At 57.5% G+C, this 115343-nt stretch carries 108 protein-coding genes, 5 tRNA genes and 1 pseudogene (1 of these 114 running past the window's edge); 51 read left to right on the top strand and 63 right to left on the bottom strand.

Annotated elements, in window-relative coordinates; all coding sequences use genetic code 11:
• The 3 genes in view from hrpB to IE151_RS05125 are tightly spaced (at most 46 nt apart) and all read left to right on the top strand, a layout consistent with a single transcriptional unit that may run on beyond the window.
• Nucleotides 1-1393: the 3' portion of an ATP-dependent helicase HrpB gene (gene hrpB, locus IE151_RS05135; protein WP_189489045.1), read on the top strand. The gene continues 1064 nt to the left of window position 1, outside the view; the window shows 1393 of its 2457 coding nt (coding positions 1065-2457); its start codon lies off the left edge, out of view; it ends in the stop codon at nt 1391-1393.
• A gap of 42 nt (nt 1394-1435) precedes the next feature.
• Nucleotides 1436-2758, top strand: coding sequence for an ActS/PrrB/RegB family redox-sensitive histidine kinase (locus tag IE151_RS05130; protein ID WP_189488590.1), 1323 nt, complete (start codon nt 1436-1438; stop codon nt 2756-2758).
• A 46-nt stretch (nt 2759-2804) separates the two neighbouring features.
• Nucleotides 2805-3365 carry an ActR/PrrA/RegA family redox response regulator transcription factor gene (locus IE151_RS05125; RefSeq protein ID WP_189488580.1) on the top strand — a complete coding sequence of 187 codons (561 nt, stop codon included), beginning with the start codon at nt 2805-2807 and terminating at the stop codon, nt 3363-3365.
• Between the two features lies 1 nt (nt 3366).
• Here IE151_RS05125 and IE151_RS05120 read toward each other — a convergent pair whose 3' ends face one another.
• From IE151_RS05120 to IE151_RS05080, 9 genes are all read right to left on the bottom strand, one after another.
• Nucleotides 3367-3900: an AAA family ATPase gene (locus tag IE151_RS05120; protein WP_189488578.1), complete on the bottom strand. Its 534-nt coding sequence runs from the start codon at nt 3898-3900 to the stop codon at nt 3367-3369.
• A 41-nt stretch (nt 3901-3941) separates the two neighbouring features.
• The gene (locus IE151_RS05115) at nt 3942-4436 is read right to left on the bottom strand and encodes an MmcB family DNA repair protein (RefSeq protein ID WP_189488576.1); all 495 of its coding nucleotides are present in this window, start codon (nt 4434-4436) and stop codon (nt 3942-3944) included.
• Nucleotides 4437-4459: 23 nt separating this feature from the next.
• Nucleotides 4460-4849: a MerR family DNA-binding protein gene (locus IE151_RS05110; protein ID WP_189488573.1), complete on the bottom strand. Its 390-nt coding sequence runs from the start codon at nt 4847-4849 to the stop codon at nt 4460-4462.
• Between the two features lie 17 nt (nt 4850-4866).
• On the bottom strand, nt 4867-5451 hold the full coding sequence (locus IE151_RS05105; RefSeq protein ID WP_189488571.1) for a NifU family protein: 585 nt from the start codon (nt 5449-5451) through the stop codon (nt 4867-4869).
• A 113-nt stretch (nt 5452-5564) separates the two neighbouring features.
• Nucleotides 5565-6056 (bottom strand): universal stress protein, encoded by a 492-nt coding sequence (locus tag IE151_RS05100; RefSeq protein WP_189488569.1) that lies wholly within the window; start codon nt 6054-6056, stop codon nt 5565-5567.
• Nucleotides 6057-6110: 54 nt separating this feature from the next.
• Complete coding sequence (gene trpS / locus IE151_RS05095) at nt 6111-7178, bottom strand: tryptophan--tRNA ligase (RefSeq protein ID WP_189488567.1); 1068 nt, start codon at nt 7176-7178, stop codon at nt 6111-6113.
• A 91-nt stretch (nt 7179-7269) separates the two neighbouring features.
• Nucleotides 7270-10053 carry a [protein-PII] uridylyltransferase gene (locus IE151_RS05090; protein ID WP_189488565.1) on the bottom strand — a complete coding sequence of 928 codons (2784 nt, stop codon included), beginning with the start codon at nt 10051-10053 and terminating at the stop codon, nt 7270-7272.
• Between the two features lie 111 nt (nt 10054-10164).
• Nucleotides 10165-13275: an efflux RND transporter permease subunit gene (locus IE151_RS05085; protein ID WP_189488563.1), complete on the bottom strand. Its 3111-nt coding sequence runs from the start codon at nt 13273-13275 to the stop codon at nt 10165-10167.
• A complete protein-coding gene (locus tag IE151_RS05080; protein WP_189488561.1) occupies nt 13272-14450 on the bottom strand; it encodes an efflux RND transporter periplasmic adaptor subunit in 1179 nt (392 codons plus the stop codon). The genes IE151_RS05085 and IE151_RS05080 overlap by 4 nt, the downstream gene beginning before the upstream one ends.
• Nucleotides 14451-14671: 221 nt before the next feature.
• On the opposite strand from IE151_RS05080, the gene IE151_RS05075 reads away from it, so the two are divergent.
• Nucleotides 14672-15223, top strand: a complete 552-nt coding sequence (locus tag IE151_RS05075; protein WP_189488559.1) for a TetR/AcrR family transcriptional regulator — start codon at nt 14672-14674, stop codon at nt 15221-15223.
• On the opposite strand, the gene IE151_RS05070 is transcribed toward IE151_RS05075, so the two are convergent.
• Nucleotides 15208-16113: a LysR family transcriptional regulator gene (locus tag IE151_RS05070; RefSeq protein WP_189488558.1), complete on the bottom strand. Its 906-nt coding sequence runs from the start codon at nt 16111-16113 to the stop codon at nt 15208-15210. The two genes, IE151_RS05075 and IE151_RS05070, sit on opposite strands and share 16 nt — an antisense overlap.
• Before the next feature lie 185 nt (nt 16114-16298).
• Between IE151_RS05070 and IE151_RS05065 the strand changes: the two genes are divergently transcribed.
• The 6 genes from IE151_RS05065 to IE151_RS05040 all read left to right on the top strand — a co-directional run bounded on the left by IE151_RS05065 (nt 16299) and on the right by IE151_RS05040 (nt 22628).
• A complete protein-coding gene (locus IE151_RS05065; protein ID WP_382344879.1) occupies nt 16299-17501 on the top strand; it encodes an ABC transporter substrate-binding protein in 1203 nt (400 codons plus the stop codon).
• A 5-nt stretch (nt 17502-17506) separates the two neighbouring features.
• Nucleotides 17507-18283, top strand: coding sequence for an ABC transporter ATP-binding protein (locus tag IE151_RS05060; protein WP_189488556.1), 777 nt, complete (start codon nt 17507-17509; stop codon nt 18281-18283).
• A complete protein-coding gene (locus IE151_RS05055; RefSeq protein ID WP_189488555.1) occupies nt 18276-18986 on the top strand; it encodes an ABC transporter ATP-binding protein in 711 nt (236 codons plus the stop codon). The genes IE151_RS05060 and IE151_RS05055 overlap by 8 nt, the downstream gene beginning before the upstream one ends.
• A gap of 3 nt (nt 18987-18989) precedes the next feature.
• A complete protein-coding gene (locus IE151_RS05050; RefSeq protein WP_189488554.1) occupies nt 18990-19877 on the top strand; it encodes a branched-chain amino acid ABC transporter permease in 888 nt (295 codons plus the stop codon).
• Nucleotides 19870-20880: a branched-chain amino acid ABC transporter permease gene (locus tag IE151_RS05045; RefSeq protein ID WP_382344758.1), complete on the top strand. Its 1011-nt coding sequence runs from the start codon at nt 19870-19872 to the stop codon at nt 20878-20880. The genes IE151_RS05050 and IE151_RS05045 overlap by 8 nt, the downstream gene beginning before the upstream one ends.
• A 116-nt stretch (nt 20881-20996) precedes the next feature.
• Complete coding sequence (locus tag IE151_RS05040) at nt 20997-22628, top strand: GMC family oxidoreductase (protein ID WP_189489043.1); 1632 nt, start codon at nt 20997-20999, stop codon at nt 22626-22628.
• Here the strand turns inward: IE151_RS05040 and IE151_RS05035 are convergent, their stop codons facing one another.
• The 3 genes from IE151_RS05035 to IE151_RS05025 form a co-directional block, all read right to left on the bottom strand.
• Nucleotides 22629-23666, bottom strand: a complete 1038-nt coding sequence (locus IE151_RS05035) for an HlyD family secretion protein (RefSeq protein WP_189488552.1) — start codon at nt 23664-23666, stop codon at nt 22629-22631.
• Entirely contained in the window at nt 23663-25336 is a 1674-nt protein-coding gene (locus tag IE151_RS05030; RefSeq protein ID WP_189488550.1) for an MFS transporter, read from the bottom strand. Before IE151_RS05030 ends, IE151_RS05035 begins: the two co-directional genes overlap by 4 nt.
• Nucleotides 25337-25634: 298 nt before the next feature.
• Nucleotides 25635-25985, bottom strand: a complete 351-nt coding sequence (locus tag IE151_RS05025) for a DUF2200 domain-containing protein (protein WP_189488549.1) — start codon at nt 25983-25985, stop codon at nt 25635-25637.
• A 386-nt stretch (nt 25986-26371) separates the two neighbouring features.
• Here IE151_RS05025 and IE151_RS05020 point away from each other — a divergent pair, with 386 nt between their 5' ends.
• From IE151_RS05020 to IE151_RS17695, 19 genes are all read left to right on the top strand, one after another.
• Nucleotides 26372-27529: a tyrosine-type recombinase/integrase gene (locus tag IE151_RS05020; protein ID WP_189488547.1), complete on the top strand. Its 1158-nt coding sequence runs from the start codon at nt 26372-26374 to the stop codon at nt 27527-27529.
• A 184-nt stretch (nt 27530-27713) separates the two neighbouring features.
• Nucleotides 27714-27920 carry a helix-turn-helix transcriptional regulator gene (locus tag IE151_RS05015; RefSeq protein WP_189488544.1) on the top strand — a complete coding sequence of 69 codons (207 nt, stop codon included), beginning with the start codon at nt 27714-27716 and terminating at the stop codon, nt 27918-27920.
• A 106-nt stretch (nt 27921-28026) separates the two neighbouring features.
• Nucleotides 28027-28947, top strand: a complete 921-nt coding sequence (locus tag IE151_RS05010; protein ID WP_189488542.1) for a hypothetical protein — start codon at nt 28027-28029, stop codon at nt 28945-28947.
• Between the two features lie 74 nt (nt 28948-29021).
• Nucleotides 29022-29270 carry a hypothetical protein gene (locus tag IE151_RS05005; protein ID WP_189488540.1) on the top strand — a complete coding sequence of 83 codons (249 nt, stop codon included), beginning with the start codon at nt 29022-29024 and terminating at the stop codon, nt 29268-29270.
• Nucleotides 29257-30378, top strand: coding sequence for a hypothetical protein (locus IE151_RS05000; protein WP_189488538.1), 1122 nt, complete (start codon nt 29257-29259; stop codon nt 30376-30378). Before IE151_RS05005 ends, IE151_RS05000 begins: the two co-directional genes overlap by 14 nt.
• Before the next feature lie 435 nt (nt 30379-30813).
• The gene (locus IE151_RS04995; RefSeq protein WP_189488536.1) at nt 30814-31566 is read left to right on the top strand and encodes a hypothetical protein; all 753 of its coding nucleotides are present in this window, start codon (nt 30814-30816) and stop codon (nt 31564-31566) included.
• Between the two features lie 246 nt (nt 31567-31812).
• Nucleotides 31813-32205 carry a MerR family transcriptional regulator gene (locus IE151_RS04990; protein WP_189488535.1) on the top strand — a complete coding sequence of 131 codons (393 nt, stop codon included), beginning with the start codon at nt 31813-31815 and terminating at the stop codon, nt 32203-32205.
• Entirely contained in the window at nt 32192-33400 is a 1209-nt protein-coding gene (locus IE151_RS04985) for a phage portal protein (RefSeq protein WP_189488533.1), read from the top strand. Before IE151_RS04990 ends, IE151_RS04985 begins: the two co-directional genes overlap by 14 nt.
• 13 nt (nt 33401-33413) lie before the next feature.
• Nucleotides 33414-33815 carry a hypothetical protein gene (locus IE151_RS04980; protein ID WP_189488530.1) on the top strand — a complete coding sequence of 134 codons (402 nt, stop codon included), beginning with the start codon at nt 33414-33416 and terminating at the stop codon, nt 33813-33815.
• On the top strand, nt 33808-34326 hold the full coding sequence (locus tag IE151_RS04975; RefSeq protein ID WP_189488528.1) for an HK97 family phage prohead protease: 519 nt from the start codon (nt 33808-33810) through the stop codon (nt 34324-34326). The genes IE151_RS04980 and IE151_RS04975 overlap by 8 nt, the downstream gene beginning before the upstream one ends.
• A complete protein-coding gene (locus IE151_RS04970) occupies nt 34326-35474 on the top strand; it encodes a phage major capsid protein (RefSeq protein ID WP_189488526.1) in 1149 nt (382 codons plus the stop codon). The genes IE151_RS04975 and IE151_RS04970 overlap by 1 nt, the downstream gene beginning before the upstream one ends.
• Before the next feature lie 169 nt (nt 35475-35643).
• On the top strand, nt 35644-35991 hold the full coding sequence (locus IE151_RS04965; RefSeq protein ID WP_189488524.1) for an HNH endonuclease: 348 nt from the start codon (nt 35644-35646) through the stop codon (nt 35989-35991).
• A 329-nt stretch (nt 35992-36320) separates the two neighbouring features.
• Nucleotides 36321-36632, top strand: coding sequence for a head-tail connector protein (locus tag IE151_RS04960; RefSeq protein WP_189488514.1), 312 nt, complete (start codon nt 36321-36323; stop codon nt 36630-36632).
• Nucleotides 36622-37014 (top strand): HK97-gp10 family putative phage morphogenesis protein, encoded by a 393-nt coding sequence (locus tag IE151_RS04955; RefSeq protein WP_244636635.1) that lies wholly within the window; start codon nt 36622-36624, stop codon nt 37012-37014. Before IE151_RS04960 ends, IE151_RS04955 begins: the two co-directional genes overlap by 11 nt.
• Nucleotides 37011-37424 (top strand): DUF3168 domain-containing protein, encoded by a 414-nt coding sequence (locus IE151_RS04950; RefSeq protein ID WP_189488510.1) that lies wholly within the window; start codon nt 37011-37013, stop codon nt 37422-37424. Before IE151_RS04955 ends, IE151_RS04950 begins: the two co-directional genes overlap by 4 nt.
• Nucleotides 37421-37741 (top strand): phage head closure protein, encoded by a 321-nt coding sequence (locus IE151_RS04945; protein WP_189488507.1) that lies wholly within the window; start codon nt 37421-37423, stop codon nt 37739-37741. Before IE151_RS04950 ends, IE151_RS04945 begins: the two co-directional genes overlap by 4 nt.
• Nucleotides 37738-38142, top strand: a complete 405-nt coding sequence (locus IE151_RS04940; protein WP_189488506.1) for a phage terminase small subunit P27 family — start codon at nt 37738-37740, stop codon at nt 38140-38142. The genes IE151_RS04945 and IE151_RS04940 overlap by 4 nt, the downstream gene beginning before the upstream one ends.
• Entirely contained in the window at nt 38108-39736 is a 1629-nt protein-coding gene (locus IE151_RS04935) for a terminase large subunit (RefSeq protein ID WP_189488504.1), read from the top strand. The genes IE151_RS04940 and IE151_RS04935 overlap by 35 nt, the downstream gene beginning before the upstream one ends.
• 11 nt (nt 39737-39747) lie before the next feature.
• A complete protein-coding gene (locus IE151_RS17695; RefSeq protein ID WP_244636617.1) occupies nt 39748-41754 on the top strand; it encodes a tail tape measure protein in 2007 nt (668 codons plus the stop codon).
• Nucleotides 41755-41850: 96 nt separating this feature from the next.
• On the opposite strand, the pseudogene IE151_RS17935 reads toward IE151_RS17695, so the two are convergent.
• Both IE151_RS17935 and IE151_RS04925 read right to left on the bottom strand, forming a co-directional pair.
• A pseudogene (locus IE151_RS17935) lies at nt 41851-41982 on the bottom strand (DUF3102 domain-containing protein); the annotation flags it as partial.
• A 70-nt stretch (nt 41983-42052) separates the two neighbouring features.
• Nucleotides 42053-42388, bottom strand: a complete 336-nt coding sequence (locus tag IE151_RS04925) for a helix-turn-helix domain-containing protein (protein ID WP_244636616.1) — start codon at nt 42386-42388, stop codon at nt 42053-42055.
• Nucleotides 42389-42420: 32 nt separating this feature from the next.
• Here IE151_RS04925 and IE151_RS04920 point away from each other — a divergent pair, with 32 nt between their 5' ends.
• From IE151_RS04920 to IE151_RS04910, 3 genes are all read left to right on the top strand, one after another.
• On the top strand, nt 42421-42813 hold the full coding sequence (locus IE151_RS04920) for a hypothetical protein (RefSeq protein WP_189488502.1): 393 nt from the start codon (nt 42421-42423) through the stop codon (nt 42811-42813).
• 23 nt (nt 42814-42836) lie between these two features.
• Nucleotides 42837-43061: a hypothetical protein gene (locus tag IE151_RS04915; protein WP_189488500.1), complete on the top strand. Its 225-nt coding sequence runs from the start codon at nt 42837-42839 to the stop codon at nt 43059-43061.
• A gap of 30 nt (nt 43062-43091) precedes the next feature.
• Nucleotides 43092-43168: transfer RNA gene (locus IE151_RS04910), tRNA-OTHER, on the top strand.
• Nucleotides 43169-43547: 379 nt separating this feature from the next.
• Here IE151_RS04910 and IE151_RS04905 read toward each other — a convergent pair.
• Nucleotides 43548-43637: transfer RNA gene (locus tag IE151_RS04905), tRNA-Ser, on the bottom strand.
• Nucleotides 43638-43833: 196 nt separating this feature from the next.
• Between IE151_RS04905 and IE151_RS04900 the strand changes: the two genes are divergently transcribed.
• The 3 genes from IE151_RS04900 to IE151_RS04890 all read left to right on the top strand — a co-directional run bounded on the left by IE151_RS04900 (nt 43834) and on the right by IE151_RS04890 (nt 45811).
• Nucleotides 43834-44121 (top strand): hypothetical protein, encoded by a 288-nt coding sequence (locus IE151_RS04900; protein WP_189488498.1) that lies wholly within the window; start codon nt 43834-43836, stop codon nt 44119-44121.
• A 40-nt stretch (nt 44122-44161) separates the two neighbouring features.
• The gene (gene msrA, locus IE151_RS04895) at nt 44162-44815 is read left to right on the top strand and encodes a peptide-methionine (S)-S-oxide reductase MsrA (RefSeq protein ID WP_189488495.1); all 654 of its coding nucleotides are present in this window, start codon (nt 44162-44164) and stop codon (nt 44813-44815) included.
• 105 nt (nt 44816-44920) lie between these two features.
• Entirely contained in the window at nt 44921-45811 is an 891-nt protein-coding gene (locus IE151_RS04890) for a ribokinase (RefSeq protein WP_189488493.1), read from the top strand.
• Between the two features lie 9 nt (nt 45812-45820).
• Here IE151_RS04890 and IE151_RS04885 read toward each other — a convergent pair whose 3' ends face one another.
• Nucleotides 45821-46765: a nucleoside hydrolase gene (locus tag IE151_RS04885; RefSeq protein ID WP_189488491.1), complete on the bottom strand. Its 945-nt coding sequence runs from the start codon at nt 46763-46765 to the stop codon at nt 45821-45823.
• A gap of 121 nt (nt 46766-46886) precedes the next feature.
• Between IE151_RS04885 and IE151_RS04880 the strand changes: the two genes are divergently transcribed.
• Both IE151_RS04880 and IE151_RS04875 read left to right on the top strand, forming a co-directional pair.
• The gene (locus IE151_RS04880; RefSeq protein ID WP_189488489.1) at nt 46887-47315 is read left to right on the top strand and encodes an Hsp20 family protein; all 429 of its coding nucleotides are present in this window, start codon (nt 46887-46889) and stop codon (nt 47313-47315) included.
• Between the two features lie 62 nt (nt 47316-47377).
• Nucleotides 47378-47638 (top strand): BQ00720 family protein, encoded by a 261-nt coding sequence (locus tag IE151_RS04875; protein ID WP_189488487.1) that lies wholly within the window; start codon nt 47378-47380, stop codon nt 47636-47638.
• A 42-nt stretch (nt 47639-47680) separates the two neighbouring features.
• Here IE151_RS04875 and olsB read toward each other — a convergent pair whose 3' ends face one another.
• Together olsB and IE151_RS04865 are read right to left on the bottom strand one after the other, a co-directional pair.
• A complete protein-coding gene (gene olsB / locus IE151_RS04870; RefSeq protein WP_189488485.1) occupies nt 47681-48553 on the bottom strand; it encodes a l-ornithine N(alpha)-acyltransferase in 873 nt (290 codons plus the stop codon).
• Nucleotides 48554-48908: 355 nt separating this feature from the next.
• Nucleotides 48909-48984, bottom strand: a tRNA-Thr gene (locus IE151_RS04865).
• A 219-nt stretch (nt 48985-49203) separates the two neighbouring features.
• Here IE151_RS04865 and IE151_RS04860 point away from each other — a divergent pair.
• Nucleotides 49204-50172 carry a hypothetical protein gene (locus IE151_RS04860; protein WP_189488483.1) on the top strand — a complete coding sequence of 323 codons (969 nt, stop codon included), beginning with the start codon at nt 49204-49206 and terminating at the stop codon, nt 50170-50172.
• Between the two features lie 4 nt (nt 50173-50176).
• Here the strand turns inward: IE151_RS04860 and IE151_RS04855 are convergent, their stop codons facing one another.
• Complete coding sequence (locus tag IE151_RS04855) at nt 50177-51790, bottom strand: cisplatin damage response ATP-dependent DNA ligase (protein ID WP_189489036.1); 1614 nt, start codon at nt 51788-51790, stop codon at nt 50177-50179.
• On the bottom strand, nt 51790-52800 hold the full coding sequence (locus IE151_RS04850; protein ID WP_189489034.1) for a ligase-associated DNA damage response exonuclease: 1011 nt from the start codon (nt 52798-52800) through the stop codon (nt 51790-51792). Before IE151_RS04850 ends, IE151_RS04855 begins: the two co-directional genes overlap by 1 nt.
• Nucleotides 52801-52910: 110 nt before the next feature.
• On the opposite strand from IE151_RS04850, the gene IE151_RS04845 reads away from it, so the two are divergent.
• The 3 genes from IE151_RS04845 to pdeM are packed head-to-tail and all read left to right on the top strand — an operon-like array spanning nt 52911 to nt 57102.
• Nucleotides 52911-53840, top strand: coding sequence for a class I SAM-dependent DNA methyltransferase (locus tag IE151_RS04845; RefSeq protein ID WP_189488481.1), 930 nt, complete (start codon nt 52911-52913; stop codon nt 53838-53840).
• Between the two features lie 26 nt (nt 53841-53866).
• Nucleotides 53867-56377 (top strand): ligase-associated DNA damage response DEXH box helicase, encoded by a 2511-nt coding sequence (locus IE151_RS04840; protein ID WP_189488479.1) that lies wholly within the window; start codon nt 53867-53869, stop codon nt 56375-56377.
• Nucleotides 56374-57102, top strand: a complete 729-nt coding sequence (gene pdeM / locus IE151_RS04835; RefSeq protein ID WP_189488477.1) for a ligase-associated DNA damage response endonuclease PdeM — start codon at nt 56374-56376, stop codon at nt 57100-57102. The genes IE151_RS04840 and pdeM overlap by 4 nt, the downstream gene beginning before the upstream one ends.
• Nucleotides 57103-57137: 35 nt before the next feature.
• Here the strand turns inward: pdeM and IE151_RS04830 are convergent, their stop codons facing one another.
• From IE151_RS04830 to IE151_RS04820, 3 genes are all read right to left on the bottom strand, one after another.
• On the bottom strand, nt 57138-57935 hold the full coding sequence (locus IE151_RS04830; protein WP_189488475.1) for a TIGR02186 family protein: 798 nt from the start codon (nt 57933-57935) through the stop codon (nt 57138-57140).
• Nucleotides 57935-58858, bottom strand: a complete 924-nt coding sequence (locus tag IE151_RS04825) for a sulfite exporter TauE/SafE family protein (protein ID WP_189488474.1) — start codon at nt 58856-58858, stop codon at nt 57935-57937. The genes IE151_RS04830 and IE151_RS04825 overlap by 1 nt, the downstream gene beginning before the upstream one ends.
• Nucleotides 58859-59049: 191 nt before the next feature.
• Nucleotides 59050-62262, bottom strand: a complete 3213-nt coding sequence (locus IE151_RS04820; RefSeq protein ID WP_189488473.1) for an SEL1-like repeat protein — start codon at nt 62260-62262, stop codon at nt 59050-59052.
• A 296-nt stretch (nt 62263-62558) separates the two neighbouring features.
• Here IE151_RS04820 and IE151_RS04815 point away from each other — a divergent pair, with 296 nt between their 5' ends.
• Nucleotides 62559-63002 carry a MerR family transcriptional regulator gene (locus tag IE151_RS04815; protein ID WP_189488472.1) on the top strand — a complete coding sequence of 148 codons (444 nt, stop codon included), beginning with the start codon at nt 62559-62561 and terminating at the stop codon, nt 63000-63002.
• Nucleotides 63003-63047: 45 nt separating this feature from the next.
• On the opposite strand, the gene IE151_RS04810 is transcribed toward IE151_RS04815, so the two are convergent.
• Genes IE151_RS04810 through IE151_RS04795 form a run of 4 tightly spaced genes read right to left on the bottom strand, consistent with a single transcriptional unit; the run spans nt 63048 to nt 68932 of the window.
• Complete coding sequence (locus IE151_RS04810; protein ID WP_189488471.1) at nt 63048-63596, bottom strand: thioesterase family protein; 549 nt, start codon at nt 63594-63596, stop codon at nt 63048-63050.
• 56 nt (nt 63597-63652) lie between these two features.
• A complete protein-coding gene (locus tag IE151_RS04805) occupies nt 63653-65863 on the bottom strand; it encodes a 3-hydroxyacyl-CoA dehydrogenase NAD-binding domain-containing protein (RefSeq protein ID WP_189488470.1) in 2211 nt (736 codons plus the stop codon).
• 21 nt (nt 65864-65884) lie between these two features.
• Nucleotides 65885-67093, bottom strand: coding sequence for an acetyl-CoA C-acetyltransferase (locus IE151_RS04800; protein ID WP_189488469.1), 1209 nt, complete (start codon nt 67091-67093; stop codon nt 65885-65887).
• A 45-nt stretch (nt 67094-67138) separates the two neighbouring features.
• A complete protein-coding gene (locus IE151_RS04795) occupies nt 67139-68932 on the bottom strand; it encodes an acyl-CoA dehydrogenase C-terminal domain-containing protein (protein ID WP_189488468.1) in 1794 nt (597 codons plus the stop codon).
• Between the two features lie 194 nt (nt 68933-69126).
• On the opposite strand from IE151_RS04795, the gene IE151_RS04790 reads away from it, so the two are divergent.
• The gene (locus tag IE151_RS04790; protein WP_189488466.1) at nt 69127-69771 is read left to right on the top strand and encodes a thermonuclease family protein; all 645 of its coding nucleotides are present in this window, start codon (nt 69127-69129) and stop codon (nt 69769-69771) included.
• Between the two features lie 15 nt (nt 69772-69786).
• Here the strand turns inward: IE151_RS04790 and IE151_RS04785 are convergent, their stop codons facing one another.
• From IE151_RS04785 to IE151_RS04735, 11 genes are all read right to left on the bottom strand, one after another.
• On the bottom strand, nt 69787-71442 hold the full coding sequence (locus IE151_RS04785) for a lysine--tRNA ligase (RefSeq protein ID WP_189488465.1): 1656 nt from the start codon (nt 71440-71442) through the stop codon (nt 69787-69789).
• A gap of 133 nt (nt 71443-71575) precedes the next feature.
• Nucleotides 71576-72412: a transporter substrate-binding domain-containing protein gene (locus IE151_RS04780; protein WP_189488463.1), complete on the bottom strand. Its 837-nt coding sequence runs from the start codon at nt 72410-72412 to the stop codon at nt 71576-71578.
• A gap of 597 nt (nt 72413-73009) precedes the next feature.
• Nucleotides 73010-73094: transfer RNA gene (locus IE151_RS04775), tRNA-Leu, on the bottom strand.
• Between the two features lie 203 nt (nt 73095-73297).
• Nucleotides 73298-73918, bottom strand: coding sequence for a 2,3-bisphosphoglycerate-dependent phosphoglycerate mutase (locus tag IE151_RS04770; protein WP_189488462.1), 621 nt, complete (start codon nt 73916-73918; stop codon nt 73298-73300).
• A 25-nt stretch (nt 73919-73943) separates the two neighbouring features.
• Entirely contained in the window at nt 73944-74750 is an 807-nt protein-coding gene (dapB, locus tag IE151_RS04765; RefSeq protein WP_382344874.1) for a 4-hydroxy-tetrahydrodipicolinate reductase, read from the bottom strand.
• A gap of 2 nt (nt 74751-74752) precedes the next feature.
• Nucleotides 74753-76474, bottom strand: coding sequence for an ABC transporter ATP-binding protein (locus tag IE151_RS04760; protein WP_189489032.1), 1722 nt, complete (start codon nt 76472-76474; stop codon nt 74753-74755).
• Nucleotides 76475-76711: 237 nt separating this feature from the next.
• Nucleotides 76712-77737, bottom strand: a complete 1026-nt coding sequence (locus tag IE151_RS04755) for a glucokinase (RefSeq protein ID WP_189488457.1) — start codon at nt 77735-77737, stop codon at nt 76712-76714.
• Between the two features lie 151 nt (nt 77738-77888).
• A complete protein-coding gene (gene mepA / locus IE151_RS04750) occupies nt 77889-78794 on the bottom strand; it encodes a penicillin-insensitive murein endopeptidase (RefSeq protein ID WP_244636614.1) in 906 nt (301 codons plus the stop codon).
• An 87-nt stretch (nt 78795-78881) separates the two neighbouring features.
• Nucleotides 78882-79751, bottom strand: coding sequence for an SDR family oxidoreductase (locus tag IE151_RS04745; protein ID WP_189488452.1), 870 nt, complete (start codon nt 79749-79751; stop codon nt 78882-78884).
• Nucleotides 79752-79765: 14 nt separating this feature from the next.
• The gene (gene queG, locus IE151_RS04740; RefSeq protein WP_189488450.1) at nt 79766-80914 is read right to left on the bottom strand and encodes a tRNA epoxyqueuosine(34) reductase QueG; all 1149 of its coding nucleotides are present in this window, start codon (nt 80912-80914) and stop codon (nt 79766-79768) included.
• Between the two features lie 2 nt (nt 80915-80916).
• Nucleotides 80917-81609 (bottom strand): glutathione S-transferase family protein, encoded by a 693-nt coding sequence (locus IE151_RS04735; RefSeq protein WP_189489030.1) that lies wholly within the window; start codon nt 81607-81609, stop codon nt 80917-80919.
• A 225-nt stretch (nt 81610-81834) separates the two neighbouring features.
• Here IE151_RS04735 and IE151_RS04730 point away from each other — a divergent pair, with 225 nt between their 5' ends.
• Nucleotides 81835-82641: an undecaprenyl-diphosphate phosphatase gene (locus IE151_RS04730; protein ID WP_189488448.1), complete on the top strand. Its 807-nt coding sequence runs from the start codon at nt 81835-81837 to the stop codon at nt 82639-82641.
• A gap of 128 nt (nt 82642-82769) precedes the next feature.
• On the opposite strand, the gene IE151_RS04725 is transcribed toward IE151_RS04730, so the two are convergent.
• From IE151_RS04725 to cmk, 3 genes are all read right to left on the bottom strand, one after another.
• Nucleotides 82770-83741: a complex I NDUFA9 subunit family protein gene (locus IE151_RS04725; protein ID WP_189488447.1), complete on the bottom strand. Its 972-nt coding sequence runs from the start codon at nt 83739-83741 to the stop codon at nt 82770-82772.
• Nucleotides 83742-83951: 210 nt separating this feature from the next.
• On the bottom strand, nt 83952-85697 hold the full coding sequence (gene rpsA, locus IE151_RS04720; RefSeq protein ID WP_189488445.1) for a 30S ribosomal protein S1: 1746 nt from the start codon (nt 85695-85697) through the stop codon (nt 83952-83954).
• 191 nt (nt 85698-85888) lie between these two features.
• Nucleotides 85889-86548, bottom strand: coding sequence for a (d)CMP kinase (gene cmk, locus IE151_RS04715; protein ID WP_189488444.1), 660 nt, complete (start codon nt 86546-86548; stop codon nt 85889-85891).
• Nucleotides 86549-86785: 237 nt separating this feature from the next.
• Here cmk and IE151_RS04710 point away from each other — a divergent pair, with 237 nt between their 5' ends.
• Both IE151_RS04710 and IE151_RS04705 read left to right on the top strand, forming a co-directional pair.
• Nucleotides 86786-87184 carry a TIGR02300 family protein gene (locus IE151_RS04710; protein WP_189488441.1) on the top strand — a complete coding sequence of 133 codons (399 nt, stop codon included), beginning with the start codon at nt 86786-86788 and terminating at the stop codon, nt 87182-87184.
• 226 nt (nt 87185-87410) lie between these two features.
• Nucleotides 87411-87486 (top strand) — tRNA-Ala (locus tag IE151_RS04705).
• Between the two features lie 460 nt (nt 87487-87946).
• On the opposite strand, the gene IE151_RS04700 is transcribed toward IE151_RS04705, so the two are convergent.
• The 4 genes from IE151_RS04700 to IE151_RS04685 form a co-directional block, all read right to left on the bottom strand.
• Entirely contained in the window at nt 87947-88261 is a 315-nt protein-coding gene (locus tag IE151_RS04700; protein WP_189488439.1) for a hypothetical protein, read from the bottom strand.
• A gap of 69 nt (nt 88262-88330) precedes the next feature.
• Nucleotides 88331-89374, bottom strand: a complete 1044-nt coding sequence (gene tdh / locus IE151_RS04695) for an L-threonine 3-dehydrogenase (RefSeq protein WP_210310860.1) — start codon at nt 89372-89374, stop codon at nt 88331-88333.
• Nucleotides 89375-89386: 12 nt separating this feature from the next.
• Nucleotides 89387-90592: a glycine C-acetyltransferase gene (locus IE151_RS04690; RefSeq protein WP_189488437.1), complete on the bottom strand. Its 1206-nt coding sequence runs from the start codon at nt 90590-90592 to the stop codon at nt 89387-89389.
• 50 nt (nt 90593-90642) lie between these two features.
• Complete coding sequence (locus IE151_RS04685) at nt 90643-91215, bottom strand: helix-turn-helix domain-containing protein (protein WP_189488435.1); 573 nt, start codon at nt 91213-91215, stop codon at nt 90643-90645.
• Between the two features lie 190 nt (nt 91216-91405).
• Between IE151_RS04685 and IE151_RS04680 the strand changes: the two genes are divergently transcribed.
• Both IE151_RS04680 and IE151_RS04675 read left to right on the top strand, forming a co-directional pair.
• On the top strand, nt 91406-92809 hold the full coding sequence (locus tag IE151_RS04680; RefSeq protein WP_189488433.1) for an L-serine ammonia-lyase: 1404 nt from the start codon (nt 91406-91408) through the stop codon (nt 92807-92809).
• A gap of 153 nt (nt 92810-92962) precedes the next feature.
• Nucleotides 92963-93982, top strand: a complete 1020-nt coding sequence (locus tag IE151_RS04675; protein ID WP_189488431.1) for an isopenicillin N synthase family dioxygenase — start codon at nt 92963-92965, stop codon at nt 93980-93982.
• A 74-nt stretch (nt 93983-94056) separates the two neighbouring features.
• Here IE151_RS04675 and IE151_RS04670 read toward each other — a convergent pair whose 3' ends face one another.
• On the bottom strand, nt 94057-94833 hold the full coding sequence (locus tag IE151_RS04670) for a DUF3750 domain-containing protein (RefSeq protein WP_189488429.1): 777 nt from the start codon (nt 94831-94833) through the stop codon (nt 94057-94059).
• A gap of 97 nt (nt 94834-94930) precedes the next feature.
• A complete protein-coding gene (gene rpe, locus IE151_RS04665; RefSeq protein WP_189488427.1) occupies nt 94931-95596 on the bottom strand; it encodes a ribulose-phosphate 3-epimerase in 666 nt (221 codons plus the stop codon).
• 253 nt (nt 95597-95849) lie between these two features.
• Between rpe and IE151_RS04660 the strand changes: the two genes are divergently transcribed.
• A complete protein-coding gene (locus IE151_RS04660) occupies nt 95850-96458 on the top strand; it encodes a transglutaminase-like cysteine peptidase (RefSeq protein ID WP_189488425.1) in 609 nt (202 codons plus the stop codon).
• A gap of 117 nt (nt 96459-96575) precedes the next feature.
• Here IE151_RS04660 and IE151_RS04655 read toward each other — a convergent pair whose 3' ends face one another.
• The 14 genes from IE151_RS04655 to IE151_RS04590 all read right to left on the bottom strand — a co-directional run bounded on the left by IE151_RS04655 (nt 96576) and on the right by IE151_RS04590 (nt 109667).
• Nucleotides 96576-97445 carry an isocitrate lyase/PEP mutase family protein gene (locus IE151_RS04655; protein ID WP_189488422.1) on the bottom strand — a complete coding sequence of 290 codons (870 nt, stop codon included), beginning with the start codon at nt 97443-97445 and terminating at the stop codon, nt 96576-96578.
• An 18-nt stretch (nt 97446-97463) separates the two neighbouring features.
• Nucleotides 97464-98240: an aspartate/glutamate racemase family protein gene (locus IE151_RS04650; RefSeq protein WP_189488420.1), complete on the bottom strand. Its 777-nt coding sequence runs from the start codon at nt 98238-98240 to the stop codon at nt 97464-97466.
• 3 nt (nt 98241-98243) lie between these two features.
• Nucleotides 98244-99008, bottom strand: coding sequence for an aspartate/glutamate racemase family protein (locus IE151_RS04645; protein ID WP_189488418.1), 765 nt, complete (start codon nt 99006-99008; stop codon nt 98244-98246).
• A gap of 19 nt (nt 99009-99027) precedes the next feature.
• Nucleotides 99028-100428, bottom strand: coding sequence for an FAD-dependent oxidoreductase (locus IE151_RS04640; protein ID WP_189488415.1), 1401 nt, complete (start codon nt 100426-100428; stop codon nt 99028-99030).
• Between the two features lie 17 nt (nt 100429-100445).
• Nucleotides 100446-101147, bottom strand: coding sequence for an ABC transporter ATP-binding protein (locus IE151_RS04635; protein ID WP_189488413.1), 702 nt, complete (start codon nt 101145-101147; stop codon nt 100446-100448).
• Complete coding sequence (locus tag IE151_RS04630) at nt 101140-101892, bottom strand: ABC transporter ATP-binding protein (protein ID WP_189489025.1); 753 nt, start codon at nt 101890-101892, stop codon at nt 101140-101142. The genes IE151_RS04635 and IE151_RS04630 overlap by 8 nt, the downstream gene beginning before the upstream one ends.
• Nucleotides 101892-102881, bottom strand: coding sequence for a branched-chain amino acid ABC transporter permease (locus tag IE151_RS04625; RefSeq protein WP_210310859.1), 990 nt, complete (start codon nt 102879-102881; stop codon nt 101892-101894). The genes IE151_RS04630 and IE151_RS04625 overlap by 1 nt, the downstream gene beginning before the upstream one ends.
• Entirely contained in the window at nt 102878-103747 is an 870-nt protein-coding gene (locus IE151_RS04620) for a branched-chain amino acid ABC transporter permease (RefSeq protein WP_189488411.1), read from the bottom strand. The genes IE151_RS04625 and IE151_RS04620 overlap by 4 nt, the downstream gene beginning before the upstream one ends.
• Nucleotides 103748-103813: 66 nt before the next feature.
• Nucleotides 103814-105025 (bottom strand): ABC transporter substrate-binding protein, encoded by a 1212-nt coding sequence (locus IE151_RS04615; protein WP_189488408.1) that lies wholly within the window; start codon nt 105023-105025, stop codon nt 103814-103816.
• Between the two features lie 55 nt (nt 105026-105080).
• Nucleotides 105081-105698: a 3-isopropylmalate dehydratase small subunit gene (gene leuD / locus IE151_RS04610; RefSeq protein ID WP_189488406.1), complete on the bottom strand. Its 618-nt coding sequence runs from the start codon at nt 105696-105698 to the stop codon at nt 105081-105083.
• Nucleotides 105695-107119 carry a 3-isopropylmalate dehydratase large subunit gene (leuC, locus tag IE151_RS04605; RefSeq protein ID WP_189488404.1) on the bottom strand — a complete coding sequence of 475 codons (1425 nt, stop codon included), beginning with the start codon at nt 107117-107119 and terminating at the stop codon, nt 105695-105697. Before leuC ends, leuD begins: the two co-directional genes overlap by 4 nt.
• Nucleotides 107116-108057 (bottom strand): polysaccharide deacetylase family protein, encoded by a 942-nt coding sequence (locus IE151_RS04600; RefSeq protein WP_189488402.1) that lies wholly within the window; start codon nt 108055-108057, stop codon nt 107116-107118. Before IE151_RS04600 ends, leuC begins: the two co-directional genes overlap by 4 nt.
• Before the next feature lie 14 nt (nt 108058-108071).
• Complete coding sequence (locus IE151_RS04595; protein ID WP_189488400.1) at nt 108072-108992, bottom strand: polysaccharide deacetylase family protein; 921 nt, start codon at nt 108990-108992, stop codon at nt 108072-108074.
• 6 nt (nt 108993-108998) lie between these two features.
• On the bottom strand, nt 108999-109667 hold the full coding sequence (locus IE151_RS04590) for an isochorismatase family protein (RefSeq protein WP_189488398.1): 669 nt from the start codon (nt 109665-109667) through the stop codon (nt 108999-109001).
• A 381-nt stretch (nt 109668-110048) separates the two neighbouring features.
• Between IE151_RS04590 and IE151_RS04585 the strand changes: the two genes are divergently transcribed.
• Entirely contained in the window at nt 110049-110888 is an 840-nt protein-coding gene (locus IE151_RS04585) for a GntR family transcriptional regulator (protein ID WP_189488396.1), read from the top strand.
• Between the two features lie 106 nt (nt 110889-110994).
• Here the strand turns inward: IE151_RS04585 and gyrB are convergent, their stop codons facing one another.
• Nucleotides 110995-113442 (bottom strand): DNA topoisomerase (ATP-hydrolyzing) subunit B, encoded by a 2448-nt coding sequence (gene gyrB / locus IE151_RS04580; RefSeq protein ID WP_189488394.1) that lies wholly within the window; start codon nt 113440-113442, stop codon nt 110995-110997.
• A 246-nt stretch (nt 113443-113688) separates the two neighbouring features.
• Here gyrB and IE151_RS04575 point away from each other — a divergent pair, with 246 nt between their 5' ends.
• Nucleotides 113689-115062: a cytochrome P450 gene (locus tag IE151_RS04575; RefSeq protein WP_189488391.1), complete on the top strand. Its 1374-nt coding sequence runs from the start codon at nt 113689-113691 to the stop codon at nt 115060-115062.
• Nucleotides 115063-115343 lie beyond the last annotated feature (281 nt).

Here is a 115343-nt window from a genome sequence, read left to right as displayed (position 1 = left end):
AATCCTCGAAGCCGACCTGACCGGATTGTTGCTGGACGCCGCTGCCTTCGGCATCACCGATCTGTCGACGCTTTCCTTTCTCGATGAACCGCCGACGCCTGCACTTTCCGAAGCGCGCAAGACGTTGATCGCGCTCGGGGCAACCGACGCAGGCGGACGCCTGACCGAAAAGGGCAAGCTCATACGCACGCTTGCCCTGCCGGTCGGTCTCGCCAACATGGTCGCAACTGCTACCGAACACGGTCAGGCGGGCAAAGCTGCACGTCTTGCGGTGATGCTGACGGAGCGCGGTCTTGGCGGCACATCTGCCGATATCGAGCACCGCTTCCGTCGGTTCGAAATGGAAAAAGGTCCTCGTGCGGAAAGCGCACGTGCTCTCGCCAGGCGCATCGCCTCATCCCTGCCGCAGAGCGCCCTGCGCACCGATCTTTCCGTTGCCGCGCTTCTGCTCCTCGCCTATCCTGAACGCGTCGCACGTAACCGCGGCGGGCGCGGACGCTATGTACTCGCCAACGGACGCGGTGCGGTGCTCGACGAGAATGACGCGCTGGCAGGCTCTGAATGGCTGGCAATCGCTGACATGCAGGGCAAGGCGCAAGGCGCACGCATCACCGCCGCCGCCGAACTTTCGGAATTCGATGTGCGTAGCTTGCTCGGACACATGATCGAACGCCGGGATGAGGGCTTCTACGACCGCGAGCGCAAAGCCCTGCGCCGACGCACCGTCGAGCGTCTTGGCGCAATCATCCTCGCCGAGCGTATGCTGCCAGTAGAGAAGGGCGACGAGGCCGATCGCGCACTGATCGATGTCGTCCGTCAGGAAGGCATCGCCATTCTTCCCTTCGGCCAAATGGCACAGTCCCTGCTTGAGCGTTTGACATGGCTGCATGAAACATTGGGGGCGCCGTGGCCCGACATGGCGGAAAAGGAACTGCTCGCAACACTGGACGATTGGTTTCTCCCCTTCCTGAAAGGCGATACGAGTCTTGGCGCGCTTAGCCAAGATCAGCTCTGCAACGGCTTGCGTTACCGCGTGCCTTTTGAAATAGCGCAAAATATCGACCGGCTGGCCCCCACGCATTTCAGAGCGCCAACGGGCAACAGCCTGCCACTGCGCTATGAGAACGGCGAAGTCGTGCTGGCCGTCCGTGTGCAGGAACTGTTCGGGTTGAACAATCACCCGACCGTTGGCGCCACCCGCGTACCCTTAACGTTGGAGCTTCTTTCGCCAGCCCATCGGCCTCTGCAGAAAACACGCGACCTCCCGGGCTTCTGGAACGGCTCCTGGATGGACGTTCGGGCCGACATGCGCGGGCGTTATCCCAAGCATGTCTGGCCAGAAAATCCGGCAGAAGCGCAAGCGACAGCCAAGGCAAAGCCCCGCGTCAAATAGACACTTTTACAATTGCAGGTTCAGGCGCATAAGGGACGCATCATGCAGGAAGCTCGCACACCCGATCCTCAGCAAAGTCAACGTTTACGTGTCAACACGCTGATCCGGCTGCGCTGGCTTGCCATTATCGGCCAGACTGCAGCCGTTCTCTTCGTCGCCTTCTGGCTGAACTTCCCGATGCCGGTTGCCCTTTGCCTCGGGCTCATCGGGATTTTGGCAGCGCTCAATCTCTTCCTGATTTATCATTACCCGGCTTCACACCGACTAACGCCATTGACGGCGTTCGCATTGATGACCTTCGATGCGCTGCAGCTGGCTGCGCTTCTTTATCTGACCGGCGGACTGACCAACCCGTTCTCGGTGCTGCTCGTCGTGCCGGTCGTTATTTCGGCAGCTTCCTTACCGTTGCGCATGACGATCACTCTGGGCATTTTCGTCATTGGGCTGACAACCGCGCTCAGTACCTATCATTATCCGTTGCCGTGGCAGGGCGAACCCATCCTTATTCCTCTGCTCTATATTGCAGGCATCTGGGTGGCGGTGGTTTCCACTATCGTATTCACCGCCGTTTATTCATGGCGCGTGGCACAGGAATCCCGACTTCTTGCCAATGCCCTTGCCGCCACGGAAATCATCTTGCAACGGGAGCAGCACCTTTCCGCACTGGATGGCCTTGCCGCAGCCGCGGCCCACGAACTCGGCACTCCGCTGGCGACGATCTCGCTGGTTGCAAAGGAGATGCAGAGGGCACTGGGAGAGGATGAGCGTTACGGCGAGGATGTTGCATTGCTTCGATCGCAAAGCGAGCGTTGCCGTGAAATCCTCAAGCGACTGACCAGTCTTTCCAGCGAAGGCGAAGCACATCTCGCACATCTCCCCCTCACATCGATGCTTGAAGAGGTCAGCGCCCCGCATCGGGACTTCGGCATCCGCATCATCAAACGCGAAGGCGTCATCGATGGGCCAGAACCTGTCGCCAAACGCAATGCGGGTGTTCTCTACGGCCTCGGCAATCTCGTCGAGAACGCCGTCGATTTCGCCTCCGAAAAAGTCTTCATTCGCTGGGGATGGAACGCGCAGACCGTCCGCATCGAAATCAGCGACGACGGTCGGGGCTTCACGCTCGATATTCTCGATCGCATTGGCGAACCCTATATGAGTACACGTGAAGGCGACGAGATGGGCGGAGGCCTTGGCCTGGGTCTCTTCATCGCCAAGACGCTTCTGGAGCGCTCAGGCGCCACCCTCACGTTCGGCAACAGCCTGGAACCTGGCATCGGAGCCGTCGTATCGATCGTCTGGCCGCGTCACCTGTTCGTTGAGCCGGAACCGCAGGGAAATACTCCAGTTGGCACCCGGGCATGAACCGTCTTATGATGAGAGCGACAAGATTATGACTATGGATGCAGACATGACCGACGAAGAGCTTGAAACAGGCGGTCTCGGCAGAGATCCTACCCTGCTGATCGTCGAGGATGACAAGCCGTTCTCCTCGCGCTTGGCACGCGCTATGGAAAGCCGCGGCTTCACGGTTTCGGTTGCGGAAAATGTCGCCGAAGCGCTTGCCAAGATAAAAGCTGGCGCACCGGCTTATGCAGTTGTCGATATGCGGCTCGGCGACGGAAACGGCCTGGACGTCGTGAAGGCGATCCACGAGAAGCGCGAAGACTGTCGCGCGATCATCCTGACCGGTTACGGCAATATTGCTACAGCGGTGACGGCCGTCAAACTAGGCGCAATCGACTACCTGTCGAAGCCTGCCGATGCGGATGAGGTTTACAAGGCTCTGATAGGGAGTGCCGACGATACGGCTTCGCCGCCGGAGAACCCGATGTCTGCTGACCGCGTCCGTTGGGAACATATTCAACGAGTCTATGAGATGTGCGAACGTAACGTTTCCGAGACAGCACGTCGGCTCAACATGCATCGCCGCACATTGCAGCGGATACTGGCCAAGCGCGCGCCGAGATAGCTCAGGCTTCGAGCGCATCCAGAATGAAATCGACGCGCTCGCGGACGCCCGTCTTCGGCAGGATTATCGGTTCATAGCCAAGAGCGGAATAGTCGCGAACCAATCGCTCATATTCCGCGATGGCATCGTCGAAACCGTGCTTCCTCTCCGCATCAGTTACGTAGATTTCTTGCCAAGGCGGGGTCAGGAAAACGCTTCGGGCATAAGGATAACGCTCGATAAGACTAGTGCTTTCTTCGCCGGTCACCACCCGTAGAAAAGATGCGGCGTCGATGAGGCTGCGGTCAAAGAAAACCACTCCTCCTTGTGCTCTTGCAGCCTCATGATCTTCTATGGCCAGATCAATGGCGGCCCGGGCAAAAGCCTCCGGATCGTCCCAGGGCAGCGACTTGCCACCCTGCTTCATTTCGTGTCTGACGATACGCCGCCCCGGCTCATCGATGGTTGGAAAGCCTTTATTTCTCAAGGCGTCAAGGATCGTCGATTTTCCGCCACCGGAACAGCCCGAAAGAACAATAAGCAAAGGGTTCCGCATGCTGAGGCACATTCCTTTCAACAGGGCGACTGGCACGGTCACTAATCGGCATCAATAGTCTGAATAGGAACACCGGCCAGTTCAGCCGCGAACAGGCGAGCTGCGGCGCTTCTGGAAAAGCGGGTCAACATGGCCTTGCGGCGAGCAGCCGGCAACGCGTGCTGCGGTGCCTCCCGCATGATTTCGGCTCCATAGGCATCTGCAAGAATGAAGCCGCACTCGTCGGGGAATATCTCCGCGGGCACATCCGCTAGCGTAGCGAAGAACAGCCTGTCACAATAGTCGCGGTAGTCCGGCCACTTCTTGTCTACACGAAAATCCTCAACTGAGGATTTGACCTCGATGATCCAGATTTCGCCCTTCTCTGTCAGCGCGGTCAGATCGGCACGGCGGCCCGAGCGCAAGCACAATTCCGGCAGGCACTGGATGCGCCGCTCGGCCAGCATCAGCTGCACGCCGCGTCGGATGGACAGAGCGCGAGGAGATTGACGCCCGTCGCGCAATGGATGCGCGTCGAGGGCGGAAACTATGGGCATAAGTAAACTCCGTGAAAACAGAGCTAGTTATGGGCGGAAATTGCGTCGAGAATGGCGCATTGCGGATTTTGATCGCCGCGACACCGCTTAACCAAGGCCTGCAGTTCGACGCGCATTTCTTCAAGTTGCGCAATCCGCGCAGTGATTTCCTCTATGTGACCGCTTGCAAGGGCACGCACATCCTGGCTGGCGCGTGTTTCGTCGCTCTGGAGCGCGAGCAATTGCCGACAATCATCGACACTGAAGCCGAGTCCGCGCGCCTTGCGCAGGAACTGGAGAGCTTCGATGTCGCGCTGGTTATAGTCGCGGTAGCCATTGGAGGATCGATCCGGCGAAACCAGACCGATCTCTTCGTAGTAGCGAATGGTCTTGGCCGGTAGATCGGACAGTTCGGAAGCGCAACCGATGTTCATCTTCCGTCCCCTGCTTCTCAATAGGCTTCGGCGATCTGCTCAACTTCCTGCACTTCTGGCACGAAGTGACGCAGCAGGTTCTGGATACCGTGCTTCAGGGTCGCAGTAGATGACGGACAACCGGCACACGCGCCCTTCATGTTCAGAAAGACCGTGCCTTCCTTGTAGCCGCGGAAAGTAATGTCGCCGCCATCCTGGGCCACGGCAGGTCGAACACGGGTGTCGAGGATTTCCTTGATGGTGACGACGATTTCCTCATCAGCTTCATCGTAAAATTCTTCGCCAGCCTCGATATCAGCCATCTGTGACTGATGCTGACCCGCAAGAACCGGCGCGCCGCTCAGAAAATGCTCCATCAGCGCACCGAGAATAGCGGGCTTGAGATGTTGCCACTCGGCATCGCCTTTGGTGACGGTGACGAAGTCATAACCAAAAAACACGCCGGTTACGCCCGGCACGTCGAACAGACGAGCGGCCAGAGGAGAACCTTCCTGCGCCGACTGCACGTCGCGGAATTCCGCCGTGCCGGACGGCATGACTTCGCGCCCGGGCAAAAACTTGAGTGTTGCCGGGTTCGGCGTCGTCTCGGTCTGGATGAACATGGTTGTCTCCGTGCTGGCGGACAAGTTCAAGGCTTGCTGCCGCGATTTTCTGGAATACCTCTAAAATAGAGGATTCCAGCGTCCCATTCAAGAAAGCTTGGGTTCAAACTTTCTTAGGTCAGGCTGTCGATGTCTTCATCCGAAAGCGAATGCGGGATTACTGTTACCGGAATCGGGAAAGCTGCGCCCTTGCCCGCGACCGAAGTCACCAGCGGACCGGGACCTTCCTTGCCGCTACCGGCCGCCAGAACCAATATGACAATGTCCTGATCTTCCTCGATCAGCTTGTGGATCTGCTCTACTACCGCTCCCTCGCGCACAACGAGTTCGGGTTCGATGCCCACTTCCTCGCGCACCTTGCCCGCGACCTTGTGCAGTGCGTCACGCGCCTTCTGCTCGGCTTCCTCGCGCATGATCTGCTCAACGCCTAGCCAATGCTGAAAGCCATCGGGCTCGGACACGTAGAGCAGGACGAGCACCCCGCTGGTGCTTTTGACACGCCGCGCCGCATAGGCGGCGGCGCGTTCGCATTCGGGCGTATCGTCCACGACGGCCAGGAATTTACGCTTATGTCCGGCTTCACGGATCAGACGCTTAGAGACCATACGTTTCCCCTCGGTTTTTCCCGTATTTTGCCACTACCCTGCGGCGCTGACAATTCAGCGGTTGAGCAGGCCCATAATATCGCGCACATGCACCATGTTCTTCTCCGCTATCTCGCTGGCACGTTCGCCGCCGTCCCGCAATATCGCATCAATATGACCCGGGTCGCTCGAATAGCGGCGCATTTCCGCCGTAATCGGCGCAATCTGCTCGACCGCCAGATCAGCCAGAGCAGGCTTGAAAACGGAGAACTGCTTGCCGGCAAATTCCTCGATGACCCTGGAGCGCGTTGTTCCGGATAGTGCCGCATAGATGCTGACGAGATTTTCGGCCTCCGGCCGACCAGCCAGAGCTTCGACAGTGTCCGGTAGCGGCTCTGTATCGGTCTTTGCCTTGCGGATCTTTTTGGCAATAGTATCGGCATCATCTTTCAAAGCGATACGCGAAAGGTCGGACGGGTCGGACTTTGACATCTTCTTCGTTCCGTCGCGCAACGACATGATACGCGGCGCTTCACCGCCAATCAGCGGCTCTGTCAGCGGGAAGAAGCCATTCACGGTTTCGTCGCCGACCTTCATCTCGACGCCCACGCCGAGTTCGGCAATGCGGTCCGAGTAGTCATTGTTGAACTTCTGGGCAATGTCACGCGTCAGCTCAATATGCTGTTTCTGGTCATCTCCGACGGGGACATGGGTGGCGCGATAAAGCAGAATATCTGCGGCCATCAGGCTCGGATAGGCAAACAATCCAACAGAGGCAGCCTCACGATCCTTACCGGCTTTTTCCTTGAACTGCGTCATGCGATTGAGCCAGCCCATACGCGCAATACAATTGAAAATCCAGGCAAGCTCGGTGTGCTGGCGCACGCGGCTCTGATTGAAGATGATGTGCTTTTTTGGGTCGATACCGGCAGCCAGATAGGCGGCGGCAATATCGCGAATAGCATTTTCCAGTTCGACCGGGTTCTGAGGAACCGTGATCGCATGCAGATCAACCACGCAATAGAGGCACGGGAAACTATCCTGCAGCTTCACGAACTGCTTGATGGCTCCGAGATAATTGCCGAGATGCAGATTACCGGTCGGCTGAACGCCGGAAAAAACGCGCGGCTCAAAACCCGTCATGGAACGACACCTTTCACGGTCACGAACGACCAAACTTCGTTATTCTGTCAGCGCCGCTTATGAACGACGAAGCGCCTGCGATCAAGCAGCGCTAGCTGTTTGCCGCCTGCACGGACTTCTCGCGCCGGCCTTGACCGTTGCTCTCCAATACGTCGAGTAGCGCTTCCCGGATGGCCTTGATGCGACTTTCATTTGTCACCTTATGCCCCATCAGATCGGTGACATAGAAGGTATCTATAACCTTTTCGCCAAAGGTCGTGATATGCGCCGAGGCTATATCGAGAGAGAGATCTGAAAGCGTTCCGGTGATAGCCGAGAGCAGGCCCGGGCGATCAAGACCACGCACGTCGATGACTGAAAAGCGCTCGGAAATTGTATTGCGCACGTCGATGCGCGATTTCACCGTAAAGGTCTTGCTCGGCTTCTTCGACGCTCGGCGCTTCTCGATGATTTCAGGCAGATAAGCATTGCCAGACAGCACCTGTTCGATCAGCTTACCTACCCGCTCGGCACGACGCGTCTCATCCTCGTCACGGTCAAATTCGCGATTGATAAGGATGACATCGAGCGCGCGACCGTCTGACGTCGTGAAAATTTGCGCATCGACAATATTGGCATCGGCCGCGGAGCAGGCTCCCGCGATGATCGACAGAAGGCGCGGATGGTCAGGCGCCAGAATGGTGATCTCGGTTACCGCCTCGAATGTCATTGCGCGCACCATGGTGGCGAGCCGCAGCTTCTTTTCATCGGCAGCACGAATAAATTCTGCATGACGAACCTGATCTTCGAGACTGACCGTCAGCAGATAATTCGTGTAGGGCAGCGTCGTGTAACGTTGTTTTTCCTGTTCCGGCCAGGCGTCCAGCGCATTCTCAAGCGCTGCACGTGCAGCCTTGGCGCGCTGATCGCGCGAAGCGTGCGAGAAGCCTCCACTCAAAACCAGTTCCGTCTCGAAATAGAGCGTTCGCAGCAATTGGCCCTTCCAGCCGTTCCAAACACCCGGGCCGACGCCACGAATATCGCAAACCGTGAGAATGAGCAGCAGCTTGAGGCGGTCAATCGATTGCACCGCGCGCGCAAAATCCTCGATGGTTTTGCGATCATTGAGATCGCGTGTCTGAGCGGTCATCGACATGAGCAGGTGATTCTCGATCAGCCAGGCGACTGTTTCCGTATCCTGATCGGAAAGCCCCAGCAGCGGGCAGATTCGCCGTGCAACGCGCGCACCCGCCGTCGAGTGGTCTTCCGGCCGTCCTTTCGCAATGTCATGCAGAAGGACGGCGACATAAATCAGGGTCCGCTGGTTGGCGAGGTCCGGCATCAACTTGTGCGATAAGGGGTGCACCGCTTCGCCTTCGCCATGTTCGATCTCAGCCAGGACGCCGACGCAGCGCAGCAGATGCTCATCCACAGTGTAGTGATGATACATATTGAATTGCATCATCGCGACGATCTTGCCGAAATCCGGAATGAATTTACCGAGTAATCCCGTCTCGTTCATGCGCCGCAGATTGAGCTCGGGATTGCGGTTCGACGTTAGCACATCGAGGAAAAGCTCATTGGCCTCCGGATTGCGGCGCAGGGTGCGGTCGACCAGATGCAGCGAGCGGGTCAGAAGCTTGAAAGCATCGGGATGATATTCCAGCCCGTGACGGTCTGCGAACCAGAACAGCCGGATCAAATTGATCGGGTCTTTGGAGAAGACATCTTGGGCGGCCACGTTAATGCGATAATTATCGATGATGAAATCGCTGGTCCCTGCGAGCTTGCGACGGCGGCGCGAAAATCCCATGATCAGGCGGTTGAAGCCCGATGTCTCCGACGCGTGCTCCTCTTCCAGAGCTGAGCAGAAGATGCGCGTCAGATCGCCGACGTCCTTCGCGACCAGGAAGTAGTGCTTCATGAAGCGTTCGACGGCGGACAGGCCGGGGTGGGTGGTATAACCAAGGCGGGCGGCGATTTCCGACTGGAGATCGAAGCTCAGGCGCTCCTCGCCTTTGCCAGTCAGAAAATGCATATGGCAGCGCACGGCCCAAAGGAAATCTTCGGCCTTGCGAAAGAGATTATATTCGCCACGCGTGAAAACCTTGCCGATCAGGTCTTCGCCTCGTCTTACTCGATAAACATACTTACCTATCCAGAACAGCGTGTGCAGATCACGCAGACCACCCTTGCCATCCTTGACATTCGGCTCGACGAGATAACGGCTTTCACCCGCCTTGCGATGGCGTTGATCCCGCTCCACAAGCTTGGCCTGCGCGAATTCTGGCCCGGTGTTCGAAACGATTTCCTCGTCGAAGCGCCGAACCATGTCGGCAAACAGAGTTTCCTCGCCCCAGATAAAGCGCGCTTCAAGAATGGCTGTGCGAATGGTCATGTCGTCGCGCGACAAACGAAGGCATTCCTCCACGCTACGGGTCGCGTGCCCGACCTTGAGCCCCAGATCCCAAAGCATATAGAGCACATACTCGATGATCTGCTCGCTCCAGGCAGTGCGCTTGTAGGGAAGCACGAAAAGCAGATCGATATCCGAACCGGGTGCGAGGGTACCGCGACCATAACCGCCAACTGCGCCAACTGCGATGCGTTCACCGGAGGATGGATTCTGCACCGAATAAACATAACGGGCAGCATAGTCGGCCAGAGCGCAGATGATCTCATCCATAAGATAGGAAAGGCGCCGCGCGCAGACCGTGCCGCCGCCATCCAAAGCTAGCATGTCCTGAGCTCGCTTATGGCCCGATGCTACTGTTTCCTTTAGAAGGGAAAGAACTTTCGGGCGCGGGTCGGAATGGTCCTGATGCAGTGCCGCAAGTTGGCGGCGGAGCGCCACGCTGTCAACCATTTCATCGAACTTCAAAGCTATGCGCGCCATCGGCCTTCCGTACTCTCGAAATGTGCGTCTGCACCTTAGTGCGGCGCTTCCAACATGAAAACACCGCGCATTCGAAAATGCGCGGTGTGAATTTTATGCCCTCCTGGTCGTTCAGGCCGGCAGGTGCGGGGCGGGAAGTTCAGCCTCGTTGGCTTCGGCATCGTTCCTGCGTCTGCGCTCCATCAAATCGCGGAAATGCGAGTCAGACTCGGCAAGGAATGTGTAGAACATCGGTACCACGAACAGCGTAAACATCGTGCCGATGAGGATGCCGGAGAAGATCACCAGGCCCATCGAATAACGGGCGGCTGCACCCGCGCCCTGGGCGATGATCAGCGGCACGACACCGATGGCCATGGCGGCTGTCGTCATCAGGATTGGACGCAGACGCACCTTGGCGGAAGCAATGATAGCATCATGGCGCGACATACCGTGCTCACGCTGCTGGTTCGCGAACTCGACCAGCAAGATACCATGTTTGGTGATCAGACCGATCAGCGTGATTAGCCCGACCTGCGTATATATGTTGAGCGTTCCCAGACCGAGATTGAGCGGAACGATCGCGCCGAAGATCGACAGTGGCACCGACATCATAATGATCAGCGGGTCACGGAAACTTTCATACTGCGCGGCCAGCACCAGGTAGATGACGACGATGGCGAGCGCGAAGGCGATCAGGATCGTGTTGCCCTGCTCGATCTCGAGACGCGACTGACCGGAATAGTCGATGAAGAAACCGTCCGGCAAGTTGGGTTGTGCCACATCGAGAATGGCCTGCAGGCCTGCACCTGTCGTAACGCCGGGAAGCGGCAACGCGCTGATGGTTGCGGAATTCAACTGGTTGAACTGCTCGATTGCAGCCGGGGCGGCACCCGTTTCCACATGCACAACCGATGATAAGGGCACCATCTGTCCCGACGCCGCGCGAACATAATAGCTCGCAAGATCCTGCGGATTGGCTCGGTAGCGATCAGGTACCTGGGTGATTACGTCATAGGAGTTCGAATCGCGGTCGAACTGCGCAACTTTGCCGCCACCAACCAGAACGCCAAGCGTCGCGCCTATATCGCTGATGGGCACATTCAAAGCAGCGGCACGATCGCGATCGATCGTGATCGTCACCTGCGGTGCATCGAAGCTCATCGAATTCTGGACGATGATGAAGCGCCCGCTGGCCTGTGCCTGCTTGCGTATTTCCTCCGCATATTCATAAACGCGCTGTGGCTCGCCGGTCGACTGAATAACGACCGAAATCGGCAAACCGCCGCCAGTACCCGGCAAGGTAGGAGGCGCGAAAACGAAAGCCTGAACGCCCGGAACCTTGTTGATCTCAGCCTGAACCTGTTGCTGGATTTCAGACTGCGAACGTGTGCGGTCAGCCCAGTCCTTCAACGCCCAGACGTAGAAGGCCGAGTTTGTCTCGCCGCCCATGCCCACCACAGAAAAGCGGGCACGCGTTTCTTCGAGCGATCCTGTCATCTCGTCCATCTGGTCGAGGTAGAGCTTTGTATATTGTGAGGTCGCATAACGCGGAGCGGTAACAAGCGAGAAAAGTGCACCCTGATCTTCTTCCGGCGCCAATTCCGACGAGGTCTTCATGAAAAGGAAGCCCGTGACGGCGAGAAGCGCGATCACGATGAAGAGCGTAACGGGACGGTAGTTCAGGGATCCGCCCACCAGTCGCTCGTATCGGTTTTCGAGGCGGCTGAAGGAACGATCGACAAGATTCTGGAACCGGCTGTGATTGCCGGCCTTCAAAAGGCGCGCCGACATCATCGGCGTAATCGTCAGCGCCACAAAGCCGGAGATGATCACCGCGCCCGCTAGTGTAAACGCAAATTCACGGAACAATGCCCCGGTCAAGCCGCCGGTGAAACCGAGCGGCGCGAACACCGCGGCCAGAGTGATTGTCATCGCGATGACAGGCGTAGAAATCTCGCGCATCCCGACAAAGGACGCCCGCATGGGAGAAAGACCTTCCTCGATGTGGCGGTGGATGTTTTCCACCACGACAATCGCGTCATCCACCACCAGGCCGATAGCCAGAACCATGGCCAGCAGCGATAGGAGATTGATCGAGTAACCCAATGTATACAGGAAGAAACAAACGCCGATCAGCGAGAGCGGTATCGTGACGATGGGCATCAGAACCGAACGGAACGAACCCAGGAAGAGAAGGATGACGACGATAACAATAGCAACTGCTTCGGCAATCGTCTTGAACACTTCTTCGATCGAAGCGCTGATCTGCTCGGTGGCATCGTATACCAGCACGATCGACATGCCATCCGGCAGCGAGTTCTGAATGGCAGGAAGTTCCTCCAAAACTCCTGCGGCTGTATCGAGTGGATTGGCGGCAGGTGTCGGATTGATTGCGAGGAAGACGCCCGGTGTGCCGTTGAAGGTCACGACGGTGTCAAGATCGGCCGCACCAAGCTCGACATTAGCCACGTCGCGCAATCGGACGACATTGTCGCCTTCCGAGCGCAGCGGCAGCGCGCCGAACACTTCCGGCGTTTGCAGGGTAGAATTCAAATTGATCGGCGAGGCAACATATTCGTTCTTGGTCTTGCCTGGTGCGGCAAGGAAATTGGATGCATTGATGGCCGAAAGAACTTCCGAGGCCGTCACGTTGCGTGAGGCCATGCGGACCGGATCGAGCCAGACGCGCATCGAATATTCTTTTTCGCCCAGGATCTGGACTTCCGCTACACCTTCGACCGTGGAGAGGCGCGGACTGATGACGCGCTTCAAGTACTCGGTAATCTGCTCCTGCGTCATATTCGGGTTCTGCGCCGCCAAATACATGATGGCGAACTGTTGACCCGTTCCTTTGACAATGATCGGATCATCAGATTCTGACGGAAGATTCCCACGAACCTGATTGACCTTGGAAATAACTTCGGTAAGCGCGGCATCGGGATCAGCGCCAAGCTGCATCTGCACGGTCACGACGCTTGCCGAGGTGCGGCTGGTAGAGCTGACATAGTCAATGTTTTCAGTCGTCGCGACGGCGCGCGCGATCGGAGCCGTGATGAAACCCTGGATCAGGTCGGCACTCGCGCCCGGATACGTCGTCGTAATAGTAATCGCGGTTTCTTCCACTTCCGGATACTGACGTACCGAAAGGTTGAAGATGCCCTGAAAACCGAGAAGCAGGATCAGTGCGGCCGTAACGACCGAGAGAACCGGCCTTTTGATGAAGATGTCGGAAAAGCTCACTGCTGTGCTCCGCTTCTTTCGATCTCTGCCGGATTCACATCATTGTTGATTGTGACTGGCGTCGCGTTGGACAGACGGTTCTGACCCGCTGTTACAACGGTCTCACCGGCACGCAGACCTTCGCGGATTTCGACGCGTTGACCGGAGCGGCGACCGAGCTGAACGAAAACTTGCCGCACTTCAAGATTCTCCGCGTCGTCGGCGATCGGCTCGACTTGAGCCTGCTCGGGCTGCGCATCCGCACTGCCATTCTGCTGCCCTTCGCGCTTGTTGCGAACGACGAACACGTAGTCGCCATAGAGGCTCGACGTCACGGCAGTTTGGGGCACGGCCAGAACGCCTTCATCGGTCGGCAGTACCACGCGAACGCGTACGAACTGGCCAGGGTTGAGTTTACGATCAGGATTCTCCACCTCCCCGCGCACGCTGACGAGACGGCTTTCCGCGTTGATTTTGGGATCGATGCCGGTGATCGTACCGTCCACACCGTCTTCGCCTTCTCCGATCATAACCTTGATGGGCTGCCCGAGCTTGAGACTGGACAATTCCTGCTCTGGAACAGTGAAATCAACCCGCATCGTGTCCAGAGACTGCAAAGTCGCCACCTTCGTGCCAGCAGTGACATATTGGCCGACCTCGATCTCGGGAATACCCATGGTTCCGGCGAAAGGCGCCTCCAGTGATTTCTGGCGCAGAACCGCCCGCAGACGTTCGACGGTCGAACGCGCCTGGATGGCTTCCGACTGTGCGGTGTCGAGCGCAGACGCAGCGTTAACGCCTCGGCTGGCCAGCGACCGCGTACGACGCAACGTATCTTCAGCCAGCTGCAGGGACGATTCAGACGAAGCCAGATCGGCCCGCTCGATGCGATCATCGATCTGAACGAGCACCGCATCCTTCGTGACATCCTGGTTGGCTTTGAAATTGATCGCCATAACCGTGCCATTCGCTTCCACAGCAAGATCGACACCCTGACGTGCGCTGACCGTGCCAATGGCGTCAATACCTGGTTCCCAATCGCCGGGCTCGATAACATATGTCGAGACCGTCTGGGATGGGGTCTGCATGTTAGCGAAGTAATCGGAAATCGCCTTGTCGCGGAACAGGTTGAACCCGACGAGCCCCCCGCAGATCAATATGATGAAAATGAGGGCTATGATGAAACGCTTTATCATGTCGAGCCTGTCCCCGGTCTCGTTCGACGTTAGAAGCACTGCCGGTCTCTCTAGGAGCGAAAGCCTTCTACCACGGATTTCGATGCGATTTCGAACTCAAATCCGGATTTCCGCACCTGTTGACCGTGAACTTGCGTCGGGCGCGCGAAAAAGCTCGTATTTGGTTACGTTTCCCTTTACTGTACCGACCGGTCGGTAATGTCAATTTGAAAGTATTATATATGACCTCGGATCGGGTTTCGACGCGTGACCGCATTCTGGACGCGGCCACGGCCATCGCACATGAAAACGGAACCGCGAACGTTTCCCTGAATGCCGTAGCCGAGAGAGCGGGCATATCGAAAAGCGGTCTTCTCTATCATTTCTCGAGCAAGGCGCGGCTCATGGAGGCGTTAGTCGAAGGGCATGTTTGCGTTCTCAAATCCGAAGTCCTCAAGGCCGCAGAAGAAAATCGCGGCGTTCAAAATGCCTGCATAAAAGCCTTTGTCGAAGCCTACCGCCGCGAACGGTGCGCGGGCAAGGTCGTGCCGACGGGGGTGCTCGCCGCCATCGCCGAAAACCCTGACATGATCACGCCGATTCGCCGCTACCAGATGGAGCTGGTGGAAACCTTCAAGACACAAAACAACGAACCCGAACTGGCTTTGATCGCTTTCCTTGCCATCGAAGGCCTACGCTGCATGCGTCTTTTCGACACTCAGCTTCTCAATGGAGACGAAGAAGCCCGCGTCATCGACAAGCTCTTTGAAATTCTCGATCAGTTCAAAGCCTGATCTCCTAGAAAGAATTCGGGAGTCGAGGACACCTCCTTCCTTAGGTATCCCGCCACGGCTCGCACGCTCGCCAGCTCATGTGCCTGATCGGGAACAACAAGCCAGTATGTGCGCTCTATGGTGATCGCCTCAGGACAGACGACTTCGAGAAGCGGGTCGTCCTCCCCCATGAAAACCGGCAGAACGCAAAGCCCGATACCCTGCTGAGTCGCCTTGAGCTGAGACATGATGCTGCTCGCTTGAAATTTTGCTTTCAAGCCCGGCAATACATCGTGCAGATAATCGAGGCCGGGCGAGAATATCATGTCATCGATATATCCGATGAAAGGATGATGCCCCACTTGCGCAGGATCGACAATCGGCGGATGCCGACGCAGATACTCCTTGGCTCCATAAATCTTGAGGGTGTAATCGGTGAGTTTCTCGCATACATATGGCCCGCTTTTGGGCGGGTCGAGCGTAACCAGAAGATCCGCTTCCTTACGCGATAGCGCCATTATCTGCTGGATCGTAACGAGCTCCAGCGAAATATTCGGGAAGGCATCGGTGAAGCTGCGCATACGATCAGCAAGGAAATAGTTTCCGAAACCCTCCAATGTGCTCAAACGCACCGCCCCGCGCACAGGAGAAAAGTCGGTCGCCGCTTCCTGCAGGCGCTCGGCCTCCTGTTCTATTCGACGGGCTGAGGCGAGAAGACGCTGCCCCGCCGGCGTCAATACGTAGCCTTGCGGGTTGCGTTCGAAGAGCTTTGCCGAAAGTGCAAGCTCCAGATTTTCTATTCGCCGGGACACAGTTGCGTGACTGGAGCGAAGTCGACGTGCCGCTGAGGATAGCTGACCACTTCGCGCGACGGCGAGGAAATAGCGTAAATCGTCCCAGCTAAATCGCATTATATCCTCACTCCGGTCCGCTTGTTCAAAATTGAACAGGCTCTGCTTGGAAATTGTTTCACGATGCGACTTGCGTCAAGTTCGCCTTTTGGTGAAGCTCATATCAAACGGGCCGTTTCGGGAGGAACAGCAAACGTCCCGTTTCCTTAGTGATGCATCCATGGGAGGATACGATGCGCACATCCATTCTTACGGCCTTTGGCCTACTCGCTCTTTCGAGCACCGCTTTTTCTCAAGAGTTTTCCGATAATGTCATCAAGATCGGCATATTGAACGACCAGTCCGGCGTTTATGCTGATTTCGGCGGCAAGGGATCTGTTGCAGCAGCAGAACTCGCTATCGAAGATTTCAAGAAAGATGGCGGGATTGAAGGCGTAGAGATCCAGTTGATCAACGCCGATCATCAGAACAAGCCCGACATCGCGTCCAATATCGCCCGCGAATGGTACGACACGCAGCAGGTCGATGCGATCATGGAATTGACGACCTCGTCTGTTGGCCTCGCCGTCCAGGCCCTGAGCAACGAAAAGAAAAAGATTACCATCAACACGGGTGCGGCAACGTCCGAACTGACCGGCAAGCAGTGCACCCCTTACGGCTTCCACTGGGCCTACGACACGCACGCCCTTGCCGTTGGCACCGGCGGCGCGCTGGTCAAGGATGGCGGTGATAGCTGGTACTTCCTGACGGCGGATTATGCTTTCGGCTATTCGCTCGAGGAACAGACCTCCACAGTCGTGAAGGCAAATGGCGGCCAGGTGGTCGGCGCGGTCAAGCATCCGCTCGCAACCACCGACTATTCGTCGTTCCTGCTGCAGGCGCAATCATCCGGCGCGAAGGTCATCGGGCTTGCCAATGCCGGCGTCGACACGCAGAACAGCATCAAGCAGGCTGCGGAATTCGGCATCGTGGCCGGCGGTCAGCGCCTCGCCGCACTGCTCTTCACTCTCGCGGACGTGCATGGCGTCGGTCTGGATGTCGCACAAGGCCTGACTCTGACGGAATCCTTCTATTGGGATCGGGACGATGAAAGCCGGGCCTTTGGCGAACGCTACGCCGCCAAATTCAACGGCAGAATGCCGAACATGGTCCATGCAGGCACTTACTCGGCCGTCTTGCAATATCTGAAGGCAGCCAAGGAGGCAGGCACTGACGAAAGCGACGCGGTCGCCGCCAAGCTTAAGGAAATGCCCGTCGAGGACGTGTTCGCCCGCGGTGGATCGGTCGGCAAAAACGGACGCATGATCTCCGACGTCTACCTGCTCGAGGTCAAGAAGCCGGACGAAAGCACGAAGGAATGGGACTACTATAAGGTTCTTGCCACCATTCCCGGTGCTGAAGCCTACGCTAAGCCGGAAGAGAGCGGCTGCCCGCTCGTAACGCAGTAAGCGGCATGGTGACGGCAAGCCAAAACGAGACGCAGCGGGTGGTGCTTTCCGCCCGCGGTCTCACCCGCGACTTCGGCGGGTTCAAGGCGGTGAGTAATGTTGATCTCGACGTGCACCATGCAAGGGTGCACGCCTTGATCGGACCGAATGGCGCTGGCAAGACAACCGTCTTCAACCTTCTGACGAAGTTCTTGCAACCGACATCCGGGAAAATCGAATTTCTCGGGACCGATATCACCAAGACCAGCGCTTCCGCCGTAGCGCGGATGGGGCTGATCCGGTCGTTCCAGATTTCGGCGGTCTTCCCGCATCTGAGCGTGCTCGACAATGTACGTGTTGCCTTGCAACGTCCTAACAATCTGGCGATCCAGTTCTGGCAGCCTGTATCCGCGCTCGATCGGCTGAACGATCAGGCGATGGCTCTCCTGCGGGAAGTCGGACTTGAAAATGCACGCCATGCGCTAGCGTCTGAGCTTTCCTACGGTCGCAAGCGTGTGCTTGAAATTGCCACAACCCTGGCCCTCGATCCGAAAGTGCTTTTGCTCGATGAGCCCATGGCCGGTATGGGCGGCGAGGACATTGCCACGGTTTCCAATATTATCCGCCGCGTGGGAGAGAACCGTGCTGTGCTTATGGTGGAGCATAATCTGTCCGTTGTCTCGGACCTGTGCAGCCGCATTACCGTGCTTCAGCGCGGGCAAATCCTGGCAGATGGTGATTATGCGACCGTGAGCAATGATCCGCGTGTGCGCGAAGCCTATATGGGGCGTGACGATGACTGAAAAGACACTCCTCCTCCACATAGAAAATCTGAATGCCTGGTATAATGAAAGCCATGTTCTGCACGGAGTAAATCTATCCGTCGCAAAAGGCGAGACGATCACGATCCTGGGCCGCAACGGTGTAGGCAAGACCACGACATTGCGTTCCATCATGGGTATCGTGCGCAAGCGCACTGGCAAGATCGAGCTGGACGGCAAGGACATGATGAAGGTGCCCCTGCATCGTTCGGCGCATCAGGGCATCGGCTTTGTTCCGGAAGAGCGCGGCATCTTCGCCACACTTTCGGTGCAGGAGAACCTGCTGTTGCCGCCCGTCGTTGCTGATGGCGGAATGAGCATAGACGAAATCTACACGTTGTTTCCGAACCTGAAAGAACGACGCAACAGCACCGGCACCAAGCTTTCCGGTGGCGAACAGCAGATGCTGGCCATGGCCCGCATTCTGCGCACCGGCGTCAAGGTCTTGCTGCTGGATGAACCGACCGAAGGCCTGGCCCCGGTTATCGTCCAGCGCATCGGCGACGTCTTACAGGAACTGAAGGCGCGTGGAATGACGATCGTACTGGTTGAGCAGAACTTCCGCTTTGCCAGTCGCATCGCCGACCGCTTTTATCTCATGGACCACGGTAAGACGACGACTTCTTTCCCCGTCTCCGAACTTTCCACCCGTATGGGTGAATTGCACGAAACGCTGGGGGTCTGACTTATGACGATGCTTTTTGGGATTCCCCTACAAGCCTTTTTTGGTCAATTGCTTATCGGCCTGATCAATGGCTCGTTCTATGCGATGCTCAGTCTCGGCCTTGCCGTTATTTTCGGCATGCTCCGCGTCATCAATTTCGCGCATGGCGCCTTCTATATGCTCGGCGCTTTCGCAAGTTTCCTGCTGCTGCGCTATGCTGGGCTGGGCTACTGGCCAGCGTTGATCCTCGTGCCGATCATCGTCGGTGTGATCGGAGCCTTCGTCGAACGCTCGATGCTGAGTTGGCTCTACAAGGTCGACCACCTATACGGCCTCCTCTTCACCTTCGGTCTGGCGCTCTTCCTCGAAGGAACCTTTCGGTATTTCTATGGATCGTCGGGGCAACCCTATGCACCACCAGCGCAGCTGACCGGCGCGGTCAATCTCGGTTTCATGTTCCTGCCGATCTATCGCGGCTGGGTCGTGGCGGTCTCGCTGGTCGTCTGTATCGGAACCTGGCTTCTGATTGAAAAGACAAAGCTCGGCTCCTATCTCCGCGCATCGACAGAGAACCCGACGCTGGTCCAGGCCTTCGGCGTCAACGTTCCGCTGCTCTTGACCTTCACCTATGGTCTCGGTGTCGCACTTGCGGCTTTCGCCGGCGTGCTGGCGGCGCCCGTATATCAAGTCAGTCCACTGATGGGTTCGAACCTGATTATCGTGGTCTTTGCCGTCGTCGTCGTTGGGGGCATGGGCTCCATCATGGGAGCAATCGTCACTGGCTACATGCTTGGGGTGGCCGAGGGCCTCACCAAGGTCTTCTACCCCGAGGCGTCAAACATCGTGATCTTCGTGATCATGGCGATCGTACTTCTGATCCGCCCCGCGGGCCTCTTTGGACGGGATGCTTGATATGAACACGACAACCTACACACCCGTTCACGACGGCACCAAGGAACGCGCAACGCTTTCGCCCCCCTTGAAGCTTGCGCTCATCCTCATCGGCATAGCAGGCCTCGTCGCAGCACCCTTCTTCTTCTATCCTGTTTTAGTGATGAAGATCCTGTGCTTTGCGCTGTTTGCATGCGCCTTCAACCTGCTCCTCGGGTACACCGGGCTGCTGTCCTTCGGCCATGCAGCCTTCTTCGGCGGCTCGGCCTACTTTACGGCGCATGCCGTGAAGGTCTGGGGATTGCCAACGGAAGTCGGCATCCTGGTCGGTGTTCTTGGCGCATCGATCCTTGGGCTCATCATCGGCTTCCTGGCGATCCGGCGCCAGGGTATCTATTTCTCCATGATCACGTTGGCCTTGGCGCAGATGTTCTTCTTCTTCTGCCTGCAAGCACCGTTCACGCATGGCGAGGACGGCATCCAGTCAGTGCCGCGCGGCTATCTGCTGGGCTTCATCAATCTGGGCAACCAGATGAACATGTACTACTTCGTCATGGCGGTTTTCCTGGCGGCGCTTTTCATTATCTGGCGTATCGTCAACTCGCCTTTCGGCATGATTTTACGTTCGATCCGCGAGAACGAGAACCGTGCGATCTCGCTCGGTTACTCCGTGACGCGTTACAAACTCGCCGCTTTCGTCATGTCAGCCGCGCTGACCGGACTCGCGGGCGGGTTGAAGGCTATCGTATTCCAGCTTGCGACGCTGACCGATGTCAGTTGGCAGATGTCTGGCGAAGTTATCCTGATGACACTTCTCGGCGGTATCGGCACGCTGATCGGTCCTATTATCGGTGCTGGGCTGATTGTCACATTGCAGAACGCGCTGGCGACGTCACAATTTCCGGTCACGGTCATTACCGGCATCGTCTTCATGGTTTGTGTGCTTCTGTTCCGGCGCGGCATCATTGGCGAGTTCTACAACTCGCGCATCGGGCGCAAATTCGGACTGAACACCGAATCGTAAAACCGGATGCTGCCCGGGGCAGTCGGGCAGCATCCTAAAAATCAAATTGAAGAGAACCTTTCCCAAAGTCGGGAGAGACCGTGCCGGCTTTTGTCTCCGGCGTGGAGGAGGAAGTCATGGATCGCTTCGACTATATCATCATAGGTGCAGGCAGTGCCGGGTGTGTTTTGGCTAACCGTCTTTCACAGGACCGGAACGTTTCTGTCCTGTTGCTCGAAGCTGGTGGTCGCGACAATTATCACTGGATCCACATTCCTGTCGGCTATCTCTATTGCATCTCCAATCCACGCACCGACTGGTGTTTCACGACCGAGCCGGAAGAAGGTTTGAATGGCCGCAGCCTTGCCTATCCACGCGGTCGCGTACTGGGTGGCTGCTCCTCCATCAATGGCATGATCTACATGCGCGGCCAGGCACAGGATTACGACCGCTGGCGGCAGATGGGCTGCGAGGGCTGGGGCTGGAGCGACGTACTCCCCTTCTTTCGTAAATCCGAAGACCACTATCTGGGCGACAATGACATGCACGGCTCCGGCGGGGAATGGCGCGTGGAAAAGTCCCGCGTGCGCTGGGCAGTGCTTGATGCCTTCCAGAATGCAGCTGCGGAAGCCGGCATCCCTATCATCAAGGATTTCAATCGCGGCAACAATGAGGGTTCGTCCTATTTCGAGGTCAACCAGCGCAACGGCGTTCGCTGGAATACAGCTAAAGCCTTCCTGCGCCCAGCCGTGCATCGCAAGAATCTGACCGTATCGACGGGCGCACATGTGCGTCGCATCCTGATTGAAGAGCGGCGCGCAACCGGCGTTACCTTCCACCATGAGGGGGTGGAAAAGACAATCAAGGCAAACCGGGAAGTTATTCTCAGCGCCGGCTCGATCGGCTCGCCGCATATTCTGGAGCTTTCAGGCATAGGGCGCGGCGACGTCCTCCAGAATGCGGGCATACAAGTTCTGCATGAAATCACCGATGTCGGCGAGAATCTCCAGGATCATCTGCAATTGCGTATGGCCTACAAGGTCACCGGCGTGCCGACGCTCAATGAACTGGCGAGCAAGCTCTTCGGCAAGGCGCGTATCGCGTTCGAATATGCAATGAAGCGCTCGGGTCCGATGTCCATGGCGCCGAGCCAACTCGGCATCTTCACCAAGTCCGATCCGTCACGCGAGACTCCCGATCTGCAATATCACGTACAGCCGCTTTCCCTGGAAAAATTCGGTGAAGCCGTGCATCCTTTTCCCGCAGTGACGGCCAGCGTGTGCAATCTGCGGCCGGACAGTCGCGGCCATACGCATCTGCGTAGCAATGATTTCCGCGACAAACCGCTCATACAGCCGCATTACCTTTCGGCAGAAAGTGACCGTCAAACCGCGGTACGGGCCATCAGGCTGACGCGGGAAATCGTCAAACAACCCTCTTTTGCCTGCTTCAAGCCGGAAGAGTTCAAGCCAGGCCCTGCCTACGAAACGGACGAGGATCTGGCCAGGGCGGCCGGGGAGATCGGCACGACTATCTTTCACCCGGTTGGCACTTGCCGCATGGGCGCAGATGACAAGAGTGTCGTTGATCCGCAATTGCGCGTGCGCGGCGTAGAAGGTTTGCGCGTCGTCGATGCATCGGTAATGCCGACAATTACGTCCGGCAATACCAATTCGCCCACCATCATGATCGCAGAGAAGGCCGCGGAAATGATCCTGCGCGATGCAGGCTCCGCTGTTTCGGAGGTCGGCAAGGCAACCGCGGCCTGATTATTCCGCCGAAGTATCGACACTGACGACCACCGACATGCCGGGCGCCAGACGTTCGATCTGTGGCTGATCGGAATCCACGGCAATGCGCACCGCCACGCGCTGAGCAATCTTGACGAAATTGCCGGTCGCATTGTCCGGCTTCAAGATACTGAACTCCGATCCCGCGGCTGGCGAAAAGCGCTCGATCCTGCCCGTCATCTCGACATCGTTCAGAGCATCGACCGTAAACCGGACCGGTTGGCCGGATCTCATACCGTAGAGCTGCGTTTCCTTGAAATTGGCGGTTACCCAGATGTCGTGCGGTACGATGGCCATAAGCTGGGTTCCTGCGGCAACGTACTGGCCAAGCCGCACGCCGACCTCGCCGAGCTTGCCGTCTTCCGGCGCACGAATATTTGTATTTTCGAGGTCAATCTCCGCTAGCCGCACCGCAGCCTGTGCACCTTCGACCGCCGCTTCGAGGGAACTACGATTGACGATTGTCGACTGCAGAGACTGTTCGGCCACTTGCAACTGCGCCGTCGCCTCGCCAAAAGCGGCTTGCGCCTTAGCCAGAGCCGAACGTGACTGATCGGCCGCGCTTTGAGTGGTTACGCCCCGGGCCAGAAGCGGTTCGATCCTGGCCCACTCGGCCTTGGCCGTGTCCAACGCGACGCGCGCACCTTCAAGCTGCGCCTTCGCTGAAGCAACATTGGCCTCCCCCGTCAGTCGAGACTGATCGGAATTGGCGAGCGCGGCCTGCTGCGATGCAAGGCTAGCCTTCGCCTGTTCCAGTTTCTGGCGATAGATGCGATCATCGACCCGCACCAGAAGCTGCCCGGCTTGCACCGTCTCGAAATCCTTGACGATAACTTCCGCGACATAGCCAGACAGTTGCGGGGCCAGTGTCGTTACCCGTCCGCGGATATAGGCATTATCCGTAGTTTGCAAAGCCGGTGAAAACGGGGGCAAACGCCACGCGAATAAAATCAGGATGACGCCCAAAACTCCGATAAGAACTGCGATAATGCTCGCGGTGCGAAACGTCTTGTTCATGAGGCTGTTACTCCGGCGGTATTTTCGCCGTCCTGCTTTCTGGTCTGTTTCTTTACGGCGTCGAAAGCCACGTGGCAAAGAAGAACGAAAAGTGCCGCGCTTGCCATGCATCCCATAACAAAAAACGCGTCATTATAGGCAAGCACATTGGCTTCGCGCGTAGCCTGCTGACTAAGCATTGCAATGCCTTCCGCGTTCAGAACCGCTTGATCCGTGAGATGCGGTGCGTATGGCGCGGCGAGCGCCTTCACCCGCTGCACGACCAGGGGATCAGTGAGCGCAATCTTCTCGACCAGGGCATTCGAGTGAAACTTCTCGCGCAGCGTGATGAAGGTTCCAAAGACTGCCGATCCGAGGAGACCACCGAGGCTCTGCGTCGTCAGAAAGACGATGATGAAGCTCAAAATGTAATTCGGCCCTTTCTTCAGTGCTGACATAAGCCCTGTCGCCATCGCAGGAGGAAGAAAGATAGCCGCTGCAAAACCGATCATGATCTGGCTGAGATACATGTTCTGTGGTCGTGTCAAATTCGTTGCACTGCTATCGATGAAGGCACCAATGGCGAGAAGCGACAAGGCGACTATATGGAAATACGGTTCACGCCCCGCCCCCATTAACCGCGCGCAGACGAGTCCACCGGCGATTGTCGACAGAAAAATCAGGAAATAGAGCAGAAAAGTCTGGTCGTTCTGCAGCCCGATGACCTGCAGGAAACCGCCTGCGCCGGTGGTTTGTTCAGCCAGAATAAGCCGGAACAGCAGCAGCGCCCCGGTAAGATGCAGAACCGCCGGGCTGAATATCCATCGTATGTCGATCAGCGGATTCTTGCGATTGAGCTCGATAATGATTGCCACGGTGATGGTTACCGCCGCGCACAGCAGAGCGTATCCGATCCACGGCGCCTCGAACCACCAGTGCAGTCTCCCCATGACCAGAACGACCGCAACGCAACCGAAACCCGTTGCGATGAGAAAATAGCTGATGACGTCGAGCTTCTCGATGACATTCGCACGCAGTTGCGGCGTGAGCGGCAGCAAATATACAGCGCAGAAGGCGAGCATCGCGAGTCCGAGTTCAAAGAGTGTCAAGGCATGAAACCCGCCCGCGTCAAGAAGAATGGGCGAGATCATGCGCGCGATGGAGGGGCCAAGCGCAATGTTGGTCAGGGCCAGCGAAAGACCTATCGTCAGCTTCTTCTGCGGCGGGAACGGCTCCAGCATGTAGAGAAACGCAAGCGATGACATCGGTGCCGCCGCCACACCGCTGAAGAAGCGGACCACGATCGCTGACTGAAGATCCGTCACAAAAAGATTGAAGATCGAGACGATACAGAAAACCAGAATACTGAGTTCTGCGAAGTTGCGCAGGCCAAACTGCGTTCTAAGCTTGATCAGAGCGATGGCCAGAGAAACATTCGGCGCCATATAGGCCGCCATCAGCCATGTCGTTTCTATGTTGGTGGCACCGATCGCGCCCTGGATTTGCGGAATATTCGCCGTCACCAAATTCATCCCGAACCCTTGGGTCAAGGCGAGCAAGGTCGAGGCGAGCATGTAGGCTGCGGCATGAACCGGATGACGAGGCACAAAAACAGGACCCTGTCCCTGCGAGGGTTCAGCAGCTGGGGGCACAGGCGCAGCAGATGCAGAACGAGTTACAATTTCCGGCATAAAACACTCCGCGCGCCCTAAAGACGGCGTTCTCGAAAATTCAATACATTGTTCGCATGCTATCTATATGGTTGCAATATTTTTTTCAACCACAGTCTAAATCTGCGCTCTTCCGCCCATCCATATAATCGCGTCAAATACTAAGAGAACCAGGAGTTTAACGCCGCCGAGGTTCAATGGGCAATCTCGTACTTGTCGCCTACGCTCGACATGGCCCGGCATCAAAGCCCAGCTCATCTCTATCTCGGCACCTTCCATCTCCTGTCACCTATGGCTTTGTTAGAAGCCCGCATACAGGTTATTGCCGTAAAATATTGGCCATGGCCTTGCCCCTGGCCAATTCGTCGATCAGCTTGTCCAGGTAGCGTATTTCGCGCATGATCGGCTCCTCGATATCTTCAACCCGCACCCCGCAGATCATGCCTTTAATCAGGGAGCGCGACGGATTTGGTCGAGGTGCAGTGGCAAAGAAATCCTCGAAGCTGGTCTTATCGGCCAGCTGAGCGGCTAGCTGCTCCTGCGTATAACCTGTCAGCCAACGAATGATTTCGTCCACCTCGGCCTTGGTACGCCCCTTCTTCTCCGCCTTGGCGATATAGTGCGGATAAACGCTGGCGACGCTCGTTGAATAGATGCGGTGCCCCGGCATGCTACCTCCTCACGTTTCCGTCTCACTCGTCCGCGACCAGTGGCCACAACCGGTGAAACCAGAGGAGGTTCGGTGATTCTGTTCGCAATCGCAATAAATCTAAGGGACGAGAACGAGTTCACTCCTCCAGATACCCACCGTCGGAATTGTGCCGCCGTCTATGAGGAACTCCGTCCCCTCACCGCGCCAGAGCGCGGAGCCTGCCCTGGGGGCGTCGGACTTCATTGTGATTGCCGGTTACTAATCGAATAGTGGATATTTAGCCTGAAATGGCGGACAGAGAGACCGACATTTTACGTAAGCTATTGATTTAACTATTGCATTTCAGTCGATCTAACGTCAAAAACGTACCTAACAACCTTAAAGTTATGGCAGCGGGTTACGGTATGGCGAAGCACAAACTTTCGGAAACACGGATTCGCACCCTGATCAAGGCCGGCATCTACTCCGATGGCGATGGTCTATTTCTGCGCGTTCGCGCGACCGGAAGCAAACAGTGGTTTTTCATCTACAAGCGGCAGGGCAAGCGAACGGAAATCGGCCTCGGAGGCTACGGCCAAGGCACTGCACCGGTATCCCTTTCTTTGGCTCGCGACAAGGCAGAGGCGATCCGTGAACGTCTCGCGCGCGGAGAAGAACTGTCGAAAGGCAAGACCTTCCTCGACATTATGGACGACGTTATCTCAGTCAAGGAAAGCAGCTTTCGGAATGAGAAGCACAAAGCGCAGTGGCGCATGACGCTCGATAAATACGCTGCGCCACTTCACAAAAAGCCTATTGCCAGCATCACCCGCGATGACGTGGTTGAATGCTTAAAGCCGATCTGGACCAAAATTCCAGAGACAGCCGACCGGACCCGAATGCGCATTGCGGCGGTTATCGATCATGCGAAGGCGCGTGGTCTGTATGCCGGAGATAACCCGGCCGACTGGCGCGGCGGGCTGAAGGAGCTATTGCCGGCAAAAAACAAGTTGTCGCGCGGACACCATGCCGCCCTGGATTATCACCTAGCGCCACAGATGATGACAGAGCTTAGGAAGTCGAATGGCATAGCGGCGCTGGTCGTTGAGTTTCTGATTTTATGTGGCAGCCGTGTTGGCGAGGTTAGCGGCGCGGTTTGGAGTGAAGTCGATTTTGAGGAACGGATCTGGACAATTCCGGCTGAACGGATGAAGGCTGGGAAGCAGCATCGAGTCCCGCTGACAGACCGAGCTATAGCCATCCTTAAAATCATGAAAGAACGCGCGACCAGCAGCCTGATTTTTGAAGGAGAGAAGGCAGGTTCTCCGATCAGCGACACCTCACTGACGAAGGCGCTCCGGCGCGCCTCACCAGACAAGTCGGTGACGCTTCACGGCACAGCTCGCTCTACCTTCCGAGATTGGGCTGGCGACGAGACCATGCACGCTCGCGACATTATCGAAACCGCCCTCGCGCACTCAGTCGGCGACGCTACTGAGCAAGCCTATCGACGCAAAGATGCTTTAGAAAAACGACGGTTACTCATGAACGAATGGGCCGCTTTTCTTTCTGAAGTAAAATAACAGCATTGACAATCTGCGAATGTTTCGGCATTATGGTAACGCTCTCAAAAAGAGTTATTTCGTGGTGGTGCACGAAATATGCCCCTAGCGGCCCGAACGCTTCAGACATGATCTGAGGTTTAACAAAAACTCCTATCCCAATCGATCTATTCGACGTGCGCAGTTTGCGCTCGAGGAGACACCAATGACACCCGACAACGATAACCTGCCGCGCATGATGAGCGCGAAGGAAGCTGCTATCGCGACTTCCCTTTCCCGAACGTTGCTTTTCTTCATGTCTAAAGAAGGTGAGTTCCCTCAGCCTGTACAGCTAGGAAAAAAGCGCATCGGCTACGTCCGTGCGGAAGTCGACGCTTGGCTTGATCAACGCATAGCGGATCGTGCAGCATGAGCGTTCATCGCATTTACCGTCAGACGAAAGACAATCCTATGACCGTTGTTCGCGCCGAAGTGGCCGCGTGGATTCAGGAAAAGATTGTGCAGCGGGGCGCAGCATAATGTCAACGCTCGTCGCAATTGAAACTCTTGGCCGTGAAATCAAAGCCCGCGTTGAGGCGGGCGACAAAGCGCTAGATAAAGCCGAGCAGCATTACAAAGCGGCCGGCATCCAGCTTTTAGAAGTTCACAAGCGCCTTAAAGAAACCCGCGAAATGCGTTGGTCAGCGTTTCTTTTCTCTCATGCACGGATGGGCCGAAGCCGTGCTCACGAATTGATGGCACTCGGTGACGGACGCACGACCCTTGAAGATATCCGTGCAAAAGGAGCAGAGCGCGCCAGACGCCATGCAGAAAGAAACCGCGACGCAAGATTGTCCGTTAGTAACGTAGAAAAAACATCGGCTGCGAAATCTCTGTCAGTCGAAACCATTGCATCGCCGAACGAGAACGATCTGGAAGATATTAGGAGAGAGAACGAAAGGCTTAAACGGGAGATTGCCGAACTTCGCGAAAAGCACAAAGACAAGGTGAAGGAGCTGAAGTCGGTCATCGAAGCCCGCGACGACATGGTCAAGATCGCAGAGAGGCAATCCCAGGAGGCGCATACGCGAGCCATGTTCGCCGAAGCGGACAAAGAGCGACTTACACAACAAGTCGAAACAGCGCGAGAAGATGGGATGAACCGCCTGGAGGAGATGCTTCTAAATGAATATTATAGTGCGGAATCATCTCTCAGAGACCTATTCCGAACAAAAGAACTTGCAGATTGGCAGGAGGAGTCAATTGAAAAATTTACGTCTGAAGCAATCACCTTCGCTGATATCATGCTGATGGTTTCAGAGGCTGGGTTTAGTCGACTGAGTGACTTTCACACCCATTGCTCCAACGTTGGTTCCATTCCTGAATACAGCCTGCCAGTCCGTGAAAAATCTTGGATTAGACATGCAAGGCAGCTTCAAGAACCGAAACAGGCAGCCTAACCCCGCCCCACACACCTAAATCAGCCTGCCGTTACGAACGGCGGGCGCGCCTTTGTGCGCGTAAGGAAAACATTATGCGAGTTCTGTACGTCCACCCGACCGAAGGTCGCGGCGAGCGCCGCTGCCTGGCCTTCGTCGACATCGAGCTGAACGAAGACATTCGGCTGAACGGCCTGCGATTGATCCAACAGCCAGACGGTCGGCATTTTATCTATGCGTGCCAAGCAGGAAAGCACCGTACAGCGACGTTCTCTCCTGCGCTGGCACGCAAGCTCACGGATATCGCGGTTGAAGCGTATGGGGCTGCCAATGCAGCAGGATAAGCATGCGCCAGACTCGCTGAAGTATCAGTGGAGAGTGCTTAGCCTTGTCGTGCGTTCCAGGTGGGCAACCGGGCTCGATAAGAGTGTCGCCTTCGAGATCATCGACAACTATCGCAAAGAGTTTAAAAACAGCCGTACCAGCCTCAGCTATCTAGTGCAGGCCACTGGTGCTGACCGCAAGTCAGTTATCGCTTCCACCCGCCGCCTCGTTGAAAACGGGCCTTTTTCAGTTTCGCGTGTTGGAGCCGGAACGCGGCCAACTGAATATGAAATTCACTTCGATCAGGTGCGCGAGTCGGCTAGTAGTGGTGCAGAACCTACCACTACGGATAATGACGCTAGTAGTGGTGTACAGGCCACCACAGGTAGTGGTGTAGAACCCACCACTAGGGCCGCTAGTAGTGGTGTGGACACCACCCAAACCGTCCTACATGTAACGGCCTACAAGGCCGACTTACATGATAGGAATATTGATCCCGCACCGGCTTCGCCGCCGCATGCGCATGGCCTTGAGGCCAGCGCTGCGGGCAGTGCGGAAGATGGTTTCGAAGAGCTATGGCGCTCCTATGGTTATAGACAGAAAAAAGCAGACGCCAAAGAGGCATATCGAAAAGCTGCGCCGGACACCGATCTGCACGCAAGAATGGTCGAGGCGGCAAAGCTCTGGCGTGAGGCTTGGTCTGCACAAGGCAAGCCGGATGCGCCTCGTTACACATTGGGTAAATGGATAGATCGCGAGGAGTTCGAATGCGACCCGCCATCAGTCTACAAGCCTAAGCAAAAAAAACCGACGACGCGACGCGAGGTCAGTCGCCCGATACTACCAGCGAATAGCAACGTGCCGCCCAGGCCGAGTGCGATGACCGGCGAGATCGTTAGGGCAGACGTCAGGGGTGGAATGCTATTCCTCTCTCTGCGCGATGACGCTGGCGCCGAGCGCGAGGTGAAAATCGTACTGGAATCTAGCAGCCAGGCGGATCAAGAAGCGGGCCAGAAACGATTCAGGGAGCTGTTGCAAGTGGTCGGACTCGATGAGATTAACGACGGTGGCGATCTTCTCGGCAAGCGGTTGCACTTGACCGGAAGCGGTCGATTAAAGGCCGCTTAGTGGGACCGCCGAACTGTAAAAATACGGATGCAACGCGGATGGCTTGCTTGGCTTGGTGTGTTGACATTCCGGCTGCCTGGGCGGCCTCCGTCCTCGTAAAAACTTTAGGTTGGTCGCCCTCCCTAATGTTCTGGTTTGCTCCCTTTTGTGGCTCAATCTGCTTCAACAGCTCTCCGGCTCGCCGAATAGCGCGAGCACGGATGCGTTGCCGTCACGTGACGGCGGATTTGCCGATTTTTCCGCGCGGGCTGCTTCGGTTTGAGTAATTGAAGAACTGCCGCTACCGTCACTTTTTCGTGTCAACGGGGTATGGCTGCCCTCACCCCGTTTGACGGCCGTTTCAGCCCTGAAAATAATTTCAAAAACTTTGTAGCACTTTTTGCTTCTGCCTTGGTCTTCTAAGGGCAGAAGCATTTCGCTTCAGAGGAGATGAAAATGGAAGCAAAAGAGCGCGCGGTGTTCGATTGGTCGGACAGCCCGCACGAATTTCTTGATCACATGGCCGAGTGGACACCACCGCGCCGCACGCAACTTGCCGGTGTCGCAATCCGTTTGCCGGAGGAAGGTCCGACCATCGAATGGAGATTATCGGCCCAGGCTGCCCGAATCACGTCCAATAAGTTCAGCGGCCAGCATGCAAACGATAACCAGGAATGGCCTCTCGCCAAGCTTCTGCGCACTGAGGGCAACGCTCATTGCATGCAACTGGCGGAGCGATTTCGCGCGCTCTGGGATACAGCCCACCAGCCGGTGCAATTGATCGGTACGGCAGCGGACAATCTCTACGTGGTTCACAATCAGGATGGCGAAGGTAGGTCAAAGGGCGTCAAGCGGCTAAGGGGCAAAAAGGCACAAATCGACACACCGGCCAAACAGCGAGTGCGAACCAACGACGAAACAAAAAAGCGGGCCGCGCCTATTGCTAAAAAATGGAATGGCGACGCACCATTGATTGCCGCTATCGATGCCAAAGTAGAGTTGGGAATGATCCGCGCAAAACTGGCAGTAACCAGCCAGATAATCGACGCGTTCGAATCCTTGGTAGTCGAAGGCAAAACGCTGGAGGAGACCGGCCTTTCTCTTGGATTCGGAACGAAGGGCGCGAAGGGGGCGGCTCGGGCACTGATGATGACCGGATTCGAAATCGTGGATCGGTTCTGGCAAGCACGGAAACGGATCGCTGAATAGGGTACCCTATTTTCGAACGCGGAACGGGTATAGTGTAACATAGGTTCATTTCAGTTTCACTATCGGCCTATGGCCGTGGCGGGCCTTTGCTAGTTCCCCGCCTGCCTCAGTCGCGCCCACGACTGGGGCACTATCCGCATAAGCAGCGCGGCAACGCGCTCACCTGCCTGCCGGTCGTCTCCTCCTCGCGTGCCGGCAGGCAGGTTTCTATTTGTCCCTATTAACTTTCAAATGAAAGGGCGGCGAATGCTGCATTGGAACCGACGCGTCATCGGACGCGAAGCGGCGGCTGCCGCTTGTCGAATGCCGCTAGAAACGCTGGACGTTTGGCTGCATCGCTACAAAGCGCCAAGCGCCAAGCTTTCCGGCCAACGGCTCTTTTCACTTCAGGATCTCACGATCCTTCAGGTAGCCCGGAGGCTGTTGTCGCCCGGCATACTCGCGGCGACGGCGATAGAGATAGCCACACCGCTTTTGGATGATCCGCCAGGGTATGACGCCACGCTGTTCGCGACCGATGACGGCGCGTTCATCGGTGGCCCCGACGATTTTCCCGAGAACAATTTTGCCGCCATCCGCGTCGGCTGGATTGCACACGATCTTTCTAAAAAGTTGGAGGCTGCCGATGTGGCCGTTTAGTACGAAATCAGCGCACGTCGAAGAAACCAAGGCCGAAAGCGGCATTGTCACTCCCGAGACGTGGCTTGTTACCCATTTCGGTGGCGGCCCGGACGACATCAGCCTCACTGCACATACCGCATTGCAGGTACCTGCCGTTGCCAGCGCGATCCGACTAATAAGTGAAGCCGCGGCCAGCCTGGATGTCCGCGTGCAGCGCAGGGTTGGCGGGATATGGAAAGACCTGCCGAACCACCCAGCCGTGCGCCTGTTGAACAACGAGGCGAACGAATGGACAAGCGGTTTTGAGCTAACACGCGGTTTGCTGATCGAAGCACTCACCTCCGATCCGGGCGGCTTCGCGCTGGTCACGCGATCAATCGACAACCGGCCTATCGCCATTCGAAAATATAAGCCGGGTATCATCCAGGTTGAGTTCTCAGCAGAAGGCGACGGGAAGCCTCTCTACAAGAAAAACGGCAAGGCATTGCGATCCAGCGATGTTATCCATATCCGCAACGCCTTCAATACCGCTCCGATCAGTCATGCCCGCGATGCCATCGCTTTTGCCCGAGGACTGCAAGCTTATGGGAGGCGGCTCTTCCAGAACGGCGCACGCCCTGGCGGCCTGCTGAAGACGACAAAGCCGATCGGTGACAAGGGCGTGGAAGCGATGCTGAAGGGCTGGGCTGCGGCTTTTTCCGGTTCGCAGAACGCCGGCAAGACGCCAGTGCTTTGGGACGGGACGGATTACACCCAGCTCGGCCTGTCATCGACCGATGCGCAATATCTCGAAAATCGCCGGTTCCAAAACGAGGAAATCGCCCGCGCTTTCCGCGTACCGCCGACCATGATTTTCGATCTGGAACGGGGTACTTGGGGCAACGCGGAACAGATGGGGCGCGAGTTTTTGACGTATTGTTTGGAGCCATGGTTGCGCGAACTCGAGGGCGCGTATGGCCGGGCATTGCTCACCGACGACGAGCGCCGCAACCATCGGATTTTATTCGACCGCGACGATCTGACCCGGGCCGACCTGACCGCTCGCGCGACGGCGATTTCAAGCTTCATGCAGGCAAAAGCTATCAACGCCAATGAGGCCCGCCAGTGGATCGACCTCCCGCCGCGTGAGGGCGGAGACGTCTACGAGAACCCGGCAATAACTGTGCCGGAAAAAGCGCCGACTCCTGAAAATCGGCAAGACCAACGCAACTGAAAGGGCCAAGTCTTTGGTTTCACTGGAAAGAGAATATGATGGCACCGTGAGGACATTTGCGATCAAGGATCACTCCTTGTTCGAGCGGCTGACGCCAACCGGATCGACATACGAACTTTTGAATAAGTTTACATCCGGCAAATGGACGTCTGGTGATGTTGCCTTCGTGATTTCATACGCGCTGCACGGGCCATCGAGGGAAGTCCTCCAGCACCAAAAAATTATGTCGCGTATGAAGATTGGCGTTTTTTCGCATCCGCTTTGGAGTCCGGTCCCACACCTGATCTATTCGCCACATCCGGACGTCGTAGCTACGGTTTCTAAGGCGCCAGGCAACTACGCACCGATCGCTGTTGATATTCTGACCGAGCTGATTTTCGGTGCAGGTGCATCCGTGGAGGCAGACGATGAGTAACACGCTCGCAGCGGTGGAGCTCGACGTCAAGTCAGTGCAGGAAGATGGTACCTTCTCGGGCTATGCGGCTGTTTTCGGCACGAAAGACCAGGGCGGCGACATCATCCGTAAAGGTGCGTTCTCCGCCTCTCTGGCCGCCGTTCCAGCGGCTCGCGTCAAAATGCTGTGGCAACACGACCGCGACGAGCCGATCGGCGTTTGGACCAAGTTTCAGGAGGACGATCACGGCCTGAAAGCCGAGGGTCGCCTGATCCTCGAAACAGCGCGTGGCCGTGAAGCTCATGCGCTGATGAAGGCCGGTGCACTCGACGGTCTTTCTATCGGATATCGCACGGTGCGATCCTCACAGGACAGTGCCAAATCGGCCCGCATTCTGGAAGAGGTCGCATTGAAGGAAGTCAGCCTCGTGACATTTCCGATGCATGCCGACGCCACCGTCTCCAACGTCAAATCGAACGACGAAACCATTGCCGCCATCCGTGCGGCCACTCAGGCAATTAAGGAAATCTAATGACTGCTATTCTCAAACTCGAAACCAAGAGCGAAAACGAAATCGACGTCAAGGCTGCGCTGGCTGACCTCACGAATGAGGTGAAGGCAAAGGCCGACAATGACAACAAGCTTGTCGATCGGCTGGACAAGCTCGAAGCCAAACTGGCCCACGGCACGGAACACGCCACTGAAACGAAGTCTGCCGGCGAGCAGCTTGTCGAAACCGATGCATTCAAGGAATGGGCGGTATCTGGCAAGAAGGGGGGCGCTGACATTGAGTTGAAGGCGATCACTACCGGCAGTGCGACCGTGGGCACCGGCACCGATGGCAGCACGTCTCTCGTGCCAAGCCACCACGTGCCAGGCATCATCGCCCCGGCAATTCGCCCGCTGACTATCCGCGCACTTCTGGCGCAGGGCAGCACCACGTCTGGCGTGATCCAGTACGTTCGTGAAACGGGCTTCACTAACAACGCCGCTCCGGTTGCGGAAGGTGCTGCCAAGCCGTATTCGGATATCACGTTCGATCAGGAAACTGAAAACGTCCGCGTTATCGCGCACCTCTTCAAAGCCAGCCGGCAGGTGCTTGAGGACAGCGCGCAGCTTGCCAGTTACATCGATACCCGCGCTCGCGATGGCCTTGCGGACGTTGAGGAAGCGCAGCTTCTCAACGGCAATGGCACTGGTCAGAACCTTAATGGTTTGATCCCGAACGCCACTCCGTTCGACAATACGCTCGTTGCTGCCGACGACAATAAGGCTGACATAATCCGCCGCGCAATCTTGCAGGTTCGCCTTGCTGAGTATCGCGCCGACGGCATCGTGATGCATCCGACCGACTGGGCGGATATCGAAGTCCTGAAAGAAACCACCGGTGGGTATATATGGTCGAACCCGACTGTCAATAACGGTCAAAATCTCTGGGGCATCCCTGTGGTCGATACGACCGCGATGACGGAAGGCAACTTCCTTGTTGGTGCGTTCGCCCGTGCTGCGCAGATCTTCGACCGCTGGCAGGCCCGTGTCGAAGTGTCGAACTCGAACGCGGATGACTTCGAGAAGAACCTAATCTCTATACGCGCGGAACAGCGCCTTGCGCTGGCGATCTACCGTACGGAAAGCTTCGTTTATGGCCCGTTCGAAGCTGACGCCACTGGTGGCGAGTAATTCTGAATAAGGCGGGGGATTGTGACGGCATAGCTCAGGCCGCAAGCTATACAGTGCCCGCCGATGATCTCCTTCACTGGATAGCAGAGCAGCCCGCCCGCGTTAGGGCATAGGGCACTGGAGGCCGCACGCGTGATGCTGCGGTCTCCTTTCTTTTAAGGAGACCTGCATGGTCAACCGCATAACTTCATGTGGCTGCTCGGTGCCGAAAGGCCAGAAGTGCATTCACGAGCAGGCGCGCATCACGGCACGCCAGAAGGCGAATGATGAGCAACGCGGCACGTCATCCGCACGAGGATACGACAAGGACTGGAGCAAGCTGCGCTTCCGCTTCCTGCACCACAATCCTAATTGCGTGGTGTGTGGTGCGAAGGCCAGTCACGTCGACCATATCCAGTCGGTGCGTGACCGGCCCGACCTACGGCTTGATCCGAGCAATCTGCGTAGCATGTGCCATCCCTGCCATAGCCAGAGAACGGCACGCGATCAGTCAGCCAATTGGGGGAGAAAGAAATGAACAGAACGGAACTCGCGGCCGTTTGGCCGCCGACGCATATCGTTGCGGCTGATGCTGGACATGAGCCACAGAGCCCGATGCAAGCCATTCGTGAGAAGTGTCTTGATTGCTCAGGTGGCCAGCCTTCCGAGGTCGCGCGCTGTGAGAGCGTGTCATGCGCGCTCTGGCCTTTCCGGAGTGGGAAGCATCCTTACACATCGGCGTCGATGAAAAGAGGCTTGTAGGGGGCTGGTCGTCAACTTTTAAGCCTATCTCCGTGACCACCCGCGCCCCACAGTTCACATTTCTCCTAAATTGGAATTTTCATAACCACATAAGGATATCTTTATATGGCAATTGTCGACCTGGCTGAAATGAAGGCCGAGCTTGGCATCACGGATTCAGTCGATGATGCCCTTATTTCGTCGAAGATTGACGCCGCGCAGGCGCATCTTTCCGCGCTGCTTGGATTTGAGATCGAGGAGAAATTTCCCGACGGTGCGCCTGCTGATCTTGTCGGGGCCGTCAAGATGTTGGCTGCCGGTTGGTACGAAAACCGCGAATCCAGCCTTGTCGGCGTATCGGGAATGGAAACCCCGCACGGCGTATGGGAAATCGTCTCAAATAGACGGAACTATTGGGGTGTTGGCGATGGCTCGTAGCCGTGATTTGCAGGGCCTGATCAATGCCCTGAATTCTATCCCGAAGGCGGTGCGCGCCAAGATCGATCCCGCCATTGAAAAGGGCGCCGATGAAATGGTCGCGCGTATGCGCCTGCTCGCACCGGATGATCCAAGCACATCCGGAACCGACCTGAAGGCCAACATCAAGAAGGTGGACACTGGTGTGCCGCTGGCAATCCGCGTGCAGGCCATCGACGAGAACGCCGCGGGTGAGGACAACGCTTTATTCCAAGAATACGGCACGGAGAAGATGAACGCGCAACCGTTCTTCTGGCCGTCTGTCAACACCACTAAGAAGCGCGTCCGTCGTCGCATAGATCGGGCAATTTCAAAGGCGGTCAAAGAGGCTTTTAAAAAATGAGCGAACCATCTTTATCAGCGCAGAAGCTCCTCGTGGATACGCTGCGCGCTCGTCCAGCGCTTACGGCTCTGGTGCCGGCTGCCAACATTTTCGACCGCAACACTTTGCCCGAAGTCTTTCCGTGCATCATCATCGGCGAAGGCCAGACAGTCGGCGACGACAATGAGTGTATGTCCCTATCCGAGGTGAACATGACGCTGCACGTCTGGACGACCGAGCCCGGCATGGCGCTGTGCAAGATGATTGCCGGAGAGATCCGCAGAGCCGTGAAAAATCTTTCGGCTTTGGTTGATGGCATCGCCTTGGACGCATTTTTTCAGGACACAAATTTCATGCGCGGAAAGACCGGTGATAACGCCCATGGCGTCGTCACGATCAAATTCCTGGCGGACGATACGGTGGCCATATGAGAGCGGGTAAACTCGATAAAGTCATCACATTACAGCGCACAACATATACCGATGACGGATACGGCGGGCAGATTCCTGTCAATGAAGATTTCGCGACGATGCGCGCCCAGGTGTTGCAGGCCAGCACCGAAGAATTCATGCGCGCTTGGGGTACTTCCGCCGAGATGGCTATCATCTTCCGCACGCGGTATCGCGCCGACCTGAATACGCTGGTGCGTGTTGTCTATGACGGGCAAGGGTTCGACATCGTGGAATTGAAGCCAATCGGCCGTAATCGAGGCTGGGAACTGCGCTGCAAAGCAAGGCCGGGATCATGAAGGGACGGAAAGCTGGAATAAAGGCACTCGATGGCGCGCTGGCAGAAGCACCGAGACCGCCCTCCTGGATGCCGGCCCATGGCAAGGCCGAGTGGCGCCGGGTTCTACCGCAGCTTGTTGCTGACCGGAAGATCGCAGCGCACGAAATCCAGACGGTGGAAGCCTATTGCCTGGCTGTCGCGACGATGCGGCAGGCAGAGGAAGCAGTGCGCAAACACGGCCTGACCTTTGAGTCCGATAGCGGTCCTAAGCGCAGGCCGGAGACGACAATACTCAAGGAAAACCTAGAAGCCGCTCGACGGCTCGCTGCGGAGCTAGGCCTTACACCAGCAAGTCGCGGCAAGAATAGCGGAGGCGCTCGCGGCAATGGCGAAATCTCGGAATTCGGCATCGATATCTAAACTACCGCATCTGGCCTGGATATTTGACGATTCGCCCATCCCCGATCCTCACGGCAAGGGCGAAGCTGCGGTCAAGTTCATCCGTGCTCTAAAGCATCCAAAATCAAATCTTCCTGGGAATGCCTTCTCGCTCGATCCCTGGCAGGAGCGCATTGTACTCCGCACCTTCGGAGATACCGCAGACGACGGCACGCGGCGCATTGAGGAGTTGCTGCTTGTATTGGGGCGTGGCAACCGCAAGACTTCGTTGATGGCAGCCTGCCTCATGGTTTTTCTGTGCGGTCCTGAGCGTCGGCCTATGTCCACTATCTGCTCGATCGCGAACAGCCGCGAGCAGGCAGCGCTGACCTTCCGAGAGATGGCTGGCATCTGCCGCGCAACGCCTCGCATCCTTGAGGCTGTCAATATTCAGGACAGCGAAAAGCGCATTACCTACCGGAAACACCGAGTTGTTTACGAGGCGCTTTCGTCGGACGCGAAGAACGCACACGGACGTACCGACGTTGCCGTCTTTGCCGATGAGCTATGGGCAGAAACCAAGAACGATCTTCTGGAAGCTGTCGAAACCGGCCTGAATAAGTCCTCGAATACTATACTAATGACGGCATCGACATCAGGTATCGGGCAGCTAGGCCCGTTCTGGCAGCGCCTGGATCATGCCCGCAAGGTCGTGGATGGCCGCGTGCAGGATGAAACATTCCTGCCGATTCTGTTCGAAGCGCCGCACGATGTCGATTTCCGCGACGAAGAATGGCTGTGGGCGACCAATCCCGGCCTACCTTATGGTTATCCGGACCTCAAGAAACTGGCTCGTTATCGCGAGAAATGCGAGCACAGTCCTGCCGATCGTGAATCCTACAAGCGCCTGCATTTGTCGGTGCATCTGGATGGTGCGGCTAATCCCGAATGGGATTTGGCCATATGGGACGAAGGTCATGGCGAGATCGACCTTGAGGCGCTGCGCGGGGCCAAGGCTTGGATCGGCGTGGATCTTTCGAAGCGCATCGATTTGTCGGCAGTGGCGTGCGTCATCGAGCTAGATGACGACAAATTCGCCCTACATGTCATGGGTTTCTCTCCTGAAGCGCAGCTGCGCAAGCGCGCGGATGAGGACAGTGCGCCTTACACCAGATGGCGAGATGAAGGATGGCTGACTGCCTGCGAAGGCGACATTGTGGACTATGGTACGGTCGAGGGCTACATCCGCATGCTGGCCGACATGTTCGAAGTGTGTGAAGTCGTTTTCGACGTCGCGATGGCCCGCGAAATGATGGAGTCCCTCGAACGAGATGGCGTGCCGGTTGCGGCATTCCCTCAGACACTCATGAATTTTGCCAAGCCTGTCGATACATTTGAAGACATGTTTCTCAACCGTCGTCTGGTGCATGACAGCCCGCTGTTGCGCTGGGCAGTCGGCAATACCGTGATGATGCGCGATCAAAACGACAATCGCCGTCCCAACAAGGCTCGCGCTGCTGACCGCATTGATCCCGCTGTCGCAGCAATCATGGCAGTCTCACGCGCTGCACAAGGCGCATCTGGCCGCTCATCTTATGACGACGCGCCTGACGATTATGAATTTTTCTCAGTTTAGGTTCTACTAATATGGCTAACAGTGAATCCCGCAAACTCATGGTCGATGTGGTCGCCCGCGTCGATAAGCTCGAAAAGGCGATGAAACGCGGCGCGCAGGTAACAGACCAGCAAATGGGAAAGGTCGAAAAGCGAGCAAAGACCATGGTTGTCCGCTTAGACAAACAAATGGCCGGCCTCGCAGCGACATTCGGCAAAGGTCTATTCGCAGGTGTTGCAGCCGGCGGACTGCTTGGAATTGTTACAAATGTTAATAACATTGCCGATTCCATCGCTCGAGTCGGCGATGCGTCGCGCATGGCCGGCCTATCATTCAAGTCGTTTCAAGAGCTTTCATACGTCGCGCAGCAGACCCGAATCCCCATCGATTCAATCACCGATGGCATAAAGGAATTGCAGCTCCGCGCGGATGAGTTCGCAGTAACCGGAAAGGGCAGCGCAGCTGAAGCATTTCAACGGCTCGGCCTGACACCGGCAGAGGTGAAGGAGCGCCTCAAAGACCCAGCGGAGCTTCTTAATACAATAATCGACAGGACACGCGTCCTTGGCGACACTGCCGCAGGAATTCGTATATTCGATGAATTGTTTGGCGGTACCGGCGGCGAACGGATGGTGTCACTGCTCGAGATTGGGGGCGACGGCATTCGCCGCATGACAGAAGAGGCTAACCGCTTCGGCCAGGTACTCGACGACCGGATTATCCGCGACGCCGAGGAGGTGAACCGACAGTTTTCGATGCTATCGACAAAGATAGGCAACGATCTGCGGTCGGCCATTGTTTCGGCGACGTCTGTGTGGTTTCGGTTCCTCGACAGCTTCATGGACTTCAAAAATCAGCAAGTCAGTTCATTGGATGCCCGCATCGCTGAAATCGGGAAAGAGCGTCTTGATATCGAAACCAGAATGCTTGAAGTGCAGAACAATTCCGTTCTGAGCGAGCGGCATCGGGCGATGGCTATCGGTCAAAGCCGAATCCAATTGAAGGCATTGGCCGACGAAGAGGCGCAAATTCTGGAAGCCCTACAGGGCAAAGGTGCACTAAAATCTCCGTCCGCATCGTTGCCGGCGTGGACGCCTCCGTCGGCACCGGGGGCGGCAACGGATTCCGATCCGCGTCCAGGCGGCGGATCAGGCGCGTCTGTACGCGAATCTGCAATCGCCGCTATAGATCGGGAAAAGGCCGCCATTTCCAGCCTTATCGCCGAATTGAAGGAAGAACTATCGCTTGTCGGCTCTAGCAACGTCGAAAAAGAAATTGCGGCAACGTTGCGTCGCGCTGGCGTTGATGCGGCCAGCGCTGAAGGTCGGCAGATTTCGGATCTGGTCGCGAAAATCAATGAAGAAACCGCCGCTCTGGAGCGTAACAAACAGGCCCAAGAAGATCGCGCGGAGGCGATCGGCAACCTGTTCCAGATTGGTGGCGACGCTCTGTCGGACATAGCGGACGGATCGGTGAAGGCCGAGGACGCAATCAAGCGGCTTGCCTCACAGCTGGCGGTTGCCGCTGCGCAGGCCGCGCTACTCGGGTCTGGTCCATTGGCCGGCCTTTTCGGAGGCGGTCTGTTTGGTGGTGGTTTATCTGCTGGTGCCCGCTCCGCCGTGGCTGGAAGCGCAGGAGGATTATTCTCCGACGGCGGATACACCGGACCTGGCGGCAAGTATCAACCCGCTGGCATCGTCCATAAAGGCGAAGTGGTGTGGTCGCAGCGGGATGTTCGAAGCCACGGCGGCGTTGCTGCGGTGGAGGCATTGCGTCGCGGCTACGCTAACGGCGGTGCTGTTGGCGTCTCTGTGCCGCGATTGCAGGCTCCTGCCAATCAGAACCAGCCTACGGCGGTCACCTTCAAGATCGATGTCACAGGCGCGCGCGGCAATGCCGAGATTCAGGAAATGGTTCAGCAGGGCGTTGCGCAAGGCATTCAGCATTGGAGCAAAAGCTCTGATTTCGTAGGTCGAACGACTTCTATCGTTGATCAGCGCAAGTCCAATCCGCGCATCACTCCAAGACTCGGCGGTTAAGAACTTCGGTGCGGACTGGTTCGGGGGTGGATGGGGATGAGAGTGAAAGTAGAGGGCGGTGGGTGGTAAATCTTTCACGATGAAAGATTTCGACCCGAACTGTTCTGCCACGTTCATGAAACGGCTAGACGAAACCCCGCTCATCCCAAATTCAGCTGCAATCCAAGGCAGGAAGTTGCCGTGGCCTAACTGCTTTTTCTGCTCGATCAGTTCACGCCCAACCTCGATGATGCTTTCGGCTGATTTGCCACAACGTTGTGACGTTTCCTGCCTGCTGCGCCGATCGTCTTGACCAGAATTACACTTGGTCAGCTTTCCGAAGCCTCACCACGCCTTCGCCGCGCTCGTTCGAAATGAACTCTATGCCGGCTTTTTCTAGGGCGGTGCGGATGGCTTGGATTGTGCTGACCCTTGGGTCGGTCTGGCCTCTCTCAATATTCTTAACGCTCATCTCCGATACATCGGCAGCGGTGGCCAAGTCGGTTTGTTTCCAATTGAGGAAGGCTCTCGCAGCCTTAATTTGAGAAGGTGTGATCATTCGGTCAGAGTACGCTACTGCACCTGTAACGGCAACAAAAATAACCGCTACGTTTATTTTATGGTTGATGGTTAGTAAAATAACCCTTACGTTCATTTTCAACAACCACATAGACACATGGTGCCGATATGACCGAAATGATGGATCAGCTTAACAAGGTACATAAACGCTTGTCGCAAGCCGACGGCCGATGCAATGACACCTACGATTTGCAGTCCGACCGAATGAACCTCTTCGCCGATGTGGCGACCTGGCTGATGCCAGCCGATACGCTTGAGGCGATATTCGCGCTCGCCGTCATTCGAAGCCGTGCTGACTGTCTCGTTGATGACGATACCGATCAAAAAACCAAGAGACTTGCACGAGACATCGATAGAACCGCCACGCTGATTATCCAGTACCTGGAGTATACCACTGGCGTGAAGCGCAAAGGGACCGGCGTAGAGTACTTCAGCGCACCCGAGCACGATCATTTCGCCTTCGAGGGCAGACTCCGCGGCGATCCGGCTCCTGCCCGTTAAAAGCTGAGGATCGGAGAGTAGCCATGGCCGACAATGGAATGACCGCTGAAGAAAGACTGACACGTGCCATTGACGATGCCGGTCTCCTGAGTGACCTGATAGCAATCGACGATATTAGCGCAGATGGCAGAGCGGCGAGATACCTCAGCCGTAAACTCGCAGAAAACGTGGACGAGCTACGGTCTGCATTTCTGGCCTTTTGCGATGAGGTCAATGAGGAATTACGAGAAGCAAAGTCAAGGGCATGAGGGGAGTGTCCTGCCTCGTTACCAAGTTTCGCCCATGTACCGGACTGAGCTTCTACCTCAGTAACCGTAATTGGATGATGCAGGTTCGAACCCTGCCATGGGCTCCATCCACCCTGCCGGGTTCACCACGCCCGGGAAGGCGCCACCGGCCGGCGCCAAGTGAGCGGGTGGCGATTGCGGATGTTGTCGCGGCCCAGATTGGGGAGCGAAGAGGAAGGCCTTCAGAAGAAAACAGGCAAAATATTGCCGATTTTAACGGCAAGCCTACCAAAGATATAGCCGCAGCCAAAGCAGGCTTTGGCAACCCAGAAACACTTCGCCAAGCCAAATCCGTAGTCTCCAAAGGCACGCCCGAACTGGTGCAGGCTATGGACGAGGGCAACGCCTCATTGCCCGCCCAGCCCCCATCCCCTAACGTTAGGGGATTTTTCTTTGGGTATGGCAGAAGTTAAATTCTGCGAAAAAAGTCAATGAAATCAATGGTTATGGCGGACAGAGAGGGATTCGAACCCTCGATACGGTTTCCCGTATACACGCGTTCCAGGCGTGCGCCTTCAACCACTCGGCCACCTGTCCAAAACCGCATCTGGCGATGCGTTGAGGGCTTCTATTCGATCTGAAACGAAATGCCAAGCCCGCTGTGACGATATATAACGGAATTAAGAGCGTGCTCCCTCTATAATTCTACGTTCTAGGCTTTTTCGTAGATTGCGCAGGATTCCAGGTCGCTGCAGCATCGCCGCGTGAGCATGGGAATAAGGGAGGACTGGCCATGGCTTTTGTTCTATCCACCGTCGGGAATATCTTTTTCCTGCTCTCGCTCTTCGCGGGCGTCATGGACATTCTTGACCACCCGAGTATGCACAGCATGCGCACATTGGAGCAATTCGCAGCCAACGCGCCGTTCGACTTCGCTGCGCTCGATCAGACAGCCCGCAGATACTTCAACGGACATTTCATCAGCTACGTCTATGAACCGATCATTGAAGCACCGTCCGCACTGGTGTTCTTCATTTGCGCACTTATATCTTGGTCTCTATCAAGCTGGCTTAAGGATTGACGCTCACGCGCCACACCTGGACCATGGATTGGAGACCCCCATGTTCTCATTCGACGCCCTTTCACAAAAGACCCGTATGCCCGAACCCGGCGACGCCTTGCAGGGGCGCCCTGATCCCGTGCCTACCAGCGATTTGCACTTCGTGTCCGGCAAGCCCATCCAGGGCCCCTATCCGGAGAACCTCGAACTGGTGGAATTCGGCTTGGGTTGCTTTTGGGGAGCAGAGCGTCTTTTCTGGCAATTGCCGGGCGTTTATGTAACTTCCGTCGGCTATGAAGGCGGCTATACCCCCAACCCGACCTACGAAGAAACCTGCACAGGAAAGACTGGCCACGCCGAAGTTGTCCGCGTCGTCTTTGACCCGGCCAAAATCAGCTTTGCCAGGCTTTTGCAGGTATTCTGGGAGAGCCACGACCCGACGCAGGGCATGCGCCAGGGCAATGATATCGGCACGACCTACCGCTCGGTCATCTTCACGCACAGTGACGAGCATCTGCAAGAAGCACGCGCTTCGAAGGTTGCGTACCAGGCTGAGCTTGCAAAGGCTGGGCGCGATCCGATCACGACGGAAATCCTGCCCGCTCAACCTTATTATTTCGCCGAGGATTATCACCAACAATATCTCGCGAAAAATCCAGGCGGGTATTGCGGCTTGCAGGGCACGGGCGTCACTTGCCCGCTTCCAGCCAAATAGCGAAAGCGCGGTTGCGACTTGATCAACTGGCTCGCTTCGGGCAAATGCGTCCCAAGATCCCGGCCTCTCCGCAGGCAGGGGGCAATCAAGCTGGAGCGAACACCCATGATCGTCGTTATTGGATCGATCAATCTGGACCTTATCGCCAATGTGGACCGCTTGCCCGAACCGGGCGAGACGATTGCGGGCTCTGCATTCTCTACATCGCCTGGCGGCAAGGGAGCCAATCAAGCACTGGCAGCGGCTCGAGCAGGAGCGCCGGTGGCCCTGGTCGGCGTAGCAGGAAACGATTCTTTCCGGGACCAGGCTTTGGCTCTTCTGGAACAAAGTGACGCGGATCTCTCACATGTCGCAGAGGTCGAGGATACCACCGGCATCGCCATCATCATGGTTGAAAAAAGCGGTGAAAACGTCATCGCGGTCGTTCCTGGCGCGAACGCCCATCTCACTTCCGCGATGGTGGATGCCGCCCCGATTACGAACGGCGACATCGTTCTCCTCCAGCATGAAATTCCGCAGGACCTGGTTGCACATGCTATTGATATTTGTCGAAATCAGGGGGCCGTTTCCATCTTGAACACCGCGCCCTATCGTGCGGAGAGTGCCGGCCTCCTTGGTGCGGTGGACTATGTTATCGCCAATGAAACCGAGTTCGATCTTTATGCCGCGCAGCTTGGCTTATCCGGAGATACGCGCGAGGCACGCATCGAAGACTACGCCGAGCGCTTTGATAATACGCTCATCGTGACACTGGGCGCGGCAGGCGTCGTCGCTATTAGCGGCGACGTACAAATCGAACTCCCGGCACCCAAGATCGAGCCCATAGACACGACCGGCGCCGGGGATACGTTTTGCGGCTACTTCGCCGCCTCTCTTGCGACAGGATCCCCGCTCGATGACGCTCTGGCGCGCGCCGTCCGCGCTGGCTCGCTTACCTGTCTGCAACCCGGTGCACAACCGGCAATCCCCGTGGCGTCGCAGGTCGACGCTCCATAAGCCTCGCCGTCAGAGATAGCGGCCAAGGCGCTCCGTCAACAACGAAAAGAAGCCGTCACGGTCGATGCTGCGCATCACCATGGCATTCTTCTCGCGCCCCGTCACGCTCCACCAATCCACGACGCTCATGCCTTGGGTAAGCGACGACTCCGTCTCGATTTCGACATTGCACTGACGCCCAGAAAACAGAGCCGGATTAACCAGATAGGCGATCACGCAGGGGTCATGCAGTGGAGCGCCCTCCCCTCCATATTTTTGAGCATCGAAGCGGTCGTGATAATTCAGCAGCGCATGTGCCGCCACAGCGACCGCCGTGCGTGGCGCGGCAATGCTCTCCAGCGCTGCATCACTCGTGAGAGCCTGATGCGTAACGTCGAGCGGCATCATGACGAGCGGTACACCTGCACCGAAGACGATCTTGGCGGCATGCGGATCAACATAGAAATTGAACTCGGCGGACGGTGTAATATTGCCACCTTCCGAGAAAGCCCCACCCATCAAAATGATCTCACGAATCCGCGGTGCGATTTTTGGTTCCTTGCGCAGCGCAAGGGCGAGGTTGGTCAGTGGCCCAAGGGCGCAAAGAGTGATCGCGCCCACGTCTTCTTGCATTAACGTGTCGATGAGATAGTCGACCGCGTGTCCTGTTTGCAAAGGCATTTGGGGATCAGGAAGATCAGGGCCATCAAGGCCGTTCTTGCCGTGGACGTGCTCTGCCGTTACGAGCGTACGCATCAACGGCACTTCCGCACCGGCGTAAATCGGTAAGTCAGGGCGGCCCGCCAGTTCGCAAATTTTACGTGCGTTGATTGTCGTCAGTTGGAGCGGAACATTGCCGGCTACGACCGAGAGCCCCAGCACTTCGATTTCTGGGGAAGCGAGCGCCAGCAGAAGAGCAATTGCGTCGTCCTGGCCAGGGTCAGTGTCAATGATGATTTTCCGCGGCTTCTCCATAGGGCCTCCTTGTCTGGGACTGCTTGAACTTTTCCTCGTGACCGACCATATCTCATCTCATGGGATGAATGCCTAGCGGGTTCGTTCCGGAAGCAGTCGCTCTTCAGAGGACAATGTAACTATGACTACGCGAATAACCCCTTTTTCCAGCCCTTTGCTGCTCGGTTTCGACGCGGTGGAGAAGACGCTGGAACGTCTTGCAAAAAATGGCGAAAGCTATCCGCCCTACAATATCGAACGCATTCGGCAGGACGGTGCAAATGAGCGCCTGCGCATAACGCTTGCGGTGGCCGGGTTCTCGGAGAGTGATCTTGAGGTTACGACGGAAGAAAACCAGCTTCTCGTACGCGGACGCCAAGCAGACGACAGCTGCGAACGCGAGTTCCTGCATCGGGGCATCGCCGCTCGTCAATTCCAGAGAACGTTTGTGCTGGCAGACGGTATGCGTGTAATTGCAGCCGAGCTCAAAAACGGATTGCTTTCCATTGATCTTGATCGGCCACAGCCCGAGCGACTGGTGCGCAAGATCGATATCGCGGTTCGCGACTAATTCCCGATTGAATGTTGACCGACTTGTCCGGCTTGAATGCGGACAAAACGAAGGAGGCCATCATGGCTCACGGTGTCTTGAAACAGAACGTCCTTACACCAACCGAACTTGCCCATCTTGGCGAAGGTAGTCTTGCCTATCTGCGCGAAATCGACAGCGGCGACCTGAAAGGGAAATTCCCAGGGATCGTCGATATTCAGCCAGGCATAAGATTATGGGCGCTTTTTGCCGCCAACGGTCAGCCAATCCTGCTCTCGGATGTGCGGGAGAAAGCAATCGCACAGGCGCTGCAAAACGATCTCACGCCAGTCGTTACGCACTAACCATCTATGGGGCAGGCCCTGAGCCCTGCCTTTCAGCCCATATCATGCCGCTGCCAGATTGATGGTGCCGGTATAATGCTGAACGTAGCGATCGCAAATATCGGCGACAGGCAGGACGATCAGCACATCGACCGTGCCGAAATCGTGGTCGATAACGCATCCTTCGCCGATCTTCGCACCGAGACGCAGATATCCCTTGATCAGCGGGGGCAGGCTCATGACGGCCTGCTTCGGCCGCACCGCCTCAGCCGGCATCAGATCCATCGGATGATAACGCGAGGCAACCGCCCGCACCTTCCAATCACCATCCACGCCGTGGTTTTGGGAAAGATAGGAAAGCGGCTCGGCATGAGCCGCCGGTACTGTGCCCCGCAAGGAGGCACATCCCGTCATGACGTCGATTCTATGCATACGGACATATGTCCAGATACCCTGCCAAAGTGCCTCAATAGTCCGTTTTGAGCGGTATTCTGGCAACACACATGAACGCCCCAGTTCAAGGAAGTTCAGCGCTGGATGGCGCGTAACGAGATTGGAAAGTTCGAATTCATCATTCGAGTAGAAGCCGCAAATAGCTGCCTGTTCCTGGCGCAGCAGGCGATAGGTCCCGACGATCGATTCCTCAACCGACTTCCCAAGGGCGCTGTCGACGACAAGAAGATGGTCGCATACATCGTCAAACCGGTCCGAATCACGGCGATCGAGATTTTGTGCGATATGCGCATTTGCGCCGAGTTCTTCATAGAAGACGCGAAAGCGAACGCGTTGAGCCGCAACAATTTCTTCTTCGGTGCGGGCCAGACGCACCTCAAGCGAGCCGATCCGTCCCATGATCCCATCTGTTTCCGAAAGAAGCGGCGCAAGCTGAGCCTGGAGCCCGAGCGATCCGGTGGAAATAGTGTGATCGTGGTGCATGATGTTGTTCCCATCGCCTGACGTCGACGCCAGCGCCGTTAAAAGGTGCGCCGCGAGGATCGCCTTTTCAACATGCCGCAACCATGACGCATCATGTCGCGCATGGCCATCGTTATTGTTGAAATAACCGCGACATACGACAAGAGCGTGACTATCCTGCGACGGCTTATGACAGTGGCGCCGCCAGCGTATGAGAACGCAAAAGACGCCTCCACGCCCTGCTTTTCGCCTTGCTCCAGTGCGGGCCAAGGAGACAAACCAAGTGCACGAGCCCGCTGAGGAAGCCCCAACGAACCATCCAATATGCCTGCCATGCCGGAAGCAATTTGAATTCAAGCAATACAAGGGGGGAAAATGGTGCCGCTTAGGTGACTCGAACACCTGACCCCATCATTACGAATGATGTGCTCTACCAACTGAGCTAAAGCGGCCCTCGAAATGGGCTATAGCCCAACCGACGATGGCGCTCAATAACGGGACTGCCGGCAAATATCAAGTCGCTTTCTTGTGGAAGTCACCTCCTTTTTTTAACGGCAAGCTGTTGGCGAAGCGGAAAAAGGGGACGTCGTGAGACAAAACACGATCCCTCGTTGATCGCGGCGCCGCTTGGTTGTAACGATCTGGTTAGCAGAAGCGCCGGAGGTAGAGTTTTGGACGTAATCGAGAAAGCGATTCGAAACGCGCTCGAAAAGGGTGACGCGAAAGATCGCGCCTACCGGGAAAACGTCTATCGCTCTGCCTTTTCGGCCTTGGAGAAGGCACTCAAGGCTAATCCCAGCACAACTGTGGAAAGCGCCATCAAGCGTCGCAAGACCCTCCAGGCCACGATAACCGAGATCGAGCGGCAATTCATCGTTCCACCGCCGGCACCAGATGAACCGGAATTTGAGCAGGATGACAGGGTGCTGGACGCGGCGCCCGATCGTGATCTGCGTCTCGCTCCGGAACAGGTAAAGCCCTCGCGCGGCAGTGCTAAAGCACCCAAGGCACGGCGTGAGAAGAAGAGAGGGGGGAGCACTCTCGCAACTCTCTTTACGACGGTCATACTTGTCATCATTGCCGCGTTTGGTCTTTGGTGGGGCGTCTCGACCGGAATGATCGGTAGCATGACTTCCGGCACTCTCTCCAGCAGTTCCAGGCAAAACGTTGGTCCGAGAACAATATCGGAGGAACGAGCGCTGGCGGGCTGGACAGAGATATTCGATGGCAGCGATGCCGAAGCTCTAGCTGCGACATCCAGCGGCCTGGGTCAGGCGATGCAGGACGAAAGTGGAGATTTTCTGCGCGTCACCCCCACCGCCACAAGCAGCACGATCAGCTTTCCCGTCACGCAGGCTGTTCTGCAGGAAGTGGGTGGCGGGCGCGCCATGTTCAACATCGTCGCGCGCTCCAGCGACGGCACACCGACGCAGATCGCCGTCGAATGCGATTTCGGCGATATGGGCAACTGCGGCCGAACGCGCTACGAGGTTCCTGCCTTGCGCGGAGAGAACCTTTTCGAGGTTGATCTCAGTCAAGGCACCGCGAGCAGGGGCGAGATTCGGATCGATGCCAATGTTCAGGATGATGGCAAAGCCATCGACATCTACGAAATTCGAGCCATGCGCGAAGAGGAATAGAGGCTTACCCTCTCCGCGCGGTTTCAACTTCCTCCAGAAGCGCCATCAATGTCTCGAGCGTATCTGCCTCGGCGGGTGGTTTGTCCCAGCGGAGTCTGGATATACGCGGGAAACGCATCGCGATCCCCGATTTATGGCGCGTGGAACGAGCCAAACCTTCAAAAGCAACCTCGATGACGAGCCCTTCCTGGGGGGTAGCTTTGACGGCGCGAACCGGACCGAAACGGTCCACCGTGTGATCGCGGACATATTTGTCGATCAGTCGCAACTCTTCGTCGGTGAAGCCGAAATAGGCTTTCCCTACGGGGACCAGCCCCCCTGCTACCGGCTCGCCATCCCATACGCCGAAGGTGTAATCCGAGTAGAAGCTTGAGCGCTTGCCATGCCCGCGCTGTGCATAAAGCAGCACGGCATCTACAGTGAAGGGATCGCGCTTCCACTTGAACCAAGGGCCTTTCGGTCGCCCGGCGATATATTCGGTCGAACGGTCCTTGAGCATCAGGCCTTCGATAATGGCATGCGGTGGATTGCTGCGCGCCCTCTCCATCTCCTCCCAGGAGGAAAATTGCATGACTTCCGACTGGTCGAAACGCGTGGGGTTGAGCTTCTCGATCAGCCGATCGAGGCGCGATCTGCGTAGTTCCAGCGGGAGACGACGCAAGTCCTCGCCATCGCACTGCAGAAGATCGTAAGCGCGTACAAAGACAGGAAAATCCGTCTGAACCTTTGCCGACACCGTCTTTCGATTCAGCCGTTGCTGCAAATCCGAAAACGAACCGACATGGTGGGGCGGACGACCTACCAGCAATTCGCCGTCGATTGCCGCATCGAAATCCATCGCCGCGACAAGATCGGGAAAGGCTCCTGATATATCGTCGCCGGTGCGTGAATAGAGCCTCGCGATGCCTCCTTCACACACGGCTTGCACGCGTATGCCGTCCCATTTCCACTCAATGTCATAATCGGCGAGGGAAACGGACCTGCGATCGGCCTCTTCCAAAGCATGCGACAGCATGACGGGACGAAATGGAGCCTTCGTTGCGTTTTCCGGTTTTTCACCCTCTCCTGTCAGCCATTGGAAAAGCTCGACGTAGGGCACCTTGAGGCCGTGCCACAGCTCTTCGATCTCGATGATACCCTTGTCGCCGAACCCGGCCAGCGCCTGCTTGGCAAGACGCGCTGACACGCCGATACGCATCCCGCCGGTGACCAGCTTCAGAAGTGCGAAACGCGCTTCTGCCGGCATATGATCGAGCAGATCAACGATAACGCGCGCGGCATCCGAGCGACTGGTGGACTGCAAACGCTGGACCGTCTCGTGCAAGCTGGGTATGTCCTGCCCGCCCTCGCCCGGCCAGATGAGCGAAATCGTCTCGGCCAGGTCACCAACATAGTCGTAGGAATAGCGAAAAAGGATCGGGTCAAGCCGCTCTTCCGCAAGGCTGCGCAATAATGCGGGCTTGATGCCGGGAATATCCAGGTCGCCCACAATAGCCGCCAGCGCATAGCCCCGGTCCGGATCAGGCGCGTCAGCGAAATAATCCTGCATCAGCTTCAACTTACCATTACGCGATGGCGTGAAGACGAGACGGTCGAGCAATTCGGCGAAATCACGCATCATTCCGCCTCGTCTTCATAACCGACAAGATGCAGGGGACGAGCTTTCAGGCCATTCAATTCAGACCAGCGTAGCAGGGCTTCTTCCCGGCCATGCGTTACCCATAGCTCTGAAGCGCCTGTTTCCCGGATCGTCTGCGTCAGCTCATCCCAATCGCAGTGGTCGGAGATAATTAGCGGCAGCTCGACACCGCGCTGACGTACGCGCTGACGCACCCGCATCCAGCCGGACGCAAAGGCGGTGACAGGGTCGGGAAAGCGTCGCGCCCAGCGATCGGCGAAAGCCGATGGCGGGCCGACGACGATCTTGCCCGCGAAATCGGATTTGGACGCGCTATCCTGGGTCGCCGGTAGAAGTTGACCGAGATCCAGGCCGCGTTCGCGATAATAATCACAAAGCCTGATCAGGGCACCGTGGATAAAGATCGGTTCGTCATAACCCAGCTTGCGTATCAGAGCGATAACGCGCTGTGCCTTGCCGAGCGCATATGCTCCGATGAGATGAGTGCGCTCCGGAAATTGAGCGACGGAATCGAGAAGCTTTCGCATCTCGTCGCGGGCAGGCGGATGACGAAAAACCGGCAATGCGAAGGTGGCTTCAGAAATGAACACGTCACAAGGAACCGTTTCGAAGGCAAGGCAGGTCGGGTCCTCGGAACGCTTGTAATCGCCGGAAGCAACGATGCGCGTGCCACCGTGTTCAACAGCGATCTGTGCTGAACCCAGCACGTGACCGGCCGGATGAAACGAGATCCTTACCTCGTTGATTGCGAGCGTTTCGCCAAGCCTTGCTTCCTGTGTCTGGCTGGCGAAATCCTCACCATAGCGCAGCCTCATAATATCGAGCGTTTCGCGCGTAGCCATGACGTGCGCATGGCCTGAACGGGCGTGGTCTGAATGGCCATGGGTGATGAGTGCGCGTTTGACTGGCCGTACCGGATCGATAAAGAAATCGCCGGGGGGGCAATACAGGCCTTCGGGACGCGGTTGCAAAAGCGAAGAAGCACGCATCTTTGCAAGATAGGGCGTCACCTCTGGATAAAAAAGCATATTGCCAACGCATTTTGCATAGAGCATAGCCGCGTGCGCGCTTTTTTTTGCGCCAGGAGCCATCCCCTTTCATGAAACCCGTCAATCTTTCTTCCGGCAATCTTCACGCCGAGCGCCGTGCCGACTATGCAGAACTAATGCTGCGCGAGGGCGACGCGCAGGCCGCTGCCGAAATCATGCGCGACGCGCTCGAGATCGCGCCCACCTGGGTCGGCGGCTGGTTCCGACTTGGCGAGATCTACGAGAAGCTCGAAAAGATCGAGGAGGCCAGTGCGGCCTGGCGCGAGGCACTGAAGCTCGATCCGCAGGATCACGCTGGTGCGCGCCTCAAGCTCGAACTGATTGGCGCACGTCCGATTGCCGACACGCCCCCAACCGCCTTTGTGGAAACGCTGTTTGATCAATACGCAGCCAGGTTTGATACGGCGCTTGTCGGCAAGCTGGGTTATCAGGTGCCCGAGCTGATTGCCCAGGCGATTGCCGATATTGCTCCCGCCACGATCTTCCAGCACGTGCTTGACCTTGGCTGCGGCACCGGACTGATGGCTGAACATCTGCACAAGCGCTGCGGAAGCATCGACGGCTTCGATCTTTCGCTCGCCATGCTGAAAAAGGCGAAGGTCAAGGGGCTCTACAGCAAGCTGGTGAAAGCAGATCTGAACAGTATCGACCTTGAAGGACACAGTGCAGACCTCGTCACGGCTGCCGACGTCTTCGTCTATGTCGGTTCGCTTGATCACGTTTTCGCGCAAGTGGCGGTGGCACTGGCGCCCGACGCCTTCTTTGCCTTTTCGGTCGAGCATCATCAGGGCGAAGAGGATTTCGATCTTCGCCCGTCACGCCGCTATGCTCATAGCCCGGCCTATATAAAGCGTCTCCTTGCCGAGAATGGCATGAAGCCGCTGCGCATCGATGCGGATCGTCTGCGTTATGATCGCAATGAACCGGTCGCAGGTCTGATCGTCGTCGCGACGAAAAGCGACAAGAATGGCTTGGCTTAAAGCCTGTTCATGCTTAGTTCTAGGGTGTGGAGAAGATCGACATCCTTCGAGAACAGCAGTCTGATGCACTGCCTGAGCGGTTCCTGCGCTGGTTTGCCGGCCGCGGCTGGCAGCCACGCGCGCACCAACTAGACCTGCTATCTCGCACGCAGGCAGAGCGTTCAGTCTTGCTGATCGCTCCGACCGGCGCCGGTAAGACGCTCGCCGGTTTCCTGCCAAGCCTGACTGCTCTTTCTGTTCGCAAGAAACGCAAGCCCGGAGAAGCGCATCGGGGCGTGCATACGATCTATATCTCGCCGCTCAAGGCACTTGCGGTCGATATCGAACGTAATCTTGCGACGCCAGTGGACGAGATGGGTCTCGATATTTCCATCGAAACGCGGACTGGCGATACGCCCTCACACAAGCGACAGCGTCAACGGAATGCGCCTCCTGATATCTTGCTCACGACGCCAGAACAGCTTGCGCTCCTGATTGCCTCGCCGGAGGCGGACCGGTTTTTCGCGGGGCTCAAGCACGTCGTCCTCGATGAATTGCATTCGCTGGTCACCTCGAAACGTGGACATCTGCTTTCGCTTGGTCTTGCACGATTGCGTCGCTTCTCGCCCGACATGCTTTGTATCGGACTTTCAGCAACCGTTGCCCAGCCGGATGATCTGCGCCGCTGGCTGGTGGCGCAGCATCCAGAACCAGGTTTCATGGCTGATCTTATTCAGGTCGCAGGCGGTGCCGCGCCCGATATCACTATTCTGGAATCGGAGGAGCGCGTGCCGTGGGCCGGACATTCCTCGCGCTACGCGATCGCCGATATTTATGCAGCGATCAAGCAGCACAAGACCGCTATCGTCTTCGTGAACACGCGCAGTCAGGCAGAAGTACTTTTTCGAGAACTGTGGAGCGCCAACGAAGATAACCTCCCGATCGCGTTGCATCACGGCTCCCTCGATGTGGGCCAGCGCCGGCGTGTCGAGCAGGCCATGCAGCGCAACGAATTGCGCGCCATCATCGCCACCTCGACGCTTGATCTCGGTATAGACTGGGGCGATGTCGATCTTGTGTTGCATGTCGGCGCGCCGAAAGGCGCAAGCCGTCTCGCACAAAGGATCGGGCGCGCCAACCACCGAATGGACGAGCCCAGCCGGGCTATTCTGGTTCCGGCAAATCGTTTCGAGGTGCTGGAATGCCGCGCCGCTCTGGAAGCCAATTATCTCGGCGCGCAGGATACACCGCCACTGATCGAGGGCGCTCTGGATGTGCTTGCCCAGCATGTGTGGGGAACGGCGTGTGCGGGGCCGTTCGACCCCGTTGCGCTGCATGATGAAATCCGTAGGGCCGAGCCCTATGCGCGGCTGCCATGGGAGACCTTCGAACGCGTCGTCGATTTCGTCGCGACGGGCGGATACGCTTTGCGCAGTTATGAGCGCTACGCGCGCATCAAGCCTATGAAAGATGGGCTTTGGCGTCTTACTCATCCTCGTTTCGCCCAGCAATATCGCCTCAACGTCGGCACCATCATCGAAGCGCCAATGCTCAATGTGCGTATGGTGCGCTCGGGCCGCAGCGCAGGCGGCATGTCGCTTGGCAAGATCGAGGAAGACTTTCTGGAAACTCTGACACCCGGAGATACCTTCCTTTTCGCAGGCAGGATCATACGCTTTGAAGGCATCCGCGAGAGCGAATGCTACGTCTCGAATGCACCGGGTTCCGATCCGAGAATCCCCTATTACGGGGGTTCGAAATTTCCGCTCTCGACCTATCTCGCTGGGGAAGTGCGCGCCATGCTGGCAGATCCGTACCGCTGGAAGGCCCTGCCCAATCAGGTGCGTGAATGGCTTTCGCTCCAACAGGAAAAATCGCGTCTTCCACGTCAGGACGAACTGATGATCGAGACGTTCCAACGCGGTACGCGTCATTTCATGGTCGCATATGCCTTTGAAGGCCGGCTCGCACACCAGACGCTCGGCATGCTTCTGACGCGTCGTCTGGACCGGGCGGGAGCCAAGCCCCTCGGCTTCGTCGCAAGCGACTATGCGCTTTGCATCTGGGCCTTGAGCGATCTCGGTGCTGCCTTCGCCAATGGCGAGATTGATCTCGCCGACCTGTTCGATGAGGACATGCTGGGCGATGACCTTGATGCCTGGCTGGCCGAGAGCTGGCTTCTGAAGCGCACTTTCCGAGCCTGCGCCCTGATTTCAGGACTGATCGAGAAGCGCCAGCCCGGCAAGGAAAAAACGGGACGTCAAGTTACAGTTTCGACCGATCTCGTTTATGATGTTTTGCGCCGCCATGAACCTGACCATATTCTGCTGCAAGCAACCCGCGCCGACGCTGCGACCGGACTGCTCGACGTGCGCCGTCTCGGCGAAATGCTCAAGCGCATCAAAGGACATCTGGTGCATGAGCGGCTGGAGCATATTTCTCCGCTTGCGCTGCCCGTCCTGCTGGAGATTGGGCGCGAACGTGTGAAGGGCGCGGCGGAAGATGCACTGCTCGCAGCAACGGAAGAAGAACTGATCGAAGAAGTCATGCAATCATGATGCTCAAACCCGAAATCGTTCTACCGGCTGGTGCACGCCTGGTCCTCCTGCGCGACGAGCGCGTCATCTGTCTGGCTCAGGGCGCGCTCTACCTGCCGGAGAGCAAAACCCTGATCGTTTCGGATCTGCATCTGGAGAAAGGTTCCTCGCTGGCGCGGCGTGGTTGGTTTCTCCCGCCTTATGATAGCCGCACGACGCTCGCATTACTTGCGGCCATCGTCGCGCAGATCGATCCCAAGCGAATTGTCAGCCTGGGCGACAGCTTTCATGACAGCCACGGCGCAATCCGGCTTGACAATGAATGCGTCGCGCTCCTTGCTGGGATGCAGCGCGGTCGCGACTTCATCTGGATCAGCGGCAATCATGATCCGGTACACGCGCGGTCCCTGGGCGGCGATCTCGTTGAAAATATCCAGATTGGCGATCTGGTTCTGCGCCACGAGCCGGGCGCGCTCGGTTCGAAAAGTGAAATCAGCGGTCACCTCCATCCCTGCGCGCGCATCGTCCGGAACGGGCGCGCTGTGCGACGACGTTGCTTCGCGACGGATGGCACGCGCATGATCCTGCCCGCCTTCGGTACACTTGCCGGCTCGCTCAACGTGCTCGATGCCGCCTATGCCGGATTGTTCGCGACCAACCGCTTTCAGGCATTGATGATGGGCGAGAGCGCGATCTTTGCGATCGCGCATCGCATGCTGGTCGATGACCGCCCGGGCTTGAGATAGATATTCTGGCGTCCTTCGGCGCGAAATCACAAATCTTATGTCTTTCGCTGGAAGACCATACTACCGATCCAGCCGATGAAGACAGCCAGAAGCACCGCAAATATGCCATAGAACATGCCATATTCGCGCGAAATGGTGAATACCTGCTGTTCGAAGCCAGCCTTGCGGATGGACAGGATGGCCGAGCTTTCCTTCATGAACTCGCCATTGCGAAAGAGAAACGCGCGGGCGCGGTGCGTGCCGACCGGAACGTTAGGCGCCAGCCGCAGTGTAGCGCGAAAGAGCGTTCTCGACAAAAACTCGACGCCGCCGGCGATTTCCGTATAGGAGCCATTCGCCCGTTTCGCGTCCCTCAGCGCCTGTGTGAAGAGTGCGAGATTGGCAACCGACGCACCCTCTTCATCAGGGCGTAGATAGATATACTGACTGCCGAGCGACAATTGCCGATAGCGATCTCCGCCGGTGATATCCTGTAATGGTCGGGTCGAAGCGAGAGAGTACGAAATGGGCACGCCCAGATAATCCTGGCTCCTCGTGTTGATCCACATGCCGACCACGCGCTCCTTCTCACGCACGCGCACTGCGCGCGTCGGCCCTTCCAGCACGACAATGACATCGTAGCGACCTCGCGTCGCAATGGTCGGATCGAGATTTTCGAGAGCGCCGAAGATTGTTAGATTGGCCCCCGAAAAATCGGAGGTGATGAGAACATGATCGGTGGAAAGGCCGATCTGAATGTTTTCCGGAGGCCGTGAGGGCTCAGCCGCGTCTTCCTGAGCCGCCGCGGTGACCAGCGTCAGAAGCGTCACTATCCAGGCCGCGATCCAACGCATCACAGCGCTCCGGGATAGGTAATGGAGAAGACCGCTTCCGGGCGTACGAAGAGATCGAAGCCCAGACGCATCGCGACAGCGAGAACAAGCAGTGCCAACAGCGCCCGCAACTGTTCGCCTCGCAGCTTCTGTCCCGCACGCGCACCATATTGCGCACCCACCACTCCACCGACCATAAGAAGCAAGGCCAGAATGATATCCACCGTGTGATTGGCCGACGCATGGACGATCGTCGTGAAGGCCGCAACGAAGATAATCTGAAAGAGCGAAGTCCCGACGACGACATTAGTCGGGACTTTGAGAATGTAGATGAGCGCCGGAACCATAATGAAACCGCCGCCCACGCCCATGATAGCAGCCAGCAGGCCGATGCCGGCGCCAATACCCAGAACCGGAATGATGCTGACAAAAAGCTTTGACGTGCGAAAGCGCACCTTCCAGGGAAGGCGATGAATCCAGCTGTGCTGGCCGGACTTCTTCAGGGTCGGGCTTGCACCATCGCGCGACTTGCGCAGGGCGTTGATGCTTTCAATCAGCATCAAACCGCCAACAATGCCGAGGAAGCCCACATAAAGCAGTGAAATTATGAGATCGAGTTGTCCGACCTGCCTTAGAAGATTAAAGACCCAGGCCCCGAGAGCCGATCCGGCGAGCCCTCCCAGTAGCAGGAAAAGTCCTAGTTTAAGGTCGAGCGTGCCGCGTTTAAGATGTGCCAAGGCGCCCGAAAAGGACGACGCTATAACTTGGTTGGCCCCGGTCGCAACGGCAATCGCCGGCGGGATGTTATAGAAGATTAAAAGCGGTGTGATGAGGAACCCGCCACCAACGCCAAACAGACCCGACAGAAAGCCGACGGCAGCCCCCATGGCCAGCAGCGCGAAGATATTCACAGACATTTCGGCGATGGGGAGATAGATGCTCACCCTGGGCACTCATGGGTTCTTTGTGGTGGCTCGAACAGGCGGTACTGCCTAAATTTCATGCGCCCCCCAAGGGCTTAAGTCAAACCTTGGTAAGTCATTATGGCGAAATAATTTCCGATCGCCGTCAACAGGGTTAATGTCTGTGCGATTTTCATCACATGCCTGTCCCTGTTCGCCTCGAACCAAGGCGATCAGCTGTTCTTGGCAAGGAGCGCCTGAAGAACGTCGGGAGTGATATCCCCCGTCGAGGTCAGGCCATTATCCTTCTGGAAGGCCGAAATCGCCTTCCTTGTCCGCTCTCCGATCATCCCGTCCGGCGTTCCCGTATCATAACCGTTCTTAATCAGGATCTTCTGGACGTTCATGATCGCCTTCTTCATGTCCACAGGCGCATCGGCCGAGGCCGTGGGGGCATTTTCTTCCCGCCACGCATCTGGCGGCGAAAATTCATTGGCCATCTTATCCAGCGTCTTCTGCTTCCAGAGCTGTGTGCGTGCCTTGGCACGGTCAAGTTCCTCGGGACGCATCGACTTGGCAATCTCGTCGCGCTTGCGAGCAGCGTCCTTGTCGCCGGTACGAGCGACGACATCGAACCACTGGTACGACTCCTCCAGACTCTGTTCCATGCCGACGCCCTTCGCCGCGAGCACGCCCATGTTGAACTGGCTGTCCTTTATCCCACGATCGGCTGCTTCACGGAACCAGCGAACGGCCGCACGATTATCGGTCTTGCCATCGGTTCCCATGGCATACAGCACAGCGAGATTATGCATAGCGCTGGCATTACCCTTGATCGCCGCCTTCTCATACCATTGGCGCGCAAGGTCGAGATCGCGTTCCGTACCGATGCCTTTTTCGTAGGCGTTACCTAGTCGGTATTGCGCCAGCGCGAAGTCGGCTTCAGCCGATTTCGTAAACCACTGAAGCGCCTGGGCATCATCCTGCGGATTGCCGCGTCCCTCGGCATAGCGCGCACCGATCTCGTAAAGCGCTGAGGCATCTCCGGCTTCTGCCGCTTCCCGTAAAGCAAGCGGACCGGCATCCTGGGCAATATTCATGCCCTCGGTGGATGCCACGGTCATCATGTCGAGCTCAGCTTCCTGCGGAGCAGACGCGGTAGCCGGCGCAATGGTTTGGGCCGGCGGCGTATAGGTCGGCATCGGCTGAGTATTGGCTGCGATTTCCCGCTCGGGCGTCTTGGTCCCGTCTGCGGGCTCCGACAAGACCGTCTCCCGGGCTGCGGCAGGTTCAGCGTCATCGACCGGCATGGTGAACGCGACTTTGGCGCCGCCGCGATCAGTCAGTAGCAAGGCCGAAGTCAGTTGCACCCCTGCAAGCGCGACCAGAATACCGGTCGCCGCCAGAAGCATGGTCTTTTTCCGGCCTCGGAACAGGCGTCCGAGAAGACCGCTCTCGCTCTTTTCCGTGCCGCGGCGCAGAACGTCCGTGTCAGAGGCCGCGGCCTGCGCGGCACGACGCGCTGCTGCAATGAAATCGGCCTTCGCAACGTCGGGCGAGCCGACATGAGCGTCGCGTGCATTGTCTTCCCGCACGCGGCGCATGATAGCGTTGAGATTCGGCGTGCCGGATCCTGGTTCCAACGGCTCGTGTACGGAAACCGGTTCTACTCCAATTTGAGTGGAGGGCGGCTCGACGTCAAATTCAGGCAAGGGTTCACTCTGCTTCAGGACCTTGCGCATACGCGTTTCAATCGGCTCTTCCTCAAATTGAGCGCGAGGCGCAAACGCGCGCTCGGTGCCCGAGAGCCTATCGGCAATCTGGAGAAGCGTAGAGTGGATAGCGTCGAACGACCTGGCGTTTCGGGCGTCGGTTTCGCGTGCAACGGCCTCAAGCGAGCGCAGCCCGTCGGCGAGATCGGAAACCCTCGCCCCATCCTGAACGGAAGATATCCCGCCGCGAATGACACCTTCTGCGGCCAGCCGCGCGGCTTCGACAGCCAGATCACCGGCGGTTTCCTGAAAACGCTCAAGCGCTGTAAGACGTGGCAGGACGCCGTCTTCCGCCTCCAGCGCCTGAGAAAGCGAGGTAATCTGCTGGTGCAGACTTTCCAGCAGGGCCGTGTCCGCCATTGCTGCCTGTGCATTGTCCTGCTCATCGAGGCGAATGAGAACGTCGCGAAGCCGTGCCTCGATCGTTTCGAACATTTCTGCACTATCGACGGGCGCAAAGCGGTCAAGGCGCTCTGCAAGAGCGTTCAGCCGGTCATCGAGAACCTGCGGCAGATCGTAGGAAGCTCCACGTGTCTCAAGCTGTTCTGTCAGCGCGTCAAAACGATCGTGTACATTGCTGGCAAATGCGCTCATCATTTCGTCGGAACGAAGCCGTTCACGCTCGACGCTGGCCGCTAGGCCATCGATCCGCTCTGCGATACCTTCGACAACGTGTGACGCGAATTCAGGAGATGTCGCGCCCTGATCAAGCTTTTGGCCGATACGTTCCAGTTGCTGCGACAATGCCGTCACAGCTTCCTGCGGCCAGGCTGCCTTCTGCGCCAGGTGATCAACGCGGTCGAGAAGCTCATTGATGCGGGCAAAAATGTCGACGCTACCGTCAGATGAAATTTCTCCGAGTTGCTTCGACAGATCGGCCATCTGGGCTTCGATACGCTCGATCGGGCGCGCATCGAAATTAGCGACGCGTCCTGAGGCAGCTATCGCCCTGGAAATTTCGTCCAGGCGTTCATCGAGGAGAGAAATCGTCGATGGCGCGGCCAGATCCTGATGACGCGCAAAATGATCAACTGCGGTCGCCAGTGTACGAAGCTTTTCTTCCATGCCGGCCAGATTGATATTTTGCGGAATGCGGCCGATGGCATCAGCAATTTCCTCCATGCGCGCATAGAGGCGCTCGATCGGAGCCTCGTCAGTTTTCTGAATGGAGATGCTCTCTTCCAGAGCGCTCCAGCGTTTACCGAGTTCGGCGAGGGTGTCCTGACGTGCGACATTGCCGAGTTCACGTGAGACCGCTTCCACCTCACGCTGCAGACTGTCAACCGCCTGGCTCGTATCCTTGCTTGCAAGCGCCTCCACTGCTGCTGCAATCCGGACGAAGTCACTCTTAAGAGCACGTCCGGCATTGTCTGCAATCGAAGGTCCAAGGCGAGTGATCTCCTTGCGCAGTTCTCCCATCTTGGCAGAGAAGTCACCTGAAAGACGCTCAGCCCAATCGTGGTCGTGAGATCCCGTGGCCTTGCTGGATAGTGACGACGGGCTTGTACTGGCGCGCAGCAGCCCGGCACGGGGCATCGCAGATCCACCCCGCGCATGCTGATCCAGGCGCTGCTCCAGTTCGGCCAATGAGCGGCTCAAATCGTCAAGTGCGGCATCCGGTCGCCGTGAGCGACCCTGATTGAGCTGATCGAGATACGAACGCTTGGTGTTCATCGGGACATCCATTCGCCTGGAAACTCTGCCGAAGCCGCCCGGCATTGCCGGACGAAATTCGCATCGCATTCCGCTCTCAACGCGCATCAAGAACGAAACACTCTGCCGCTACACTTTGCTCATTATGGTAAATAAGCAGTTAAATAGCTGCCACTACCGGGAAAATTGCGTTTTGGGAGCAGCTTTTATGTTCACCAGCGTCAGCTCATGGTAGTGACGCTGCGGCCCGCAATTTCGCGGTCCGGCGGCGCTTTATGCTGCCGTCAAGATTTCGATTGTTTTTTAGAGTTAATTTGATGATTGCTTCCGAAACCATTGTGCCCGAAAGCGCGGCTTCATGCCCCGACCCAGAAGCGACAATCCGCATCGGCGAATTGTCGAAGCAGTTCAACGTTACGCTGCGTGCGCTTCGTTTTTATGAGACAAAAGGACTCCTTTCGCCGCAGCGCGATGGCGCGACCCGGCTCTATACGTCGAAAGACGCCAGCAAGCTCGCCCTTATCCTGATGGGCAGGCGCATCGGTTTTTCGCTTCGCGAAGTCAAGCAGATACTGGAGATGTATGACCCGAACGGCACCAATGGCCGTCAATTCCAGTTTGCCCTGAGGAAGTCCGAGCGTCAGATGATAAAACTCGTGCAGCAGCAGGAAGAATTGACAGCATCAATCAAGGAGCTGGAGGAACTGACGACCACCCTGCGCATGCGCCTTTCGGCAATTCAGCGGCCAATGGCAGCCTGAACAATTTCCGATCTGGTCCTATCTACCTTACCGTGCTGGATAGGATCAGGCGGAATCACGCTTTGCCAGCGTGCGCAGGCTCCTGCTTGATTCCATGAAGAGTTTCTCTTCGGGCGTCGGCTCCCGCCGCACCGCGTCGAGGCCGATCGCTTCCATCAGTTCCTCGACCTTGAGGAAACGCTTGTTGCGATGGTCATAGGCTCCCGCCGTCGTCATCACCATCGCGGCAACGCGACCATCCGGATGCACGAAGCGATGGCGACCAATCACCTGCGTATCATCCCATGTCTCGACACTCGAATAAAGATCGAACGGCTTCCAGAGTTTGATCTCCCGAACGAACACCGTCTGCTGTCCGCCGAGCATCGGCGCCCAGTTGCGCTGGCGGGCCGCTTTCAGGAAGCCCATGCGCAGAAAGAGGTCGATGCGGCCGAGATCGGCCAGCATGAGATAGCGCGCATTATTGAGATGACGGTTGAGATCGATATCGGTCGGCAGACAGCGGAAGCTGAGCCTGCTTTCCTCACCTATTCTGTAAGCCCCCCTACTCTGCGCAGTCAGGACCATACGGGCAATGCGCCCCCAGACATACATGCGGACATCCCGTCGTTTGAGAGGCTCCCGCCGATGGGCCGGGAGCCGGATGCTGATCAGGCAGCCTTGGTCTTGAGGCTGCCATAAGGGTCGAAGCGCTCATAGAACGTTTCACCGCTCTTCGCCATATCGAGAAGCAGCTGCGGTGTCTTGAACTGGGGCCCGTGCCTGGTCTCGAGTTCGGCAGCCAGTTCCACGAAGGCTTTTGCACCCATCCCGTCAATATAGGACAAAGCCCCGCCGGTGTAGGGCGCAAAGCCGAATGCCAGGATAGATCCCACATCCGCCTCGCGCGGATCAGTGACGATATTCTCTTCCATGACCCGCGCCGCCTCCAACGCAATCGTGACGAGGAAGCGCTGCTTCAATTCCGTCACGTCCACGCCGTCGGGATCCTTTTGCGGATAGAGATCCTTGAGACCGGCCCACAGATGCTTTTTAGCCGGCTTTTCGGGATAATCATAAAACCCCTTGCCGTTCTTGCGGCCGAAGCGGCCATGCTTGTCCACCATTGTGTCGATAAGCTGCATCTGGCGCGGATCAACGGCGCTTTCGCCAAGATCGCGCACCGTCTGGCGCATGATCTTCTGCGCCAGATCAATGGCGGTTTCATCCGTCAAGGCCAGTGGCCCGACCGGCATTCCGGCCATTTTCGCAGCATTTTCGATCATCGCTGCGGGCACGCCCTCGATCAGCATGTTGAAAGCTTCGGCCATGTAGAGAAGCACGCAGCGATTGACATAGAAGCCGCGCGTATCATTGACCAGGATCGGTGTCTTCTTGATCGCCTGCACATAATCCATCGCCATTGCGATCGCCTCGTTACCGGTCTCCTCGCCTCTGATCACCTCAACCAGAAGCATTTTATCGACCGGGGAGAAGAAGTGAATACCCACAAAGTTCCCCGCGCGCGACGCGTTCTTGGCCAGCGAGGTAATCGGGATAGTCGAGGTGTTCGACGCAAAGATCGCATCGGCGCGCATGAAGCTTTCGGCCTTGCGAGTGGTTTCCTTCTTGATATTGGAATCCTCGAAAACCGCTTCGATTACTAGATCACAATCAGCCAGTCCTTCGTAGGCGTCGGTTGGCTGGATCAGCGAAAGCAGTTTTTCCTTTTCCTCCGCCGTGGAACGTCCCTTCTTGATCCGGCCGTCCATCAATGTAGCGGAATGCGCCTTGCCCTTATCGGCGGCTGCCTGATCGCGGTCGATCAGCAGGACAGGAATGCCAGCCTTGGCTGTTACGAAAGCGATGCCTGCACCCATGAAGCCGGCGCCGATAATGCCGACCTTCCTGATTTCCTTCTTCGGCACGTCGGGCCGGCGCGCTCCCTTGTTAAGTTCCTGCAGTGAAACGAACAGCGAGCGGATCATCATCTGCGCCTCAGTGCCGCGCAAAAGCTGCGTGAAATAGCGCTGCTCAATGCGCAACGCCGTGTCAAACGGCACAAGCAGGCCCTCATAGACGCATTTCAGAATAGAGGTCGCCGCCGGATAATTGCCTTGTGTTTCGCGACGCAGAATCGCGGCTGCCGGCGGCCAGAGGTTCGCACCTGCGGCCGAATAGACTGGGCCGGAAGGCAGTTTGAAGCCCTTTTCGTCCCAGGGCTGAACTGGCTTCAAGCCGTTCCTGATCATCGCCTTGGCGGTGTTTAGGAGGTCTTCTGCCGGAACGACCTCATGGACCAGGCCCATGCTCTTGGCTTTCTTCGGTGCCAGCGCCTGACCGGTGGTCAGCATCTGCAAGGCTTCCTGCGCACCAGTCAGACGCGGGACGCGCTGCGTGCCGCCGGCGCCCGGCAGGAGCCCCACCTTGACTTCCGGCAGAGCCATCTTGAAATCTGCATCGGCCGCTACGCGACCGTGGCAGGCAAGCGAGACCTCGAAGGCTCCACCCATGCAGGTGCCATTGATTGCCGACACCCAAGGTTTGCCGCAGGTTTCCAGCTTACGGAACAATCCGGTCATCTGTCCGACATTATCGAAAAGCGACTGCGTGGCCTTCGTTTCGTCCTTGAGCCGCTCGGCCTTATAGTGCCCCACCAGTTTTTGCATCATGGTAAGATCGGCGCCGCCCGAGAAGGTTGACTTGCCGGAGGCAAGGACTGCTCCCTTGATCCCCTCTTCGGAAGCCACGCGATCAACGATCTTGTCGAGTTCGCGCAAGACTTCTTCCGTGAACACATTCATCGAACGGTCGGGCATGTCCCAGATGATGAGTGCAATGCCGTCACCATCGACCTCGAAACGGAAATTCTTATATTCCATGATCAGTCTCCTCCCGTTTCTTCAGACGCGCTCGATGATGGTTGCAGTCCCCATGCCGGCACCGATACAAAGCGTTACCAGCGCAGTGTTCAGGTCGCGGCGCTCCAGTTCATCCAGCACTGTGCCCAGAATCATGGCACCGGTCGCACCCAGGGGGTGCCCCATGGCGATTGCGCCGCCATTGACGTTGATGATGTCGTGGTCAATGTCAAAAGCCTGCATGTAGCGCAGAACGACAGACGCGAAGGCCTCGTTCAGTTCGAACAAGTCGATGTCGGATTGCTGCATACCTGCACGGTCGAGAAGTTTCTTGGTTACATCGACGGGGCCGGTCAGCATCAGCGCGGGTTCGGAACCGATATTGGCAAAAGCCCGAATGCGCGCACGCGGCTTGATGCCGAGACCCTTGCCAGCGTTCTCGGAACCGAGCAGCACGGCAGCGGCACCGTCCACGATGCCAGAGGAATTGCCCGGATGGTGGATATAGTTGATCTTTTCCAGTTCTGGGTGGCGATAGATCGCGACGGAAGAGAAGCCTCCCATTTCACCCGGCATTTCAAAGGAGGGATTAAGGCTCGCCAGCGTCTGCATATTCGTATCGGGACGCATATGTTCGTCGCGATCGAGAATGGTAAGGCCGTTGACATCCTTCACCGGCACCACCGACCGGGCGAAATACCCGTTTTCCCAGGCATTGGCCGCCCGCTTTTGACTTTCAACCGCGTAAGCATCGACGTCATCGCGCGAGAAGCCATATTTTGTGGCAATCAGATCGGCTGATACGCCCTGCGGCATGAAATAGCCAGGCAGCGATACTGAGGGATCCATGTACCAGGCCCCCCCCGACATGCCCATGCCGACGCGCGACATGCTTTCAACGCCACCAGCAATAACGATCTCGTCTGCGCCCTGCGCGATCTTGGCGGCTCCCAGATTGACGGCATCCAGGCCCGAGGCACAAAAACGGGAGATCTGCATACCAGGCGCTGCCGTATCATAGCCCGCCTCAAAGGCAGCCGAGCGCGGTATGACCGAACCTGCCTCCCCTACTGGATCGACGCAACCGAAGATGATGTCGTCGACCCTGGAGGTGTTCAGGCCATTGCGGTCGCGTATCTCGGATAGCACACCTGCGGCCAGACGCACCGCCGGCACCTCGTGCAAAGCACCGTCTTTCTTGCCACGTCCGCGCGGTGTGCGCACCGCATCGTAAATATAGGCCTCAGCCATGTCGTTCTCCTCGATCCGTTCAAACAGCGTTGCAGGCCTCCCGCCTCAGAACGCCTCGGCGCTGAGCGCCATTATCGTGTCGGCACCCGTCTGGATACGGGCAAACCGCAGTGCAGTCTCTGGCATGATACGCTCCATGTAGAAGCGTCCGGTGACAAGCTTGTTCTCAAGAAATTCTTTGCTATCCGTACCCGCCGCCAGATTATCCCGCGCCGTTTTGATCATTCGCGCCCACATGTAGCCTAGCACGACCAGACCCATCAGGTGCATGTAATCGGTCGAGGCCGCACCGCCATTGTCGGGGTTCTGCATGGCATTCTGCATCAGCCACAACGACGCGCCCTGCAGATCGTTCAATCCCTTCTTCAGCGCCTTGGTCGTGGCGACCATGCCCTCATCGGCACGGTTTTCCTCGCAAAAGGCTCCGATTTCAGCGAATAGAGCCTGTATCGCGCGTCCGCCGTCCATCGGCAGCTTCCGGCCGATCAGGTCCAGTGCCTGAATGCCGTTCGCGCCCTCGTAGATCATCGCAATACGCGCATCGCGCACGAACTGGCTCATGCCGTGCTCTTCAATATAGCCGTGCCCGCCGAAGACTTGCTGTGCCATGACGGCGTGGTCAAAGCCTTTGTCGGTCAGGACGCCCTTGACGACCGGCGTCATCAGGCCGAGTAAATCGCTTGCCACCTGCCTCTGTTTTTCATCCTGCGAACGATGTGCGATGTCCGATTGCAGTGCGGTCCACAGGAGCAGCGCGCGACCTGCTTCGTTCGTAGCGCGGATAGTCATGAGCGTTCGACGAATGTCCGGATGCACGATGATCGGATCGGCCTTCTTGTCCTTTTCCTTTGCCCCGGTCAAAGACCGTCCCTGCAGGCGCTCTCGGGCATAGTCGGCGGCGGCCTGATAGGCAGCTTCGGCTACAGAAAGGCCCTGTAGCCCGACGCCGAGACGCGCCTCGTTCATCATCGTAAACATCGCCCTGAGGCCCTTGTTCTCACCGCCGATCAAATAACCGGTCGCATCGTCATAATTCATGACGCAGGTGGAATTACCGTGAATGCCCATCTTGTGCTCGATCGAGCCGCAGGTGACGCCGTTCGCTTCTCCGATAGCTCCATCATCTCCCACAAGGAATTTCGGCACGATGAAGAGCGAAATGCCCTTGGTACCTTCCGGCGCGCCCTCAATACGGGCAAGCACCAGATGCACAATGTTTTCAGACATGTCATGCTCGCCGGCCGAGATGAATATCTTCTGGCCGGAAATCCTGTAGGAGCCGTCACCGGCGGGAGCAGCGCGTGTGCGCAGCAGACCCAGATCCGTGCCGCAATGTGGCTCCGTCAGGTTCATGGTGCCGGTCCATGTGCCATCCACCATCTTCGGCAACCACTTGTTCTTCTGCGTTTCATCGCCATGCGTGAGGATCGCGGCGATGGCCCCCTGTGTCAGTCCTGGATACATGACGAGTGCCATGTTAGCCGACGACATATATTCCCCGACTGCTGAATGCAGCAGGTAGGGCAACCCCTGCCCGCCATACTCTGCCGGAACAGAAAGGCCGGTCCAGCCCGCTTCACTATAGGCGCGAAATGCTTCCGCAAAACCTTCCGGTGTCTTTACACTGCCGTCGGCACTACGCACGCAGCCCTGGCTGTCGCCAATCTGGTTAAGCGGCTGGAGAACGTTTTCAGCGAGCCTGGCCCCCTCATTGAGAATCGCTTCCACCATCTCGAGGTCGGCATCGGCAAAGCCTTCGAGGTTGGTGTAGCGCTCGTAGCCAAGCACGTCCTTCAAGACAAAAAGCGTATCATTGACGGGAGCTGTATAACGCGGCATCGTTTCCTCCAAAGGCCATGGGGCGTATGCGCCAGCTTGCCAGCGGAAAGACGCCACTCGTTGAGATTGAAGATATTGACGTTTACGCAAACGTCAATATCTTGCCTTTCGATTCAGGTAATTTTCTCGCATCGACAGGCTTCCGTAGTCGCATTAAACTTTACTTATCGACTATGTGGAAGGGGTGATCCACGTTGGAGCTGAAACCACGCATCATCGCCATTGCCGGCTTGTTTATCCTCTCTGGATCCATCCTTGCGGCTGGCGAACGACTGTCCTACCTGGCAAAAACCGCGACACCTGCTTTTGTGCCTGAGATCATCCCCGACATTCCGGAAGAACAAGAGCCTCAGCCAGTCGAGCCGGCCCCGCTGTCGCTTACGTACCCTCCACAGGAGCCGCAGCGCGCCCAGCCAGCAGCACTGCCGGGCGAGCCGTCCAATGAAGCCCCCGGCAACTGGAAATTGACCCTGCTTTACCAGCCGGTTATCTCAAGCCTCACGGAGATCAGGGCGGATGGGCATCGCATTCTGCTCGATGGCATTGCACCGCTCGATGCCGCCGAACAATGTGGCGAGAGCGGGCGACGCTGGCCCTGCGGGCGTTTTGCAGTGACTGCCTTCCGCCACTTCGTGCGTGGACGCGCCATCCGCTGCGCCGTTCCGCAACAGCCTCTTCCCGAGACGATCACAACGCAGTGCTTTATTGGCAAGCATGATCTGGCCGCCTGGCTCGTTACCAATGGCTGGGCAGACGCTGTCAATGAGGAGACTTATGGCGCAATGGCACAAGCGGCTATCGAAAACCAACGGGGACGCCATGCACCCCCGCCGGGATAGTTCTTTATCCGGTTATCAGGCCGGATATTTGGCCAGAGTGGCATCGATCAGCTTCTGCGTTTCACGTACGCCATAAAGCGCGGCGAAGGATCCGAAGCGCGGACCACGTTCCTGGCCTATCAGCACCTGATAGAGCATCTGGAAGAAAGCCACCGAAACGCCCGGGCCACCTTCCGGGCTCTTCTTTGTATGATCCTGATAGCGCTCGATGCTCCGCGCAACATTGAGGCTTTCATTCTGGATCGTTTCGCTCGAGGAGCCCTCGGGGAGGGCCGCCAGCGCAGCCGACAAGCTTTCCAGCGCCACGCGCTCTTGCGCATCCGGCGCCCGGAAGACCTTGGTTGGCTCCACAAAGTCATGGAAGTAGCGGATAGCAAAGTCGCCAAGACGGTCGAGTTCAGGATGACTCTCGGCATTCACGCCCTTTGCATGGCGCGAGATGAAGCCCCAGAGAACATCCTTGTTCTGGGCATTCGACGCACTGACCAGATTGAGCAGCAGCGCAAAACTGACCGGCAACTCGAGCGATGGCGGATTGCCGTCGTGCAAATGCCAGACCGGATTTCCCAGACGATTTTTCCAGTCCTGCTTGGGATAGGCGGCAAGGAAGCTGTAATACTCGTCCACGGCCTTCGGGATAACGTCAAAATAGAGTTTCTTGGCCTGACGCGGACGCTGGAACATGTAGAGTCCCAAGCTTTCCGTCGGAGCATAGGTCAGCCATTCGTCGATCGTTAAACCGTTACCCTTCGACTTGGAAATCTTTTGCCCCACTTCGTCGAGGAAAAGCTCATAGACGAAATGTTCCGGCGCGCGTCCGCCGAGGATCTCGCAGATCCGGTCATAGATCGATGCGTTCGTCTGGTGATCCTTGCCGAACATTTCGAAATCCACGCCGATGGCGGCCCAGCGCATGCCAAAATCGGGCTTCCACTGCAGCTTCACGTTACCCCCGGTAACGTGAAGCGTCGTTTCCGTGCCGTCCTCATCATCGAAGGTCACGGTTCCAGCTCCCGCATCCACCTTCTTCATCGGCACATAAAGGACGCGGCCCGACTTCGGTGAGATCGGCAAGAACGGGCTGTAGGTCGCCTGACGCTCTTCGCCAAGCGTTGGCAGCATCACCTTCATAATATCATCATACCGTGCGGCGGCGCGCAGCAGCACGTCGTCGAATCGGCCGGTCTTGTAATATTCCGTAGCGCTGGCAAATTCATAATCAAAGCCGAACGTATCGAGAAAGCGGCGCAACATTGCGTTATTATGATCCGCAAATGTCTTGTGTTCGCCACCAAAGGGATTAGGCACCGACGACAATGGCTTGTGCAGATGCTCTTCGAGCGCTGCGCGGTCCGGCACATTCTCCGGAATCTTGCGCATGCCGTCGAGATCGTCGGAAAAGCAGATCAGTTTTGTCGCAACCTTGTCCTCGGTCAACACGCGGAAAGCATTGCGCACCATGGTGGTACGAGCCACTTCGCCGAATGTTCCGATATGCGGAAGACCGGAGGGACCGTAGCCGGTCTCGAAGATGACCACGTCTGGAAAGCCGGTTTTCTTGTAGCGCTCGATGATCTTGCGTGCTTCCGCGAACGGCCAAGCTTTGCTTTCAGCAGCAGCAGCTAGCAGTTCGGGATTGAGATCGATCGGCGGCAAACCTTGTCCTGGCATTTCCTGAGTTATCCTTCGGTCGGGAGATTTCTTGGCATCGCTCCTGTAATTACAGGAACGGAAGCCCGGTTTCTCTAGCCTATCGGACTGAAAAAGGGAAATTTTTGTTGCACTACTCGCCACACGAAAGCGATCAGAAAAAACCTATCGGAAAATAGCGGCCGTAAAGCTCGTCGAGCGTTCCGTTGCGCGCCAATTCGCTCAAGGCGTAATCCAGTGCGGCCTGCAATTGCGGCTGTTTCTTCGACACGGCAACGGACAACCCCTGACCAAGATAGTCCGGTGCCAGAAAGGCTCCGCCGGCAAAGCTGCAGCAGGCTTGCGATTCCGCGCTGCCAAGCCAGAAGGAAAGCCGCATGCCGTCTCCAAATACAGCATCAACCTTCTCGTCTCGCAATGCCTGGAACAAGGTACCCTGATCATCGAAGACGACAGCTTCGAGTTGATCAAACTGCTGCACCAGCAGTTGGTGGTGCACGGTTTCAGCGAGAACGCCCACTTTCTTCCTGCCCTGCGCCATCGGGTCAAACCCCGCCTGCGATCTGGATACAAAGCGCGCCGGAAGCGTAAAAAATGGCTTGGTGAAAAGATACTCCTTGCGCGTCTCGGCCGTCGGCGTCAGTCCGGCAAGGATTGCTTCCGCCTCACCCTTCTCAAGCGTTTCGGCAAGCTCTTCCCACGGCTTCGCCTCGATCTGACACGCATCCTGTCTGGCCAGCACGGCGCAAAGACCTCGCGCGAGGTCGAGATGATAGCCGCTCAGCCGACCCGTCGCGTCGATGAAATTGAACGGCGGGAAATCCGTCGTCGTGACAAAACGCAGACGTGTGATGCCCTGCAACTCGGGTTTGGGGACCTTGTTGCGCAAGTCCCAATGCTGCGGCGCACCATTCTCCTGCGCATGCAACGGCTGCACGAGAAGCAGAGCAAATCCAAGGGCGCTTAAGGAAGCAGGCAGGATTTTCAGCATGAAACGATCCGCAGGAAGGCAATAATTCATCCTACGTCTATACGTCGGAAAGGCCCGTCACAAGCCGCAAGCCGACCTGTCCAGGGCTGTCTGGCATGACATTTGCCCATGTGGAAACGGTTTAACGCGATCGCCGACGAAGCGTTGCCCCCTCATGAAGACGCGTCCGGTCCCTGCGATCATTGCTGCATGCTCCTTTGTCGCGCGGCGCGGGACGAGCGGAGTTCCCGTCAGACTTGCTGTCATGCCCTTCCAGGTCTGGACGCTATCGCTCCGCCAGCCGATGAGCCGCAGGATTCAGTCAGGCTTCTGTCTAACTACGGAAATCATTATCAAGCCCCAGCATACGGCCGCCAGTGCCCGCACAGTCGGCGCAGATACGCGCCGCCCAACCCCGCCGAAAGTAAATCTCACGCATGAAGGTGGGCTTCACCGATTATTCAAAACGCCGCAGGATGGATCGCATTGGGCAGAAGCACAGAGAGGTTCCGCATCTGGCCGCAGTTTTGCCGCCCTTTGTACCAGGTCTTGGACAGGAGCAGCGACAAAACTGTGTTTTGCTGAAAGCAAAGTCCTTTCAGGGACTTAAGAATGGAATGGTGCCCAGAAGAGGACTCGAACCTCCACGCCTCGCGGCACACGGACCTGAACCGTGCGCGTCTACCAATTCCGCCATCTGGGCGTTGGTGGCTCTGATAAGGGGCGATTGATCCGCTGTCAACGCGGATTTTCAACTTCGAGCAAAAAGCTTTGCACCGGCGTTGCGAAAGCCGTCGCATTACAAGCCGACAAACGGAAAACCGCTGCAAACCGAGAGGAAACGCAGCGGTTTTCGCATTCACAGTCCCGGAAACATCCGGGCAAACTGCGCATAGCGCCTTTATGTCAGGCCTCGAGGATTTCCTTGGAGGCAACGGTCGAGTCGGCATTGAGACGATAGATGATCGGCACACCGGTATTCAGCTCGGTCTTGACGATCTGCTCGCCGGTGAGACCTTCCAGTGCCATGATCAGCGCCCGCAGCGAGTTCCCATGCGCGGCAACGAGGACAGTCTTGCCGGAAAGTACATATGGTTGGATCGTGTGGATGTAATAGGGCCATACGCGCGCGCCCGTATCACGCAGGCTTTCGCCGCCCGGAGGCGGCACGTCATAGGAACGGCGCCAGACATGGACCTGCTCCTCGCCCCATTTCTGGCGCGCATCATCCTTGTTCAGTCCCGAAAGATCGCCATAGTCGCGCTCGTTCAGCGCCTGCTGGCGGATTGTTTCGAGCGAGCTCTGGCCCAACACGTCAAGAATCGATTGGGAGGTCTTCTGCGCCCGCTGCAAATCGGAGGTGAATGCGATGTCGAAGGACAGGCCTTTGGCCTTGAGACGTTCGCCGGCGTCCTTGGCTTCCGCGCGTCCCTGCTCGGTCAGATCGACATCCCGCCAGCCGGTGAACAGGTTCTTCAGGTTCCACTCGCTCTGGCCATGACGCACCAGCACCAATGTTCCGGACATTTCTTTTCTCCTTAACAAACGGAAATTATTGCAGACCCAGCACGTCGCGCATCGAGTAAAGGCCATGAGCCTCATGCTGATGCACCCAGAGCGCAGCTTTCACGGCGCCGCGCGCGAAAATCGCGCGATCCTCGGCGTGATGCGAGATGGTGATGCGTTCGCCAGCCCCTGCCAGAATGACGGAATGGTCTCCCACGACCGAACCGCCGCGCAATGTGGCGAAGCCGATCGTGCCCTCCTGACGCGCACCGGTGTGGCCCTCTCGACTCATCACGGCGTTGTCGCGCAAATCGATCCCGCGGCCATGCGCGGCCGCTTCGCCAAGCAGCAGTGCCGTTCCCGAGGGGGCATCGACCTTGTGCTTGTGATGCATTTCGAGCACCTCGATATCGAATGCATCCGGCCCCAGCGCGCGCGCAGCCTGCTCGACAAGACTCGCCAGCAGGTTGACGCCCAGGCTCATATTGCCGGATTTGACGATACGTGTCTTCCGAGCAGCTTGTGCAATCGCTGCGTCATCTTCCGTCGTGCAACCGGTCGTGCCGATGATGTGAGCAATGCCGCGGTCGGCAGCGAGCCTGGCAAAAGCAACACTGGCCGAGGGGGCAGTGAAATCGATGATGACATCGGTGTCCTCCAGAGCCCTGCCGATGTCGCCGGTGATTTCAATGCCAAGACTCTGCAAGCCAGCGAGCGTTCCGGCGTCCTGGCCGATATGAGCCGAACCCTCGCGCTCATAAGCACCGGAAAGTTCAGCCCCCGACGCCTCGTCCACCGCACGCACCAGAGCGCGCCCCATGCGCCCGCCCGCGCCAACGATTGCAACCTTCATGCTCATGCCTCTCCGGTTTTCTGCCCATATTCCTGCCCGGTTCCGCCGAGCAGGTTGGAGCCGCGTATGGTCTGCATTTGCTGGAAGCGCGCATAGATGCCGTCCAATGCCATCAACGTATCATGCGTCCCGCGTTCAATTACCTCGCCCGCATCCATCACGATGATCTGGTCGGCATTGACGACGGTCGAGAGCCGATGGGCGATCACGATGGTGGTGCGCCCCCGCATGACGGTAGCCAGCGCGGTTTGCACTTGCGCTTCGGATTCATTGTCGAGCGCGGATGTCGCTTCGTCGAGCAATAGCACAGGCGCGTTGCGCAGAAAGGCACGTGCAATGGCGAGGCGCTGGCGCTGACCGCCGGAGAGCGTCACGCCGTTCTCACCCACAACGGTGTCATAGCCCTGAGGCTGGCTTTCGATGAATTCGTGCGCATAAGCCTGTTTCGCCGCCTCACGCACTTCCGCATCGCTGGCATCGGCGCGGCCATAGCGGATATTATCGGCGATCGTGCCTTCAAACAGGTAGGGTTGCTGAGAAACATAGGCAATATTTTCTCGCAGGGAGCGCTTGGTAACCGTCGCGATGTCCTGCCCGTCGATCGTGATCCTGCCCGAATCGAGATCGTAGAAACGTTCTAGCAGTGCAATGACGGTCGACTTTCCGGCACCGGATGCGCCGACGATCGCTGTCGTCTTGCCGGCGGGTGCCGTAAAACTCAGATTGCGCAGCACGGGATTTTCCGGCGTATAACCGAAATTGATCTTGTCGAAGGCAACCTCACCCTTCCCCACTTTCAGTGCAACGGCCCCGGCCGCGTCGCGCTGGTGCGGCTCGACATCGAGAATTTCATAGATCATCCGCGCATTGACGAGCGCGCGTTCTATGCCGACCTGTACACGCGCCAGACGACGCGCCGGATCATAGGCCATCAGAAGCGCGGTGATGAAGGCGAAGACCGAGCCGGGCGGCGTATCGCCAAAGGAGGCACGGTAGCCCGCATAGGCGATGACGCCGGCAATGGCCGCGCCTGCAAGCAGTTCGGTGATCGGCGTCAGGCGTTCGGAAACGCGGGCGATCTTGTTGGAGCGACTTTCGGCATGGACAATGAGCTTCTCCATGCGCTCCTTCAGCTGTTCTTCCATGGTGAAAGCCTTCACCACGGCGATGCCCTGCACCGTTTCCTGCATCGCGCCGATCAGCCGGGAATTGATCTCGACGGACTCGCGAGTGATGGAGCGCAGTCTACGCATCAGGTAGTTGACAGCAAAACCGAGCGGCGGACCTATGAGCAGTGCTGAAAGCGACAGCACCGGGTCCTGCGCGATCATCACGCCGACGAGCGCAATCAGCGAGACCATGTCGCGTGCAATCGAGGTCAGGGTCATATTGAGCAGATCGCGAATGCCCGCAACATTTTCGCTGATACGCGCCGCAAGCTGGCCTGAACGCATGTCGGAAAAATAGCCCAGCCCCAGCTTCATCAAATGATCGAACAGGCGGCGCTGATAACGCGCGACGAGATTGTTGCCAACCTTCGCAAGCAGCACGGCCTGTCCGTAGCTTGCCAGACCGCGAATGGCGAAGGCTGCGAAAATCGCCCCGCAGATCACCACGATCATTTCGTGGCGTTGCCGATAGAACAGTTCATCCACAACGTCGCGCATGATCCAGGCGCTGAATGCCGTCGTTGCCGCCACCGCGACCATGCAGGCTGCCGCCATCGCGTAATATGGGACGAAGTCGCGCCCATTCTCGGAGAGAATGCGCTTCAGAACGGCGATCACCTCGCCCGGTTTTGCTTTGCGTTTTTCTTTCAAGTGTACGGCTATCCGTTGATCATGCACGACTGCAATAAAGCAAATCCAGGCAAAGTGGGAACGGGTTATGTTCCTAGAACTGCGTAAGAGAGTGGTCGCGCACTGTCATAGAGCAAATCGGGGGATTTGCGAATCGATAGTTCAGGCGCGCCAGATGCGGCCGGAAACCTCGACACCAAATCGCTGGGGCGTGCGCGCGTAAGCTGCCAATCCAAGCACCGGTGCCCGCGGATGAGTAATGGCATAGACCGGGATCTTCGCCATCATCGCGGAATGGGGAGCTTTGTCGCGAACGGCCAAGGTAAAGCGCTCGCTCTTCAGCGCCGGAAGTATCTTTTGCGCAATGCCGCCGGTCAGGTAGATGCCGCCGCGTGCCATGAATACGAGCGCAAGATCGCCCGCGAAACGACCGAGCTGCGTCACAAACATGTCGAGCGCCTCAGCCGCGACAGAGTCGGTACGCTCCAGCCCCGCCGAGGAAATTTCGGCCGGATCGTTGAAAGTCGGTTCTTTTCCGTCGGTCTTGGCAATCGCACGGTACAGATTGACAAGCCCACGCCCGCACATGATCTGCTCGCCGGCCACACGCCCTTCGATCGTCTCTATGTTCGGAAAAACGGCGTAATCGCGTTTCGAGCGCGGACCTATGTCGATGTGTCCGCCTTCGCTGGCAAGCGGAATCCACTTGTGCGCCGAATGCACCAGGCCGCCAACCCCAAGCCCCGTGCCCGGCCCGAGTACGACGCGGGGACTCATCGGTAGCGCTTCGCCAGCGGCAATCTTTTCCAACCCGTTATCGTCAAGCGCTATGACCGAAAGCGCCTGCGCCTCGAAATCGTTGAGCGTCACAACCTGCGTAAGGCCAAGCGTCTGCATCATCTCGTTGGGCCTCACCACCCAGGGGCAGTTGGTCAGATCGATCTCGTCGCCCTTGATCGGGCCAGCGACGGCTAGAATCGTCGTACGCGGCTGCAGCGACGTCTTGTCCAGAACGCCAGCCTGAATGGCTTCCTCTATGGTCTCGAAATCTGCTGTCTGAATCGTCGGAAATTCCCTCGGCTCCGACTGCGCGTCGACCAGAATAGCGAAACGGGCATTCGTACCGCCAATGTCGCCGATCAGAACTGGAAACTGGAAAACCGGATCGCCTTCAAAACGCAGTGCCATTCTCTACAGTTTCCTCACCTTGATCGAATCTACCACCCCGCCGGCGACAGCCAAGCTGGACGCTAAACCGATTAGCGGGGTTTACGCGGGAAAATCAAGGTCGCGCGCGCCCACAAGTCGCAAAAAGCAGCGACTTGCGGAAGGAACGCAATCACTGTGACGAAACGGCACTCGTCACTTCGTCGGCAGACGCCGGCGCTGGCAGGTTCAGGATATCCATGCACGCCTTAGGCAATTGCGACAGCTTCATCGTGTCGCGTACTGGCGGCTTCGACGGGCCTTTTGCCGGTTTCCACGGCTCGTCCGTAAACCACCACGCAAGTTCCTTCCCGCATCCGTCGTCTTTCGGCACGGCATTCTGCTTGCGACAATCCGGCGAGCTCTGCGGGCAGCCCATGCGGAGGTGCATATGGTAGAAATGGCCCCAGTAGGGACGAATTTTACGCAGCCAGCTCTTGTCCCCCCTCTCGGTTTCACAGAGCTTCTTTTTGATGCCTGGATGCACCAGAACGCGTTCAATATCGGAATAGCTTGCGGCCTGCTTGATCAGGTTGAAATGAGCTTGCGTCCAGACGTTGTCATCGACCGTGAGCTTGCCCTTTTTCAGCATCGAGGTAGCCGAGATGTCCTCGCGCTCCCGCGCCGTCAGAATTCGATCGGGCATCGGGGTCAGCCAGATATCGGCATCCAGGCCGATCTGATGCGAGGCATGTCCGCTGGTCATCGGTCCGCCGCGCGGCTGGGAAATATCGCCGATCAGGAGCCCCGGCCAGCCCACCTTCGATGCATCCGCGGCAAGGACCTGCAAGCGCGCAACGAGATCGGGATGTCCCCAGCGGCGATTGCGCGACAAACGCATCACCTGCCAGTGCGGACCGGTCTCGGCAATCGCAACACCGCCCGCGTAGCAGCCTTTCGAATAAAAGCCATGCGACTGTGCTTCTCCTAACGCAGGCAGCTTGTGTGCCCCGAAGGCGTCCTTGGCGAGCACGTCCTTTGCCTGTGCCTGCGGCAGCAGGGCTGTGAGCATGAGCAGAGCCAGCGCCAGCCTTTTCATCCACCCATCCGCCATACCGAATCCCTCGCATCCCGTTGAAGAAAGCCTATCGCAGGCAAGAATCTTTAAAAAATCGCTTTTTCTTTGTCACCAGCGCGCGTGCCATTCATCGTCCTGCCAGAGCCTCAGCAGCGCTATGCGAAAATTCGGATAGCGGAACATGTAGCCGAGGCCGCGAAGCTTGGCATTGGACACGCGCCTGTTCTCGCCGTAAAACTTTCTCGCTGCCGGAGAAAGCCCTGCTACATCGAAGGCGATCTCTTCAGGTGCCTCGACATCCATGAGATCGGCGGCAAATGCCACTACATCCTGCGGCGGCGAAGGCTCGTCATCGACAACATTGAATATGCCGGATTCTCGTTTCTGCATCAGAAAATCGAGTGCGCCTGCAATATCGGCGACATGGGTGCGGTTGAATACCTGCCCCGGCTTGACGATTCGATGCGCCTTGGCTTCCGCCAGCTTGACGAAGGAGTTTCGCCCGGGTCCGTAAATTCCGCCGAGGCGCAAAACGGCACAGGAAGCGCCGCGCATATTGCCAAAGGCTTGCCAGCTCCGTTCCGCGAGCAAACGCCACTGTCCGCGTTGCGCAGGAGACCGCGGTTCGCTCTCCTCACTCACCCATTCGCCATCGAAATCGCCATAGACGCCGATAGTCGAAAGGTAGCCGATCCATTGAAGCTTTGGTAGTGCGAGTTCCGCGATCAATCGGAGAACTGGATCACCCTGCTCGTCCGGACTTGCGGAGATGACGAGATCGGTTGCTTCCTCAAGCGCACTGCGCAGCTCACCGGAAAGCGTTCTTCCGTCAAAGACGAGCGGTGCGATACCAGCCTGCTCAAGCAGTTCGAAACGCGCCTCATCGCGTGTCGTGCCGATCAGACGATGCCCGCCGCCATAGAGTCGGGCATAGGTGCGTGCACTATACCCGGCACCAAGAAACACAATCTTTCGCATACTGCGCTCCGTCTTCACGCCGCCCTCGCCTGCCGCCATTCATCCAGCACCATGGCGTCGTCTTCCAGTTTTTCGCGCGCTGCAACAAGCTCCGCAAAGCCTTGCCTATCCATCAACTGCGAAAGCGCCCAAACCGATGCTCCCCGCACCAGCGGCGAAACATCCTCAAGCAGGCGTTCGACTTGCGGGATCACGCCGAGGTCCCCGCTGTTGCCGGCAGCAATCAAGACGTTGCGAATGAAGCGGTCGCGCCCGATCCGCTTGACCGCCGAACCGCTGAACAGGGCACGGAATGCCGCATCGTCCAGCATGAGCAACTCAGCAATCTTTGGCGCACGCAAATCCTGGCGCGATTTCAGCTTGGCTTCCCGAGCCTGCGACGCGAACTTGTTCCAGGGGCAGACAGACAGACAATCGTCGCAGCCATAGATGCGATTGCCAATCGCCTGGCGGAATTCCAGTGGAATCGGCCCCTTGTTTTCGATGGTCAAATAGGAAATGCAGCGCCTTGCATCGATCTGATAGGGCGCAGGAAAAGCGCTGGTAGGGCAGATGTCGAGACAGGCGCGGCACGATCCGCAATGATCGCGCTCCGGCTGGTCTTCGGGTAGTTCCGCGTTCGTGAAGATCGATCCCAGAAAAAGCCAGGAACCGAATCTACGGCTTACGAGGTTGGTATGCTTGCCTTGCCACCCAAGTCCAGCCGCCTCCGCAAGCGGCTTTTCCATGACGGGTGCCGTGTCAACGAAGACTTTGACGTCCGCCCCGGCCTTGGCGGCGAATTTTCCCGCCACCTGCTTCAGCTTGCCTTTGATGACATCGTGATAATCGCGGTGACGCGCGTAGACGGAAATGGCACCGGCATCTCGTTTCGCAAGCAGATCAAGCGGATCTTCATCCGGCCCGTAATTCATGCCCAGCATGATGATCGACTTGACCTCCGGCCAGAGGATCTTGGGAGCGGCGCGGCGGTCCTGCGTCTCCTGCATCCATTCCATATCGGCATGGCGCCCGGCTTCAAGAAACTGCCGCAGCCGTTCGGGCGCATGCGGGATGGCATCAGCACAAGTAATCGCCACTGCATCAAACCCTTCGGCTTGCGCCTCGCGCAGGATCAACTGGCGCAGCGCATCTGATTTTGATGCGGGCTGCGAAATGGCCATCGTCAGAAATCCAGATCCGCGTAGTGCGATACGGGAGGCAGACCGCGGATACGATCGTTCAAAACCGTACGGAAGGATGGACGAGATTTGACGCGCACATACCAGTCCTTGGCGGCCGGATAATCGCTCCAGCTTATCTCACCCAAGTAATCCAGCACCGAAATCGCACCCGCTGCCGCCAGGTCGGCATAGGAAAGACGAGACCCGGAAAGCCAGTTACGTGTGCCGGCAAGATAGTTGGTATATTTCATATGTTGCCGAATATTGGCGCGCGCCGCACGAATTGCGCTGGAATCGGGCGAACCGCCGCCTTCCGCGCCCGGAATGAGCGGCTTCAAAACACGTTCGCGCACAAGATGGCGCGTCACGTCATTTTCCATTTTCTCAAGATACCACGACATGAGACGCCGAATTTCGGCGCGGTCCATCGGATTTTCGGCAAAAAGCCGCTTTTCCCGTTTCATGATGCCGCGGGTTTCATCGACATATTCGGCAATGACCGGTGCCCCGATCACCGGTATGTCGCCTTCGGCCAGAAGAACCGGCAGGGTTGCGGCCGGATTCAGCGTCAGGAACTCCTTGCGGCGCGCCCAGGGCTTTTCCTCGATCAGCGCAAGATCCTCGCCATACTCACCGAAGGCGAGGCGGATGAAACGGCAACCGGCAAAAACAGGGTAGTGGAACAGTGTCAACATGGTCGTGAAGCTTGCAATCGGGCTGTGGCCATTTGGCGGCGAGAAGCGTAAGTCTCCGCCGGCGGTGAAGCGCATCCGGGCTAGCCGAGCTATACGGTCGAATTCGTTGACTTACAAGAAGTGCCTTAACCTTGGCGTCATTTACAGCCAGTTAACCGCGTTCGAGTGATTTAGCACACAGCCACACCACCCGATTCGCTCCCAATGGCTTGGAAGGACTCAAAATTGGAAGAACAGACCATCATCAACGCCGTTCTCCTCGGCTTGCTCGAAGGCATGACCGAGTTCGTTCCGGTCTCTTCCACAGGGCATATTCTGCTTGCGGGCCACTTTTTAGGCTTCAACTCGACCGGCAAGAGCTTTGAGGTTCTGATCCAGCTCGGTGCAATCCTGGCGATCCTCAGCGTCTATTTCACTCGCTTGTGGAAGCTCGCTCTGGCGCTTCCTTCCGACAGGCGCGCCCGCAGCTTCATTGCCGGCATCCTGCTTGCCTTTTTGCCCGCGGCCATTATCGGCGTGATGGCGCACGGCATCATCAAAACCGTTCTGTTCGAAAGCCCTATGTTGATCTGCATCATGCTGGTGCTCGGTGGGCTTGTTCTCTTGTGGGTCGATCGCGCCGATCTCGAGCCTAAATATAGTGACGCGATGGATTTTCCTCCGTCGCTTTGCCTGAAGATCGGCTTCTTCCAGTGCCTTGCCATGATCCCCGGCACGTCCCGCTCGGGTGCGACAATCGTCGGAGCGTTGCTTTTCGGGGCAGACAAACGCTCGGCAGCAGAATTTTCCTTCTTTCTGGCAATGCCGACGATGGTCGGTGCCTTCACCTACGATCTTTACAAGAACCGCGACATACTCTCTGCCGATGATCTTTCCATTATCGGCGTCGGCTTTATCGCGGCCTTCATTGCAGCCGTTTTCGTCGTGCGTGGCCTGCTCACCTATGTTTCCCGCCATGGCTACGGCGTTTTCGGCTGGTGGCGCATCGCCGTTGGCCTTGTCGGGTTCGTTGCCTTGATGACAATAGGTTGATTAAGGCGCTGGCAAATATTGGTCGTCCGCACGGAATGGCAAAGCTGACGCTCCGCGCCTGGCCTCGCCTGCCTGCTGCTCGACAGGAAAAAGGGCGCCCGTTTCGGCGCCCCTGAATTCAAGCTTCTTTACTGCGTCGGTTGCGTAAAGAATTGGCCAGTGACGCGGTAACGCCAAAGATAGGAAGGCAGAATTGCCGACGTAGCGTGCGGCTTGATGCCCAATCCGGCAAAATCGCGCTTCTCCTCAACGGCCCTTTGCGAAACGACGTTGTCGCTCTTCAGAAGCTCGACCTGATCGACCGTAAGCAGCTTGCCCGGCAGGTTCTGCAGGATCGCAGCCTGAAGCTTGGCAATGCCGAACGGAATATTGATCAGCACGCGTTTGCGTTCGGTCACATTGAGCATTTCCTGCATCAACTCGCGGAACGTGCAGACGTCCGGACCACCCAATTCGTAAATCGCGCCACCAGCAAGATCACCGTCGACACTTCGGGCGACGACCTCTGCCACGTCCGCGACGTAAACCGGCTGGAACTTTGTATTCGCTCCCACCATCGGCAGGAAAGGCGTGAAACGCGCCATGTTGGCAAAACGGTTGAAGAAGTTGTCGCCTGCACCGAACATGATCGACGGGCGCAGGATGACAGCCGTCGGCATCGCTGCCAGAACAGCCGCCTCACCCTCGGCTTTCGTGCTGGCATAAGCGGAAGCGCTGTCGGCATCGGCGCCGATTGCGGAGACATGTGTCAGCCCGATACCAGCGCGCGCAACAGCTTCGGCGATCGCGCGCGCGCCATCGACATGAACCGCCTGAAACGTCTGTTTCCCGCTTTCGGCCAGGAGGGCAACCAAATTGACAACATAGTCTGCGCCTTGAACTGCGCGTTCGATCGACGCCTTATTACGCAGATTAGCCTGCACCGGCAGCACCAGACCCGGGTTTCCGAGTGGTTGCACGAAATTTGCCAAATGCGGACGACGCGACGCGACGCGAACACGGTAGCCGCGACGCAACAGCGACTGCACCACGATACGGCCCAAGAAGCCGGCGCCTCCGAAAACCGTGACGAGCTTGGGGAGATCTTTAATCGTTGTCATCTGTGCAATTCCGTTAGGTGAGCATCCAAATGCTGCGCCACGCGCGCGCGCTTTTGTCGCTTTTCATAATCCGTTTTTTCGAAGAGTCAAAGCGCAAGCAGGTCAATTGGTTGCGCTTGAGTCAAGGGAAAAGAAAAACCCCGGCGCCGTCACCGGAACCGGGGTCATTTCAAGTCAGAGCAACTGACAAACAGTTACCAAGCGACCCGATTACTTGTCGCCCTCGGCGCGCTTGAGCGCAGCGCCGAGAATGTCGCCCAGCGAAGCACCGGCGTCGGTCGAACCGTACTGAGCCACGGCTTCCTTTTCCTCGGCGATTTCGAGCGCCTTGATGGAAACCTGCAGCTTGCGGCGGTTCTTGTCCCAGTTAGTGACGCGAGCGTCGACCTTCTGGCCAACAGAGAAGCGTTCCGGACGCTGCTCAGCACGATCACGCGACAGGTCGGCACGACGGATGAAGGACTCGATGTTCTGCCCGACAACGACGACATCGAGGCCGTTTTCGGTCACATTGGTGACCTCACAAGTGACGATGGCGTTCTTGCGCAGTTCACCACCGGCCGAAGCCGAAGCTGCTGCCGGAGCAGACGATGCGGACGACGCAGCTGCTGCTGCCGCGCCACCTTCGGTGAGCTGCTTGATGCCCAGCGAGATGCGTTCCTTCTCGATGTCGATGTCGAGAACGACAGCCTTGACGTGGTCGCCCTTGTTGTATTCTTCGATGACTTCTTCGCCCGGACGGTTCCAGTCGAGATCCGAATGGTGAACCATGCCGTCGAGATCTTCGTCAACGCCGATGAACAGACCGAATTCGGTCTTGTTCTTGACTTCGCCTTCAACGACCGAACCGGTCGGGTGATTGCGAGCGAAGACTTCCCATGGGTTTTCGAGCGTCTGCTTGAGACCAAGCGAGATACGGCGCTTCTGCGGGTCGACTTCGAGAACAACGACCTCGACTTCCTGCGTGGTCGACAGGATCTTGCCGGGGTGAACGTTCTTCTTCGTCCAGGACATTTCCGAGTGGTGGATCAGGCCTTCGATACCTGGTTCCAGCTCGACGAATGCACCGTAGTCAGCAATGTTGGTGACCGTACCGGTGACCTTTTTGCCGAGCGGATACTTGCCGCCGATGCCTTCCCACGGATCGCTCTCAAGCTGCTTCATGCCGAGCGAGATACGGTGGGTTTCCTGGTTGATGCGGATGATCTGGACCTTGACGGTCTGGCCGATCGACAGGATTTCCGTCGGATGATTGACGCGGCGCCATGCCATGTCGGTAACGTGCAGCAGACCATCAATTCCGCCGAGATCGACGAATGCACCGTAGTCGGTGATGTTCTTGACAACGCCTTCGACGACCTGACCCTCTTCAAGGTTCTGGACGATTTCAGAACGCTGTTCTGCACGGCTCTCTTCAAGCACGGTGCGGCGCGAAACCACGATGTTGCCGCGACGGCGATCCATCTTGAGGATTTCGAACGGCTGCGGGTTGTGCATGAGCGGGGTAACGTCGCGGATCGGACGGATATCCACCTGCGAACGCGGCAGGAACGCAACTGCGCCGTCGAGATCGACGGTGAAGCCACCCTTGACCTGGTTGAAGATGACGCCTTCAACGCGCTCGTTCTTGGCGAACTTCTCTTCCAGACGGCCCCAGCTTTCTTCGCGGCGAGCCTTTTCGCGCGACAGAACAGCTTCGCCCAGCGCGTTTTCGATGCGCTCGACATAAACCTCGACTTCGTCGCCAACCGAAAGACCGCCGTCCTTCTTGGCTGCGCCGAATTCCTTCAGCGGGACACGACCCTCGACCTTGAGGCCGACGTCGATGATCGCCATGTCTTTTTCAATGGCGGTTACCAGGCCCTTGACGACCTGACCTTCACCCAGATGCTGCTCTTCGAACGCCTGGTCGAGAAGGCTTGCGAAATCGTCGCGGGTAGGATTGTAGTTAGACATTGATGCTCCTGAGGGGCTAATGCTCGTTTGCCGAGCATGCCCGGCGCCGGTGGTTCGTGTTGCGGTTCGCTTCGACAAGGGTCCCGGCTCCGGCATTTGGAGCCAGCCCGGTTGTTCCGGGTTCCGGCGCGGATAGACGCCCAGTCTTGCGTTCATGTCATGCTAGAATTGCAGATGGGAGCCGAAGTTCCTCAAATGCGATTTTCGGCCATCACACGATCGATGATTGCGCAAGCTGCCGAAAACGCCGCTTCTATACTCATTTTTGACGTGTCGAGCAAGTACGCATCCTGCGCGGGCTTAAGCGGGCTGTCCTGGCGATCCATATCGCGCTCGTCTCGTAGCTTGATATCGGCAAGGATTCTGCCGAAATCAGCAACTATCCCCTTGCTGATTTCCTCCTCATATCGGCGTTGCGCCCGCACCTCCGCACTCGCCGTCACGTAAAGCTTTACTGGCGCCTCCGGGCAGACAACAGTGCCTATGTCACGACCATCCAGTACGGTTCCAGGCAGTTTGCGTGAAAACGCACGCTGCTTTTCAACAAGTATCCGACGGACTTGTGCAATCACGGCAATCTTCGATGCCGCCTCCCCCACGGCATGAGCGGAAAGCACATCTCGGTCCAGCGCTGCGAGTTCGACATCGCGCGCGGTCGCGATCGCCTGCATTTCATCCGACAGGTCGCTCCCGGCTTTCAGCATGGCGTGCCCCACGGCGCGATAACTCAAGCCCGTGTCGAGATGATGAAGGCCGTAATGGGCGGCGAGGCGGCGAGCCAGCGTTCCCTTGCCCGATGCGGCCGGTCCATCAATGGCGATGACGAAGCCTTGAGTTTTCGTTTCATCCATCTTGCAGCCCTTTCTGACCCAACCTTTTGCGCGGTTCTGCCGTCAAATGCGCGCACTGTGCAAGAGCGCTATGAGAAAAAGCCCATTTTCTCGATCTCCGCTTGCTATATATGCAAGCGCGCACTTAGATTTCCGTCCGAAACGGATGACGCGCCGCTCCTTGCATGGCTTTTGTTTTGACAGCATCGCCCAAGTCTGTTTATGGGGACCCCAATCTTTCAGCATGAGGCTTAAACCGTGGCAAAAGACGACCTTGGCACAAAACGCATCTGCCCCGAGACGGGCCGCAAATTCTACGATCTGAACGCAGACCCGATCAAATCGCCATATACCGGCAAGACCTACCCGCTCAGCTTCTTCGAGACGAGCGCGATCAAGCCTGCTCCCAAGGGACGCGAGGAAGAGGAAGAAGAAGTCGATACGGAAGTTGAAGACACCGACGTCGAAATCGTAAGCCTCGAAGACGCGGACGAGGAAGCCAAGGGTGGCGGCGACGAGATTCCGGATATTGATGGTGATGATGACGATGTCGATCTCGGTGATGACGACGACACCTTCCTCGAAGAAGATGAAGATGACGACGACAGCCTCGATGATCTCATCGACGTAGCTGACGACGACGACGACGAGACCTGATTTCTCGCCGGATAAGTTGAATGAGGCGCGGCGGACGATCTTCGGCGCGCCTTTTTCTTTGCGCCCGACACAGCCCGTCCGGAATTTTGCTCGGCTCATCAAAAAAATGACGAACAGGGCTTGATCTCGTTTCCGCAGGACGCTAGAAGCCGCTCCACATGATGCGTCGGTTTCCGATGGCGAGACCCAACTCGCGAGGCTTCTGAACAGAAGCGTTCATCAGGATGGGGCTATAGCTCAGCTGGGAGAGCGCTTGCATGGCATGCAAGAGGTCAGCGGTTCGATCCCGCTTAGCTCCACCAAACTCCTATCCGCCACGATTCATCAAGGCTTTCCGCGACCGTACGTATTCAGCGTGAACCGTTGCGCAATCGAAGAATGCACAAGGGCCCCGTTTCAGGAAGATCCCGCCTCAACCTTGGCCGCGAGCCGGAACGGGCTGGCAGAAGCTGCTCGACCTTATCCATAGCTTCCTTGACAAGCATTTTTGCTGCTTGGGAATGAACTCTGTGAAGATCTGGTTGCGCTTGTTCATGATGACATAATTCATAAGGGTCGATACCGTTCACAGAGCCCAAATTCGGCTCATGAACGAAATATCCCAGCAATTTCTGCAGACACTCCCGCATGTCCAGCAGTTCGTCCTGACTATAGGCGAGATAGTTGTTTCAGCCTGCCTTAGCCAGCCTAGGCTGTAGCTGATCACAGCACCACACTAGCGTCGATCGGTAATATCTTGACCCCCGCTGTGAAACAGCGAGCCTAAATAGATAGTACCGAGCCTTTTTTCATGGTGCCTTTCGTCACAAGGTTTGGCGCAAGATTTCCTGCGTGGTATTCATCACCTGCTCTCTTGGCTAATGTGACTGCCCGGCAGAAGGATGGTAGCTCCATTATCTTCGATGAAATCATCGACCACCCACATGCATTGATCATCGCCTCCTGTCCGGGATGCAAGAACGGAAAAAGCGGGTCGTCCTGATGGAGAACCCGCTTCCGTTTCTTTGGACCGATGGAAATCGCCTGGGTGAGATTGACCTGGTAATCGAAGCAACCGGAGAGCAGAAACTCATCCATTACCACCGTTGTAATGGTTTGATTACAACGGGCCATTCGCATTTTACGGCCATCGTTGGCAAATTCCGGTTAAACCCCGCGCCAATCCAGTACGATCTTGCCGGAATTGCCGTTTTGCATGGTCTCGAAGCCTTGGAGATAATCGCTCACCGGAAGGCGATGCGTGATAACCTTGCGCACATCCAGCCCCGATTCCAGCATGGCCAGCATCTTGTGCCAGGTCTCGAACATTTCGCGTCCGTAAATGCCCTTGATGGTGAGCATCCGGAAGACGATCCTGGTCCAGTCAACCGGCATCTTCTGTGGGGGAATTCCCAGCATGGCGATCTTGCCGCCCATCACGAGACTATCGATCATCTGTTCGAATGCAGCCGCCGACCCGCTCATCTCCAGCCCTACATCGAAACCCTCTTTCAGGCCCAGCCGATCCATGACCGACCGGAGGTCTTCCCTGGCGACATCGACCGGTACGACATCGGCAACCTGCGCTGCCAGTTGCAGACGCACCGGATTGACATCGGTGATCACCACATGACGGGCGCCGACGTGGCGCGCAACGGCGCCGGCCATGATGCCGATGGGACCCGCTCCGGTGATCAGCACATCCTCGCCGACGAGGTCGAATGATAATGCCGTGTGGACCGCATTACCGAGCGGATCGAGGATCGCCCCGATCTCATCATCTATGGCATCAGGCAGCGGAATGGCGTTGAAGGCCGGGAGCGCAAGATATTGCGCGAAAGCACCTGGCATATTGACGCCGATGCCCTTCGTATCCGGGTCGAGATGGAAACGGCCACCCCGCGACGCACGACTCTTGTGACCGATCACATGTCCTTCGCCGGAGACGCGTTGGCCAACGGAAAGATGATGCACGTTCGAACCGATCTCGACGATCTCGCCAGCATATTCATGTCCGATGATCATCGGCGTCGGCACTGTGCTCGCGGCCCACTCGTCCCAGGCATATATGTGAATGTCGGTGCCGCAGATTCCCGTCTTGTTGATCTTGATCAACACTTCGTCGGGCTTTATCTGCGGCACCGGCTGGTCCAAGAAGGCCAGGCCGGGGGCAGGCTTGTCCTTCACCAGCGATTTCATTGTCTTCTGCATTTTTGTCTCTTTTCAGATCGCGCCAGTCGCCTTGCCCGCTTCGCGGAAAGCATCTACGGCAAAATCGATATCTTCATCTTCGAGAACGGCTGAAAGCTGCGTTCGGATGCGCGCTTTTCCCTTCGGAACGACCGGGAAGAAGAAACCCGCGACGTAAACGCCACGGCTATCCAGTTCGGCCGCCATGGATTGCGCTAGCTTCGCTTCGCCAAGCATCACGGGAACGATCGGTGTCGTGCCTTCGAGGAGGTCGAAACCCGCCGCCTTCAATCCATCGCGAAACCGACGCGTATTGCGCATTAGCTTTTCACGACGATCATCGGCGGCCTTGGCGATCTCGACTGCCTTGATGGCCCCCGCAACGGCTGCGGGCGGCAAACTGTTGGAGAACAGATAGGCTCGAGCCCGTTGGCGCAAGAGGTCGATAATCGGCTGCTTGGCGGCGATGAAGCCGCCCAGCGCGCCGCCAAGCGTCTTGCCAAGCGTGCCCGAAATTATATCGACGCGATCTCCCGCGCCCGTTAGCGCCGGCGTGCCCTTGCCCTGCTCGCCAAGATGTCCCGTCGCATGGCAATCGTCCACCATGACCAGCGCATCGTGCCTATCCGCCAGATCGCAGATCGTCTTGAGATCCGCGACAAAACCATCCATCGAGAAAACGCCATCGGTAACAATCAGCTTGAAGCGGGCACCATCGGCCTCCGCCTGTTTCAGCTGTTCTTCCAGCGCGTTCATATCGCCATTAGGGAAGCGATAGCGCTTTGCCTTGCACAGGCGAATGCCATCAATGATGGACGCGTGGTTGAGACCGTCGGAAATCACCGCGTCCTGATCGGTCAGAAGCGTTTCGAACACGCTGCCATTGGCGTCGAAGCAGGCTGCGAACAGAATGGAATCATCCTTGCCCAGATAAGCGGCAATGGTCTTTTCAAGCGCGCGATGCTGCGTCTGCGTTCCGCAGATGAAGCGAACGGAAGCCATGCCAAAGCCGTAATCGTCCAGGGCTCGCTTGCCTGCCGCAATGATCTCAGGATGATTGGCCAGCCCCAGATAATTGTTGGCGCAGAGATTGAGGATCGGACGCTTGCCGCCCTGGCCGTCGGCTATCTCGATGCGGCCTTGCTGCTGCCCGGCGATCTCACGTTCGCGCTTGTAAAGCCCGTCCGCCTCAATTTCTGCAAGTGTCTTGGCTATGTGTTGGAGAAAATTATCCGGCATATTGGAATTCCTTCCTTTATATCGGATTGTCCGTCCCAGGGATCAAAAAGTCAAGGCTTGTAAAGCATCACCATAAGACCCCGCGCCTTCTCCCGGCCGAGATTGCGGATGCAATGCGGGCGGTCGGCAAGGTAGCGTGCAGTCTCTCCCGATTTCAATGTAATCGTTGCGTCGCCGCTACTGATTTCCAGACCATCCGTCCAAGCGGTGACGTGCTCCATCGTGCCTTGTGCGTGTGCGGCGCTGTCCAGCGCGCCACCTGGCTCGATCTCCATCTCGTACCATTCGGTCGACCCTGCCAGTCGAGGGGGGCTGAGGATTTTCAACGTACAATGTGCGTCCGTGCTGACGATTTTAGGCAGCTGACTTTCCGCCACCACCTCGATCTGGTCGTCCTGCCGCTGTGCAGCCGCACCTTCGACCAATTCGGAAAGCTTGATATTAAGCGCGGTGGTCAGGCTCCAGAGCACGGCAAAACTTGGATTGGCCTCACCCCGTTCTATCTGCGAAAGCATGGACTTCGATACGCCCGATTGCGTCGAGAGCTGCTCGAGCGTCAGCTTGTGAGCCCGCCTGTGCTGCGCCAGGAGCGGTCCGATTTGCGGCGGTGTTTTGGTATCCATGCGATTGCCCATAAAATAATCATCGCCATAAAATCAAAGCATTCATGGCAGAGCAATCGTTTAGCGCGTTCGGCCGCCAAATGGGTACATAAACAAGGCGTGCCGACATTAAATTGCTGGAAAAGCCGTTCTTGACATCCCAGATGAAAAGATGATCGGCTTTGGCCGAATGCTTTTAGATTGGTGACGCATGTTTCTTTCGGTCCTCGACCTGTTCAAGATTGGCATTGGCCCGTCCAGCTCCCATACGATGGGACCGATGACGGCTGCCGAACGCTTCCTGCGGGAAGTCAAGCGCGGGGACTGGCCCCGTCCGAAGAATGCCAAGATCGTTCGCCTTTCCGCAAGTCTGCATGGTTCGCTAGCCTATACCGGTATTGGCCACGCTTCGGACCGGGCCGTCATCCTTGGGTTAGCCGGCTACAATCCGCTCACCGTGGACCCCGACAAGGTGGAAGCAATCGTCAGCCGGATAGGTGAAACGAAGCGCATCCAACCGAAAGGTCATTCCGGTTATACTTTTGACCCGGCTGCCGATCTCGTACTTGATCGCAAGACACCGCTGCCGGGCCACGCCAATGGCATGCAGTTCTGTGCCTGGGACAAGGATGATACCTTGCTGCTCAAACGCAATTTCTTTTCTATCGGCGGCGGCTTTGTCGTCTCGGAAGAAGAGTTACAGCGCATGAAGCAGCGCGCCGAGCGCCCGGCCGAATTTGCGCGCGTGCCTTATCCTTTCGCCAACGCCGGGGAGATGCTCTCCATGGCACAGGAGAGCGGACTTTCCATTGCCGACATGAAGCGCGCCAATGAGGAAATATCGCAGACACGCAGCGACCTTGATGCCAGCCTCGACCTGATCTGGGAAACCATGCATGGCTGCATCGAGCGTGGCCTTTCTCAGGAAGGCATTATGCCAGGTGGGCTGAAAGTGCCGCGCCGCGCCAAGAAGATGTATGAGCGTCTCCAGGAGGAGTGGCGGCTCAACCGGCCCAACCCGTTGCTCGCCAATGATTGGCTCTCGGTCTATGCGATGGCCGTCAACGAGGAAAATGCGGGCGGCGGTCGTGTCGTGACCGCTCCGACCAATGGCGCAGCAGGCGTCATTCCCGCCGTTATGCGCTATTGGCAGCATTTTTACCCCGATGCCGACCAGAAGGGCATACGTGACTTCCTGCTGACTGCTGCCGCGGTCGGCGGCATCATCAAGCATAATGCTTCGATCTCAGGCGCTGAAGTCGGATGCCAGGGCGAAGTAGGCTCCGCTTCCGCAATGGCTGCGGCGGGGCTTGCTGCCGTTATGGGCGGTACGCCGGGGCAGGTGGAAAATGCGGCGGAAATTGCTCTCGAGCATCATCTCGGCATGACCTGCGATCCGGTCGGCGGCCTCGTGCAGGTTCCATGCATCGAGCGCAATGCGCTAGGGGCCGTGAAGGCGGTAACCGCCGCCTCCCTCGCGCTCAAGGGCGACGGGACGCATTTCGTACCGCTCGATGCAGCCATCGAGACCATGCGCCAGACCGGTGAGGACATGAGCGAGCGCTACAAGGAAACCAGCCAGGGTGGCTTGGCGGTCAACGTCGTGGCGTGTTGATCTGGTGCATCTGAAATAAATTTCCTGTCGATCCGTCTTGCTGGAGGCGTTGTATCCGCCGAACGCCTCCAGCACCGAATTCGCATCCCTTGGTTGGGGCGCATGATCGTGAAATCCTCTACTCAATGATCACGATAGAGGATGAGCCTTGCGATGACCCGCACCATACCGCTGATCGATCTTGATGATTTCGAGAACGCCGCCACCCACGCCAATTTTCTTGAAGATTTGCGCGCCGCAGCCCGTGACGTCGGGTTCTTCTACCTGAGCGGCCATGGCATAAGCCTCGAAGAGATCGAGGAAATCCTAGCCCTGACGCAGGCCTTTTTCGAGCTTCCAGACGACGACAAGCTGATGATCGACATGATCAATTCACCGCATTTTCGCGGCTATACGCGCCTCGGCAATGAGCGCACCAATGCTGGTGCCGACTGGCGCGAGCAACTCGATCTTGGCATCGAACGCGAAGCATTGCCGATTGCTCCGGACAGCCCTCCCTATCGGCGTCTGTACGGACCGAACCAATGGCCGGAGCACCTCCCGCAGCTTCAACCCGTCATTGAGAACTGGCAGGCCAAGACCGAAAGGGCGGCAATCCGCCTGCTGGAAGCCTTTTCTCTGGCTTTGGGCCAGGAGCGCAATGCCCTTGCGAACGTTTATTGCGATGAACCCAATCATCGCATGAAGCTTGCCCGCTACCCCGGCAAGACCGCCCTGCATAGTTCTAACCAAGGGGTTGGCGCGCACAAAGACGGTGGCTTCCTGACGCTCCTATTGCAGGATGACAAGGGCGGCTTGCAGGTTGAGTATGATGGCGTCTGGCTCGATGCAGTACCCGTGCCTGGAACGCTTGTCGTCAATATTGGCGAATTGCTAGAACTCGCTTCAAATGGCTATCTGCGCGCCACCGTCCATCGAGTCATAGCTCCGCCAGCCGGCACCGCGCGCTACTCGGTTCCTTTTTTCTTCAGCGCACGGCTGGATGCTACCATTCCACTGTTGGAGCTGCCCGCGCATCTGGCGCGGGAAGCGCGCGGGCCTGAAAGCGATCCGGCCAATCCGCTTTTTCGTAATGTCGGCGAGAACGTGCTGAAAAGCCGCCTGCGTTCGCATCCGGACGTCGCGGAGCGTTACTATGCAGACGTATTAGAAAAACGCAGAACGGCGGCTTGAATTCTTTCCGCGACCGCTCCTCCCTACCTACCCGTCGCCGTAGAAATACCGGCGGCGGGTATTCTTTAGCCGGTTTAATGCTTCGCCTGTGCCGTCCGCGTAAACGGCATCCCGACCAGCCCGTATGCCGGGACCTTGATAGCCGGGCGCATCAGGTCAAAGCCTGCAACGAGGCCCATGAAATGCAATTCGAAGCCGACATCGCGCCCGATGGCGAAACCCGCAAGCCCACCTAGCGTGGCATGCAGGTTCCAGCCATTGCGAGAAATGTCGAGTGCGGCGAAGCCCGGTGCAAAATCGCGTCCCGTGGCGTTCGGTGCCATGCAGGCTCCAAGCTCCGGCACCTCATGTGTAATATGCGCGATAAATGTATTCGAATTGGGTCCGGGCCAGATCGTATAGTCGCCAGTATGGGCATATGGATAGTTCTCGATCGCGGCATCGATCGCAGGCATGATCCGGATGGCATCATCGCCATGCGCCTCGCAGACGATCTGCGGAAGATTGGAATACCATCGCCCGTCGGCAGCATAGGCGCTTCTGCGAATGGGCGAGCCCCAGCCGACCTTGTCATATCGCTCGTAGCTATTTGCGCTCTCGCGCTTGAGTACGATCCAGCTATGAACGGCAAATGCGCCCTTTAATCCACCTGTGCGGGCCGCCATGATATAGACCGCGGGTTCCTGCCCGGACGAGGCCTCTGGCAGCAGCCGAGCCGATGACCAGTCAGCCGCACGCCAACTGCGCGGGCGGTCCTGCAACTCCCACCAGGCCAGCGTAACAAGGGCAGGCACGATGAAAATCATCAGAATGAAAACGAGCAGATAGAGAAGAAGACGCTTGAGCGACATGTGGACGGATATCTCTTTTATAGCAAAAGGAATATCCGCCCGCGATTTATGTCATTCGCAAGATGCCGCGTGACACTTCACGCAAGCGTGACAGCCGCTAGAGACAGGACTTGCGGATGGCTTCGATGTTTGCCGCATAGGCAGAGGGACCGCCCTTGAACACGGCGTTGCCTGCGACGAGAACGTCTGCACCGGCCTTGGTAACGAGAGGCGCAGTCTCCGGCGTCACGCCGCCATCGATCTCGATATGGATCGGGCGATCGCCGATCAGAGCCTTGACGCGCGCCACCTTGTCAACCATCGCGGGAATGAAAGCCTGGCCACCGAAGCCCGGATTGACCGTCATGATCAGCACCAGGTCGATACGATCGAGCACATATTCGATGACGCTTTCCGGCGTTGCGGGGTTAAGCGAGACGCCTGCCTTTTTACCGAGATCGCGGATCTTCTGCAGCGAGCGGTCGAGATGCGTAGTCGCTTCAGCATGTACCGTGATGATATCGCAGCCCGCCTCGGCGAAAGCTTCCAGATAGGCATCGACCGGCGAAATCATCAAATGGCAGTCAAAGATCTTGTCAGTGCGATTGCGCATCGCCTTGATGATCGGTGCGCCGAAGGTGATATTCGGCACGAAATGCCCGTCCATCACGTCGAGATGGATCCAGTCGGCGCCGGCAGTGACGACACTTTCCACCTCCTCTCCCAGCTTCGAGAAGTCCGCCGAGAGAACCGACGGGGCAATGAGAAGATCGGATGCGGTCATGGAAACGGCCTTTCAAGGCAGTGGAAAAAATCGATATTGGAGGCCAGAAGTTGGTATCGACGGCTCATTTTGCAGCTCTTTTAACGGCGGAACCATCGCTTCTCAACACGATTCCGTCCGAAAAACGTGCGAAAACCGCGCAACCAAAGGCCCCTTAACCAATTAACCTTTTCTTAAGAGTCGGCGAATTGACTCCCGCCCCCGCCTGCTCTTAACGTTTTGTTAAGGATCGATATCTTTCGAGGGGACTTCCATGGCTTTGTTTGGGCACAAGACGATTGCAGGGGCGGCGGTTTTCGCAGCACTCGTCTCCATGCCTGCCATTGCTCAGGCGACGCCGGCCATGGAAACCGGCGCAATCACGTCGCAGCCGATCGGCCATTACGAATTCTGCCTTCGCTTGCCGGACGAATGCAACCAGCGCCCGCGGGATCGCCACGCAGTTACGATGGGCAATCAACTCTGGAACACGATCAAAGCTGTCAACGTCTCGATAAACGCGACTGTGGAAGCCAAGAGCGACCTCGAAGTATATGGCGTTGAGGAATACTGGGCTTATCCCGATCAGGGCGCGGGCGACTGTGAAGACTACGCTCTGGAGAAGCGACGCGCGCTCCACCGTCTTGGGATCTCGCTTGCCAATCTGCTCATTACAGTTGTGCGTAAACCGGACGGAGAAGGTCATGCCGTTCTTACCGTGCGCACCGATCGTGGCGATTATGTTCTCGATAACCTGACCGACGAGGTGCAACGCTGGGACGAGACGGATTACACTTATCTCAAGCGCCAGGCGAGCGACCATACAGGACGCTGGGTCACCATCCGCGAAGGCACCACTTCACTGGTCGGCGCGGTTCGCTGATGGTGGGCAGTGGCCGCTCGGTCTCGCGAGGAGCTTTCTCAGGATAGACTGACCCTGGGGCACGCCATTCCGTTCGAGGATATCCGCCGACCCTGCGGCCGGCAGATCTAGTCCAGATCAGCTTTCGTAACGCTGTCCGGTTTCCAGCATTTTAGCGGTGCCGATGACATCATTGAGTCCATCGAAGTCGAACATTCTGTCCCGCATGGCAGCCGTCGTGCCGTCCTTGCGCAGCGTCTGGTAGAACTCCTGCGCCGTCTTCGCTATCGCACGCACGATGGCCCCCGGAAAGATCACCAGGGAAAAGCCTATGTCTTCCAGCTCCGACGCTCCCTTGATAGGCGTGCGCCCGCCCTCAACCATGTTGGCAAGCAGGGGCGCGCGTGAACCCAGAACATCCACAATGCCCTTCATCTGCTCCATGGAGCGTGGAGCCTCTACAAAAATCGCGTCCGCTCCGGCCTCTATATATTGTCCGGCACGGTCAATGGCAGCATCATAACCCTCGATGGCGAGCGCATCAGTGCGACCGATGATCAGCGTCGAGGTGCTCTCGCGTGCATCGGCAGCAGCCTTGATCTTTCCGGCCATCTCGGCCGCGGGAATGACCTTCTTGTCGGACAGATGACCACAGCGCTTCGGAAAGGTCTGATCTTCGAGCTGGATGGCATTTGCGCCCGCACGCTCGAACAGGCGCATGGTGCGTTGCGTATTCAGCGCATTCCCGTATCCGGTATCGGCGTCGACAATCAGATTGAGAGCAACCCGGTCGCGAATCAACTGGATCGTGTTGGCTACCTCGGTCATCGAGACGAGGCCTATGTCCGGGCCACCAAGGCGGGTATAGGCGATATTGGCGCCGGATACATAGGCTGCCTCGAAACCAGCCGCTTCAGCAAGCGACGCCGTCAATGCGTCATATACGCCGGGCGCAACGACAATTTCCTTCTGCTTCAGACGTTCGCCGAGCGGCGTGGGACGGTTCATGTCATTCTCCTTGGGCATTTAATTTGCCGCTTTGTTTTCCGCTGCCGCACCTGCCTGCATCATGAGGCGAAGTTCGTTTATCTTGGAAACGACGGGGGACGGATAGGCCGCCCTGCCCTGCTTCAGGCCAAGCGCGAGGAAGGTTTCGGCAAGCTTGTAGGTGAGCGGGCCAGGGTTGATGACCGGGACGGGCAGGTGCTCGGCGAGATAATTGGCGGCCTGATGCATGGTGGTGGAGCCTAGACAGATGACTTCCGCACCATCCTCCTCGATACAGCGCATGGCGACGTCGCGCATGCGCGGGAACACGGTCTCTTCCTTTCCGTCGAGCAGTGCGGAGAAGTCCGGCGGCTGGTCGAAAGAGCGCACGGAAGCACATTGTTTCTCGAAACCATATTCGCGGATCGCTTTGCGATAGCGCGGCAGTGCCGGCTCCCATTGCGCCAGTACCGAAAAACTGGAACCCAGCGTCAGCGCATAAAGCATGGAGGCTTTGCCGGGCGAGACGACCGGAATGTTAAGAATCGAGCGCAACGGATGCAGGCCGGAATCACTCATCGTGTCGATGCAGACGGCATCGAAACCGTCCTGCTCGGCGCTCAGGCCCGCCTCGAAGATCGCCATCTCCATCAACGTCCAGTCATGCGGACTCATGAAGGAGGTCGGTCCGCAGGACACCGGGCGATAGGTCAGTTCCGTGCCGTCGTCGAGGCTGACATACTTCTGCTGCGCCTGGCGATTGGCAACGCCTTCGGCATCCAGCGCAAAGGGGACGATTACGAGAATCCTTGCCATGGGTCAGGCTCCCTTTGCTTCCATGGCGCCACCGATCGCGCGGATCATGTTCCGCTTCGGCGATAGCGGCGCAGGATAGGTGATGCGGCTATGTTTCAAGTTGAGCTTCAGCGCCGTCTCGGCCAGACGATAGGTGAGCGGACCTGGGTTAATCACTGGCACGTCGAGGCGTTCTGCAAGATAGCCATGGGCTTCGTGCATTGTCGTGGAGCCAAGGATAATGACATCTGCCCCATCTTCCGTGATGCACTTCTGCGCAGCATCCAGTAATGCGGGGAACACGACCTCTTCCTTGCCCGCAAGCAGAGCTTTGTTATCCGGCTGCACGCCGATGGAACGCACGGAGACACACTTGTCACGCATACCGAGTTCTCCCAGCGTTTTTGCGTAGAGCGGCTTCCAGCGATCCCACATGACGAGAATCGAGAATTTCTCGCCCAGCATCTGTGCAACCAGCATGGAATGGCGGCCCGGACCAATCACCGGAATGTCAAGAACGGAGCGCAATGCAGAAAGCCCGGAATCGCTCATTGTATCAATGCAGACTGCGTCATAGCCTTCCGCTTGCGCATCCAGCCCCGCGTCGAGGATCGAGAAATCAGCTAATGCGAAATCATGATGACTGGTATAGCTTGCCGGGCCGCAACGCACGGCGCGGTACTCAAACACGATATCGGGACCAAGTTTGACGGCATCGAGCTGCTTCCTGCGGCGTCCTACTTCCTCTTCGCTCATGGCGAAGGGAACAATGACGAGCACCTTTTTCATGGTCTCTCTCCCAAATGCATCAACTTGCTCGCGCCAGCCGGGCCGCAGATTGCCCCGCGATGCGCCCCAGAACGGCGGCAGCCAGAAGTCCGTTTCCGGACATGTACCCCCAGGATGACGGCCCCGAGAGGCCCCGCGCGGCGCCACCACCTGCAAACAGGTTCGGCAATGGCGAGCCGTCATTTTTAAGGACTTGTGCCTGTTCGTCGATGAGCAGACCTCCTTGAGTGTGAAACAGCGCGCCATTGACCTTGCAAGCGAGGAAAGGCGCCTGCAGCGGCGACCCTTTGGTGAAATCGCGACCGAACGGATCTTGTTCTTCACCGCGCGCGCAAGCCTGCGTTCGCTCCAGCGTTTCTTTCAATGCAGCAGGAGGCACCTCGATCAGCAATGCGAGCTCCTCGATCGTGTCGGCGCGCTTGACCGCCCCCAATTTGACGATCTCGCGATAGTCGTGAAAGCCTAGCGCTGACTCTTCGCAATGCAGATCATAGATATCCCAGGCAATATGCTGCGGCTGACGGATCACTTCTTCTGCATGCTCGGAATAGCCGCGCATTTCATTGGCAAAGCGCTCGCCATGAATATTGACCTGGAAGCCGCCCCGCGTGATGACCGCCCATGTGAGCGGCAGCCCATGCGGGTAAGCAACCGAACCATGCCCTTGATAGCTTGCCATGTCGCCGAGCGCGGCTCCCAACGCCTCGCCCCACCGAACGGCATCCCCGGTGTTGGAGGTATGGCCGCAATAATCGGCGCTGCTCATTTCCGGAATGAACGTCTTGACCATTTCCGGGTTGCCGCCAAAACCATTGCAGGCAAGGATCAGCGTATCGCACCCGACAGTTTCGACAGCACCATCCGGGCGTGTGAAGCCAACACCCGTTACACGGCCATCGGCATAAGCATAGACGTCTTCGACTGAAGCCTCTGTCAAAACGTCTATGCCGGCATTCTCGACTGCAACCAGAAGCGCCTGCTCCAGATCGGCGCCCGTCTGGCTGGCCGGCCCGTGCATGCGCAGACGGCTGTGCCCGGGATAGTAGAACCCCTCGACAAGATGGAAATCGATGGCATGTTTTTCGCTCAGCCAGTCAATGGTTTCACCCGAGGCCCTGGCGACCGTCATGACGATCTGCGGGTCGCTCTGGCCCTTCGCCTTGGCGCGCAAATCATTGAAGAAGGTCCGTGCATCGTCTTCGATGCCTTTTTCGCGCTGGTAGCGTGTATTCGCCGCCGGGATAAGCCCAGCGGAAAGCGAGGTGCTGCCGGTCGGCTTTGCATCGCGTTCGAGAACCAGCACATCTGCGCCGCCATCGCGTGCAGCAAGGGCCGCGGTCAGCCCGCAAGCACCTGCGCCAATGATGACCACAGGAACATTGTACTCAAACGCCACCCCTTCGGCCGGTTTGACTGCCACTGCTTAATCCTCCGCTATCACATTCCAAGGTAGGTCTGGCGCAGGCGCGGGTCGGCAAGCATCTCCATTGCCGGCCCCTCAAGCACAAAACGCCCCTGCTCCAGAACATAGGCGCGCTTGGCAATGCCGAGCGATTGGATGACGTTCTGCTCTACGAGCAAGATCGCCAGCCCCTCTGCATTAATCTTCTCGATGAGATTGAACATTTCCTCGACCATGATCGGCGAGAGACCGAGCGAGGGTTCATCGAGAATGAGAAGCTTGGGCTCGGCCATCAGGCCACGCCCGATCGCCAGCATCTGCTGCTCGCCGCCGGACAGGGTTCCGGCCTGCTGACTCAGGCGTTCACGCAGCCGCGGAAAAATATCGCAAATTCGCTCAAAATTCTGCTTCATGCGTGCGCCGGCGCGGCGAAATGCCCCGAGTTCGAGATTTTCCTTTACGCTGAGATTCGGGAAAATCCGCCGCCCTTCCGGCACCTGTGAGATACCTGCCTCTACGATCGAACGCGGCGCGCTGCCGCAGATTTCCTGCCCTTCGAAGCGGATCGAGCCCTCGCGCGCGGGGATGATGCCGCTGATCACATTGTTCAACGTCGATTTGCCGACGCCGTTCGACCCCAGGACAGCGACGATCTCTCCCTTGCCCATGGTCATGGAAATGCCTTGCAGGATGTTGGCTGGGCCATACCCCGCCTTGATGTCGGAGATGTCAAGCATGGTTCGCTTCTCCTCCCCCGGCGTTCAACCGCCCGGCGGCACCGTGCCCGAGATAGGCCTCAATGACCGTTGGATCTGCGACGAGCTGTTTTGGCGTACCATGCGCGATGATCTGCCCCTGGTTCAGCACATAGGCTTCTTCCGACAGGCTCATGACGGCCTGCATGACGTGTTCGATCAGGAGGATCGTCACGCCGGCATCGCGAATGTCGCGAATCGTAGCAACAATCTCGGTTATTTCGCTCGGGATGAGGCCGGCCATCACCTCATCAAGCAATAGAAGCTTGGCTTCCGTGGCCAGAGCGCGCGCCAGCTCAAGGCGCTTGCGGCCGGCGACGGTCAGCGATTGCGCCGGCGTTTCCAACATCTTGCCCATACCAACCTGATGAGCGATCCTTTCGGCGATACGAAGTGCCTCCGCCCGGCTGCGATGGCGTAGATGGGCACCAACCGCAATATTCTCCAAAACGCTCAATCCGGCGAAGGGCTGCACGATCTGGAAGGTTCGAGTAAGGCCGAGATTGCAGACGACATGCGGGGCCTTGCCCGTAATATCGTGGCCGCTGAAGGTAACTCTGCCTTCGTTCGGCTTGACGAAGCCCGCAATCATCGCGAATGCCGTCGTCTTTCCTGCGCCGTTTGGTCCGATCAACGCAACGATCCTGCCCTCATCGACTTTGAGAGACGCGTTCCTGACAGCAGTGAGGCCGCCATAGCGCTTGGTGAGATTCTCGACGACCAGCATCATTTCGCCTCCCTGGCAGCGAGGGCCTTCCTGCGTGTGGAAGGTTGCAGGCGGCGCATCAAGCCGATGATGCCATCGGGCAGATAGCGAAGGATGACGAGAAGGACGACGCCGTAAAGCACGAGGTTGAGGCCCGGCGCATCATTGACCAGATGCTTTACCGATTCACCGATCAGATGCAGAAGAAGCGTCCCGACGACGGGTCCCCAGATCGTGCCTGCACCGCCGATAATCGGACCCAACAATGCTTCGACCGACATGGCAGAGCCAAAGCCGACCGGCGCATCGATGAAAAGATAGGTCTGCAGATAGGCAACGCCGGCAAGACCCGAGATTGTACCCGAAAGCATCATTGCAAGGACTTTCGTGCGGAAGACGTCGATGCCCAGAGCCTTAGCCGCCTCCTCGTTTTCACGAATGGCGACGAGATAGGCGCCGAAACGCGAACGCTTGACGGCGACCGTAACGAGCATGGCGATTATCACCAGGCCCAGCACGAAGGTGTAATTGCTCAGCCGGTCGGCGAACTGAAAATTGGCAACGCCAGTCGCATAAGGCACAAGAATCCCTTGGCCGCCGCCGGTGAAGGCAAGCGAGCTTGCAAGAATGCGCAACACTTCGGCAAAAGCTAGCGTGACGAGCGCAAAATATGAGCCTTTCAGACCATAACGGAACGCAAGAACGCCTATGAAGCCCGCAACCAGCGTAGCGATGAAAATGGCAAGAACTGCCGATATCCACGGATTGATGCCGTACTGCACCTGCAAGATTGCGGTTGCATAGGCCCCGCTTCCAAACAGGGCAGCGTGGCCGAACGACATCTGGCCGGCAAAGCCACCAAGCAGATTCCAGCCTATGCTCAGGATCACGATGATGAGCGCGTTTATCGTGAAGCCGAGGAAGACTTCGTTCGGATAGATATAGAGAGCAACGAGATAGGCACAGACGGCACCATAGAGCACAAGCTCGCCCAACGACAGGTTCTTCATGCGACCCTCCGTCCAAACAGGCCCGAGGGGCGGAAAAGAAGGATGACGATGAAGGTCAGGAATATGCCGATCTGGCCAAGGCTTTCCCCAAGGAACAGGCCGCATAGCGACTCGATCACCCCGAGCAGAAGTCCGGCAACCAAAGCGCCTGCAAAGCTACCCATGCCCCCGAGCACCACGGTGGTGAAGGCAACCAGAACGAAGGCATAGCCAACCTGCGGAGTGACATAGAATGTGGGAATCAGCAGGCAGGCGGCGACTGCCACGCAGGCCGTGCCAATGCCGAAGCAGATCGCATAGGTGTTCTGAACGTCGATACCCACTAGTTCTGCACCGCGCTTTTCAATGGCCACCGCGCGGATTGCCTTGCCGATTTTTGTACGGCTCATGATGACCCAGAGCATGAGCGCGCAGCCCAACGCGGCGAAGAAGGCGATAACACGCGGCAGAGGGATGAAGGCCGGACCGATCTCCAGCATGTCATAGGCATAGGCGACGTCGATGGTTCGCGTGTTCGAGGTCCAGAAATAGAGCGCCAGATTATCGATGATGAGCGCCAGCGCCAGGGTGACCAGAAGTACGTTCTGTTCCTTGCCGCCGCTGAACGGGGCGATGATGCCGCGTTGCAGTGCGTAACCAAGGCAGAAGAACACGGGAACGACGATGAAGATCGCGACATAGGGATCGATGCCGAACAGCGCGTGCAGGAAGAAAGCCGCATAAAGCGCAAGCATCAACAGGCTGCCGTGAGCGAAGTTGATGATATGCAGAACGCCATAGATCAGCGTCAGGCCAAGCGCAATCAACGCGTAGATCGCGCCGGTCGCCAAGCCGTTCAGCACGGCAGGTATGATGAGAATGGACATGCTCGATCCCTGGTTATGATTGGGAAAGGATACCGGGACGATTTGCCGCCCCGATATCGACGTTCTTTACGAGCGGGCAGGCATAGGGAAGACGGCTTCGGCAGTCGCAAATTCCTTGGGAAAGACCAGTTCGATCTTGTCGCCGCGAATCTGTGTATTCACCGGCTGAGCGCCTTCATTCGAACCATTCACGAACTTGGTCGGGCCGTAGGGCATGATCGAGCCGTCATAGGTCGACGTTGTAAGCGCTTCGATCATCGCTTCACGATCATCCTTTCCGGCCCGCTCCAGCGCATCGCCGATCAGCTGGATGGTAGCGTAGGCGACCATGACGTCGTAGGTGAGATCGATCTTCGCTTCCGCGACCTTGGCGGCCAGCGCCTTGGATTCTTCCTTGCGCGGGTCGTACCAGTGATTGCAGTCCATCACATATTGCGCGGCTTCATTGTTTTCGCGCACGAACTTGATATTCGAGGCTGCTCCGCCGAGGATCGAATAGATCGCTTTCACTTCCATACGTTGCTGACGCAGAGCCATGGCGAACAGCGTATATTCGTTGATATAGTTCGACGGGATGATGATATCGGGCTTTGCCGCACGCAGGCGCAGGACGATATTGTTGAAATCACGTTGCGGCGTCGGGTGGCTGATCGATTCAACGACTTCAATGCCGATTTTTGGCAACTCGGTATTGAGAAGCTTGGCCATGCCGGAGCCGAACGGCCCGTCTTCGTAGACGATGGCGGCGGTCTTGACCGTGTTGCCGGATGCGTCGTTCAGTGTCTTGAGATTGCCAAGCGCGGTTGCAGTGCATTTGTTGACGCCTGGCGTGAAACGAAAAACGTTCTTCAGACCGCGCTCTACGATCTGCTCGGATGTACCGATGTCGAAGACCTGCGCCAGATTGTAGCGTGCAGCCGCCTGGGAACTGGCCAACCCCAACGAACTTGCCTGTGCACCGATGAAGGCGCATACGCCCGCCTGCGCCAGAGTATCAACGGCCGAAGCCGCGACGTCGGGGCGCGATTGCGCGTCGGCCACAACGGCCTCCAGCTTCGCGCCGCCCATGCTCTTGATGCCGCCCGCCGCATTGATCGCGTCAATAGCAAATTTCGCACCAGCACGGGCCTGTGTGCCATTATAAGCGAGATTACCGGTCAGCGGCTGCAGAACGCCCACCTTAACCGTGGGTGCCTGCGCGCGCAGCACCGTCGGCGCCCCGATCATGCCCAATGCAAGCGCTGCGCCGCCGGTCTTCAGGAGACTGCGGCGATTCATCGAAAATTCCCTGTTCATGTTCGCTCCCATTTCATTCCCCTTTTTGGTTTTCGGTTCAGGCTTGTGTAGTGATCCAACGCATTTGTGACAGATAGTCTTTCTCGAAGGCTTCGATCTGCGGCAGGTACCCCATCGTCAGCTCGATCTCGTCTACGCCCCTGAGGAGGCATTCACGCCAGAAGGGATCGATCTCGATCGGGGCTTGTGTGCCGTCGGGCAAGTCAACACGGCTGTTTTCGAGATCGATGGTAATATCGCGCACCGGTCCATTTTCGATCTGACATCGGAGGACATCGACCTGTCCGGCAGGAAGACGCACGGGAATCATCCCGTTTTTCAGCGCGTTATTGTAGAAAATGTCGCCGAAGCTTGGTCCGATTACAGCGCGGATACCGTAATCGACCATGGCGTAGACGGCTCCCTCCCGTGAGGAGCCACAGCCGAAATTTTCATCCGTGACGAGGATCTTCGCGTGTCGAAACGGCTCCCGGTTCAGAACGAAATCGGCAATCTCTTTGCCATCCTTGTCGAAGCGCTGGTCATGGAACATGAATTGCCCGTAGCCCTGCGCACGATCCATCTTGAGAAAACGGGCGGGAATAATCTGGTCGGTATCGACATTTTCGCCCGGAATGACGGCTGCCATTGCCGTTTCCTTGGTAAAAGCCTTCATCGCGTGCGATCTCCGCTCATCAATTGGCGTACATCCGTCAACCTTCCGGTAACGGCAGCAGCTGCCGCCATCGCCGGACTCACCAGATGGGTGCGCGCTCCCGGCCCCTGGCGACCAACGAAATTGCGGTTTGACGTCGAAGCGCAGCGCTCTTGTGAATTGACCTGATCGCCATTCATGGCCGAACACATGGAGCAGCCGGATTCGCGCCATTCCAGACCCGCCTCCTTGAAGATGCGATCCAGCCCTTCGGCTTCCGCGGCGCGCTTCACGACAGTCGAACCCGGCGAAACGAAACCCGGCACTTTGGCTTTCTGGCCTTTCAGGACAGCGGCAGCGGCACGCAAATCCTCGATCCGGCCATTGGTGCATGAACCGATGAACACGCGGTCTATCGTAATGGCGGAAAGCGGCGTCCCCGGCTCCAGGCCCATGTAATTGAGCGCACGTGCCATGGTTTCACGCTTTTCCACATCGGCCTGACCTGCCGGATCCGGCACATGTGCCGAGATCGGCAATACGTCTTCCGGGCTGGTGCCCCAGGTGACCATTGGTTGAATGTCTTCTGCGGCAAGCACCACTTCGCGATCGAAAGACGCGTCCTCATCGGTCGGCAGCGTACGCCAAAAGGCAAGCGCATCGTCCCAATCCTCTGCCCGGGGCGCGAAGGGACGGCCGTAAATATACTCAAACGTCGTGTCGTCGGGAGCGACCATACCGCAACGCGCTGCCGCCTCAATTGACATATTGCAAATCGTCAGACGCTGCTCGATCGACATGGAACGAATTGCGCTACCAGCATATTCGATGGCATGACCACCCGCCCCGCCCGCGCCGATCTTGCCGATGATGGCCAGGATCACGTCCTTGGAATGCACCCCCGGCGCCAGCACCCCGTCGATGGTGATGCGCATGGTCTTCGGGCGAACCTGCCACAAGGTTTGTGTCGCCATGACATGCGCATTTTCGGACTGACCGATGCCGAAGGCGATGGCCCCCAGCGCGCCCTGTGTCGACGTATGACTATCGCTGCAGACAATGGTGAGACCGGGCAGAGTAATGCCCTGTTCTGGTCCGACGACATGCACTATGCCCTGACGCGGATCACTGAGACCGAAATGATGCACGCCGCCCCATCGCATATTATCATCGAACTGCTCGATCATGCGGGCGATCTGTGGCGTGGCAGCATCGCTGATCGCGCGGCCGGAAGTCGGCGCGTAGTGATCTGCCGTACCGAACACCTGATTAGGTTTTCGCACTCTCAAGCCACGCCTGCGCAAATCTGCGAATGCGTGAAACGAGCCCTCGTGGATCATGTCACGATCAATGTAGAGAAGAGAAGGTCCGTTTTGCTTGGCGATCACCACATGGCGATCCCAGATCTTGTCGAACATCGCCATGCCGGCAACAGCGCTCATCCGGCTCGCTCCGCGTTGATCTGCGCTGAAAAGGCGTCTGCGATTTCGGCGCCGGATGCGACCCAGACGCCATCATGGCCAAGAACGTAGTCGAGCACTTCCTTCAGATAGGTCGCGCGGTAGGGTACACCTGCGACGAAACCATGCAGTGGCAGGCTAAGAATGCGCCCGCCATAGGTGTCGGCCTCGCGATAAAGCACGTCAAAGCGGTCCTTGATCTGCTCGACCCAGCTCGTTTCCGTATGATGAAAGTCCAGCATGACAACGCGATCGTCGGTCTCGTAGGCATGCGGCATGGCCAGAAGCTGGCCTGCGCTCGTATCCATTACGTAGGGCATGTCGTCGTTTGCCCAGTCGCAGGCATAGCGGATGCCATTGCGTACGAGAATATCCGGCGTGGCATAAGATTGCGCCCGGCCGGGCGATAGCCAGCCCGTGACCGCTTGCCCGGATAGCTCGCGCAGCAGCGAGAGCGACTCCGCGATGATCGTCTGTTCCTCATCTCCGGAAAGACCGCTGTGATGGAGCTGGTCCATATGCAGGCCATGACCAACGATCTCATGACCGGCTTCCACGATATCCTGCACAAGCTGCGGGTAGCGCTCGGCAATCACACCGTTAACGGCGAACGAGCTCCTGATACCGCGCTCCTGCAAAATTTTCAGGATACGATAGCTGCCGACGCGGTTGCCGTAATCGCGGTTGGTATAATAGCGGTAGTCGGGAAACGGCATGCTGAGGCCGCCAGGCGCCCGGAACGGCTTGTGTTTTGAATCCAGCGGGAACCATTGAGCCGCCGGCATCACCCAAAGCGCTATCTTGGCGCCGTTAGGCCATTCGACCTTCGGACGCTTGAAGAGATCGGACCAGCCATAGCGCTCATGATCCATACCATGGCGGCGGGCAGGGTAGACGAGGTAATCATCAGGTAATGGCATGATATCGTCCTCCTTCACGCGCTCGCCGCACGAATGGCGTTGGCCATCGCATCGTAACTGTTTTCATAAAAGTGCTGAGCGATCTCGCGGCCTGTCGTCAGCCACACGTCATCATGGCCCGCTATGTAGCGTAAAGCCTCGGCAAAGGGTTCGATGCGATGCGGCTGCCCGACCAGATAAGGATGCAGCGGAATGCACATGACCGTGCCGGACGTTTCGCCTTCGGCGCGCAGCTGGTCGAATTGCCGCTTGATCATCTCGCCATAATGTCGCGGCGGATAGAGGTTGGAATTGTAGACGATAACGTCGTTCATATCGAGCGAATAGGGCATGCTTATCAGCTTGCCCTGCTTCACCTTAACCGGCATTGGCTGATCGTCATGGAAGAGATCGCAAGTATATTCGATGCCGTGCTCGGCCAGAAGATCCATCGTCCAGAGATTGTTAGAGAGGGCGGGCGAAAGCCAGCCGGACAGCTTCTGGCCCGTGTGCTTACGTACGGTTTCTATGGAATCGAGAATGATCTCGCGTTCCTGCTCCTGTGACATCCCATAGACGTATCGGGTATTATAGATGCCGTGTGAGAAGAACTCCCAATCGCGCTTGGCGCATTCCTCGATAATTTCAGGGTGATGCTCGCAAAGCGCGACATTGAGCGAGACGGAACCACGGAAGCCGGCTTCGTCCATCGCCTTCATCATGCGCTGCCAGCCCGCCCGGTTGCCATAGTCACGGTGCGAATAGGCGAGAATGTCGGGAAGCGGCCTGCTCCAGGGCGTGCGCGTCGGATTCGGCGGCGGCGCGTATTCATAAAACTCGATATTGGGCGCAATCCAGACCGCGATCTTTGCACTATTCGGCCAGATGATCTTGGGTCTGCGATTGTAGGGGATAAAATCGTAGAGGCCGATATCGCTTTGGGCGTCGTAACTCATTGGTCCTTACCCCTGCCAGTTCTCATAATGGGCAATGGCATCGGCAACAGGAATCACGTCGCCATATTTGATCGCAATGTCATAGAGATTGGCGAAATGGGGACTTTCATGCTTGTCCGCCACGCATTCTTCCGGAACCATGACGCGATAGCCGCGCGAAATCGCATCAACGACCGTCGCGCGCACGCAGCCGGAGGTCGACCCGCCAGTCAGCACGACGGTGTCGCACTGATGCCAGACCATCAGCGACTGTAGATGGGTTTCATGAAAGGCGGACGCCATGCGCTTGTTGATGATGACATCCCTTACGGCATCAATTTCCAGACGATCATCGAACTCGGCGCGACGCGAACCGACCTTTATGTTCTGAAGGGAATCGGGCGTGTCGGTGCGCGTCCCCCACACGCCGCAATCTTCGCCAGACTGCATATAGGCAACGTAGGTCCATACCACGGGGAGGTTTTTCGCACGCGCCAGCTTGGCGAGCTGGTTGATATATGAGAGCTGATCGGGATCGGTTTCATAGGCTGTGGCGAACTCACCCACGCAGGTGTAGGCCTTCTGCGGATCGATATTGATCAGCATAGGCTTCCTGCCGAACCCGAAGCGTGGACGGGTGGGCTTGGCTTTGATGGCCTCGTAGAGTTCGCGTGCGGTCTTATCAGAACGTTCCAAATCCACCTCCTGGCCCTGATGAAGAATCAGGGCAAAACAATCCCGTTCGCCGACAAATCCATCGATCTGCGACGTGCGTAAAAATTGTGCGCGCAAAAGCGCAAGCGCCCTCATGGCAAGCGCTGTGAAACCAAGGCTGAAAGCCTCCCATGCAGCCTTCGAGACTGCTGAGATTTTCGCTTCTTATCGGCGACTTGAAATGTCATATTGATATGACTTTTCTTATCTGTAAAGTCGCTTCATCACCATCTGGAAAAATTATTCCCCATCCCGGAGACAAAGGAATGTCGTGTATCGTCGCAGCCGGGTGACAGCGTCCAAACGGGGATGCACAATAAGAACCCCCGGGGAATTCCGTAGCAGAAAAGGAATGCGTCTAGCATGTCAGTTCGAAAAGTGCCCGCTGGCGAAGCAGCCTCATTCAATAATGCCGCGCATAATCGTGCTACGCTAGGTGACGAGAAATCCCCCGTCCCGCTCTACCACCGGATCTACGTCCTCATGCGGGAGCGCATTTTCAACGGCACCTATCGTGCAGGACAGCTCCTGCCGAGCGAAGCAGAGTTGATGGAGCGTTTCGGCGTCAGCCGCATCACAGCGCGGCGGGCGCTGGATGAGCTGTCCTATGAGGGCCTCGTAGACAGGGAGCGCGGACGCGGAACCCGCGTGTCACAGCGCCCGCTCGTTGAGCTTGGCGATGCACCGATTATTGCAGGAATGGAAGGCCTGATGGCCAATCTGGAGCGAATAGGTAAACGCTCGGAAGTCATCGTCTTCGAGTTTGACTTCGTGCCCGCGCCTGACCCGGTGGCCGTGCAGATGCAGATTGCGCCGGGTGCACTCGTTCAGCGCGCCGTTCGCTCCCGCAGCGTGGAGGGTAAACCCTTCTCGCTTTCGACTACCTATGTTCTGGAAGAGATTGGACGCACTTTCGATCGTGAAGACCTGACCAGTATCCCGATCATCGACCTTATCACACGGGCAGGACGAACAATTGACCATGTCGATCAGAGCCTAACGGCGACGCTTGCCGACGATATCATGGCACAGCGTCTTGGCATGCATGTCGCGAGTCCGCTTCTCAAAGTTCGCCGTACATTCTACGATACGACGAACACGCCCTGTTATTATGTTGACTTGTACTACAGACCAGACAGGTTCGAGTATCGCATGACCTTGACGCGCGGCAATGACAACCGGTTTCGTGTGAATGACAGCTGAGCCGCCCGCTTGACTGGAGCGACTCCCGCAAGTTCCTCTTTAACTGAAAAAAGCCGGGCTGATCACTCAACCCGGCTTTCCCCAGTCACCCGAATTCTCGGTCGCGTCAAATATCGAGATTCGCCACGGATAGAGCATTCTGCTGGATAAACTCACGGCGAGGCTCCACCTCGTCACCCATCAAGCGCGCGAAAAGATCGCCCGCATCCGCTGCATCTGCCACCTTGACCTGCAGGAGCGAACGCACATTCGGATCGAGCGTGGTTTCCCATAGCTGTTCGGCATTCATTTCGCCCAAACCCTTGTAGCGCTGGACGGTGAGGCCCTTGCGGCCAGTGTCGAAGATGGCTTTCAAGAAGGCCATCGCTCCAGTGATATTCTCGGACTGCTCCTTGCGCCGCAGGACCGGGATCTCGCCATATATTTCGATAAGCTGCGGCGCATAGCGATTAATAGCGCGTGCATCTGCCGAATTAATGAGGCTCATGTCGAGAATAACCGCCTCACGAACGCCGCGCAGTGTGCGCTCGAACAGGAAGCCGCCACGCTCGTCATCTTCCGGCACGAGAGACCCGATCCAACCGCGCTCCGTATCCTCCGCAATCAGATCGAGACGCTCGGCCACCAGCTTTGCGACGCTTTCAGCCCTGGCCTTGTCATTGAAGAGCGAGGGATCGAGAGCGCCGGCAATGGCCGCCTGCTCAACCACAGCACGCGGATAGCGCGAGTGCAGACCGTTCATCAGCGATCGGATGGCAAGCGCATCGTCGATGACGGCGCGCAGGTCAGCACCGGCACGCACTTCGCCATTACCAAGCGTGAGCGAGGTGTCTTCAAGGCCGGAGGAAATGAGGAAGTTCTCAAAAGCTGCCTCATCCTTCACATATTGCGTGCTCTTTCCCTTCGTCACCTTATAGAGCGGTGGCTGAGCAATATAGAGATGACCACGTTCGATCAGTTCCGGCATCTGACGGAAGAAGAAGGTAAGCAGCAGCGTTCGAATATGGGCGCCGTCGACGTCGGCGTCGGTCATGATGATGATCTTGTGATAGCGCAGCTTGTCGGCATTGAATTCATCCTTGCCGATCGAAGTGCCGAGTGCGGTGATCATCGTACCGATCATGTCCGAGGACAGCATGCGATCGAAACGTGCGCGCTCGACATTGAGAATTTTGCCGCGCAACGGCAGGATCGCCTGGTTCTGACGTGAACGTCCACCCTTGGCGGAGCCGCCTGCGGAGTCACCCTCGACGATGAAGAGTTCGGACTTGGCCGGATCGCGTTCCTGGCAATCAGCGAGCTTACCGGGAAGCGACGTGATATCCAGCGCCCCCTTGCGGCGGGTCAACTCACGGGCGCGGCGCGCAGCTTCGCGAGCAGCGGCTGCCTCGATGACCTTCCCGACGAGAATTTTCGCCTCTGCCGGATGTTCTTCGAGCCATGTGCCGAGCGCCTCGTTGACGAAGCTTTCAACCACGGGACGCACTTCCGAAGAGACCAGCTTGTCTTTGGTCTGCGAAGAGAATTTCGGATCCGGCACCTTGACGGAGAGGACGGCGCTCAAACCTTCACGGCAGTCGTCGCCGGTGATCGAGACCTTCTCCTTCTTCAGCAGGCCGGAGCTCTCGCCATAGCCGGTGACCTGGCGCGTCAGCGCCCCACGAAAACCGGCCAAGTGTGTACCGCCATCGCGTTGCGGAATGTTATTTGTGAAGCACAGCACGTTTTCATGATAGCTATCGTTCCACCAGAGCGCTGCCTCAACGCCTATGCCATCCCGCTCGCCGGAGATATAGACCGGAGCCTCGATAAGTGGCTTCTTGGCGCGGTCGAGATAGCGCACAAAGGCCTCAAGACCGCCTTCATAGAGCATTTCCTCCGACTTTTCGTCGGCATGGCGCTTATCCGTAAGACGAATGCGGACACCGGAATTCAGGAAAGCCAGCTCACGCAGGCGATGCTCAAGCGTTGCGTAATCGTAATCGGTCTTCGTGAAGGTCTCGGATGAGGCCAGGAAGGTGACTTCGGTGCCGGAACGGCCCTCATATTCGCCAATTACGGCGAGCGGGGCATCGGCTACGCCATGCGTGAAGGAAATCTCATGCACTTTGCCGTTGCGGCGAATGCGCAGCTTTAGCCAGCTCGAGAGCGCATTGACGACCGAGACACCGACGCCGTGCAGACCACCCGAAACCTTGTAGGAATTCTGATCGAACTTACCGCCCGCATGCAGCTGCGTCATGATGACTTCGGCAGCCGAAACACCTTCTTCCCTATGGATATCGGTGGGAATCCCGCGTCCATTATCGGTAACGGTGATCGAGCCGTCGGGATTAAGCGTCACCGTGACGAGATCGGCATGACCGGCCAAAGCCTCGTCAATGGCATTGTCGACGACTTCATAGACCATGTGATGAAGGCCGGACCCGTCGTCGGTATCGCCGATATACATGCCGGGGCGTTTGCGGACCGCATCAAGCCCTTTCAGAACCTTGATGGACTCCGCACCATATTCAGCACCGGAGTCGATGGAGGTTTCCGTCTGATCGCTCATGAATAGCCTTTGTCCAACGAGGAAGCCGCAAGCACAAAAAGCGGCGCTTGCGAAAGCCGCCTGAGAAGAGTTCGAATCAGGCGCAAAATCAGGTTAAATATAGGCGTTTGCGCGAGAATTTCCAAGTTTTTCACCCGTCCCAGACGACATTGCCCCCAGTTTGCGACGTTTCGGCGGCTATTTGCGGGGCACGCTGTGTTTTAAGCCCCAGAAAGGCACACTATATCCTTGTTGCAAGGAGCCTTCATGTCCGAAAACCAAGATCCATTCATAGCGCCAGCGCCTCGCCCTCGCCAAAAGCCGCCATCGCTTTTGCAGATGATCCGGATCGTGCATCGCAACCCTCTGGAGCTATGGGGTGAGCCCTCATACAATGAACGCTGGATCTCGATTTCGGGAGGAATCGGCGGGCCATTGTTGATCGTCAACGATCCGGGACTGGTCCGCCACGTACTGGTGGACAATGCCAGAAATTACAAGATGGCAACAGTCCGGCAGAACATCCTGCGCCCTATTCTGCTCGATGGTTTGCTGACGGCCGAGGGAGATGTATGGAAACGCTCGCGCAAGGCGATGGCGCCCGTCTTCACGCCACGACACATTTTCGGCTTCGCCAAGGCGATGGTGAGTGCGACAGATGCTTTCATCGGCCGATATGAGAATGCTCGGGGGCCCGTCGATGTCGCGCGTGACATGACGATGCTGACCTACGACATCCTGGCCGAGACCCTGTTCTCCGGCCAGGTAGCAGGAGAGCCCGGCAGCTTCGGACATGAGGTCGATCGACTGTTCGAGACCATGGGCCGCGTCGATCCGCTAGACATTCTGCGCGCGCCGCTCTGGATGCCTCGCCTTACACGCATCAGGGGCCGCAAGTCGCTTGCCTTCTTCCGCCAGATCGTCACGGACACGGTGAAGATGCGGGAGGCAAGAATGACGGCTGGCACGGACGTGCCGGAAGACTTCCTGACGCTGCTCCTGCGCGCCGAAGGTCCGGACGGACTGTCGCGCGCTGAGATCGAGGACAATATTATCACCTTCATCGGCGCAGGCCACGAGACCACGGCCCGCGCGCTTGGGTGGACAATCTATCTGCTCGCCGAGGCCTCATGGGAGCGCGAGAAGATCGAAGCGGAGATCGATGAGGTTCTGGCTCGCGAAGCCGATCCAGTTAAATGGCTTGAGAACATGCCAAGAACCCGTGCCGCTTTCGAGGAAGCCATGCGGCTTTATCCGCCTGCTCCGTCGATCAACCGCGAACCTGTCGAAGATGATCGCTACCATGACCTGGTCATCAAGAAAGGAACCCAGGTTCTCGTCATGCCATGGACCCTGCATCGGCATCGCAAGCTTTGGGATGCGCCGGAAGCCTTCATGCCCTCGCGCTTTCTGCCTGAGAATCGCGACACGATTGATCGCTATCAGTATCTGCCTTTCGGGGCCGGGCCGCGCGTTTGTATCGGGGCAAGTTTTGCAATGCAGGAAGCGATTATCGTCCTGGCCCTGCTCCTGAAGCGCTACCGTTTCGAGAAGACGCCGGGGCTAAAGCCTTGGCCGGTGCAGAAACTGACGACACAACCGCAGGGCGGCCTGCCGATGCTGGTCGAGCGCCGTCAGTGATCGCGCCATAATATGCCAGCATAATCGCTTCCGACATGGATCTTGCATTGCACAGCCGCAGGAGTTCGAAATCTCCAGCGTCCAGTCTCGCTGTTATGGGAGGCAGTAGACGTTATCCTGAAACCGAAAGCAGCAGCTTTGCCCCGCAGCGGATTTCCGCGCGAGGGAGAAAGGCCGGGAGGTGGTCGCCAATCCCTGGAAAGCATCGGCCTTCCCGTGTTTGGCGATGAATGCGAGGGGGACATGAAGCCCGTCTCGGTATGCGGATGGATGAGGAAGTC

This window comes from Limoniibacter endophyticus, assembly GCF_014652835.1.
Classification (GTDB): Bacteria; Pseudomonadota; Alphaproteobacteria; order Rhizobiales; family Rhizobiaceae; genus Limoniibacter; species Limoniibacter endophyticus.
Note: the sequence above shows the minus strand (reverse complement) of the source record. Positions and strands in the feature narration are given on the sequence as shown.

Bases quoted from the DNA above. Each gene is read 5' to 3' on its own strand.
- rpe (WP_189488427.1), bottom strand. From the start codon at position 95,596: ATGACCGCATCCGATCTTCTCATTGCCCCGTCGGTTCTCTCGGCGGAC.
- IE151_RS04650 (WP_189488420.1), bottom strand. From the start codon at position 98,240: ATGGCAAGGATTCTCGTAATCGTCCCCTTTGCGCTGGATGCCGAAGGC.
- IE151_RS04585 (WP_189488396.1), top strand. From the start codon at position 110,049: ATGTCAGTTCGAAAAGTGCCCGCTGGCGAAGCAGCCTCATTCAATAAT.
- IE151_RS04795 (WP_189488468.1), bottom strand. From the start codon at position 68,932: ATGCCGCGTTATACAGCTCCCGTCAATGATACGCTTTTTGTCTTGAAG.
- IE151_RS04975 (WP_189488528.1), top strand. From the start codon at position 33,808: ATGAGTAACACGCTCGCAGCGGTGGAGCTCGACGTCAAGTCAGTGCAG.
- IE151_RS05110 (WP_189488573.1), bottom strand. From the start codon at position 4,849: ATGAACATCGGTTGCGCTTCCGAACTGTCCGATCTACCGGCCAAGACC.
- msrA (WP_189488495.1), top strand. From the start codon at position 44,162: ATGTTCTCATTCGACGCCCTTTCACAAAAGACCCGTATGCCCGAACCC.
- IE151_RS05010 (WP_189488542.1), top strand. From the start codon at position 28,027: ATGTCAACGCTCGTCGCAATTGAAACTCTTGGCCGTGAAATCAAAGCC.
- IE151_RS04850 (WP_189489034.1), bottom strand. From the start codon at position 52,800: ATGCGTGCTTCTTCGCTTTTGCAACCGCGTCCCGAAGGCCTGTATTGC.
- IE151_RS04680 (WP_189488433.1), top strand. From the start codon at position 91,406: ATGTTTCTTTCGGTCCTCGACCTGTTCAAGATTGGCATTGGCCCGTCC.
- cmk (WP_189488444.1), bottom strand. From the start codon at position 86,548: ATGGATGAAACGAAAACTCAAGGCTTCGTCATCGCCATTGATGGACCG.
- IE151_RS05125 (WP_189488580.1), top strand. From the start codon at position 2,805: ATGACCGACGAAGAGCTTGAAACAGGCGGTCTCGGCAGAGATCCTACC.
- IE151_RS04760 (WP_189489032.1), bottom strand. From the start codon at position 76,474: ATGGCGGCAGCCTGCATGGTCGCGGTGGCGGCAACGACGGCATTCAGC.
- IE151_RS04990 (WP_189488535.1), top strand. From the start codon at position 31,813: ATGCTGCATTGGAACCGACGCGTCATCGGACGCGAAGCGGCGGCTGCC.
- IE151_RS04655 (WP_189488422.1), bottom strand. From the start codon at position 97,445: ATGAACCGTCCCACGCCGCTCGGCGAACGTCTGAAGCAGAAGGAAATT.
- IE151_RS04960 (WP_189488514.1), top strand. From the start codon at position 36,321: ATGGCAATTGTCGACCTGGCTGAAATGAAGGCCGAGCTTGGCATCACG.
- IE151_RS04880 (WP_189488489.1), top strand. From the start codon at position 46,887: ATGACTACGCGAATAACCCCTTTTTCCAGCCCTTTGCTGCTCGGTTTC.
- IE151_RS05105 (WP_189488571.1), bottom strand. From the start codon at position 5,451: ATGTTCATCCAGACCGAGACGACGCCGAACCCGGCAACACTCAAGTTT.
- IE151_RS04940 (WP_189488506.1), top strand. From the start codon at position 37,738: ATGAAGGGACGGAAAGCTGGAATAAAGGCACTCGATGGCGCGCTGGCA.
- IE151_RS05120 (WP_189488578.1), bottom strand. From the start codon at position 3,900: ATGCGGAACCCTTTGCTTATTGTTCTTTCGGGCTGTTCCGGTGGCGGA.
- IE151_RS04630 (WP_189489025.1), bottom strand. From the start codon at position 101,892: ATGCTGGTCGTCGAGAATCTCACCAAGCGCTATGGCGGCCTCACTGCT.
- gyrB (WP_189488394.1), bottom strand. From the start codon at position 113,442: ATGAGCGATCAGACGGAAACCTCCATCGACTCCGGTGCTGAATATGGT.
- IE151_RS04950 (WP_189488510.1), top strand. From the start codon at position 37,011: ATGAGCGAACCATCTTTATCAGCGCAGAAGCTCCTCGTGGATACGCTG.
- IE151_RS17695 (WP_244636617.1), top strand. From the start codon at position 39,748: ATGGCTAACAGTGAATCCCGCAAACTCATGGTCGATGTGGTCGCCCGC.
- IE151_RS04805 (WP_189488470.1), bottom strand. From the start codon at position 65,863: ATGGAATATAAGAATTTCCGTTTCGAGGTCGATGGTGACGGCATTGCA.
- IE151_RS04915 (WP_189488500.1), top strand. From the start codon at position 42,837: ATGGCCGACAATGGAATGACCGCTGAAGAAAGACTGACACGTGCCATT.
- IE151_RS04785 (WP_189488465.1), bottom strand. From the start codon at position 71,442: ATGCCAGGACAAGGTTTGCCGCCGATCGATCTCAATCCCGAACTGCTA.
- IE151_RS04745 (WP_189488452.1), bottom strand. From the start codon at position 79,751: ATGCGAAAGATTGTGTTTCTTGGTGCCGGGTATAGTGCACGCACCTAT.
- IE151_RS05075 (WP_189488559.1), top strand. From the start codon at position 14,672: ATGACCTCGGATCGGGTTTCGACGCGTGACCGCATTCTGGACGCGGCC.
- IE151_RS04685 (WP_189488435.1), bottom strand. From the start codon at position 91,215: ATGGATACCAAAACACCGCCGCAAATCGGACCGCTCCTGGCGCAGCAC.
- IE151_RS04675 (WP_189488431.1), top strand. From the start codon at position 92,963: ATGACCCGCACCATACCGCTGATCGATCTTGATGATTTCGAGAACGCC.
- IE151_RS04635 (WP_189488413.1), bottom strand. From the start codon at position 101,147: ATGCTTGACATCTCCGACATCAAGGCGGGGTATGGCCCAGCCAACATC.
- IE151_RS04800 (WP_189488469.1), bottom strand. From the start codon at position 67,093: ATGGCTGAGGCCTATATTTACGATGCGGTGCGCACACCGCGCGGACGT.
- IE151_RS04820 (WP_189488473.1), bottom strand. From the start codon at position 62,262: ATGAACACCAAGCGTTCGTATCTCGATCAGCTCAATCAGGGTCGCTCA.
- IE151_RS04770 (WP_189488462.1), bottom strand. From the start codon at position 73,918: ATGTCCGGAACATTGGTGCTGGTGCGTCATGGCCAGAGCGAGTGGAAC.
- IE151_RS05015 (WP_189488544.1), top strand. From the start codon at position 27,714: ATGACACCCGACAACGATAACCTGCCGCGCATGATGAGCGCGAAGGAA.
- IE151_RS04575 (WP_189488391.1), top strand. From the start codon at position 113,689: ATGTCCGAAAACCAAGATCCATTCATAGCGCCAGCGCCTCGCCCTCGC.
- IE151_RS04955 (WP_244636635.1), top strand. From the start codon at position 36,622: ATGGCTCGTAGCCGTGATTTGCAGGGCCTGATCAATGCCCTGAATTCT.
- IE151_RS04615 (WP_189488408.1), bottom strand. From the start codon at position 105,025: ATGAATCGCCGCAGTCTCCTGAAGACCGGCGGCGCAGCGCTTGCATTG.
- tdh (WP_210310860.1), bottom strand. From the start codon at position 89,374: ATGCAGAAGACAATGAAATCGCTGGTGAAGGACAAGCCTGCCCCCGGC.
- IE151_RS04670 (WP_189488429.1), bottom strand. From the start codon at position 94,833: ATGTCGCTCAAGCGTCTTCTTCTCTATCTGCTCGTTTTCATTCTGATG.
- IE151_RS04830 (WP_189488475.1), bottom strand. From the start codon at position 57,935: ATGCGTTGGATCGCGGCCTGGATAGTGACGCTTCTGACGCTGGTCACC.
- IE151_RS04885 (WP_189488491.1), bottom strand. From the start codon at position 46,765: ATGGAGAAGCCGCGGAAAATCATCATTGACACTGACCCTGGCCAGGAC.
- IE151_RS04620 (WP_189488411.1), bottom strand. From the start codon at position 103,747: ATGTCCATTCTCATCATACCTGCCGTGCTGAACGGCTTGGCGACCGGC.
- IE151_RS05060 (WP_189488556.1), top strand. From the start codon at position 17,507: ATGGTGACGGCAAGCCAAAACGAGACGCAGCGGGTGGTGCTTTCCGCC.
- IE151_RS05020 (WP_189488547.1), top strand. From the start codon at position 26,372: ATGGCGAAGCACAAACTTTCGGAAACACGGATTCGCACCCTGATCAAG.
- IE151_RS04780 (WP_189488463.1), bottom strand. From the start codon at position 72,412: ATGCTGAAAATCCTGCCTGCTTCCTTAAGCGCCCTTGGATTTGCTCTG.
- IE151_RS04965 (WP_189488524.1), top strand. From the start codon at position 35,644: ATGGTCAACCGCATAACTTCATGTGGCTGCTCGGTGCCGAAAGGCCAG.
- IE151_RS04925 (WP_244636616.1), bottom strand. From the start codon at position 42,388: ATGAACGTAAGGGTTATTTTACTAACCATCAACCATAAAATAAACGTA.
- IE151_RS04625 (WP_210310859.1), bottom strand. From the start codon at position 102,881: ATGAAGAACCTGTCGTTGGGCGAGCTTGTGCTCTATGGTGCCGTCTGT.
- IE151_RS04920 (WP_189488502.1), top strand. From the start codon at position 42,421: ATGACCGAAATGATGGATCAGCTTAACAAGGTACATAAACGCTTGTCG.
- IE151_RS04700 (WP_189488439.1), bottom strand. From the start codon at position 88,261: ATGGATGAGTTTCTGCTCTCCGGTTGCTTCGATTACCAGGTCAATCTC.
- IE151_RS04855 (WP_189489036.1), bottom strand. From the start codon at position 51,790: ATGCGTGATTTCGCCGAATTGCTCGACCGTCTCGTCTTCACGCCATCG.
- IE151_RS04595 (WP_189488400.1), bottom strand. From the start codon at position 108,992: ATGAGTTACGACGCCCAAAGCGATATCGGCCTCTACGATTTTATCCCC.
- IE151_RS05130 (WP_189488590.1), top strand. From the start codon at position 1,436: ATGCAGGAAGCTCGCACACCCGATCCTCAGCAAAGTCAACGTTTACGT.
- IE151_RS04600 (WP_189488402.1), bottom strand. From the start codon at position 108,057: ATGCCATTACCTGATGATTACCTCGTCTACCCTGCCCGCCGCCATGGT.
- IE151_RS05115 (WP_189488576.1), bottom strand. From the start codon at position 4,436: ATGCCCATAGTTTCCGCCCTCGACGCGCATCCATTGCGCGACGGGCGT.
- IE151_RS04945 (WP_189488507.1), top strand. From the start codon at position 37,421: ATGAGAGCGGGTAAACTCGATAAAGTCATCACATTACAGCGCACAACA.
- pdeM (WP_189488477.1), top strand. From the start codon at position 56,374: ATGATGCTCAAACCCGAAATCGTTCTACCGGCTGGTGCACGCCTGGTC.
- trpS (WP_189488567.1), bottom strand. From the start codon at position 7,178: ATGACGGGTTTTGAGCCGCGCGTTTTTTCCGGCGTTCAGCCGACCGGT.
- IE151_RS04725 (WP_189488447.1), bottom strand. From the start codon at position 83,741: ATGACAACGATTAAAGATCTCCCCAAGCTCGTCACGGTTTTCGGAGGC.
- IE151_RS04995 (WP_189488536.1), top strand. From the start codon at position 30,814: ATGGAAGCAAAAGAGCGCGCGGTGTTCGATTGGTCGGACAGCCCGCAC.
- IE151_RS05080 (WP_189488561.1), bottom strand. From the start codon at position 14,450: ATGATAAAGCGTTTCATCATAGCCCTCATTTTCATCATATTGATCTGC.
- IE151_RS04890 (WP_189488493.1), top strand. From the start codon at position 44,921: ATGATCGTCGTTATTGGATCGATCAATCTGGACCTTATCGCCAATGTG.
- IE151_RS05030 (WP_189488550.1), bottom strand. From the start codon at position 25,336: ATGCCGGAAATTGTAACTCGTTCTGCATCTGCTGCGCCTGTGCCCCCA.
- IE151_RS05070 (WP_189488558.1), bottom strand. From the start codon at position 16,113: ATGCGATTTAGCTGGGACGATTTACGCTATTTCCTCGCCGTCGCGCGA.
- IE151_RS05100 (WP_189488569.1), bottom strand. From the start codon at position 6,056: ATGGTCTCTAAGCGTCTGATCCGTGAAGCCGGACATAAGCGTAAATTC.
- IE151_RS04900 (WP_189488498.1), top strand. From the start codon at position 43,834: ATGGCTTTTGTTCTATCCACCGTCGGGAATATCTTTTTCCTGCTCTCG.
- IE151_RS04735 (WP_189489030.1), bottom strand. From the start codon at position 81,609: ATGTTGACACTGTTCCACTACCCTGTTTTTGCCGGTTGCCGTTTCATC.
- dapB (WP_382344874.1), bottom strand. From the start codon at position 74,750: ATGAAGGTTGCAATCGTTGGCGCGGGCGGGCGCATGGGGCGCGCTCTG.
- IE151_RS05000 (WP_189488538.1), top strand. From the start codon at position 29,257: ATGCAGCAGGATAAGCATGCGCCAGACTCGCTGAAGTATCAGTGGAGA.
- leuC (WP_189488404.1), bottom strand. From the start codon at position 107,119: ATGAGCGCTGTTGCCGGCATGGCGATGTTCGACAAGATCTGGGATCGC.
- IE151_RS05040 (WP_189489043.1), top strand. From the start codon at position 20,997: ATGGATCGCTTCGACTATATCATCATAGGTGCAGGCAGTGCCGGGTGT.
- queG (WP_189488450.1), bottom strand. From the start codon at position 80,914: ATGGCCATTTCGCAGCCCGCATCAAAATCAGATGCGCTGCGCCAGTTG.
- rpsA (WP_189488445.1), bottom strand. From the start codon at position 85,697: ATGTCTAACTACAATCCTACCCGCGACGATTTCGCAAGCCTTCTCGAC.
- olsB (WP_189488485.1), bottom strand. From the start codon at position 48,553: ATGCACCACGATCACACTATTTCCACCGGATCGCTCGGGCTCCAGGCT.
- IE151_RS04755 (WP_189488457.1), bottom strand. From the start codon at position 77,737: ATGGCACTGCGTTTTGAAGGCGATCCGGTTTTCCAGTTTCCAGTTCTG.
- IE151_RS04935 (WP_189488504.1), top strand. From the start codon at position 38,108: ATGGCGAAATCTCGGAATTCGGCATCGATATCTAAACTACCGCATCTG.
- IE151_RS04985 (WP_189488533.1), top strand. From the start codon at position 32,192: ATGTGGCCGTTTAGTACGAAATCAGCGCACGTCGAAGAAACCAAGGCC.
- IE151_RS04970 (WP_189488526.1), top strand. From the start codon at position 34,326: ATGACTGCTATTCTCAAACTCGAAACCAAGAGCGAAAACGAAATCGAC.
- IE151_RS05090 (WP_189488565.1), bottom strand. From the start codon at position 10,053: ATGGCGCGCATAGCTTTGAAGTTCGATGAAATGGTTGACAGCGTGGCG.
- IE151_RS05050 (WP_189488554.1), top strand. From the start codon at position 18,990: ATGACGATGCTTTTTGGGATTCCCCTACAAGCCTTTTTTGGTCAATTG.
- mepA (WP_244636614.1), bottom strand. From the start codon at position 78,794: ATGAAAAGGCTGGCGCTGGCTCTGCTCATGCTCACAGCCCTGCTGCCG.
- IE151_RS05055 (WP_189488555.1), top strand. From the start codon at position 18,276: ATGACTGAAAAGACACTCCTCCTCCACATAGAAAATCTGAATGCCTGG.
- IE151_RS04810 (WP_189488471.1), bottom strand. From the start codon at position 63,596: ATGTATGTCTGGGGGCGCATTGCCCGTATGGTCCTGACTGCGCAGAGT.
- leuD (WP_189488406.1), bottom strand. From the start codon at position 105,698: ATGAAGGCTTTTACCAAGGAAACGGCAATGGCAGCCGTCATTCCGGGC.
- IE151_RS04690 (WP_189488437.1), bottom strand. From the start codon at position 90,592: ATGCCGGATAATTTTCTCCAACACATAGCCAAGACACTTGCAGAAATT.
- IE151_RS05025 (WP_189488549.1), bottom strand. From the start codon at position 25,985: ATGCCGGGGCACCGCATCTATTCAACGAGCGTCGCCAGCGTTTATCCG.
- IE151_RS05045 (WP_382344758.1), top strand. From the start codon at position 19,870: ATGCTTGATATGAACACGACAACCTACACACCCGTTCACGACGGCACC.
- IE151_RS04845 (WP_189488481.1), top strand. From the start codon at position 52,911: ATGAAACCCGTCAATCTTTCTTCCGGCAATCTTCACGCCGAGCGCCGT.
- IE151_RS05035 (WP_189488552.1), bottom strand. From the start codon at position 23,666: ATGAACAAGACGTTTCGCACCGCGAGCATTATCGCAGTTCTTATCGGA.
- IE151_RS05005 (WP_189488540.1), top strand. From the start codon at position 29,022: ATGCGAGTTCTGTACGTCCACCCGACCGAAGGTCGCGGCGAGCGCCGC.
- IE151_RS04815 (WP_189488472.1), top strand. From the start codon at position 62,559: ATGATTGCTTCCGAAACCATTGTGCCCGAAAGCGCGGCTTCATGCCCC.
- IE151_RS04660 (WP_189488425.1), top strand. From the start codon at position 95,850: ATGGCTTTGTTTGGGCACAAGACGATTGCAGGGGCGGCGGTTTTCGCA.
- IE151_RS04875 (WP_189488487.1), top strand. From the start codon at position 47,378: ATGGCTCACGGTGTCTTGAAACAGAACGTCCTTACACCAACCGAACTT.
- IE151_RS04645 (WP_189488418.1), bottom strand. From the start codon at position 99,008: ATGAAAAAGGTGCTCGTCATTGTTCCCTTCGCCATGAGCGAAGAGGAA.